This is a genomic window from Burkholderia sp. M6-3, assembly GCF_050858985.1.
GTDB lineage: Bacteria > Pseudomonadota > Gammaproteobacteria > Burkholderiales > Burkholderiaceae > Paraburkholderia > Paraburkholderia caledonica.
On sequence record NZ_CP110091.1, the window covers coordinates 1,777,537 to 1,892,488 of the forward strand.

100 protein-coding genes and 4 pseudogenes (2 of these 104 running past the window's edge) are annotated in these 114,952 nt (G+C 61.0%); 39 read left to right on the forward strand and 65 right to left on the reverse strand.

Annotation, left to right across the window (positions count from 1 at the left end):
- From OH764_RS25345 to OH764_RS25355, 3 genes and pseudogenes are all read left to right on the forward strand, one after another.
- Positions 1-2,752 carry the 3' portion of an efflux RND transporter permease subunit gene (locus OH764_RS25345; RefSeq protein WP_498848939.1) on the forward strand. The gene continues 386 nt to the left of window position 1, outside the view, so only the last 2,752 of its 3,138 coding nucleotides appear in the window; its start codon lies off the left edge, out of view; the stop codon is at positions 2,750-2,752.
- A 30-nt stretch (positions 2,753-2,782) separates the two neighbouring features.
- Positions 2,783-2,914 (forward strand): annotated as a pseudogene (locus OH764_RS25350) (oxidoreductase); the annotation flags it as partial.
- A 99-nt stretch (positions 2,915-3,013) separates the two neighbouring features.
- The gene (locus tag OH764_RS25355) at positions 3,014-3,520 is read left to right on the forward strand and encodes a MarR family winged helix-turn-helix transcriptional regulator (RefSeq protein WP_498848940.1); all 507 of its coding nucleotides are present in this window, start codon (positions 3,014-3,016) and stop codon (positions 3,518-3,520) included.
- 70 nt (positions 3,521-3,590) lie between these two features.
- Here OH764_RS25355 and OH764_RS25360 read toward each other — a convergent pair whose 3' ends face one another.
- From OH764_RS25360 to OH764_RS25370, 3 genes are all read right to left on the reverse strand, one after another.
- Positions 3,591-4,715, reverse strand: a complete 1,125-nt coding sequence (locus tag OH764_RS25360) for an aminotransferase (RefSeq protein WP_498848941.1) — start codon at positions 4,713-4,715, stop codon at positions 3,591-3,593.
- 105 nt (positions 4,716-4,820) lie between these two features.
- On the reverse strand, positions 4,821-6,065 hold the full coding sequence (locus OH764_RS25365) for an NAD(P)/FAD-dependent oxidoreductase (protein WP_498848942.1): 1,245 nt from the start codon (positions 6,063-6,065) through the stop codon (positions 4,821-4,823).
- 93 nt (positions 6,066-6,158) lie between these two features.
- Positions 6,159-6,947 carry a type 2 periplasmic-binding domain-containing protein gene (locus tag OH764_RS25370; protein WP_498848943.1) on the reverse strand — a complete coding sequence of 263 codons (789 nt, stop codon included), beginning with the start codon at positions 6,945-6,947 and terminating at the stop codon, positions 6,159-6,161.
- Positions 6,948-7,184: 237 nt separating this feature from the next.
- Between OH764_RS25370 and OH764_RS25375 the strand changes: the two genes are divergently transcribed.
- Together OH764_RS25375 and OH764_RS25380 are read left to right on the forward strand one after the other, a co-directional pair.
- On the forward strand, positions 7,185-8,156 hold the full coding sequence (locus OH764_RS25375) for an ornithine cyclodeaminase family protein (RefSeq protein WP_498848944.1): 972 nt from the start codon (positions 7,185-7,187) through the stop codon (positions 8,154-8,156).
- Between the two features lie 121 nt (positions 8,157-8,277).
- Positions 8,278-8,922: a helix-turn-helix transcriptional regulator gene (locus OH764_RS25380; protein ID WP_020070866.1), complete on the forward strand. Its 645-nt coding sequence runs from the start codon at positions 8,278-8,280 to the stop codon at positions 8,920-8,922.
- A gap of 40 nt (positions 8,923-8,962) precedes the next feature.
- Here the strand turns inward: OH764_RS25380 and dhaK are convergent, their stop codons facing one another.
- From dhaK to OH764_RS25435, 11 genes are all read right to left on the reverse strand, one after another.
- Entirely contained in the window at positions 8,963-9,952 is a 990-nt protein-coding gene (gene dhaK / locus OH764_RS25385; RefSeq protein WP_498848945.1) for a dihydroxyacetone kinase subunit DhaK, read from the reverse strand.
- A gap of 2 nt (positions 9,953-9,954) precedes the next feature.
- Positions 9,955-10,596 carry a dihydroxyacetone kinase family protein gene (gene dhaL, locus OH764_RS25390; RefSeq protein ID WP_498848946.1) on the reverse strand — a complete coding sequence of 214 codons (642 nt, stop codon included), beginning with the start codon at positions 10,594-10,596 and terminating at the stop codon, positions 9,955-9,957.
- Entirely contained in the window at positions 10,593-11,630 is a 1,038-nt protein-coding gene (locus OH764_RS25395) for an ABC transporter ATP-binding protein (RefSeq protein ID WP_498848947.1), read from the reverse strand. Before OH764_RS25395 ends, dhaL begins: the two co-directional genes overlap by 4 nt.
- Positions 11,623-12,726 (reverse strand): ABC transporter ATP-binding protein, encoded by a 1,104-nt coding sequence (locus OH764_RS25400; RefSeq protein WP_498848948.1) that lies wholly within the window; start codon positions 12,724-12,726, stop codon positions 11,623-11,625. The genes OH764_RS25395 and OH764_RS25400 overlap by 8 nt, the downstream gene beginning before the upstream one ends.
- A gap of 4 nt (positions 12,727-12,730) precedes the next feature.
- On the reverse strand, positions 12,731-12,925 hold the full coding sequence (locus OH764_RS25405) for a hypothetical protein (RefSeq protein ID WP_498848949.1): 195 nt from the start codon (positions 12,923-12,925) through the stop codon (positions 12,731-12,733).
- Positions 12,922-13,875 carry a carbohydrate ABC transporter permease gene (locus tag OH764_RS25410; protein ID WP_027778467.1) on the reverse strand — a complete coding sequence of 318 codons (954 nt, stop codon included), beginning with the start codon at positions 13,873-13,875 and terminating at the stop codon, positions 12,922-12,924. The genes OH764_RS25405 and OH764_RS25410 overlap by 4 nt, the downstream gene beginning before the upstream one ends.
- A complete protein-coding gene (locus OH764_RS25415) occupies positions 13,872-14,828 on the reverse strand; it encodes a carbohydrate ABC transporter permease (protein WP_027778466.1) in 957 nt (318 codons plus the stop codon). The genes OH764_RS25410 and OH764_RS25415 overlap by 4 nt, the downstream gene beginning before the upstream one ends.
- Positions 14,829-14,894: 66 nt before the next feature.
- On the reverse strand, positions 14,895-16,226 hold the full coding sequence (locus OH764_RS25420; RefSeq protein WP_498848950.1) for an ABC transporter substrate-binding protein: 1,332 nt from the start codon (positions 16,224-16,226) through the stop codon (positions 14,895-14,897).
- A 113-nt stretch (positions 16,227-16,339) separates the two neighbouring features.
- On the reverse strand, positions 16,340-17,359 hold the full coding sequence (locus OH764_RS25425) for a LacI family DNA-binding transcriptional regulator (protein WP_498848951.1): 1,020 nt from the start codon (positions 17,357-17,359) through the stop codon (positions 16,340-16,342).
- A 395-nt stretch (positions 17,360-17,754) separates the two neighbouring features.
- Positions 17,755-18,588, reverse strand: coding sequence for a class I SAM-dependent methyltransferase (locus OH764_RS25430; protein WP_498848952.1), 834 nt, complete (start codon positions 18,586-18,588; stop codon positions 17,755-17,757).
- 138 nt (positions 18,589-18,726) lie between these two features.
- Positions 18,727-19,161 carry a GFA family protein gene (locus tag OH764_RS25435; protein ID WP_498848953.1) on the reverse strand — a complete coding sequence of 145 codons (435 nt, stop codon included), beginning with the start codon at positions 19,159-19,161 and terminating at the stop codon, positions 18,727-18,729.
- 146 nt (positions 19,162-19,307) lie between these two features.
- Between OH764_RS25435 and OH764_RS25440 the strand changes: the two genes are divergently transcribed.
- A complete protein-coding gene (locus OH764_RS25440; RefSeq protein ID WP_498848954.1) occupies positions 19,308-20,390 on the forward strand; it encodes an AraC family transcriptional regulator in 1,083 nt (360 codons plus the stop codon).
- 107 nt (positions 20,391-20,497) lie between these two features.
- Here OH764_RS25440 and OH764_RS25445 read toward each other — a convergent pair whose 3' ends face one another.
- Both OH764_RS25445 and OH764_RS25450 read right to left on the reverse strand, forming a co-directional pair.
- On the reverse strand, positions 20,498-21,073 hold the full coding sequence (locus OH764_RS25445; protein ID WP_498848955.1) for a DUF308 domain-containing protein: 576 nt from the start codon (positions 21,071-21,073) through the stop codon (positions 20,498-20,500).
- Between the two features lie 77 nt (positions 21,074-21,150).
- Entirely contained in the window at positions 21,151-21,765 is a 615-nt protein-coding gene (locus OH764_RS25450) for a hypothetical protein (protein ID WP_498848956.1), read from the reverse strand.
- A 155-nt stretch (positions 21,766-21,920) separates the two neighbouring features.
- On the opposite strand from OH764_RS25450, the gene OH764_RS25455 reads away from it, so the two are divergent.
- Positions 21,921-23,411 (forward strand): HD domain-containing phosphohydrolase, encoded by a 1,491-nt coding sequence (locus OH764_RS25455; protein ID WP_498851290.1) that lies wholly within the window; start codon positions 21,921-21,923, stop codon positions 23,409-23,411.
- Positions 23,412-23,439: 28 nt separating this feature from the next.
- Here the strand turns inward: OH764_RS25455 and OH764_RS25460 are convergent, their stop codons facing one another.
- The 7 genes and pseudogenes from OH764_RS25460 to OH764_RS25490 all read right to left on the reverse strand — a co-directional run bounded on the left by OH764_RS25460 (position 23,440) and on the right by OH764_RS25490 (position 28,300).
- The gene (locus tag OH764_RS25460) at positions 23,440-23,781 is read right to left on the reverse strand and encodes a cupin domain-containing protein (protein ID WP_498848957.1); all 342 of its coding nucleotides are present in this window, start codon (positions 23,779-23,781) and stop codon (positions 23,440-23,442) included.
- Positions 23,782-23,933: 152 nt separating this feature from the next.
- Positions 23,934-24,782 carry an isocitrate lyase/PEP mutase family protein gene (locus tag OH764_RS25465; RefSeq protein ID WP_498848958.1) on the reverse strand — a complete coding sequence of 283 codons (849 nt, stop codon included), beginning with the start codon at positions 24,780-24,782 and terminating at the stop codon, positions 23,934-23,936.
- Positions 24,783-24,911: 129 nt separating this feature from the next.
- Complete coding sequence (locus tag OH764_RS25470) at positions 24,912-25,337, reverse strand: OsmC family protein (RefSeq protein WP_020070885.1); 426 nt, start codon at positions 25,335-25,337, stop codon at positions 24,912-24,914.
- A gap of 212 nt (positions 25,338-25,549) precedes the next feature.
- Complete coding sequence (locus OH764_RS25475; protein WP_498848959.1) at positions 25,550-26,104, reverse strand: carboxymuconolactone decarboxylase family protein; 555 nt, start codon at positions 26,102-26,104, stop codon at positions 25,550-25,552.
- 61 nt (positions 26,105-26,165) lie between these two features.
- Positions 26,166-26,475: pseudogene (locus OH764_RS25480) on the reverse strand (aspartate aminotransferase family protein); the annotation flags it as partial.
- Positions 26,476-26,546: 71 nt separating this feature from the next.
- A complete protein-coding gene (locus tag OH764_RS25485) occupies positions 26,547-27,401 on the reverse strand; it encodes a MurR/RpiR family transcriptional regulator (protein WP_498848960.1) in 855 nt (284 codons plus the stop codon).
- Between the two features lie 773 nt (positions 27,402-28,174).
- A complete protein-coding gene (locus OH764_RS25490; protein WP_498848961.1) occupies positions 28,175-28,300 on the reverse strand; it encodes a hypothetical protein in 126 nt (41 codons plus the stop codon).
- Between the two features lie 83 nt (positions 28,301-28,383).
- Between OH764_RS25490 and OH764_RS25495 the strand changes: the two genes are divergently transcribed.
- Positions 28,384-29,592, forward strand: a complete 1,209-nt coding sequence (locus OH764_RS25495; RefSeq protein ID WP_498848962.1) for a permease — start codon at positions 28,384-28,386, stop codon at positions 29,590-29,592.
- A gap of 247 nt (positions 29,593-29,839) precedes the next feature.
- Positions 29,840-30,187 (forward strand): H-NS histone family protein, encoded by a 348-nt coding sequence (locus OH764_RS25500; RefSeq protein WP_498848963.1) that lies wholly within the window; start codon positions 29,840-29,842, stop codon positions 30,185-30,187.
- 628 nt (positions 30,188-30,815) lie between these two features.
- Here the strand turns inward: OH764_RS25500 and OH764_RS25505 are convergent.
- The gene (locus OH764_RS25505; RefSeq protein WP_498848964.1) at positions 30,816-31,211 is read right to left on the reverse strand and encodes a DNA-binding transcriptional response regulator; all 396 of its coding nucleotides are present in this window, start codon (positions 31,209-31,211) and stop codon (positions 30,816-30,818) included.
- A 310-nt stretch (positions 31,212-31,521) separates the two neighbouring features.
- On the opposite strand from OH764_RS25505, the gene OH764_RS25510 reads away from it, so the two are divergent.
- A complete protein-coding gene (locus OH764_RS25510) occupies positions 31,522-32,031 on the forward strand; it encodes a hypothetical protein (protein ID WP_498848965.1) in 510 nt (169 codons plus the stop codon).
- Between the two features lie 728 nt (positions 32,032-32,759).
- Here the strand turns inward: OH764_RS25510 and OH764_RS25515 are convergent.
- Positions 32,760-33,182: pseudogene (locus tag OH764_RS25515) on the reverse strand (TetR/AcrR family transcriptional regulator); the annotation flags it as partial.
- A gap of 973 nt (positions 33,183-34,155) precedes the next feature.
- Between OH764_RS25515 and OH764_RS25520 the strand changes: the two are divergent.
- Positions 34,156-34,308: a hypothetical protein gene (locus OH764_RS25520; protein WP_498848966.1), complete on the forward strand. Its 153-nt coding sequence runs from the start codon at positions 34,156-34,158 to the stop codon at positions 34,306-34,308.
- A 111-nt stretch (positions 34,309-34,419) separates the two neighbouring features.
- Here OH764_RS25520 and OH764_RS25525 read toward each other — a convergent pair whose 3' ends face one another.
- Positions 34,420-34,758: a hypothetical protein gene (locus OH764_RS25525; RefSeq protein WP_498848967.1), complete on the reverse strand. Its 339-nt coding sequence runs from the start codon at positions 34,756-34,758 to the stop codon at positions 34,420-34,422.
- 264 nt (positions 34,759-35,022) lie between these two features.
- On the opposite strand from OH764_RS25525, the gene OH764_RS25530 reads away from it, so the two are divergent.
- Entirely contained in the window at positions 35,023-35,331 is a 309-nt protein-coding gene (locus OH764_RS25530) for a hypothetical protein (protein ID WP_498848968.1), read from the forward strand.
- A gap of 53 nt (positions 35,332-35,384) precedes the next feature.
- Complete coding sequence (locus tag OH764_RS25535; RefSeq protein WP_027775785.1) at positions 35,385-35,636, forward strand: hypothetical protein; 252 nt, start codon at positions 35,385-35,387, stop codon at positions 35,634-35,636.
- Between the two features lie 66 nt (positions 35,637-35,702).
- On the opposite strand, the gene OH764_RS25540 is transcribed toward OH764_RS25535, so the two are convergent.
- From OH764_RS25540 to OH764_RS25550, 3 genes are all read right to left on the reverse strand, one after another.
- Positions 35,703-36,881 carry a fumarylacetoacetate hydrolase family protein gene (locus OH764_RS25540; protein ID WP_498848969.1) on the reverse strand — a complete coding sequence of 393 codons (1,179 nt, stop codon included), beginning with the start codon at positions 36,879-36,881 and terminating at the stop codon, positions 35,703-35,705.
- Positions 36,882-36,960: 79 nt separating this feature from the next.
- Entirely contained in the window at positions 36,961-38,745 is a 1,785-nt protein-coding gene (locus OH764_RS25545) for an IlvD/Edd family dehydratase (RefSeq protein ID WP_425179696.1), read from the reverse strand.
- A 196-nt stretch (positions 38,746-38,941) separates the two neighbouring features.
- The gene (locus OH764_RS25550) at positions 38,942-39,997 is read right to left on the reverse strand and encodes a LacI family DNA-binding transcriptional regulator (protein ID WP_498848970.1); all 1,056 of its coding nucleotides are present in this window, start codon (positions 39,995-39,997) and stop codon (positions 38,942-38,944) included.
- 255 nt (positions 39,998-40,252) lie between these two features.
- Here OH764_RS25550 and OH764_RS25555 point away from each other — a divergent pair, with 255 nt between their 5' ends.
- Positions 40,253-41,605, forward strand: a complete 1,353-nt coding sequence (locus OH764_RS25555) for an MFS transporter (RefSeq protein ID WP_498848971.1) — start codon at positions 40,253-40,255, stop codon at positions 41,603-41,605.
- Between the two features lie 130 nt (positions 41,606-41,735).
- Here the strand turns inward: OH764_RS25555 and OH764_RS25560 are convergent, their stop codons facing one another.
- Positions 41,736-42,059 (reverse strand): hypothetical protein, encoded by a 324-nt coding sequence (locus tag OH764_RS25560; protein WP_498848972.1) that lies wholly within the window; start codon positions 42,057-42,059, stop codon positions 41,736-41,738.
- 386 nt (positions 42,060-42,445) lie between these two features.
- Entirely contained in the window at positions 42,446-43,231 is a 786-nt protein-coding gene (locus OH764_RS25565) for an EAL domain-containing protein (protein WP_498848973.1), read from the reverse strand.
- A gap of 413 nt (positions 43,232-43,644) precedes the next feature.
- On the opposite strand from OH764_RS25565, the gene OH764_RS25570 reads away from it, so the two are divergent.
- From OH764_RS25570 to OH764_RS25580, 3 genes are all read left to right on the forward strand, one after another.
- Positions 43,645-46,056 (forward strand): sensor domain-containing protein, encoded by a 2,412-nt coding sequence (locus OH764_RS25570; protein WP_498848974.1) that lies wholly within the window; start codon positions 43,645-43,647, stop codon positions 46,054-46,056.
- Positions 46,057-46,253: 197 nt separating this feature from the next.
- Positions 46,254-47,822: a diguanylate cyclase domain-containing protein gene (locus OH764_RS25575; RefSeq protein WP_498848975.1), complete on the forward strand. Its 1,569-nt coding sequence runs from the start codon at positions 46,254-46,256 to the stop codon at positions 47,820-47,822.
- A 310-nt stretch (positions 47,823-48,132) separates the two neighbouring features.
- Positions 48,133-48,417: a hypothetical protein gene (locus OH764_RS25580; RefSeq protein ID WP_498848976.1), complete on the forward strand. Its 285-nt coding sequence runs from the start codon at positions 48,133-48,135 to the stop codon at positions 48,415-48,417.
- Between the two features lie 87 nt (positions 48,418-48,504).
- On the opposite strand, the gene OH764_RS25585 is transcribed toward OH764_RS25580, so the two are convergent.
- Positions 48,505-50,787 carry an amylo-alpha-1,6-glucosidase gene (locus OH764_RS25585; protein WP_498848977.1) on the reverse strand — a complete coding sequence of 761 codons (2,283 nt, stop codon included), beginning with the start codon at positions 50,785-50,787 and terminating at the stop codon, positions 48,505-48,507.
- A 410-nt stretch (positions 50,788-51,197) separates the two neighbouring features.
- Between OH764_RS25585 and OH764_RS25590 the strand changes: the two genes are divergently transcribed.
- On the forward strand, positions 51,198-51,599 hold the full coding sequence (locus OH764_RS25590; RefSeq protein ID WP_020070910.1) for a hypothetical protein: 402 nt from the start codon (positions 51,198-51,200) through the stop codon (positions 51,597-51,599).
- Between the two features lie 25 nt (positions 51,600-51,624).
- On the opposite strand, the gene OH764_RS25595 is transcribed toward OH764_RS25590, so the two are convergent.
- The 3 genes from OH764_RS25595 to OH764_RS25605 form a co-directional block, all read right to left on the reverse strand.
- A complete protein-coding gene (locus tag OH764_RS25595) occupies positions 51,625-52,413 on the reverse strand; it encodes an alpha/beta fold hydrolase (RefSeq protein ID WP_498851291.1) in 789 nt (262 codons plus the stop codon).
- A gap of 265 nt (positions 52,414-52,678) precedes the next feature.
- On the reverse strand, positions 52,679-53,731 hold the full coding sequence (locus OH764_RS25600; protein WP_498848978.1) for a rod shape-determining protein: 1,053 nt from the start codon (positions 53,729-53,731) through the stop codon (positions 52,679-52,681).
- Between the two features lie 224 nt (positions 53,732-53,955).
- A complete protein-coding gene (locus OH764_RS25605; RefSeq protein ID WP_498848979.1) occupies positions 53,956-54,615 on the reverse strand; it encodes an alpha/beta hydrolase in 660 nt (219 codons plus the stop codon).
- A gap of 388 nt (positions 54,616-55,003) precedes the next feature.
- Here OH764_RS25605 and OH764_RS25610 point away from each other — a divergent pair, with 388 nt between their 5' ends.
- Entirely contained in the window at positions 55,004-56,590 is a 1,587-nt protein-coding gene (locus OH764_RS25610; RefSeq protein WP_204521600.1) for a DHA2 family efflux MFS transporter permease subunit, read from the forward strand.
- A 105-nt stretch (positions 56,591-56,695) separates the two neighbouring features.
- Entirely contained in the window at positions 56,696-57,610 is a 915-nt protein-coding gene (locus OH764_RS25615; protein ID WP_110403525.1) for a glutaminase, read from the forward strand.
- A 117-nt stretch (positions 57,611-57,727) separates the two neighbouring features.
- Here OH764_RS25615 and OH764_RS25620 read toward each other — a convergent pair whose 3' ends face one another.
- Positions 57,728-58,597 carry a Rossmann-fold NAD(P)-binding domain-containing protein gene (locus OH764_RS25620; protein WP_498848980.1) on the reverse strand — a complete coding sequence of 290 codons (870 nt, stop codon included), beginning with the start codon at positions 58,595-58,597 and terminating at the stop codon, positions 57,728-57,730.
- A 285-nt stretch (positions 58,598-58,882) separates the two neighbouring features.
- Here OH764_RS25620 and glmS point away from each other — a divergent pair, with 285 nt between their 5' ends.
- From glmS to OH764_RS25655, 7 genes are all read left to right on the forward strand, one after another.
- Positions 58,883-60,730 carry a glutamine--fructose-6-phosphate aminotransferase gene (gene glmS, locus OH764_RS25625; protein ID WP_498848981.1) on the forward strand — a complete coding sequence of 616 codons (1,848 nt, stop codon included), beginning with the start codon at positions 58,883-58,885 and terminating at the stop codon, positions 60,728-60,730.
- 132 nt (positions 60,731-60,862) lie between these two features.
- Positions 60,863-62,389 (forward strand): N,N-dimethylformamidase beta subunit family domain-containing protein, encoded by a 1,527-nt coding sequence (locus OH764_RS25630; protein ID WP_498848982.1) that lies wholly within the window; start codon positions 60,863-60,865, stop codon positions 62,387-62,389.
- 477 nt (positions 62,390-62,866) lie between these two features.
- Positions 62,867-63,601, forward strand: a complete 735-nt coding sequence (locus OH764_RS25635) for a helix-turn-helix domain-containing protein (RefSeq protein WP_498848983.1) — start codon at positions 62,867-62,869, stop codon at positions 63,599-63,601.
- A 12-nt stretch (positions 63,602-63,613) separates the two neighbouring features.
- On the forward strand, positions 63,614-63,826 hold the full coding sequence (locus OH764_RS25640; protein WP_498848984.1) for a hypothetical protein: 213 nt from the start codon (positions 63,614-63,616) through the stop codon (positions 63,824-63,826).
- Between the two features lie 158 nt (positions 63,827-63,984).
- A complete protein-coding gene (locus OH764_RS25645) occupies positions 63,985-64,938 on the forward strand; it encodes a GlxA family transcriptional regulator (RefSeq protein WP_498851292.1) in 954 nt (317 codons plus the stop codon).
- Between the two features lie 46 nt (positions 64,939-64,984).
- Positions 64,985-66,289 (forward strand): flippase, encoded by a 1,305-nt coding sequence (locus OH764_RS25650; protein WP_498848985.1) that lies wholly within the window; start codon positions 64,985-64,987, stop codon positions 66,287-66,289.
- 35 nt (positions 66,290-66,324) lie between these two features.
- Positions 66,325-67,284: a glycosyltransferase family 2 protein gene (locus OH764_RS25655; RefSeq protein WP_498848986.1), complete on the forward strand. Its 960-nt coding sequence runs from the start codon at positions 66,325-66,327 to the stop codon at positions 67,282-67,284.
- A gap of 100 nt (positions 67,285-67,384) precedes the next feature.
- Here OH764_RS25655 and OH764_RS25660 read toward each other — a convergent pair whose 3' ends face one another.
- A complete protein-coding gene (locus tag OH764_RS25660; RefSeq protein WP_498848987.1) occupies positions 67,385-68,236 on the reverse strand; it encodes a LysR family transcription regulator in 852 nt (283 codons plus the stop codon).
- 194 nt (positions 68,237-68,430) lie between these two features.
- On the opposite strand from OH764_RS25660, the gene OH764_RS25665 reads away from it, so the two are divergent.
- Positions 68,431-69,267: a DMT family transporter gene (locus OH764_RS25665; RefSeq protein WP_498851293.1), complete on the forward strand. Its 837-nt coding sequence runs from the start codon at positions 68,431-68,433 to the stop codon at positions 69,265-69,267.
- Between the two features lie 81 nt (positions 69,268-69,348).
- On the opposite strand, the gene OH764_RS25670 is transcribed toward OH764_RS25665, so the two are convergent.
- On the reverse strand, positions 69,349-70,050 hold the full coding sequence (locus tag OH764_RS25670; RefSeq protein ID WP_220032423.1) for a FadR/GntR family transcriptional regulator: 702 nt from the start codon (positions 70,048-70,050) through the stop codon (positions 69,349-69,351).
- A gap of 384 nt (positions 70,051-70,434) precedes the next feature.
- Here OH764_RS25670 and OH764_RS25675 point away from each other — a divergent pair, with 384 nt between their 5' ends.
- The 6 genes from OH764_RS25675 to OH764_RS25700 are packed head-to-tail and all read left to right on the forward strand — an operon-like array spanning position 70,435 to position 76,879.
- Positions 70,435-71,472 carry an ABC transporter substrate-binding protein gene (locus OH764_RS25675; protein WP_498848988.1) on the forward strand — a complete coding sequence of 346 codons (1,038 nt, stop codon included), beginning with the start codon at positions 70,435-70,437 and terminating at the stop codon, positions 71,470-71,472.
- Positions 71,473-71,512: 40 nt separating this feature from the next.
- Entirely contained in the window at positions 71,513-72,997 is a 1,485-nt protein-coding gene (locus OH764_RS25680) for a sugar ABC transporter ATP-binding protein (RefSeq protein ID WP_498848989.1), read from the forward strand.
- On the forward strand, positions 72,994-73,929 hold the full coding sequence (locus OH764_RS25685) for an ABC transporter permease (protein WP_204521611.1): 936 nt from the start codon (positions 72,994-72,996) through the stop codon (positions 73,927-73,929). Before OH764_RS25680 ends, OH764_RS25685 begins: the two co-directional genes overlap by 4 nt.
- Positions 73,926-74,897, forward strand: a complete 972-nt coding sequence (locus tag OH764_RS25690; RefSeq protein WP_498848990.1) for an ABC transporter permease — start codon at positions 73,926-73,928, stop codon at positions 74,895-74,897. Before OH764_RS25685 ends, OH764_RS25690 begins: the two co-directional genes overlap by 4 nt.
- Positions 74,898-74,925: 28 nt before the next feature.
- Positions 74,926-75,834 carry an SMP-30/gluconolactonase/LRE family protein gene (locus OH764_RS25695; RefSeq protein WP_498848991.1) on the forward strand — a complete coding sequence of 303 codons (909 nt, stop codon included), beginning with the start codon at positions 74,926-74,928 and terminating at the stop codon, positions 75,832-75,834.
- Between the two features lie 58 nt (positions 75,835-75,892).
- A complete protein-coding gene (locus OH764_RS25700) occupies positions 75,893-76,879 on the forward strand; it encodes an ABC transporter substrate-binding protein (RefSeq protein WP_498851294.1) in 987 nt (328 codons plus the stop codon).
- A 75-nt stretch (positions 76,880-76,954) separates the two neighbouring features.
- Here OH764_RS25700 and OH764_RS25705 read toward each other — a convergent pair whose 3' ends face one another.
- Positions 76,955-77,668, reverse strand: coding sequence for a Rossmann-fold NAD(P)-binding domain-containing protein (locus tag OH764_RS25705; protein WP_498848992.1), 714 nt, complete (start codon positions 77,666-77,668; stop codon positions 76,955-76,957).
- 131 nt (positions 77,669-77,799) lie between these two features.
- Between OH764_RS25705 and OH764_RS25710 the strand changes: the two genes are divergently transcribed.
- Positions 77,800-78,741 carry a LysR family transcriptional regulator gene (locus OH764_RS25710; protein WP_498848993.1) on the forward strand — a complete coding sequence of 314 codons (942 nt, stop codon included), beginning with the start codon at positions 77,800-77,802 and terminating at the stop codon, positions 78,739-78,741.
- A gap of 156 nt (positions 78,742-78,897) precedes the next feature.
- On the opposite strand, the gene OH764_RS25715 is transcribed toward OH764_RS25710, so the two are convergent.
- The 10 genes from OH764_RS25715 to OH764_RS25760 form a co-directional block, all read right to left on the reverse strand.
- Positions 78,898-79,830: an amidohydrolase family protein gene (locus OH764_RS25715; RefSeq protein WP_498848994.1), complete on the reverse strand. Its 933-nt coding sequence runs from the start codon at positions 79,828-79,830 to the stop codon at positions 78,898-78,900.
- 2 nt (positions 79,831-79,832) lie between these two features.
- Entirely contained in the window at positions 79,833-81,155 is a 1,323-nt protein-coding gene (locus tag OH764_RS25720; RefSeq protein ID WP_498848995.1) for an MFS transporter, read from the reverse strand.
- Positions 81,156-81,167: 12 nt separating this feature from the next.
- Entirely contained in the window at positions 81,168-82,406 is a 1,239-nt protein-coding gene (locus OH764_RS25725; RefSeq protein ID WP_498848996.1) for an MFS transporter, read from the reverse strand.
- On the reverse strand, positions 82,403-83,683 hold the full coding sequence (locus OH764_RS25730) for an MFS transporter (protein WP_498848997.1): 1,281 nt from the start codon (positions 83,681-83,683) through the stop codon (positions 82,403-82,405). The genes OH764_RS25725 and OH764_RS25730 overlap by 4 nt, the downstream gene beginning before the upstream one ends.
- On the reverse strand, positions 83,680-84,726 hold the full coding sequence (locus tag OH764_RS25735) for an amidohydrolase family protein (RefSeq protein WP_498848998.1): 1,047 nt from the start codon (positions 84,724-84,726) through the stop codon (positions 83,680-83,682). The genes OH764_RS25730 and OH764_RS25735 overlap by 4 nt, the downstream gene beginning before the upstream one ends.
- 12 nt (positions 84,727-84,738) lie before the next feature.
- Complete coding sequence (locus OH764_RS25740; RefSeq protein WP_498848999.1) at positions 84,739-85,890, reverse strand: porin; 1,152 nt, start codon at positions 85,888-85,890, stop codon at positions 84,739-84,741.
- A gap of 45 nt (positions 85,891-85,935) precedes the next feature.
- Positions 85,936-87,315 carry an MFS transporter gene (locus OH764_RS25745; protein WP_498849000.1) on the reverse strand — a complete coding sequence of 460 codons (1,380 nt, stop codon included), beginning with the start codon at positions 87,313-87,315 and terminating at the stop codon, positions 85,936-85,938.
- A gap of 73 nt (positions 87,316-87,388) precedes the next feature.
- The gene (locus OH764_RS25750; protein ID WP_498849001.1) at positions 87,389-88,318 is read right to left on the reverse strand and encodes an SMP-30/gluconolactonase/LRE family protein; all 930 of its coding nucleotides are present in this window, start codon (positions 88,316-88,318) and stop codon (positions 87,389-87,391) included.
- Between the two features lie 22 nt (positions 88,319-88,340).
- Positions 88,341-89,288, reverse strand: coding sequence for a Rossmann-fold NAD(P)-binding domain-containing protein (locus tag OH764_RS25755; protein WP_498849002.1), 948 nt, complete (start codon positions 89,286-89,288; stop codon positions 88,341-88,343).
- Positions 89,288-89,986: an RraA family protein gene (locus OH764_RS25760; protein WP_498849003.1), complete on the reverse strand. Its 699-nt coding sequence runs from the start codon at positions 89,984-89,986 to the stop codon at positions 89,288-89,290. Before OH764_RS25760 ends, OH764_RS25755 begins: the two co-directional genes overlap by 1 nt.
- Positions 89,987-90,150: 164 nt before the next feature.
- On the opposite strand from OH764_RS25760, the gene OH764_RS25765 reads away from it, so the two are divergent.
- Entirely contained in the window at positions 90,151-90,861 is a 711-nt protein-coding gene (locus OH764_RS25765; protein WP_498849004.1) for an IclR family transcriptional regulator, read from the forward strand.
- A gap of 165 nt (positions 90,862-91,026) precedes the next feature.
- Here the strand turns inward: OH764_RS25765 and OH764_RS25770 are convergent, their stop codons facing one another.
- The 4 genes from OH764_RS25770 to OH764_RS25785 all read right to left on the reverse strand — a co-directional run bounded on the left by OH764_RS25770 (position 91,027) and on the right by OH764_RS25785 (position 94,903).
- Complete coding sequence (locus OH764_RS25770) at positions 91,027-92,331, reverse strand: MFS transporter (protein ID WP_498849005.1); 1,305 nt, start codon at positions 92,329-92,331, stop codon at positions 91,027-91,029.
- Between the two features lie 83 nt (positions 92,332-92,414).
- A complete protein-coding gene (locus OH764_RS25775; protein ID WP_498849006.1) occupies positions 92,415-93,284 on the reverse strand; it encodes a class II aldolase/adducin family protein in 870 nt (289 codons plus the stop codon).
- 115 nt (positions 93,285-93,399) lie between these two features.
- Positions 93,400-94,308 (reverse strand): LysR family transcriptional regulator, encoded by a 909-nt coding sequence (locus tag OH764_RS25780; protein ID WP_498849007.1) that lies wholly within the window; start codon positions 94,306-94,308, stop codon positions 93,400-93,402.
- Positions 94,309-94,486: 178 nt separating this feature from the next.
- Positions 94,487-94,903, reverse strand: a complete 417-nt coding sequence (locus tag OH764_RS25785) for a cupredoxin domain-containing protein (RefSeq protein ID WP_498849008.1) — start codon at positions 94,901-94,903, stop codon at positions 94,487-94,489.
- A gap of 411 nt (positions 94,904-95,314) precedes the next feature.
- Here OH764_RS25785 and OH764_RS25790 point away from each other — a divergent pair, with 411 nt between their 5' ends.
- On the forward strand, positions 95,315-96,376 hold the full coding sequence (locus OH764_RS25790; RefSeq protein WP_498849009.1) for a YncE family protein: 1,062 nt from the start codon (positions 95,315-95,317) through the stop codon (positions 96,374-96,376).
- A 174-nt stretch (positions 96,377-96,550) separates the two neighbouring features.
- Here the strand turns inward: OH764_RS25790 and OH764_RS25795 are convergent, their stop codons facing one another.
- The 3 genes from OH764_RS25795 to OH764_RS25805 all read right to left on the reverse strand — a co-directional run bounded on the left by OH764_RS25795 (position 96,551) and on the right by OH764_RS25805 (position 99,962).
- Positions 96,551-97,678 (reverse strand): porin, encoded by a 1,128-nt coding sequence (locus OH764_RS25795; RefSeq protein WP_498849010.1) that lies wholly within the window; start codon positions 97,676-97,678, stop codon positions 96,551-96,553.
- Positions 97,679-97,905: 227 nt separating this feature from the next.
- Positions 97,906-98,580, reverse strand: coding sequence for a response regulator (locus tag OH764_RS25800; RefSeq protein ID WP_498849011.1), 675 nt, complete (start codon positions 98,578-98,580; stop codon positions 97,906-97,908).
- 11 nt (positions 98,581-98,591) lie between these two features.
- Entirely contained in the window at positions 98,592-99,962 is a 1,371-nt protein-coding gene (locus tag OH764_RS25805; protein WP_498849012.1) for a sensor histidine kinase, read from the reverse strand.
- 958 nt (positions 99,963-100,920) lie between these two features.
- Between OH764_RS25805 and OH764_RS25810 the strand changes: the two genes are divergently transcribed.
- Together OH764_RS25810 and OH764_RS25815 are read left to right on the forward strand one after the other, a co-directional pair.
- Entirely contained in the window at positions 100,921-101,523 is a 603-nt protein-coding gene (locus OH764_RS25810) for a phosphatase PAP2 family protein (protein WP_498849013.1), read from the forward strand.
- A 1,059-nt stretch (positions 101,524-102,582) separates the two neighbouring features.
- Positions 102,583-104,154: pseudogene (locus OH764_RS25815) on the forward strand (methyl-accepting chemotaxis protein); the annotation flags it as partial.
- A gap of 278 nt (positions 104,155-104,432) precedes the next feature.
- Here the strand turns inward: OH764_RS25815 and OH764_RS25820 are convergent.
- The 9 genes from OH764_RS25820 to OH764_RS25860 form a co-directional block, all read right to left on the reverse strand.
- Positions 104,433-105,155 (reverse strand): YoaK family protein, encoded by a 723-nt coding sequence (locus tag OH764_RS25820; RefSeq protein ID WP_498849014.1) that lies wholly within the window; start codon positions 105,153-105,155, stop codon positions 104,433-104,435.
- 488 nt (positions 105,156-105,643) lie between these two features.
- A complete protein-coding gene (locus OH764_RS25825; RefSeq protein WP_498849015.1) occupies positions 105,644-106,465 on the reverse strand; it encodes an HpcH/HpaI aldolase/citrate lyase family protein in 822 nt (273 codons plus the stop codon).
- A 53-nt stretch (positions 106,466-106,518) separates the two neighbouring features.
- Entirely contained in the window at positions 106,519-107,490 is a 972-nt protein-coding gene (locus OH764_RS25830; RefSeq protein ID WP_498849016.1) for a ketopantoate reductase family protein, read from the reverse strand.
- A complete protein-coding gene (locus OH764_RS25835) occupies positions 107,487-108,869 on the reverse strand; it encodes an MFS transporter (protein ID WP_498849017.1) in 1,383 nt (460 codons plus the stop codon). The genes OH764_RS25830 and OH764_RS25835 overlap by 4 nt, the downstream gene beginning before the upstream one ends.
- Positions 108,870-108,929: 60 nt before the next feature.
- Positions 108,930-109,781, reverse strand: a complete 852-nt coding sequence (locus OH764_RS25840) for an HTD2 family dehydratase (RefSeq protein WP_498849018.1) — start codon at positions 109,779-109,781, stop codon at positions 108,930-108,932.
- The gene (locus tag OH764_RS25845; protein ID WP_498849019.1) at positions 109,778-110,947 is read right to left on the reverse strand and encodes a CaiB/BaiF CoA transferase family protein; all 1,170 of its coding nucleotides are present in this window, start codon (positions 110,945-110,947) and stop codon (positions 109,778-109,780) included. Before OH764_RS25845 ends, OH764_RS25840 begins: the two co-directional genes overlap by 4 nt.
- A gap of 30 nt (positions 110,948-110,977) precedes the next feature.
- The gene (locus OH764_RS25850) at positions 110,978-112,417 is read right to left on the reverse strand and encodes an MmgE/PrpD family protein (RefSeq protein ID WP_498849020.1); all 1,440 of its coding nucleotides are present in this window, start codon (positions 112,415-112,417) and stop codon (positions 110,978-110,980) included.
- Between the two features lie 35 nt (positions 112,418-112,452).
- A complete protein-coding gene (locus tag OH764_RS25855) occupies positions 112,453-113,649 on the reverse strand; it encodes a porin (RefSeq protein ID WP_498849021.1) in 1,197 nt (398 codons plus the stop codon).
- A 96-nt stretch (positions 113,650-113,745) separates the two neighbouring features.
- Positions 113,746-114,952 carry the 3' portion of an MFS transporter gene (locus OH764_RS25860; RefSeq protein ID WP_498849022.1) on the reverse strand. 119 nt of this gene lie beyond the right edge of the window, so 1,207 of the gene's 1,326 nt are visible here — the last part of the coding sequence; the start codon falls outside the window, past its right edge — the gene reads right to left on this strand; the stop codon is at positions 113,746-113,748.

Sequence of the window (114,952 nt, forward strand, 5' to 3'; positions counted from 1 at the left end):
TGGCGTGATCGGCCCGATGGTCAACGACGAATACGCGGATGTCACGTTTGCGCTCTTCGCACTGAAAGCGCGGGGCGAACCGCAACGGCTGCTCGTGCGCGATGGCGAGACGCTGCGCCAGCGGTTGCTCCACGTGCCGGGGGTAAAGAAGGTCAACATCATCGGCGAGCAGGCCGAGCGCATCTACGTCCAGTTCTCGCATGACCGGTTGGCAACGCTCGGGGTCAGCCCGCAAGACGTGTTCGCCGCGCTCAATGGCCAGAACGCGCTGACGCCGGCCGGCTCGGTGGAGACCAAAGGTCCGGAGGTGTTCATTCGCCTCGACGGCGCCTTCGACAACCTGCAGAAGATCCGCGACACGCCGGTCGTCGTGCAGGGCCGCACGCTGAAGCTGTCGGACATTGCCACCGTCGAGCGCGGTTATGAAGATCCGGCAACATTCCTGATCCGCAACAACGGCGAACCCGCGCTGCTGCTCGGCATCGTCATGCGCGACGGCTGGAACGGGCTTGATCTCGGCAAGGCACTGGACAGCGAGGTCGGCGCAATCAACGGCGGGCTGCCGCTGGGCATGAGTCTGACGAAGGTCACCGATCAGGCCGTCAACATTCATTCGGCGGTCGACGAGTTCATGCTCAAGTTTTTCGTCGCCCTGCTGGTGGTCATGTTCGTGAGCTTCGTGAGCATGGGCTGGCGCGCGGGCCTGGTGGTTGCCGCCGCCGTGCCGTTGACGCTGGCCGTCGTGTTCGTGGTGATGGCTGCGACCGGCAAGAACTTCGACCGCATCACTTTGGGATCACTGATCCTGGCGTTGGGCCTGCTGGTGGACGACGCGATCATCGCTATTGAAATGATGGTGGTGAAAATGGAGGAAGGCTACAGCCGTGTGGCCGCCTCCGCCTATGCCTGGAGCCATACTGCCGCACCCATGCTGTCGGGCACGCTGGTGACGGCGGTCGGCTTCATGCCCAACGGCTTCGCGAGGTCCACCGCTGGCGAATACACCAGCAACATGTTCTGGATCGTCGGCATTGCACTGATTGCATCCTGGGTCGTGGCCGTGGTCTTCACGCCCTATCTCGGCGTGAAGATGCTGCCCGACTTCAATAAGGTCGAAGGCGGGCACGACGCAATCTATGACACGCCGCGCTACAACCGCTTCCGTCAGCTGCTCACGCGCGTCATCGCCCGCAAATGGCTGGTCGCCGGTTCGGTCGTTGCCCTCTTCGCCCTCGCCATCCTCGGCATGGGCGTGGTCAAGAAGCAGTTCTTCCCGATCTCCGACCGTCCCGAAGTGCTGGTCGAAGTGCAGATGCCCTATGGCACATCGATTTCCCAGACCAGCGCCGCCACGCAAAAGGTGGAGGCATGGTTGTCCGCACAGAAGGAAGCCAGGATTGTCACGGCTTACGTCGGGCAAGGTGCGCCGCGCTTTTTCCTGGCCATGGGACCGGAACTGCCTGATCCATCGTTCGCGAAAATCGTGATCCGCACTGACAGTCAGGAGGAACGCGATGCATTGAAGGCGCGACTGCGTCGAGCCATCGCCGACGGTCTTGTTCCCGAAGCACGCGTGCGCGTCACGCAACTCGTGTTCGGGCCGTATTCGCCGTTCCCGGTCGCCTATCGCGTCACCGGTCCGGACCCGGACAAGCTGCGTGGAATCGCGGCTGAAGTTGAGCGGGTGATGCAGGCGAGTCCGATGATGCGCACGGTCAATACCGACTGGGGCACGCGCTCACCAGCGTTGCATTTCGTCTTGCAACAGGACCGCTTGCAGGCGGTGGGACTGACGTCCAGCGCCGTCGCACAACAGTTGCAGTTCCTGCTCACCGGCACGCCTGTCACTGCCGTGCGTGAAGATATCCGTACCGTGCAGGTGATCGCGCGTTCAGCCGGCGATGTGCGTCTCGACCCTGCCCGGCTCGGCGACTTCACGCTGGCCGGCGCGAACGGGCAGCGTATTCCGCTGTCGCAGGTGGGTAAGGTCGATGTACGAATGGAGGAGCCGATCTCGCGTTGGCGAGACCGCGTGCCGACAATCACGGTACGCGGCGACATTGCCGACAACCTCCAGCCACCGGACGTCTCAACGGCGATCACCACGCAGCTTCAGCCGATCATCGCGAAGCTGCCCAGCGGCTACCGCATCGAGCAGGCGGGCTCTATTGAGGAATCGGCCAAGGCAACGACCGCCATGTTGCCGCTGTTTCCGATCATGCTGGCGATCACGCTGGTCATCATCATCTTTCAGGTGCGTTCGATCTCCGCGATGGTGATGGTGTTCATGACCAGCCCACTCGGCCTGATCGGCGTGGTGCCAACATTGATCCTGTTCGGACAGCCGTTCGGCATCAACGCACTGGTCGGACTCATTGCGCTCTCGGGCATCCTGATGCGCAACACACTGATCCTGATCGGGCAGATTCACCAGAACGAAAATGCCGGACTCGATCCGTTCAATGCGGTCGTCGAAGCCACTGTGCAGCGTGCGCGCCCGGTGATCCTCACGGCGATGGCGGCGATCCTGGCCTTTATCCCGCTGACCCATTCGGTGTTCTGGGGAACGCTCGCTTACACGCTGATCGGCGGCACGTTCGCCGGGACGATTCTCACACTCGTGTTCCTGCCGGCCGTGTTCGCGATCTGGTTCAAGATCCGCCCCGGCAGGCCTGCTGGTTCGCACAAGAGCCGGGATCACCTGCCATCGCATTACGAACCGATAACGCAGGATGCAGTCGACGCGCGTTAAACACCATCAGTTCACCAAACGGAGCTGTTCATGTCGAATTCCACGGTTGTCGTTGTGACCGGCGTGTCATCGGGCATCAGACGCGCCACAGCCGAACAGTTTGCGAGGCGAGGTTGCCGCGTGTTTGGCACTGTGCGCCGCTTCATGCCCTCCGGCCCCGTCGATGCAAGCTTGAGAAAAACATTCGGGCTCGCGTAAAGTCTTTTTTATCGCAAGGTGGCCGGAGTCGCAGATATGGAAAGTCAGAATTGCGAGTCTTCGATGCCCGCAATCGAAGAGATCTTCGCGCTCGCGCTGAACCACTTTTTCGCCCAGCGCGCAATGCGCGCATTCGGGGCTCATTTCGACGAAGCACTGCGGCATACGGACGTCAACGCATCCCAGTTCTGCATGCTCGCTTTGCTACATCTACGTGAACCACTCGTTTTGGGCGACATGGCAGCGCAACTGGAAATGGACCGATCGAATCTCTCGGCCAACCTGGCACCACTGTTCCGCCGCGGGCTTATCTCCGCGATCGCCCACGAAGGAGATCGACGGAAGCGCCAGCTCGTGGTGACGAACGAAGGCCGAAAAGCCGTGGCTCTCGCACTGAGCCCCTGGATGCGTGCCCATCAGGAGACCTTTGCGTTTGTGAGACTGATTGATCTCGATTCAATGCGCGATCTTTTCCACGTGATCCGGCATATGAAAAGGCTCGACGACGTGAACGACGCCAGCGGCACTTCTGCTTGCCCGGAACCTCGACTGCTGCTGCGCATTGACTAGCCCAGTCATTCAGGCTCGCATGCCATGGGCCCTACGGTCACCGAGGCGCCATTTAGCGCACCTCGCCAACTCAATGACTCTGACGACCGAGAAATTCCGACAGCCTACTGAGCCCCGCTTCAAGCGCGCTGCGGTTGTTAGCGTAGCCAAGCCGCACGTAGCCTTCCATGTCGAGCGCACTACCCGGTGTCAGCATTACGCCCGTCTGCTCGATCAACGCAGTGCAAAACTCGCGTGACGACATGGGCAGGTCATACTTCAGAAGTGCAGTCGTTCCGGACTTCGGTTTTAGATAACTGATGGCGGGTTCTTTTGCGATCCACGCGTCCACGATAGCAAGGTTCGTCCGCACGATGTCCTGGTTGCGGGCAAGAATGGCCGCGCGATTCTCCAACGCGATCGAGGCAAAATGATCGTCGATCATCCCGACACTGATGGTGTTGTAGTCCCGATGTATCGCTACCGAGCGGATAAGATCTTTCGGCCCGGCGATCCAGCCGAGACGCAGTCCGGCGAGCGAATACGTCTTCGACATACTGCCCGTGCTGATGCCGCGCTCGTAGAGGTCGGCCATCGACGCTGTATAGCCGCTGCCCTGCTGATCCGTGCCGCGATAAACCTCATCGCACAAAACATACGCGCCGCACGAGCGCCCGATGTTTCCCACCTCTGTTAGAAATTTCTCGTCCATCAACGAACCGGTCGGATTGTTAGGATTGTTGATTGCGATCAGCCGTGTCCTGTCATTCACCAGACTGCGCAGTTCCGCGAGATCAGGAAGAAAGCCGTTCTCTTCGCGCAGCTTCAGGATGCGCACATCGGCACCGTAGCTTTCTGGAATCGAGTAGTGCTGCTGATAAGTGGGCAGCACTGAAATCACGGTGTCTCCCTGCTCGACCAGCGTCTCGTACACCAACGCATTGCCGCCGATCGCGCCATGCGTCACGATCACATTCTCGGGTGACTGATGGTCGTACATTGTCGAAATTGCTTCGCGCAAGCGCGCCGACCCTTCAATCGCGCCATAGGTGAGCTTCAGCGAGCGCAACTCGTCCAGGATGCTGTCCTGCTTGTGTGCAAGCGTGAGCAACTGGTCGACCGTCAGCGACTCGACGCACGTCTCCGCAAGGTTATAGGTGCATTTCGTTTCATACTCGTCCATCCAACGCTCAACCCCGAAATCCTTGATCTTCATCTCGTACTCCCAGGACATACATCGAATAGCCGTTTTCACCGAAAGGGGTAAAACGATCCGGTCATCTCGCCACGCCGCCCATCGCGGAGAAGCGTTTTCTTAGCGCTAACGACCGAACCGTTCGACACGGAACGGATGCGGATCTGCAAACGTCGGTGCCCCGGTCATCATTTCCGCTAGCAATCGCCCGGTCGCGGGGCCGAGCGTCAGCCCGTGGTGGTTGTGCCCGAAGGCAAACCAGAGCCCGGTGTGACGCGGTGCGCGTCCGATCACAGGGCGCATGTCGGGAGTGCAAGGCCGCAGGCCGAGCCATGGACTGTCATCGAGCCGTTCGCCGAGACCGAAGCTCGGCCGCGCAAAACGTTCCGCCCTTCCAAGCTGGATGCCCGTCGGTTCCGCGTCGCGCCGCGCGATCTCCACTCCGGTGGTCAGCCGCAAACGCCCTTCCATTGGCGCCACTACATAGCCCTGCTCGGCATCGACGAACGGCATTGAGAGCATGGGTCGGGTCGGGCGGTAATGCATGTGATAGCCACGCTTCACGCGGAGAGGGATGCGATAGCCAAGCGGCGCGAACACGCAGTCCGACCACGGACCGAGCGCCACCACGGCTTCCTTTGCGCTGATTCGCCCCGACGTTGTCTGGACCGTCCATGCGCCCGCTTGTCCGCTTAGCGTGGCAGCATCGCCAGCAAGCACCACTCCGCCGCTCGCTTCGAAAAGGCGCGCGTAGCCCTTTGTCAGCGCGCCAGGATTGACGACGCTCATCGGGTCCTGCCAATGCAGCGCGCCACAAAATCCGCCCGCCGCGCCTGGTTCCCGCGCGGCGAGCGTCGCACCATCGAGTACCGAAACGCGCAAACCGTAGCTACCGGCCGTGGCCTCGGCCGCCGCCGCTTCGCGCGCCAATTTTGCTGGCGTGCGATAGGCGTCTATCCAGCCCGTAGCGCGCACAAGATGTTGAAGCTCTGCACGTTTGATCAAACGCTCATGTTCCGTGACGCTTCGCTCAATCAACGGCAACATGTCCCGCGCGGCAGCCATCAATCGCTCGGCTGACGATTCCCACCAGAAACGAGCAAGCCACGTTGCGAAATGTGGGACCGCACGGTAGTCCCAGTACAGGTCGGTCGAACGATTTTTTGCGAAGCGCATTAACGTTCTGAGGTCCCGCGGGAAACCGTACGGAACCACGGCGGCCCGCTCAATCAGCCCCGCGTTGCCGAAGCTGGTCTCTTCGCCAGGAGCGCGCCGGTCCACAAGTGCCACGCGGCGGCCGCGGTCCTGAAGATGTAGAGCGCACGAGACGCCTACGATCCCCCCGCCCAGCACGATGACGTCGAAATCCATAGAGTTGCTTTAGTGTCCCTGACGGCGCACGGCGAAAGATTCGTGCGCCTGGCAGCGGGCTGCGCGATGACCTTCCGCAGGCTCGTCAATGCGTTACTTGGCGATGATGTCTTGCTTGAAGTACTTCTGCGAAAGACTGCTCAATGTGCCGTCTTTCTTCAACGCATCAAGCGCGGCATCGACTTTCGCGACCAACACCTTGTCGCCCTTGCGAAGGCCCCAACCGGTGCCTTCGCCCAAAGTAGCAGGATCGCTCAACGGCTTGCCGACGATCGCATACTCGTGGCCCGCGGGCTTTGCGAGGAATCCATCCTGCACCGTTTGAGCTTCCTGGACCGCGGCGTCGAGTCGTCCGGCAACGAGATCGGCGTAGACCTGATCCTGGTCCGCATACGGAACGACGGTCACGCCGGCAGGCGCCCAGTGCCGCTTCAGGAAGTCTTCCTGTGAGGAGGCCTGCAGCACGCCAACACGTTTGCCCTGCAGACTCTTCACGTCCGGCAGCAGGCCGGAGGCACGTCGGGCCACCATCACGATGGGCACTACGTAGATTGGTTTCGTGAATTCAATCGACTGCTTGCGCTTCTCAGTGATGTTCATCGCGGAATTGATCACATCGAATTTTCGTGCTTGCAATGCCGGGATCAGTCCGTCGAACGCGTTCTCCACCCACACACACTTCATGCCCAGCTTTGCACACACTGCATTGCCCACATCGACGTCGAAGCCTTGCAGTTGACCAGTGGGGGACTTGCTTTCAAACGGCGGGTAGGCCGCCTCTATGCCAAAGCGCAGGGTTTCCTGACCCTGCGTGGTAACGGTGCTCAGAGAAGCTGCGGTGGCAGCGACAAGGAGAAGTGAGAACTGGAGCTTCCGGAACATGAGAGGTCCCCTGTGTGGTCGGGCGGCGACGGTTGACTGCATGGACAACGGCGGATAGGCCTAGTTTGAGACATCGGATGAAGCGGCAGGATCGTCGCCTCACACGTTCTCTGGAATGACAGTCTATTCTGGACAAATAGAAAATCAAGTGTTTTCTAAAATAAAAGTCCAGTCTGGACGTTTTGACTTAGAATGCCTTTCATCGCCGACCCCGGCAACATTGCGGAGCGCAAGTCAATGAGCATGTCAGATAGAGGGTTACCCCTGATCGTCGATCAACACGCAGTGCTGGAAGCACTGCCTTATCTCGACGTGCGCAACGTGCTTGCACGCATGTTTCGCGCGCTCGGAAGTGACATGGCCGTGCAACCGGAGCAGACGCTGACTCCGTTTCCGCAAGGCGCCGGTGACTTCATTACCTACCTCGGCGTGATGGCGGATGCGAAGGTGTTCGGCGCAAAGCTCTCGCCGTACATCGTCACGCAGTCGAAGCCGGTCATCACCGCATGGACGGCCCTGATGTCCATGGAAACGGGACAACCGCTGATGTGGTGTGACTCGGGCCTGCTGACGGTGGAGCGCACAGCCGGCGCAACGGCACTAGCTGTCGAGCAGCTTGCCAACGGCACGGCGAGCCGACTTGCGATCATCGGTTCGGGCGCGGTAGGACAGGCTCATTTGCGCCATCTCGCACCGGTTAGGCCATGGGAGTCGATACGGATCTTTTCGCCGGAGCTTGCTGGCGACACAGCGAAGTGTGCGCAGCTGGCTGCGCTCGATCCCAGGGTCTCCATTTGTGACGGAATTCAGGACTGTGTCGCTGCCGCTGACGTGATTGCGCTGTGTACCTCGTCGGGCACACCGGTTCTGCACGAAAGCATGCTGGACAAGCCAGCGCTTATCACGTCTATCAGTACCAACGTGGCGAACGCTCACGAGGTCCCACCCGCCTGGCTTGCCAACATGGACGTCTACTGCGACTACCGCAACACCACACCCTCGAGCGCGGGGGAGATGAAACTGGCCGCTGAACACCATGGCTGGCGTTCCGAATCTGTGGTGGGTGATCTCGCTGAACTGACGTGTGGCAAGGCCGCCAAGCCATCGTATCGAAAGCATGCGTTCTTCCGCTCGATTGGTTTGGGCCTTGAAGACGTCGCCATTGCCTATGAACTCTTCACGTACCTGAATAAGCGAGCTCGCGTGTAAGCGGCTCCCGAATGAAGTCGAGGAAGGCACCTGCTCTCTGGAATGATGGGCGCGCCCATCGTGGCAAAATGCGGACTCCGTGCCCGTGCGAATCTTGAGAAAATTGCGAGCAGTCACCCAAATGCGAAAACCTAAGACAACGGCCAGCCGTCGGCTACTTCTCGATCGATACAGCCGCGTTGCTGATGGCATTGCCCTACTGTTCTTTCCATATGTCGAGATCGTCATTCATGACCTCGCTAGCCAGACGGTCGCCTACATCGCCAATAACCTTTCAAAGCGCGAACTGGGCGACGACTCTGCACTGGAAGAAATCGATCACTCAGCGGACTCCGGCACGGTCGGTCCCTACGAGAAAACCAATTGGGACGGACGGCGGATGCGGTGCGTGAGCACCGTCCTGTTCGACGACGCCGGAACTGCTGTTGGCATGATGTGCGTGAACTACAACATCTCGGTGTTCGAAGACGTCAAGAGTGTCATAGATCGCGTGATTTCCGGCGCCGGCGTGGTTAAACAGCCCGAAGAACTATTCAAGGACGACTGGCAGGAACGCATCAACACCTTCCTTCACGCGTGGCTTCAGGAGCGTCAGTTGGCACTCAATTCCCTAACTCGAGATCATCGCCGCGAGATCGTTGAAGCGCTGTGGGCGGAAGGCGCATTCAAAGGTAAAAGCGCGGCCAACTACGTCGCGAATGTACTGGGGATGGGACGCGCTACCGTCTACCAACATATCAGGGACTTACGCGGCGCGGCGGCTTGAAGCGACAACGAAGCGCGTCGGCTCGCGCCGCCGCCCGCTGTTACACGCCCCACCTCAGCGCCGGCGTATGCACCGCGCTGTCCCAGTGCTTCGTCATCTGTTCGTCGAGCATGCAAAGCGTGATTGAAGCGCCAGCCATCTCGAGCGACGTAGTCAGCGCCCCAACCTGCACACGGGCAACTTTCAGATCCCGCTTTTCGAGCCACGCGCGCGTTGAGTTGAACAGCAGGTAAAGCTCGCCAAGCGGCGTGCCGCCAAGGCCGTTCACCATCACCAGCAAGCCCGCCCCCGCAGCCGGCTTGAGGTCGTCGACTATCGCGGTGAGCAACTCCGCTGCGATCGTATCCGCGGACGCAAATTTCGCACGCCGCCTGCCCGGCTCGCCATGTATGCCGACACCGACCTCGATTTCGTCGTCGCCGATCTTGAAGGTCAGCGTGCCGGCTGCCGGTACCGTGCAACTGGAGAACGCAACGCCCATCGAAGCCGTACGTTTGTTGATGCGATCGCCAAACGCCTTGCATTCATCGAGGCTCGCGCCGCTTTCCGCGAGGCTGCCCACCAGCTTCTCGACGATGACCGCGCCCGCGACCCCACGGCGCCCGGTCGTATAGCTGGAGTTTTCCACCGCGACGTCGTCGTTGATCAGCACCATCGCGTTGGGCACCTCGGACATCTCCGAGGCCATTTCGAAGTTCATCAGATCGCCCGAATAGTTCTTTACGATGAACAGCACGCCCGCGCCGGTATCGACGGCCTCGGCGGCAGCCATCATCTGGTCGGGGGTCGGCGACGTGAAAATCTGGCCTGGGCACGCGGCGTCGAGCATGCCGTGGCCGACAAATCCTGAATGCAGCGGTTCGTGCCCAGAACCGCCGCCCGAGATAAGCGCGACCTTCCCCGGCCTCAGGTCCTTGCGCCGCACGAACACCGGTTCGCGATTGAGTACGACCAGATCGCCATGCGCCGCGGCGAATCCCGCCAAGCTCTCGGCGAGAAAATCGTCCACATGATTGATGAATTTTTTCATCGTCATGCTCCTTGTCCGTTGTGTTGCGCGAGCCGCGCGCATACCGAGGCAATCATGATCTGGCTGGAGCGCGCGCCCGGATCGATATGCCCGCGCGAGCGCTCCCCGAGAAACGATGCGCGTCCCTTGGTTGCCAGCATGTCGCGCGTTGCCAGCATGTTTTCCTCGGCGACTCGCGGCAAGGTGTCGAGCACCGTTCGCGCCGCTGCGTTGTCTGTCGCCAACTGCTCGAAGCGCTGCGCGACCGGTATCAAGACGTCCATCATCGTCTTGCTGCCGACGCCGGTCTTGCCTCGTTGCCCAACGGCCTCGACCCCCGCCGCAAAGATGCGAGCGAAGCCAGCCACATCCATTGCATTGTTCGCAGACGCTTTCGCCATCCCGCTAAGTAATGAGAAGAACAATGGACCCGACGACCCGCCCACCGTGGACAGCACCTTGGCCGCCGCTATCTCGAGCGCGGGGCCGAGCGCTTGCGCCGCGATCTCCGCGCGCACCGCAAGGAGCGCCTCCATGCCGCGCAGCAGATTGAAGATGTGATCTCCATCGCCGATCTGCTGGTCGAGCGACGCAATCTCGTCGGTATGCTCCTTCAACGCCGCATACGCGGCGTCGATGCACGCCATGACCGTTTCGCCGTTCATGTCGGGATCCTCCTGCCGTCGGCATGGAAATATAAAAGGCTGCGTGGAGGCAATGACACGCCGACCCGTTGCCCCGGTGAGAAACTGCGCTCGGTGACGGTCGTCGCGACCACGGCGGTTCCGGCGCGATCCAGAATCAGCAGATGACGCAGCGGCGAATATTCGAGCACCGTGAGATCGAGTGCATCCTGTGCGCCGCTCGCGTGACCCTCACCCGGATCGTGCAGCACGATGTCCTCGGGACGAATCCCGACGGTCGCCGTGCCGGCCGGCATGTGAGCCGAGTCGAACAGTGCGGGCGGCAGCAGGTTGATCGGCGGAGAGCCGAGCCGTTGCGCGGCGCTTAGCGAGACCGGATTGCCGTACACCTCGCGCGGCGTGCCGAGTTGCACGAGACGCCCATGATCGAGAATACCGATGCGATCCGCGAGCGTGGTCGCTTCGACCTGATCGTGCGTGACATAGACGATGGTCGCACCGATCGTGCGATGCAGGCGCTTCAGTTCGATGCGCAACTCCTCACGCAGCTTCGCATCGAGCGATGACAACGGCTCGTCCATGAGAAACGCCTTTGGCTGCCGCACGAGCGCGCGCCCAATCGCCACGCGCTGCATCTCGCCACCGGACAAATGTGTGGCCATGTTGTCGAGTTTCGCTTCCATGTGCAGCATTTCGGCGACCGCGTGAACCCGCGCACGCACATCCGCTTCGCTGCTGCGCCGTCTCGGCGAGCGCAGCGGAAACGCCAGGTTGCCGAACACCGTCAGGTGCGGATACAGCGAGTATTGCTGGAAGATAAAAGCGACATCGCGATCGGACGGGTGCACGCCCGTCGCAATCGCCCCGTCGATCAGCACGTCGCCCGCGTCGGGCCGCTCGAGTCCGGCGATCAGACGCAGCGTCGTGGTCTTGCCCGCGCCGCTCGGTCCGAGCAGCACCACGAACTCGCCGTCGGCCACGTCGATCGAGATATCGTCCACCGCCGCAATGTCGCCGAAGCGTTTGGACACGTTGCGCAACTGGATTTCAGCCATGAGCTTCTCCGTGTGCAGGAATCGTGCGAGCGGCGCCCGGCAGCAACCGGCCGCTATGCGCGTCGTACAGCAGCGTGCGGTCCTTGCGAAACGACAAACCGACCGGCGATCCGGCCGGCAAACCATCGTCTTTGCCGACTCGCACCCGCACGACGCCCAATGCGGTTTCGACCACCAGCACCTGATGCGAACCGAGGTATTCATCGGCAATGACCTTGCCGCGCAGCGGGCCGTTCTGATCGATCGTCACATGCTCGGGACGAATGCCCAGCAGCACGCGTTCAGCGCCAGCCTCCGAGCGCGGCACCGGCACTGCTGCTCCGTGCAGCAGGACTTGTTCGCCGCCCGCCTCCACGCCGCCATCCGCCGCGAGGAAATTCATGGGCGGACTGCCGATAAAATTACCGACGAACACAGTCGCCGGAAAGTGATAAATCTCGTGAGGCGGTCCGGCTTGCAGTAACTCGCCTTTGTTCATCACGACAATGTCGTCGGCCATCGCCATCGCTTCGCTTTGATCGTGCGTGACATAAACGGTCGTCGCGCCCAGTGCGTTATGCAGCTTTCGCAACTCGAGACACATCAGCTCGCGGAAATCCGCATCGAGCGTGCCGAGTGGCTCGTCCATCAGAAACGCTTTCGGCTGCCGAACGATCGCCCTGCCCAGCGCCACGCGCTGCCGGTCGCCGCCGGACAGGCCGCCCGTCTTGCGATCGAGAATGTTCTCGATACGCAGCATGTGCGCGGCGGCATCCACACGCGCCGCGATCTCCTTGCGGGACACATGCTCGTTCCTGAGCGGAAAAGCGATGTTGTTGCGCACGGTCATATGCGGATAAAGCGCGAACATCTGGAACACAAATGCGATGTCGCGTTGACGTGCACGCAATTGCGTCACGTCGTCACCGTCTATCAGGATCTGGCCAGAGGTGGGCAACTCCAGGCCCGCTATCATGCGCAGCGTCGTCGTTTTGCCGCAGCCCGACGGACCCAGCAACACGACGAAGCGCCCCGCGCCAATAGTCAAACTGGTGTCGCGCACAGCGACAAAGTCGTCGAAGCGCTTGTGAAGGTTGGCAAGAACGATCGTCGACATGGCGTCAGTCCGGGAAATGACTGGTCACGACAAATGCCAGGGCACCCACCAGGATCACGGGAAACGACCACGTGAACAGTGTCAGCGAAAACGGCTGAACCAGCATTGCCATGCCGAGACCGATCAGTGCGGTCGACACTGCCTCGCTGTAGCCGCGGCGCAAATAATGTTTTTGTGGCAAAACGGACTCTCGTTTCATTTGCGCACCGCTCCGAAGGTGATGCCGCGCAGCAGATGCTTGCGCAACACGACAGTGAAGATGAGAATAGGCACCACGAAAAGCGTCGTCGCAGCCGCGACGGCCGGCCAGTCCTGACCGCCCTCGCCAATAATGAACGGAATGAACGGCGGCATGGTTTGGGCATCGCCGCTCGTGAGCAGCGACGCGAACGCGTACTCGTTCCACGCGAAAATCAGGCAAAAAATCGCGGTCGCGGCAATGCCCGTAATGGCCTGCGGCAGCACGACCTTAACGAACGCCTGAAGCCGCGTGTAGCCGTCCACGAGCGCGGCCTCTTCGTACTCGCGGGGAATCTCGTCCATGAAGCCCTTCAGAAGCCAGACCGCCAGCGATACATTGACCGCTGTATAGAGCACGATCATGCCGACGTAGCTGTCGCTCAGACCGAGCGCCCGATACATCAGGTAAATCGGAATGGCGACCGCGATCGGCGGCATCATGCGCGTCGACAGAATGAAAAACAGCAGGTCGTCGGCAAGCGGCACCTTGAAACGGGAGAATGCATAGGCCGCCAATGTGCCGAGAAATACCGCGAGAAAGGTCGAGCCAAAACCGATCACCAGCGAATTGACGAAGCGCGGCAGTACTTTGGACGGGCCGGCAATCACCATGTTTCGCTTGCGTACGTCGCGCTCATACCATGTCTGCGCGGGCGGAAGACTCGCAATGAATTCCGGCGTTTGCCGCGAACGGATCGTGAACAGATTCACATAGCCTTCCATCGAAGGTTGAAACAACACGACAGGTGGATAGGCAATGGCATCTTCCTGCGTCTTGAAGCTGGTCAGGCAAATCCACAGAATCGGCAAGATTGCGATCAATGCGTAAGTGATGACGATCGCAGCGGCAAAGCGTTTGCCGCGTGGCGAAGAAGCCACCACCGAATGTTGAGCGGTAGTCGGTCTCATCGCTGTTTCACCCGGTTGAGCGCCTTGACGTAAATATTCGCCGCACCGAATACCGTCACGAACAGAATGATTGCCAGTGCGGATGAGTAGCCTGTCTGCCATTTCTCGAAAGCAGCGCGCTTCAGTGTGATCGATACGGTTTCGGTCACCGAACCGGGTCCGCCCGAAGTCAGCAGGTTCACCATGTCGAACATCTTGAAGTTCTCGATGCCGCGAAACAGCACGGCGAGCATCAGGAACGGCAGCGTCATCGGCAACGTGATCGACCAGAACTGCCGCCACGGCGTTGCGCGATCCACCTCGGCGGCTTCATAGATATAGTCGGGAATCGAGCGCAGGCCCGCGAGACAGATAAGCATCACGTACGGTGTCCACATCCACGTATCGACCATCACGATGGTCCACGGCGCGAGCGACACGTCGCCGATCATTTGAAACGAGCCCGGCGCAATGCCGGTGAAGAAGCCGACAATATCGTTGAACAGCCCCGTTTGCGGTTGCAGCAGAAACGTCCAGAAGTTTCCGACCACTGCCGGCGACAGCATCATCGGCAGCAGGATCAGCGTGGTCCAGAAGCTGTGGCCGCGGAACTGCCGGTTGATGAGCAATGCGAGGCCGAAACCCAATAGCACTTCGAGGCCAACCGACCAGAACACGAAGCGCGCCGTTACCTGCATTGCGTACCAGATGTCTTCGTCCGTGAGAATGTCGACGTAGTTGTCGATTCCGACAAATCGCGCCGGCACGCTCGGCATGTTCGATTTGAAGTTCGTGAACGACAGACGCAATGCCCAGATCAACGGAAAGATGTTGATCGCGAGCAGCAGCAGAATTGTTGGAAGAATGAACAGCCACGCAATGGTTCTGTCCGACAATCCAGTCAGACGCGTATGCGCGCGCGCCGCCGCCGGCGACTTCATCCCCGCCGACGAAAAAGGCTTGTTTGCCAGCATCGCTAGCTCCTTTAAAGGCATCGGCGGCATCCGTGAAGGCGCCGCCGGTCCCGTCCTCGATACGCGCTAGTTCTTGCCTTCCGCCTTGAAGACCTTGTTCCAGTCTTTGACGAGCAAGTCCAGCGCTTCCTTGGCCGTGCCCTTGTCGGCCACCACGTAGTCATGCACCCGCTTTTGCATGTCAAGCAGGAGTTCCGCGTAAGTGGGCTCAGCCCAGAAGTCTTTGACGATCGACATCGACTTCAGGAACGCCGGCGCAAAGGGTGCGCTCTTAGGAAAGTCGGGCGCATCGACCACTGATTTCGCCGCCGAATAGCCCCCAACCTGCCACCACTTCTTCTGAACGTCTGGCTGCGCGAACCACTTGATGTACTCGAGCGCATCGTCTTTATGATCCGAATAAGCGACGACCGAAATGCCCTGTCCTCCAAGCTGCGTGTACTGCTTCGTTTCGCGCGGGTTGACGAAGAAACCGATCTTGTCGCCGCCCACATTCGGGTCTTTGTAGAGTCCGGGGAAGAATGCAAACCAGTTCATTTGCATGGCCACCTGGCCGGACTTGAAGGCGTCCAGCCCTTCCTGCATGTACGCGTTGGTCATGCCCGGCGCCGTGCAGCACTTGTAAAGCGCCTTGTAGTACTCCAGTCCCTTGACCGCGCCGGGTGAGTTGACGAAGCCGTCGAGGCGATACGGCTTCTTGGGGTCCTGATACTCGAAGCCGAAGTTGTAAAGCGCGTTGGTCACGCCCATTGTGATGCCTTCAGAACCGCGCTCCGTGAAGATATAGACTCCGTAGACCGTCTTGCCGTCTATCTTGCGGCCCTGAAAGAACTCCGCGGTTTGCTTGAGTTCGTCCAGTGTGGTGGGCGGTTCGAGTTCGCGTTTATATTTTTGCTTGAATTCGGCACGCAGTTCAGGGCGAGCGAACCAGTCCTTTCGGTACGTCCAGCCCACTGCGTCTGCCATGGCCGGCAACGCCCAGTAGTTAGGCGTGTTCTTCGGCCACTCCGCGTAACCCACCACAGTTGCAGGCACGAAGTCGTCCATCGAAATCTTGTTCTTCGCAAAGAAATCGTTGAGCTTCACATAGTGACCGTTGACTGCCGCGCCGCCAATCCATTGGCTGTCGCCGATGATCAGGTCACATAGTTTGCCATGCGAATTAAGTTCGTTGATGAAGCGATCCGCGTAACTCGTCCACGGCACGAACTCGAACTTCATTTTAATGCCGGTTTTCGTGGTGAAATCTTTCGACAATTCGACGAGTGCATTGGCCGGATCCCATGCTGCCCAGCATAGCGTCAACTGCTTGTCCTGTGCCTGCGCGCCCGGTGCCATGCCGAGTCCCAACGCAATGATGCCCGCCGCTATTACCCTTGCTGACGTAAGACGTAACATTTGTCTTCTCCTTGTCTTTCCCGGGTCTCCAACCTGCTGTGGAACAGCGCCCATGCGCCGGGTGCTGTATTTGAGCTCAGCGGATTCGGACTGCAATCCGCGTGTCGCGAGCTTCAGGCATGCGCATTCTCACGAAGATAGATTCTGGTTTCCGGCGTTGGAATGGCGAGCGCGCCACGCACGTCGTTAAGACAATTGATCGCAACGAGACCCGACCAGTGGACGATGCCGCGCACGTCCTGATCGAGGATCACGTCGATAGCACGTTCTGATAACTGCGTGCGAGTCGCCGCGGTGCATTGATGGCCGATCAGCACGAGGCGAGCCTTGTCGCCAGACTCCTGCAATGCTTTTGCAATGCCCGAAATGCCGCCACCCGTTGCATAAACGCCGACCAGATCCGGGTGACGCGCAATGAGACCTTGCGCGGCGAGGCCCGCGCCGTCGTCGTCTTCGGTGAAGTCCGGTTCGGCGATCCAGCGCAGATTGCGGAAGTCTTCTTCGAGCACTTGTGAAAACCCGGTGCGCCGTTCGAGTTGATCGTGCAGGCGCGATGAACCCGACAGGACCGCCACCGTGCCGAGGCGCGCACCGAGAAAGCGGCCCATTAACGCACCCGCCATGCGTCCTGCGATCCGGTTATCCACGCCGACATATGCTGCGCGGCGACTGGCGGGCAAATCAGAGAACACCGTGACAACGGGCACGCCTGCATCGCTCGTGTCTTCGATAAGACGTTCGACCGCTGGGTAGTCGAGCGGAACGAGTACCAACGCGTCGTAGTCGATGACCTGCTGCGTGAAAGCAATGGTGTCGCGATGAGATGAAAAGTCGCACCGGTAGAACGACGGAATGATCCGATGCTCGCGAAAGAAGCTTGCGGACAGTGCGATGTCACGCTCGACGTGATCGAGAAAGCGCGAATTGACTTGAGGGAGAACGAAGGCGACGCGATAGGAATTGATCTTGGCGGGACGACCACGACTCGCGCGGTCGTCCCGCAGCGCCGAGAGTGCCAGATGCACGCGCTCTGCCGTTTCGGGACGCACGGCCTGGTCGTCGCGCAATACACGATCGACCGTGGCAACGCTCACGCCCGCGCGACGCGCAATCATCATACGTGTAGCCGGCATGTGTCCCCTCCGCTGCCGAGCCCGAACTGCTTTGTTTAATCAAGGTAGTTTTTCCCGCGCAAAATGCAAGTTTTTTTGCAGCAGTAAACGCATCATTTTTGACAGTACCAATGCGTTGCGTGTGCGCATGGGTGTCATGCGTAACGTGCGTAGTATGACGAAATGAATTGCTTTACCGCGCACGAAGGCGCGGTAAAGCAGCAGATTGCAATGAAGCGGCAGTCAAGCCGAAAGACCCAACACTCTCAGCACGAATCGAAGACCGAAAAAGCACGCAGACGAGCACAGTGGCAACGCAATCATCACCGAACCGTGCCGGAGACCGATCAGGCAAGCGATCGACCAGAGGCGCGAGGCGGATCCGAGCAGGACGGCGACCCTGCGCTCGACGCCGTTCATGATCGTTCCACCACCACTTCGAGGTACTCGCTAGGCAGCACGAGCGTCGCGTCACCGGACCGATTTCGGCTCTTTATCAAGGTCATCAGATCGCCCAGAAGCGCCGCTTGCCGCTCGCCGTCGAGTGCGCCAAATGCCTTGTTCACCGGTCCATAAAACGTGCGGAACACTTCCACGAAATGCTCCGGGGAGCGGTAACGGAACGTGAAATGGCGGCTGTTCGCGACGATGTTCCGGGTCTTGCCTTCGAACAGTGTTTCCAGCCGCGCCTTCGTGCCCCACAGCGCAGGCGATGCCACGCCCACGGGTGGCGGAATGTGCACGCCGATTGTCTTGAACACTTGTCCGATGAAGCTATCCGGTGTCCAGTTCGCGAGGCCGATGCGGCCGCCCGGCTTGCACACACGAGCCAGTTCAGCCGCTGCCTTCGCCTGGTCCGGAGCGAACATCACACCGAACGTCGACATCACGATGTCGAACGAGGCGTCCGGGAACGGCAGCGCTTCCGCGTCCGCTACCTGAAACTTGACGGCAAGACCTTCTGCTTGTGCGCGGGCACGACCGGCGTCCAGCAGTGAGGCGACATAGTCAGTGGAAGTGACATCGCACCAGCGGCGCGCGGCCGCCAACGTGGCATTGCCATTGCCTGCTGCAACGTCGAGGACGCTCGAACCGGCGCGCAGGTCTAGCGCTTCGCACAGAGTTTCTCCGACGATCTGCAGCGTCGTGCCGACGACAGCATAATTTCCGGTCGACCACGCGGCCTGTTGACGAACCTTGATGGCAGCGAAGTCTGCGACGGGCGAAAAAGAAGAATCGACTGCGGACATAAACGACTCCTGAGAACCAAGGGCAGCGGTGAGTCAATGCTCGGAGTAGCTGCCATTCAGATGACGCCGCGAACTTGCACTGCGAAAAGGCCCGCGCGACGATCGGGCGAATCGAAACTGAACCGGGAGATGCAATGACTATTCGGCGACGCTGATACCCGAGCCACCCATTTCACCCGGCAGATCTCTCTGCTTGGGCAGGCCGTCTTTCATTCGAAGGCGCGACTCCGTGTAGTGAACGTGCACACCCGCGTCATATGGGAAGTCGGCGATGACCGCGGCGTACACGTCGATCAGTTCGAGTCCGGGATGTTCGGTAAAGAGATGTCCACCACATGACTTGCACCACTTGCGATAGCTATGCGGCGTCTTGTTGTAAGTGCCGATATCATCAGCGCCGCGAGTAACGTTCAGCGCCTCTGGCTTCCACAGCGTGAATGCATTGACGGGCGCCGCCGACCAGCTACGGCACGACTCACAATGGCAATAACCCATGCCCGCGGGCTCGCCGGTTACCGTGAATTGCACTGCACCGCAAAAGCATTGACCGCGATAAGTCTCTGGATAACTCATGTCGTTCTCCTGATGGTGTAAGTCGACGCTCTACCGTTCGTTGTTGCGGATTCGCGTGAGTGCTAGTATCGGGACGCAAGCCATATCGGTGAATGACCGGTCGTCCAGATGTTTTGCGCAGGACGCCGAAACTGATGGACAACTCCATGGATGCTCTTTCCGACGTACTTCGCCTCGTGCATCTAAGTGGAGCGGTGTATCTAAGCGCAGACTTCACTGCACCCTGGTGTGTTTTCGGCGAGGCGACCCGGGAGTTGTGCGTGTCGTTTCTGCCGCGCGCGGAGCGCATCGTCTCCTATCACCTCATTACCGAAGGAAGCTGTCGCGCACGACTCGTCGACGACCCCTCCTCCGCTATCTGCGTCGATGCCGGAGAACTTCTCGTGGTACCGCAGGGTGAAGCGCATCTAATGGGCAGTTCGCTCGAACTCGAACCGGCGCCCTCCCACCAGATGCTCTCGCAGTATCTGGAAACTACGCCGGGCGACGTAATCAGGTTGAGTTTCGGTGGGGGCGGAGCGAAAACGCGGCTCATTTGCGGCTTCCTCGCCTGCGACGACACGCTGACCAATCCGGTGCTGTCGGCATTGCCCCGTATGTTCAAGATCGACATGCGCAACGACGCGAGATCCGCGTGGCTGGAGTCATCGTTGAAACTCGCGGCTGTAGAGGCAGCAGAATGGCGCGTAGGCAGCGCGATCGTGCTCGGACGTTTGTCCGAACTGCTTTTCGTGGAGGCGGTACGGCGTTGTGTCGATGCGCTGCCTGCGGACCGCAAGGGATGGCTGGCCGGCGTCAGCGATCGTTTCGTGGGACGATCGCTCGCGTTGATGCACGCGCAACCGGCGTATGGTTGGACGGTCGATGAACTCGCCCGCAAAGCGGGCCTCTCACGTTCGGCGCTTGCACAGCGCTTTACTCAATTGCTTGGCCAGCCACCGATGCAATATCTGGCGCGCTGGCGTCTGCAAATCGCGGCACAGGCGTTACGTGACGGAGCGCAGTCGCTTACGGCTATCGCGGAGCGGGTCGGCTATGAGTCGGAGGCGGCGTTCAATCGCGCATTCAAGCGGGAATTCGGCCTACCGCCCGCCAGTTGGCGACGCAGCCACTTGACGACGGACGGCCACGATTCGATGTCCGACTCGGCCGACGCAAGTTTTCTCTCAGGCGAATGTTCGCCCGACGTCGGCGGCAAGGCCGGCGTCAGCCGAATCTCACCTCTATAAAGCGGCTCTGGGCGCGGCGGAAAAAGATCATACGGCCAAATTCGAACGGCTCATGAAGCACATGCAGAGCGAGTGGCGTCGTGAGAATGGCCAGTTCTCTCCGCCGTTCAAGCGACCTTGCGGCGCAACCGGCGTGCATAGAGCCACACCGCGGAAACCAGATAATAGATTGCGCCCACCGCGGCGTATCCCGCTATGCGTGTGATAGCCGGAGGCATCGCCACACCGGCTTGCACGATGAAGTAAGCACCTGCCAGCGCCGATTGTGCGCCGCTCAGAACCATCGCCCATTGCGCCGAAGAGCGCTTCCAGCGGCGCAGCGCAGTTCCGAGTTGCAAGAGCCCTGACAGTATCGCCCACGCTCCGAAGACGCCAAGCACCCAACTCATACTGGTTCTCAACGCCAGAATTACTGCAATCGCCGTGATGACACTGATGACAATGTTGATTGCCTGCGTGCGGCTTTCCGCCATTCCGCCGCTGCGCGACATGTCAAAGTAATTGGCCAGCGCGTCCCATGCGGGATAGACGAAAAGCAGAGCTGCGGTCGCCTCCGGCGAGCGTTGCCCGACCGAAAAAGCAAGCGCGACCCAAACCGCTGAAAACGCGGTCCGCATAAAGTAGTAACGCGTTAGCCAGTGTTCTTCTCGAACGCTATTGGCATTCATGGGATGTTCATTCATTGCAATTCCTTTTCTGATCTCCGCTACCGTGGCGCCTCGTCAGCGGCTTTCATAGATAACGCTCGTGACGGTCCAACTCACATCGGGGGTGTCACCCCGTCCTTCTCCACGACGATCTGCAGCCCTTTGTAGGCGGCACCTGCGCCGTGGCTCGCCACGACGAACACCCGCTTGCCCGAGGTCAGTTCGTCGCGTGTAGCGGGAATGAGCGTGACGACCGGTGCGTTCGCGGGCACCGTAACGGTGTTGTTGCCGCCCTTGTACGAAAGCTTGAGGTCGCGACCGCTGGTGCCCTGCACGACCGTATCGACGTTCGCGTTCGTCATCGAGCTATTCGCGCCCAGGTCCCATGCATAGTGACCTTCCGCAGTTCCGCGCGCGGCCTCGGGAAATACGAGGACTTCCTTCGCCACGAGCTTGCCGTCAGCGCCCGGCATTGCGGCGGCTCCTACGTAAGTACCGGGTTTGATATCCGAAAGCTGTACGGCTTTCACCGCATTCAGGCCGGTTGAATCGTCTACTGCAATGCTGACCGTTTCGCCGCTGCGCCGGTGTACCTGCAGCGTGCCGGCTGAATACGACTGGATGGTGCCCCTGATCCGTTCGGGCTTGTCCGCCGAGGGTTGAGCGAACGAGGCGTTAGCGAGCGTGAGGGCAATCGCCGAAGCGACGAGTTGAAGTCGGAAGGACATGAACACTCCGTGTGTAGTCGAGTCTGATCGGTGGTAACAATCGCATGACAGCATCGCATTTCGCGCTCATCGGCGGCATCGGTCAGATGACCGACCCTTCCTCAAAACGCGGGATCGCATATAGTTACCAGTCGTTCCCAAAAGTGATTGTTCACATGACCCCAACGATCGACGACGATATTAGTCACACGCCGCTGCGCGTATTCGATTCGGTAAAGGCGCTCGCCTTCATCGGCGATCTGAGCATGGGCCAGCCAACCGACCATTCGCTGCGCACAGGATGGCTCGCGGCGCGCATTGCCGAAGCCGCGGGCATCGACGCGACGGCATGCAACACCGTCCGCGAGGCGTCGATGCTGCGCTGGTCAGGCTGCACGGCGAACGCCGCGGGCTTCGCCGACGTTTTCGGCGACGACATCACAAGCCGCGTCGCGATGCTCGAAGGTCGCGTCGACTGGATCGAGCCGCTCGAGGCGCTAGGCGGCGTCGCCGCCGTGCTCACGCCGCTCGCGCAAATTCACTGTGAGGTCTCGGGTGAAATCGCGCGCATGCTGGGCCTCGCACCCGCAACCGAAACTGCGTTGCGGCACATCTTCGAAACATGGGACGGCAACGGGCTCCCCGCGCGTCTGGAGGGAGCGGCGGTGCCGGTTTCGGTGTACGTAATCGCGCTCGCCGGCGATCTGGAGGTCTTCGCCCGCACGTATGGTATGGAACGGGCACTCGGGCTGCTTGCACAACGCGCCGACACCCGCTATCCGGCGCGGCTCGTCGATACGGCCGCGCGCCATGCGCCCTCCTGGCTGACGGAACTGGATCAGCTGTCCCCTGCCGATCTCGACGCCGCGTTGACGACGTCGCGAATGCAACAGGCGACGTCGCCCGAATTGATCGCCGACGTGATCGACCTGAAGCTGCCGTGGATGACCGGCTTCTCGCGCGCAGTGGCCGCGACGGCAGCGGCTGGCTGTGCGCGGCTCACGCCGGACGAAGCGGCACACCGGCGCGTCTATCGCGCGGGTTTGATTCACGGTATTGGCCGCGCGGCGGTTCCAAACAATGTCTGGAACATGGCGAGAGGCCTGCCGCCGAGCGCCTGGGAAAAGATACGCCTCGTCCCTTACTGGACCTGGCGCGCGGGCCAGCAGGCCGGGGCGCTCGGCGAAGCGGCCGAACTTGCATCGCATGCGTACGAACGCCTAGACGGTTCCGGCTACTTTCGTGCGGCGCGCGATGCGGCGTTATCGCTCGAGGCGCGGATACTGGCGGCGTCGGTGGTGTGGGTCGCGTTGCGCTCGGCGCGTCCGTGGCGTGCGGCATTCCCTGCCGACGCAGCGGCGAAGCAGTTGCGTGACGAAGCGGCAAGCGGCCGGCTGGATGGCCGCGCGGTGGAGGCAGTGCTGGGTGACGGCGCGGCCGTCGCCAGACGTGCCACCAGCGGCACGCCTCAAGGCGCACGACTCTCTGCCCGCGAGATCGACGTGCTCCGCGCCATTTCGCGAGGCGCGAGCAACAAGGAAGTCGCGCAGGAATTGGCACTCAGCCCGAGCACGGTGCGCACGCATGTGGAGAGCGTGTTTCGCAAGCTCGAATGTTCAACGCGCGCGGTAGCCACGCTCAGGGCATCGGCAATGGGCTTGCTGTGATCGCTCAACTCGTGCAGCGGCTCGACGCTCAACCTGGAGCCGCGGCTAGCACGATGTCGGGGGCGCCTCCCGCCTGAACCATGATGTAGACGACATCTTCTTCCGTCTCGTTCTTCACGTGATGAACGACACCCGGATCGACATTGAAGAAATCACGCACTTTTGTACTCTTGACCAGGCCGTCGATTTTCGTCTCCACAGTCAGCACTCCGCTGACTACGAGAAAGCGGTCACTGACGTTGCTGTGGTGATGCCATTGCGTCTCGCCGCCCGCGCGGACAGTCGTTTTAGCGACGGTGCAGCCGTTCTCCCGTAGCAAGGTTTCATATGCGACGTTGCTATTGGCAAGAGGAATGTCCTTATCGTCCATCCTGATGATTCCGTGAAGAGTTAGAAGAGAATGCGAGCGCGGCGGCAACGGCAAAAGGATCTCATGTCTGCAATCGCGGCGGTACCGGTCAAACGACCGATAACTTCCGCATTGCCGTTGCGCTGACTGTCGATCAGGGACAGCAGCCCTTTCTAGCCCGGCGTCGGCCACTTTTCTTCGGCCTTGGCGAAAAGCTGGTTGAGTTCGTTGCCACTCGCCGCGTCTTTTGTGTAACCGAAGGTGCCGTGATCGCGTATCTCATGCGCGGCGCGCAGGAACGCGCCAAGGGCCGCGCGCGCCAGCGAACCGCCGACACTCACGCGCCGCACGCCCATCGCGCGCAATTCGTCGACGCTGAGCAGTACGCCCTGCAGGCCCATCAACACGTTGACGGGACGTTCCAGCGCGCCGACCACGGCGGCGATTTCCTCGCGCGTCTTGAGGCCGGGCGCGTACAACACGTCGGCGCCGGCGTCCTGGTAGGTCTGCAACCGGCGAATCGTGTCGTCGAGATCCGGACGGCCAGCGAGGTAATTCTCCGCGCGCGCGGTCAGCGTGAAAGGAAACGGCTGTGCGCGGGCCGCTTCGACGGCGGCGCGCACGCGCTCGACAGCGGCCTCGAATGGGTAGATCGGTTCGTCGGCGCGACCGGTCGCGTCTTCGATCGAGCCGCCTACCACGCCTGCCCGAGCCGCCTGGCGGATGGTTTCCGCGCAGTCTTCCGGCGCATCGCCGAAACCGTTCTCCAGATCGGCGCTGACCGGCAAATCGGTCGCGGCCACGACTTCAGCGAGGTGAACCATCATCTGCGCGCGGCCCACGGCGTTATCCGGCAAGCCGCGCGAAAACGCGTAGCCGGCGCTGCTGGTCGCGAGCGCCTTGAAGCCGGCCAGCGCGAGAAGCCGCGCCGAGCCGATGTCCCACGGGTTTGGAATAACGAACGCGTCCTGCGCTGCATGCAGCGCCCTGAATTGCGCTGCTTTTTCGGCTTGGGTTGTCATCGCGATGCCATTGGAGAGGCGCCGCGCCGGCGCAAGATGCCGGCACTGCGGCGTGGGTTGCGCGGAAGTTTCGATGCGCGGCGAACAATGCAGGGCAGCATTGCGCGCCGCCGGTTGCCGATGCCTGGCTCAGGTTTCGAGCTTCGCGTCCATTGTGATGGTGGCGTTCAGTACCTTCGACACGGGACAACCCGCCTTGGCGTCCGCGGTGGCTTTGTCGAACGCAGCCTTGTCGCCGCCAGGAATTTTCACCGCTACGTCCAGATGCACGGCGGTGATCGTGAAGCCGCCGCCGTCTTTGTCGAGCGTGACCGTTGCAGTGGTGCCGATGCGTTCCGGCGAGATGCCCGCCTTGCCCAATTCCGCCGAGAGCGCCATCGAAAAGCAGCCCGCGTGCGCAGCCGCGATCAGTTCTTCGGGATTCGTGCCGATGCCGTCCGCGAAACGCGTGGAAAACGAATATTGAGTCTCCTTGAGGACGCCGCTGTCGGTAGAAATGGAGCCCTTGCCGTCCTGCAGACCGCCTTGCCAGACTGCTGATGCCTTGCGCTTCATCGTTCTCTCCTGTTGTGCCCTGCTTCACGCGCCGCACGACTGATCGCAATGCCCGCCGCAACGGTCCCGCCCGGATGTTCCGCGGCTTTGGCATCGGTCGCGAGTGCGGCGCTGCGTGACAGGCGCGGACGTGGACCGACCTTCATGATAGGCGCTTCCGTGTGCCAATGCCGTGACGGTGACATACGCCGCCGCGCCGCGGCCGTTGCAGGCTACTCGGTGAACGGCAGGCTGTGCTGGCCGATGGCGCGCATACCGAACACGTTGAGCGTCATCGCGACGAGCGCGTAGTAGCCGAGCAGCCCGACGAGGTTGATCACCACCGTGTGCCCGAAACGCTCGACCGCCTTTGCATAGGTCGCGTCCGACACGCGCCTGGTGTCGTACAACTCGCTCGCGAAGTCGTGAATCAGCGCGTCGTCCGGGTTCGCGAAATCGGGCCGCCGGCCGGTGCGGATCGCCTCGGCGTCCGCTTCGTCAACGCCTGCTTCGAGCGCGATCGGATAGTGGATGTACCACTCCGCCTGCGCCTGCCAGCGAGCCGCCGTCACGAGAATGGCGAACTCCGAAAGGCGCAGCGGCAGGCCGGTGCGATAGCGGCAGAACGCGCCGAGACGCTGCGCGTGCTGCGCGAGTTCAGGGCTGTGAATCCAGCCGAGAAACGGTCCGTTCAGATTGCCGCGCGGACCGGACAAAATCTCGTCGAGAACGGCCTTCTGTTCGGGCGTGGCAGCGCCGACATCGAAAAAGGGCAAACGCTCGGTCATCGTCGGTCTCGCAAGTTGACGGGAATGGCTGAGATGGTCAACGGCAGGCAGCCGCATGCGCTTACGGCGCGGCCCGAGCAGCGGCTAACGTAGTGGCCGACGCGGCGACCAAAGCAGCACCGATCGCATCGGCCAGCCGGCTGACGATCTCGTCGATATCGCTCGCGGTGCAGATAAACGGCGGCGCGAGCAACACATGATCGCCGATCTTGCCGTCTACCGTGCCGCCCATCGGATAGACCATCAAGCCGCGCGATCGCCTCGCGCCGGATTGCGGCATGCACTTTCAGGCCCGCGTCGAAAGGCGTCTTGCTGCCCCGCTCCCGAACCAGTTCGACGCCGACGAAGAGTCCGCGGCCACGCACATCGCCCTGCGGCGCAACACCATTTGTTGTACAACGGTGCGTAACCGCACCACTGGCGATTTCACAAAGGGTTCACATCAAGGCACGTACACGCCTTTCGCATGCAGCGACTGCTCGGCGATGCTCAACTGTTCGACGGCGTCCGCGCCTTCCAGTGCCAGAAGATGCGCCACGAGTGATTCTGCGATCGCCGTGGCTGCGACTAGCGATGGAAAGAAAGATGGGCTCTCGTGCGCGAAGATCAGCACTTTGTCCGCGTTCAGCGCAATCGGCGAAACGGCGCTGTCGGTAATGGCAATGAGCTTGCTGCCTTTTTCGAGCGCGGCTCCCGCGACGCGCGCGGCTTCGACCGAGTACGGTGCGAAGCTGATGACAATGGTGGCGCTATCGCGCTCCACCGTGCGAAGTTGCATTTCGAGCGTGCCGGCCTCGCCGTTGAGCAGCGACACCGACGAGCGGAAAAACCGGTAGCCGTACACGAGCCCGAACGCGACCGGATAGCATGAACGGAAACCGGCCACATGAACGTGCGGCGCGCGCCGCAGCAAGCGCGCTGCCTCTACTATCACGCGGCCGTTGTGTGCCGCGGTGACTTCGAGGTTGTGTTGCTGTGCGACGAGAAGATCGTTGGCCAGCGCGTCCTTCGATTTGACAAGCGAGCGAGCGCGGCTCGTGAGCGGTTCGGGCCGGGTGCGCACGCGTGCGACGAACAGATTGCGCAGTTCGTTCCAGCCGGGAAAGCCGAGTTGCTGTGACAGGCGCACGAGCGACGCCGGTTGTACTTGCGCACGCTCGGCGACCTTGCGCATCGACGAGACCGCGACCTCGTCCGGATGGTCAAGCAGGAAGGCCGCGCCCATCTGGAATTGCGGACTCAGTTCGGAAAAGCGCGCCCGGATCAGGGCCGCGAGCTGGTCGAAACTGTCTGGCATGCGATGGCCCGGAACGGAGTTGAGAAAGTGGTATGCGTGACAACAAATGTTACCACCAGGGTGGGCCCGTTTTTTTTGTGGTGCTTGATTGGTGGCTCGCAATCAATACCTGTGCTGTCGCAATTCAACTTGTCCCAGCAAAACTTCGCAAATCAAAGTGGCCTAGAGCTCGCCAGACCAGACCAAGCTTCGAAATTCAAGCTGGCCTGAGAGCCGTAACACGTTGATTCAAGCACGCCTGGCGAGCGGACAGAGACGCACCAAACATGTACCAAACTACGCCGCGCGGCTGTTGCAATATTTACAAGCGAGAGCACCATCACCGAAACGGAAAGTCGGCCAACGCCAACCGCCGTGCAATCAATAGGTTAGCGGAAGCGCTTGAAAAAAACTGGCTTGGGAGAAAGCAGTTGCAAACGATCTCTGGCCTGCTCGAAAAACCTATACCTGCTGTGGGGGGACATGCGATAGAAGAGAGAGAAATTCGTCCCTACTCTTCCGGCCCGTCCTGGAAGCCGTTCGCCGCGTCCGGGGCTATGCCAAGCATGCGAAGCGTGTCTTCTATGACGTCGACCTCCGCTGCATGCGCTCCATAGAGCCAACCGGAAGGTCCTCTGGCATCATCTTCCCTTGCGCCTTCCGAATGGTGTCGACGGTCACGCAGAATGCGAAGGCCGCCAGATAATCGTTGTCATCCACGTCTTCTCTCGGTCAATAGATACAACAGGCTAAATATCGACCGAATTTCATCTTTCTTGATGGCACTGGAACGTCTACTCGAAAAGATTCGGCAATCCCCGCTCTCGGGCAATATCCGCCTTCCTGACAGACGGCATCCGGGCGTCCTCCAGTGCGCCGTACTTCAATGCGACCATGTCGGTGTTGGTTTTCGAAGACATCTGCGGAGCCGACGGCATGAACATCACGGCATTTTTTTCTATAACCGGGCGCCGTTGGTATAGATGTCTACCAGGAGATTGCGATGCAGATTGTCACTGCCTTGGGTCACGCGCTGTGGATGGCCTTCACGATGTTGTGGCAGATTTTCTGGGGATTGAGTCTCGGCTTCCTGCTCTCTGCCGTGATCGAAGTTGTTGTCTCGAAGTCTGAGATGTCGAAGCTTCTGCCTGACGCGTCGCCTCGCTCGCTTACGGTCGCCAGCCTCCTCGGTGCCGCGTCCTCATCATGTTCTTATGCGGCCGTCGCGATGGCCCGCTCCATTGTGCGTAAAGGAGGCGACTTCACCTCCGCGATGGCGTTCCAGTTTGCAGCCACGAATCTAGTGCTCGAACTTGGCGTGCTGATGTGGGTGTTGATTTCCTGGCAGTTCGCCGCTGCTGAATTCATCGGCGGCCCGATCATGATTATCGTGCTAGTGCTGCTCTTCCGTTTCTTTCTCAGGCAGTCGCTTAAGAAGGAAGCTATCGAGCAGGCAGATAAGGGCATCGCGGGCAGTATGGAGGGGCATGCGGCCATGTCGATGGGCGAACAGCACGGCACCTGGAAGGAACGGCTTTCATCGAGAGACGGGTGGATAGCAATCAGCCATGGTTACGTGATGAACTGGGCGATGCTGTGGCGCGACATCGGGATAGGGTTGCTGATCGCTGGCGCACTCGGCGCCTGGGTGCCGGACAGCTTCTGGCAGAAATTCTTCTTTGTCAGTCATCCGACGGTGGCAATGATTTGGGGCGCATTTGTCGGTCCCTTTATTGCGGTTGCGTCGTTCACCTGCTCCGTTGGAAATGTGCCGCTCGCTGCAGTGCTGTGGAATGGCGGTATCAGCTTCGGCGGTGTCGCCTCCTTCATCTTTGGCGACCTCATCATCCTTCCTATTCTCAACATCTACCGGAAATACTACGGCGGCCGGATGACGGTGTTCCTCGCTGTGACCTTCTATCTTGCGATGGTCTCAGCGGCCCTCATGGTCGAAGCACTGTTCCAGTCACTCGGATGGGTCCCGACGGAACGGCATACAGCAGTCGTGAACGCAGCGATTACCTTCAACTACACCACCGTGCTGGACATCGTTTTCGGCGTCGTATTCATCGCTCTCGGCATTGTCTTTTTCAGAACCGGCGGTCCCCGCATGATGAGCATGATGGAGCAAGGCGAGCACGAACACGGCGCTCATGTGCATCACGCCGCTCATGACAACGCGCATCACCATCATCACGACCCGTCCAACTGATTTCACTGCAAGTGAGCCTCAGTATGAAAAGCTTACTTTTCTCAACGCAATGTCTGTCTGTGCTCGCTTGGCTCTCTATTACAAACGAAGTCACTTCAAGCGGTCGCTATGTTGTCGTGCTGGTGACACCGCTGTCCTCTGTCCGTATCGCTCGACCGTATCACGTGCCGGCATCTAAACCGCCTATACTTGCGAACCATCCGCCGAAATCAATCGACGGGAATATCGGCAAGAGGGTCCGGAACATATGGCATATCAGGGTATTGAAATCGCTCAACTGCGCGCACAACAAGAAGCATTGAACGAGCAACTGGCCGAAGCCAGGGAACGAGAGACCCTCCTCGTGTTGAACGAAATCGTGCAAAAGATGGGTGAGTATGGCATCACCGTCTCCGAGCTGACGGGGCGCAAGGTAGGCGTTCAAGCAAATGAGCTGGAAGCTAAGTACCGCGACCCCGTAAGCGGCTCGACGTGGAGTGGCCGTGGGCGAGCACCCGCATGGATTGCAGGCAAGGACCGCAATCAGTTCCTAACGGACAAGAGAGCCGCTTCTCACGCCAGGGCGCAGGGCGTGCTGTTTTCTGATGGGCATTGAACAAGTCAAGTCACGTTGCTCTACCCTCTCGTCTGAGTTGCAGCCTCGCGATATGCCAACGTCTTACGTCGCTGACGTGGGGACGGTGGCTGAGCACGCAATGGAACTCGAGGCGCGGACAATATCGAGTTGCGCTTCAGATATTGCGCGATTGGGTGCAGCCAGTACGCGCCGCGTTGTCGCTTCGCAACCTGTAGTGCACTGACTGGCCGCCCACGCCGCGAGGCCGTCAAGCGGACGGTGTCTCAGCAGGCAACGCCGTCGGACTCTGTCATTTCTTGCCGAGCCCCCATCGGCGGTCAAGCCGGGATTTCGCGTAAGACACGGCGTATTCGCACGCGGCTTTTTCCGTAGGAAAGCGTTTCAGCGGCCCATAGGCGCGCTGTTTGCCGACGCTAGTGGTTACGATGGCAATCGCGGCATAACCGCTCCCTGATAGGGACGCCACGGGCACTATGGTTGCGCCCGCGTACTCGACCGGCTTTGCGTGCATGGCTAGGTACCTCCCAGGTCTGCAAGGCTAGCAATGGGTGACGGCGAATGATGTGCGCATCCTCACAGACTCCTCCGGCACTCACCAGCGAATTCGCCTTAACGACAACAAAGCGCACACGATCACGCGCACACTTCAGCTTGATCCCATGTTGATGTCGCTGTCCGAACCCAAATTCTGTCTCTCTATTGTCAGTTGCGAAACCAGCGATAGCAACTGCTGAAAATCCACCGGCTTTTGAACATAGGCCTCGAGAAGGGACGCGTGGTGGTCAGTCGGCTGCGGGCCGTCGGAAAGCCGAATGACTGGAAAGCCTTCGCCCGGCTGCGCGTGTCGTTGCAACTTGCAAAGGGCGATTGGGTCTAGCGTCTTCGAGTCAGTGACAACGATGTCTGGAAGTCTTCCCGACACCATTTCCAACGCCTCCAGGCAATCGAGCGCCGTCATGATGTGATGACCCTCAGCCTCCAGGGAAAGCCGCAGAATCTCAATCAGATCAGGCTCTTTGCCTACCAGCAATATTCTGCTCATGGACTTCCCCGCATAACTACTTTGCCGTGCGCATGGGCCGTGCCCGGCGCGCGCCGTATGCGAGAGCTTGTCTGAAGCTTCAGTGACTGCGTCTCGCCCCCGCGGCGCGCGCCACCGATATGCGTAAGCCAGCTAGCGAGGCCCCAGGCTTCTTGGCTCGTCGGGAGGACAGCGGGACTCAGTCCTTCAACTAGAGCAAGGCGTCGCAATTGGCCGACGATGACGCGCAAGGATAAGATGCTGCGGGACGAAGCGTTGCGCCGAAAAGGCTGACTTATTCTGAAGCGGGTGCGGCGAATGGAGATATTTGATGGACGACCGATTTGACAGACGAGAACTGCTACTGCACCTCGGAGACATGCTCGAAGCTCTGAGCTGCCTAAGCCGGGCCGGTATGACCGACACGCCAGTGGTGCAGCTTGCGGCGGAACTGCATTTGTTCCGGGATTTCGGGTTCCTGCGAACGCTTGCGCCGGAGATGACGGTGGCCGATTTCAGCGCACGCGTCGCCGGTGCGTTCTTCCTCTGGCCAAAGGAACTGCTCGATACCGAGCTTAACCGCAAAGCTCTTGCGTCGACCGTTCAGCACGAGCTCTTTGACGGGAACCCCGACGGCTGGAACGCTTATGTCGGCCACCTCCAGAAAAAGGTGGCATGGTTTGGGGAGGGGCTCGCCGGCAAAGCGGATGACGCGGCGGACGCACGATTGCATGACGCGGCGGGGACGATACCTCCGGTCGCGGCCGCGCCGTCCGACGAGCAGAATGCGGCTCAGGCCCGAAGGGGTTGGCCCTGGCCCGACCCGAAGACAACGCGTTGACCCGCTGCCGTTGTGGCATTCCAGGCTACTGGCCGCCTTGCTTTGGGGTGTTCCGCGGCATATTGACGTCGCTGTTCGCGCCACTACGCGTACCCATGTTGAGACCATTAGTCTTGCTGTGAGTGGAACGACCTGTCGACGGACCACTGCGCGCCTCATTGGCGCCAGTGCCCTTGACATCAGGAGAGCTGTCCGTGCTCCCGTTCGGGGCCTTTGTCAAACCGGCGCCGGCTCCGGGCGTTGCCGTACCGCCAGCAGGCCGGCCGGTTTGTGCGTACGCTGCGACCGACAGCGTAACCGCGAGGACTGAAGCGCAAAAAGTCTTAACAATGTAGTTCATGATGCCCCCGGGAAGAAAACGTCTCGTGCAAGCGTCTGCCGTGCACACGACGCCAGGCGCATAGTTCGTGCCTTATTCCGCTGATTGTTGCGGTCACGCAAGCGTCCGCCGTCTTCGGAGCCTCTACGCTAAAGGTCTGTTCAAGTGGCAGGCCGATGTAACTGAGCACGAGCCGGTCGCAATGTCAGGGACGAGGGGTCTCAATTGGAACAGGCGTGGGATTGTCGACGGTGATTGCGCAATGCGGCGCTACTTTTGCCGTTAGCTCGTACTGTCAGAAGTACCGGTTTCTGAGCAATGGCAAATATTCTGGACCATCATCGCAGACTGCGATGTGCCAGATAAAGTCGCTTGCTAACGCATGCGGAAAACAGTCAGGTATGCGGTGTCAGCTACCTGGTTTTGACTTGAGCGACAGAATGTCCACCGGTCGCTTCGCACTTTGCTGCCAGTCAGGAGCAGAAGCGACATTCGACACCTCTACCAGCGCGCGCGCCAAATCAAGCGCTCCGAGGTCTGCCCGGACGTCTCCACTTTCGACCGCGCGTGACACGAGCGTCTGGGTTGCCGCCTTGATTTGTTTACCGGAATACTCAAACAACTCGGTCGTCGCCCCATCGTCGATCGAGTTAAGCGCCGGCGCAATTGGCGACTCCTGAGTAAGCCGTCGCTCCTCTTCCGCCAGGCTTTCGACCTCGGCGCGCTAGACACTCTCGAGCAATGTCTCGCGGGTTGGGAAGTGGCGATAGAGCGTTCCGGGGCCTACGCCAGCCTGCCGCGCAACCTCCGCGAGGCTAATGTCACCTCCTTCTGATCGCAGTCGGTTTCGGGAAATAGCTCTCCGCTCGGTGACGTCGACGGACTCAACCAGGACGCACTAGAAAAATTAGCAGCCGCCCGCGCTCAAGATGCATCCGTCAATGCTGTCCGGCGTTCAGCAGCATCCAGATCCGTCTCGTCGGCGGACCAGCGAGGATTCGCGCAAACACACCCCGACAACGAAGGCATGTGTAGTGTTCCTCGGCTCGCGCATCTTTAACGGCGCCCGCACCGTTGAGCGTCAGGTCTTGATGCGGGGGCTCGGTCGCCGGCATCCCGTAGAGGTCGGCGCACCGTGCACAGGGTTGAATCCAAAGGTCCATTTGTCAGTTGTCGATGATTTGCGAGGAGTCGCGCGGGCCGCCCATGCTCGTTGCAAAGGCTGTTTTCGCCTTGAGAAGGCGAAACTGCACACCCGCAAGCTTACTCGGGGGCCGAGGCTCCCGGCTTGATGACGGTTCTCTTGCGACGGTTTCTCAGCGACGCTTAGGCGAGCCGCCACTTCGCTTACGGCGGATGACAAACGCGCCAAACGCTGCCGCGATGAGGACGAGCACCGTTAGTGCGGTTGTCAACCCTGTCGCACTCCGGGGTTCGCGGGCGCCACTGGCAACCGCAGTGGCCGCCGGCGACGAGGCCTGACTGGCGACAGGTTGCGGAAGCGCTACGCCGGCCGCACTGCCTTGACGCACGAGCGATGCCTCGGACGTCGGCGACGCCTGCGACGCAGGCAAAGGTTCTGCGTCGGACGTGAGAGCGCCTGCATTCGATGCTGGTCCGACAGGAGCGAAATCGGTTGACGAAGCGATCGCCGGAGCAACCGCGGCGTTCGCCGAAATGGAACGGGCCATCGCTTTCCATTGCGCGAACACTGTGTCGATGCATTGGACGTCGGTGCAAGCATTGCGCATTTGGCGCCATTGCGCGAGTTGCCCGGATGATAGCTTTCCGCTGCCGAGCAGCGCTTGCTGCTGAGCGGCGATATCGTCGTATTCGTTATTCAGAATGGCGTGGTCGCATATGACGCGCTCTGCCGGCTGCCGGGTTGCAGCGCATTGGATGTCACTCGCCCACGCACGCGTGGAACCGAGGGCTGCCATGAGCAGCAGCAGGCCTGAATACTTTCTCAAACGCACCGATCCTCCTTTAACCGATCAGGCGCATCACGCCATTGAGATGATCACCAAGCGTTCCGGGTCGATGCGCAGGAGCAACGCCTGGGAGCAACATCATTCGGTTGAAAAGACAACAGCCGCCACGCCGCCGACCTCGGTGAAGCTGCGCGCGAAGCGATACGTTTGACCGTCGATCTGCATGAGATTCACCCCTGAAGAGGTCGACTCGAGCATCTCATTGGCAAGCGCCGTGGATATCGCGCCAATCTGCTTGAGTTCCTCGCGCGGGCCCTCGGGATTACCTAGATAAACGGTGCAAAGCTCGTTCGTGTGCCGCATCATGACGACGCTGCTAGCGCCGTCAAGAGACCGTTCCAGGTATCCAGCGAGTGTCTGGAGCGCTTCCGGCAGCTGCGCCGACTGCTCGCCCAACACATTGTCGTCATTCGTCACTTTTGCCTCCCTTGCCGATTGGCCACGTGACCGTCTTGCGCCTTCTCTTTCGTTGCCATCATGGCACATCGGCAGGCGAAAGTTGTGGTGCCGTGACGTTACATTGCAACAAGCTTTCTGCGGCGCGGGCTAGCGGTCCCGCCGAGCGCGTAATGTCGTGTTACCAATCTCGCAGAGCCGTTGCACCTGTGTCCGGACTCGTCTCCTACACTTCGAGCCATGTTCACCGACACGGCACGCAACGCGTGCGAGGGAGTAGCGAAAATGAATAAGAAGATTTTCGGCGTAGTACTCGGTCTCACTGCATTGGCAGCGTCGACGGCCGCTTCGGCTCATGTCAACGTCGGCGTCGGAATTGGCATCCCGGTGGGAGTCTACGCGCCGGCTGAACCGGTCTACGCACCGCCGCCTCCGGTCGTGTATGCTCCCGCCCCTGTCGCCGTCGCATACGGCGACTATGACTGGCGGGCGCGTGAATGGCGTGAGCGTCGCGAATGGCGTGAACGTGAGTGGCGTCGCCACGAATGGCGCGAGCACGAATGGCGCGAGCGTCATGATTGGCGCGGGTATTGAAACGGCGCGCAAAGGCGCCAGATCCGCAACATCCAACCTTAGAGTATCTTCGAATGAAAGCTAGCTCGATAAGAATCGCCCTCATTGCAACCACGCTGGTCTTCGGGGCGGCAGGCACGGCGAACGCCGCGGGCTGTCTCAAGGGTGCGGTAGTGGGCGGCGTCGCCGGGCATTACGCGGGGCACCATGCTGTCGTCGGCGCGGTCGGCGGCTGCATGGTGGGCAGACACCTCGCCAAACAGCGCGCCCAGGAGCAGGCCGCGCAACAGCAGGCCGCACATCGTCAGGTCGCACAGGCGCAATAAGACGTCCCGGCTTCGTGCGCCCGCGCGAAGCCGCTTGAGACCCGCTTAAGGCCGCTTAAATGTGGCTTAAAGCACGCCTCGGGAAGCCAGATTGCGATAAAGCGCGCGCACACCGAAAGTCCATGGCGCGACCTCCGTGCTCAGTCGCACGGTATTGATCAGCGCGCCGAGTTCGGGAGCCGAAATGGTCACCTTGTCGCCAAGATGATGCGTGAAGCCGCCGCCCTTCGTGTCGCGGTCCTTGATCGGCGAGAACATCGTGCCGAGGAACAGCATGAAACCGTCCGGATACTGGTGATGACGTCCCCATGTCTGCGCAACGAGATCCGCCGGGTCCCGGCTGATTTCGCTCATGTGGCTGACGCCTTCCAGGACGAAGCCGTCGTCCGCACCTTCCACGCGCAGGGAAACACTGGTCTTGCGAACGGAGTCGAGGTCAAACGAGTCGTCGAACAGACGCACAAAAGGACCAATTGCGCATGATGCGTTGTTGTCCTTGCACTTGCCGAGCAGCAAAGCCGAGCGCCCTTCTATGTCGCGCAGATTGACGTCGTTGCCTAATGTTGCCCCCACAACCTCGCCACGGCTATTCACCGCGAGGACGATTTCCGGCTCCGGGTTGTTCCACTTCGACGCCGCGAGCAGGCCGACGTCCGCCGCGAGACCCACTGCAGACATCGGCTGCGACTTTGAGAAAACTTCGGCGTCGGGCCCGATGCCGACTTCCATGTACTGAGACCAAGCGCCGCGTCGTTCCAGTTCCGCCTTGAGTTTCATCGCTGCTTCCGAACCCGGCTTGATTTTCGACAGGTCGGTGCCGATGGTGGCGGCGATGGTTCCTCGAACCTCTTCGGCTTTAGCGGGGTCTCCGCCTGCCTGCTCTTCGATCACCCGCTCGATCAGGCTAACTGCAAACGTGACGCCACACGCCTTGATCGCCTGGACGTCATTGGGCGCAAGCAGTCGGGGCGCGTCACCTTGCACTGTCCCCAGGTTTGCTTCGACCAGTTTCTCAACCGAGCCAAGCGCCTCACCCGCAACCGTCCGGGCAAACTGAACGACGTCTTCATGATCGAACAGGTCGGCAGTGGTCGGCACGCTCGCGGTTATATCAAGTACTTCGCCGTTGCGGACCACTATGACAGACGGCCCTTCGTATGCGGCCGTTTTGCGCCAGACACGACCGACAAGCAGCGCGCGCTGCAAGTCGTCAGGCAGAAAGCTGGTGGGGTTTTGTGACGTCATGATGAGGATTGTCTCCGGTTCACACAGGCAGATCGAGTCGGCCGGACTGGCATCACGATGAGATGCCAGCGCTGCCGGTTTAGTGGGAATGTCGCGGGTTGCCGCGTTCTGCTATGACTTTGAGGTAAAGCGTTGCCGGCTCGAGGCATCCGCCTGTAGACAACTGACCGACAGTCTGTCGATATAGCTCTTGCCACGGGGTCTGCGCCGGCGGAATGTCGAAGCTCACTGTCTCACGACGGCGTGCAAGCTCGTCTTCATCGACCAGAACATTCACAGTCCGCGTATTCAGGTCGACGCGGATGCGATCGCCCGTTTGCAGAAGAGCGAGCCCGCCGCCAATGGCCGCTTCCGGTGACATGTTCAGAATCGACGGGCTTGCCGACGTTCCGCTTTGACGGCCGTCGCCCATTGTCGGGAGCGACGTTATACCTTGACGCACGAGCTCGGCAGGAGGCGCCATGTTCACGACCTCGGCACTGCCTGGGTAACCCACGGTGCCCGCACCGCGAATCACCAGAATGCAGTGCTGGTCGATGTTGAGCGACGGATCATTGATGCGGGAGTGATAGTCCTCAGGTCCGTCGAACACGATTGCCCTTGTTTCGAAGCTGTTTTCTGCACCGGGTTCGCTCAGATAGGTATTTCTGAATGCATCGCCGACTACGGACATCTTCATGATGGCGCTGTCGAAGAAATTGCCGGAGAGCACGATGAATCCAGCGCCGTGCTTCAACGGCTCGTCGGTCGTCTTGATGACGTCGCGGTCGGGTTGAGCCGCATTGTCAGCGATAGCGCCAATCACCTGGCCCGATACGGTCAGGCAGTCACGATGCACGAGCCCAGCGCGGTCGAGCTCGCGAAGCACCGCCGGAACACCGCCCGCGCGATGGAAGCTCTCGCCCAGATACTCGCCGGCCGGCATGCAATTCACGATGAGCGGCACCTTTTCGCCAACACGTTGCCAGTCATTCAGACTCAACTCAACGCCCATATGACGGGCAATCGCGATGAGGTGCGGCGGACAATTGCTCGATGCGCCTAGCGCCGAAGCCACGACAATCGCATTCTCAAACGCCGCCTTCGTCATGATCTTCGACGGCCGCACGTCGTCTCGCACCAGGTCGACGATACGTTTGCCCGTCGCATACGCCATCTGTCCTCGCTCCCTGTAGGCTGCGGGGATGCTCGCACAACCCGGAAGCGACATACCCAACGCTTCGGCGAGACTGTTCATCGACAACGCGGTTCCCATCGTATTGCAGTGCCCAATGGACGGAGACGATGCGGTGGTCAGTTCCATGAACCCCTCGTAGTCGATCTCGCCCGCCGCGAGCAGATTGCGCGCGTGCCAGATGACCGTTCCCGAGCCCACCCGTTTGCCTTGATGCCAGCCGTCCAGCATCGGACCGCCTGACAAAACGATGGCCGGCATGTCGACCGTTGCGGCGGCCATCAGGCAGGCTGGCGTTGTCTTGTCACAGCCGGTTGTGAGCACGACGCCATCCAGAGGAAATCCATGCAAGATCTCGACGAGACCAAGATAAGCCAGATTGCGGTCGAGTGCGGCGGTGGGACGGCGGCTTTGTTCCGCGAGCGGGTGAACCGGAAACTCCATCGGAATTCCGCCTGCGTCACGAATGCCTGCTTTAGTGCGCGCCGCGAGTTCAATATGGTGACGGTTGCAGGGCGCCAGATCGCTGCCTGTCTGCGCAATACCAATGATGGGCCGCCCGGACTGCAGCTCCTCCCGCGTGAGGCCATAGTTCATGAAGCGCTCTACGTAAAGCGCGGTCATGTCCGCGTTGGCAGGGTCGTCGAACCATTCCTGGCTGCGCAAGCGCCTGGCATTGAGCTGAGTCATGCGTTGTACTCCGTCGTGTCCATGTCGTGGCGATGTCGTGCAATTCGATCGCGATTATCGCCGTTGCTGCGACAGCGTTAGCGCCGGGCGCTCGCTGCGGTTTCCGTGCAGACAGATCGGTTAGATTAGTTAGATCTGTTATCGGTAACATCCATTGATGTTATCACGCTGCGCAGACGCTGTGCACCAGGAAAGACTACGCGCTTTCGCGCGAAATCACCGTGTAATCGATAGTGAATTTACGGCGCTCGGGTACCGCGCGCGGGGTAGCCGACGCGACCGACGACAGCAATAGCTGCCCCGCGCGGGAGCCGATACCGTAGGCGTCGACCGACACCGTCGTAATCGTCGGGTTACAGCAAACGGACACTTCGAAATTGCCGAAGCCCGCCACTGCGATATCTTCAGGAACGCGAAGTCCGCGACGGTGGCATTGCATGATGGCGCCAAATGCGGACATGTCGCTCACGCACATGACAGCATCCGTATCGGGCCATCGTTCGAGAAGAGCATCGAGCGCGGGAGCGCCGTGACTCATGGTGATAGGCGATTCGCCGAAGCGAATTACCCGGGGCTCGCCGAGCCCTTGTGCTTTCATCTCCTGCTGGTAACCCTTCAGGCGCTCCAGACCGCGTCGATCCAGGTCACTCGCGCCGGCCAGAAAACCGATTTTCCGGTAACCGCGGTCCTTGAGATATCGCACCATCTCACGCGCTGCCCGGGCGTTTGAAAAGCCGACCGCCATGTCGATCGGACTGGTTGGTAGGTCCCACATTTCCACCACGGGAATGCGCGAGCGCTCAAGTACCTGGCGGGTTCCTTCAGTATGCTGCGACCCGGTCAACGCGATGCAGCGAGGCTGATATCTGAGCATCGAACGAACCAGGCGCTCTTCACGAGCGAGGTCGTAGTCGGTGTCTCCCAGAAGAATCTGCAGGCCATGAGGCTCTAGCGCGGAGGATAGACCACGCACGGTATCAGAGAAGTTCGAGCTAGCGAGAGACGGGACAAGCACGGCGACGAATTCCGACTTCCCGGACGACAGCGCGCCTGCGGCGGCGTCGGCCACGTATCCGAGGTCGTCGATTGCCTGCTGTACGCGTTCCCGAGTTGCCGGCGCCACGCTGTGCCCCGCCAGTACGCGAGACACCGTCATCTTCGAAACGCCCGCGATACGCGCGACGTCCGACATGCGAGGTGGACCAGGATGCGGGTCGCTGACGGTACGGTCGTTGATGCGGGGATTGCCCATCGGTCTCGGGGTGGTTTGCGTTCATGAGCGAGTCAGCCGGAACGCGGCATAACCGACTCGCAACGACTCCGCATGATACGGCACCCGGTATTGCGCGCCTAGGTAGATTCCCCTGGCTTGCCGTTCGATGGCGCGTCATGCTACCTTCGTTACCGATAACATTTTCCCGCAGGGGAAAGCTTTGCCCGCCGATGTTATCGGTAACAGCGAGCCGGGCATTCCTCGCAGAGGACATACCAAAAGGAGACAGTCCCAATGCCAACCCTTACTCAGGCAGCGGTGGCACCCGCCGTAGCCAGCGAGGCCGAAGAACAGTTGTACCGAAAGGTACTGAAGCGCATCCTGCCGCTGCTGCTTCTATGCTACGTGGTCGCGTACCTCGACCGTGTCAATGTGGGATTTGCAAAACTGCAGATGCTCGACGCGCTGGGCTTCAGCGACAGCATTTACGCCGTGGGCGCCAGCATCTTCTTCTGGGGGTATTTCCTTTTTGAAATGCCCAGCAATCTTCTTCTTCACAAATACGGCGCGCGGTTCTGGATTGCACGCATCATGGTGACGTGGGGCATCGTCTCCTCGTCACTGGCGTTCATCTCGCCTCTTGCGCATTTCTTCCATGTTCAGACCTCGACGATGTTCTACATTCTCCGGTTTCTGCTGGGAGTGTGCGAGGCCGGGTTCTTCCCTGGAATCATCCTGTATATGAACTACTGGTTCCCCGCGAGGCGCCAAAGCGTGGCCATGTCGGGCTTCCTGATTGCCATTCCGGTCAGCCTGACACTCGGCGGCGTCATCTCCGGCTGGTTGATGGAAAACACGCACGGCCTGCTCGGCATGGGAGGCTGGCAATGGATGCTTCTGCTTGAGGGCATTCCTTCTATTCTGGTCGCCTTCGTCGTGCTTTTCCGCATGGGCAATGGAATTCAATCGGCGAACTGGCTGACGGCTTCCGAGAAAGCTCTGCTGCAAAGGAATCTTGAGCAGGAGAGCTCTAAAAAGACCCACAGCGTTGCAGCTGCGTTGAAGAGCCCACGCGTCTGGTTGTTGACCTTTATTCTTCTCACGTTCAACACTGGCTTCTACGGCTTGGCCTTCTGGCTGCCTTCAATCATCAAAGCTTCTGGGGTGAAGAGCACTTTGAACATCGGCCTGTTGACCGCTATTCCGTACCTCAGCGCGGTTGCAGCGATGATCTGGAACGCCTGGCACTCCCGTAAGACCGGGGAGCGCAGACTGCACGCCGCTATTCCTGCCTGTATTGGCGGTGTCGGCCTGATCCTGAGTGCTGCGTTCGCGGACAACGTTGCTTTGTCGATTGTTTTCCTGACGATCGCCACGTGTGCGATTCTTGGTCTGATGCCGATTTACTGGACGTTCCCTGGACAGATTCTTTCTGGCACCGCGGCGGCTGCTGGCATTGCACTTATCAATTCCGTGGGAAATCTGTCCGGCTTCACCGGTTCGATGATTACGAGTGTCGCTAAAGATCTGACCGGCAATATCAACAATGGTACCTATGCTCTTGGCGCGTGCCTGCTTGTCAGTTGCGTCCTCATTCTGTCCATTCCGCGAAGTATGCTGAACAGGGACCCGGTCGAGCGCGCGTGAGGAAATCGTAGCGAGTGCGGTTGAGAACAAACTGACGCAATTCACCGCCAGCGGCCCACCATTCGGTGGGCCGCTGTTCTTCTGCAATGCGTCAGATTTGCGAACCTGCGCGGGCGACGCTACAGGTTGCTCACTGGGCGCTGGAGGCAGCCGTATCGGACGCGCCCTTGCCCTGCGCGCCCTTCTGCGGCTTGCGGGTAGGCGCCATTGTCGAATGGGAACCCTTCGACGAGGACATCGCTCCTCCACCCGTATTGGGTGCACTCATTCCCGCGCCGCCCTGGCCCGCGCCGTTCGCGCCACCTACGCCAGCACCGCCTGTCCCGACACTGGTGCCGCCGGTTCCGCCGCCGCTGCCGCCACCGTCACCGCCACCCCCGCCCTGCGCAAACGCGGCCCCAACAGAAGCTGCCACCAAAACTGAACAGAGCATTGCTTTCTTCATTGCTTCCATGATTACCTCCCTGAGTATTCGAACGACCGAACCAGTCTCCATGTCGGCGCTCCTTTTCGTGCACGTGAGATAGCGCGGTCGGTGCAGGCCCGACACCGCGCGTCGTCGACCCATTGGCCGCAGTCGTACTCTGATCGACCTGGCATGCATTACGTCGCATGGGCGGTAAGCGATACGCAACCGCTATGCCTGCCGTTGAATACGTGGGGTGGCACAGAGCGATTGCTGGCTCGTGTATTGAGAAGAGGAAGGCGCATGTGATCCCATCGCTTGCGAGAGCGGCGAGAGCGTGCATCGAAAGCGAGCGGAAGCTCGCCTCGGGTACGGCGCTTGCATCGCCTTGCTGATGGTGTGGCTTGGCAAAGCCCGGTCTGAGTTGCCCACGGTCAGGCTAGATACGCGGTCGCATCAACGGTCGGAATGGACCTGAAACCCGGTTTAGCGAAGAAATAGCCTTGCATGAGATTGACGCCATGCGCAATGAAGAAGTCGCGCTCGCCCTTGGTTTCAATGCCCTCTGCAACCACGCGAATACCTAAATCCTGACATATCGATAGGACGCCTCGCACAACGCGCTGACGCACACGGTCAGTGTCGATGCCGCGTAAAAGTCCCATGTCGAGCTTGATAATGTCAGGCTGGAAATCGACCAGCAGGGAGAGCCCGGAATAGCCGGCTCCGAAATCATCGATTGCCGTCAGGAAGCCAAACTGCTTGTACGTCCGGAAGATGTCGACGAGATGGGTGCGATCAGTCAAATGCTCGCCTTCCACCGTTTCGAAGATGATTCTCTCGATGGGAAAGCCATGCGTTCGCGCTGCATCGAGGGTGCTCCTTATGCAAACCTCGGGCTTATAGACCGCGTTGGGCATGAAATTGATGGACAGAAACGCGTCGAGACCGAGCGCGGCTGCACTGGCAATGGCGACCTGCCGGCAGTGCTGGTCAAACTGATATTTGTTTGCGTCGTCAACTTGCGAGAGCACCGAATAGGCAGATTCGCCATTTGGGCCGCGCACGAGCGCCTCGCACGCGAACACCGTGCTTGCGCTGATATCGACGATGGGCTGAAACGCGAACTCGATCTCAACGGGCGGGCGCGTCGTGTCCCGGCACCCAGAACATTTTTGCGGCTGCTCAGCCGCGTGATCGTGAATCTTGAAAGAAGCCATTTCGTATTTACCATCATTGTCTGCTTCGGCGTCGAGCCGATAACGCCAGAAGTCACAGTAGCTCGCCGCTCGGCGTTGAGCCTCGCTCGCTTATCCGCACAGCTTTGGACTTATCGTCCATTCCTGACAACTGCACGCATTAATGCATCTTATCGGCGGCCGGCGACAGATCTGTAGAGCCGCCCTTCAACAAAGCAGAGGCGCGTCCGACCGTTCTCGGCAAAGCGCCGGAATACCCGCCTCGTATACGCACTACAACCGGCAGCACGAAGCTCGCCCAACGCGCCCCGACGAGGCACTGCGCGTTCTTCAGCGCCCCGCCATTAAAGATTCGCGCAAACGGACCGTAATACTAGGGACGTAGTGGCACGCGGCATTCGAACGGCCACGCGAACAGGCAGTCGGAGAACAGCGTGAGAATCAAAGCGGCATGGCGCCCTAAACCTTCCAGTCGAGATCGGTCTCAGGGCAATGTTCACGCAAGCGTCACTAGTTCGTCGGCCCGAAACCAGCAGTTTCTCTCCTATTTTCTTGGCCAGTACGGACAACGCAGCTCTCTACCGCTTGCCAGTCTCTTCATTGCTGCGGCCGCCGGCATCGGCTTGGGAATTCTGGTGCACAGCGCCGCCAGCGAAGTGGCGACCACCTTGCGTCTTGCACTGGCACTGGCCGCAGGCGTCGTCGGGCTCGTGGCTATCGGTCGAAAGCTCGCTTCTGACCACGCCCGGCAGCGCGCCGCAATTGCGCTGGCGAGTGGGCTTCTTAACACGAATCGCGACTGCCTGAAGGTGCTCGATACCGATGCAAAGATGCTGCGGGTGTCCGAGCATGGGGCCGCGTTGATGGAAGCGGAGTCGCCGGAACAACTCAGCGGCGCAGACTGGCTCAATTTCTGGAGCGGCGACGAGCGCACCGCAGCCGAGCACGCCTGGCGTGCCGCTCTCGCCGGAACGAGCACATCTTTCACCGGAAGTTGCCCGACGACCAAGGGACGCACCAAGTGGTGGAATTCAACGCTCACACCGGTTACTGGGGAGAACGGCGCAGTAGTCGCGCTTCTCTGTGCTTCAGAAGATGTTACCCAGCAGTGCGAGTTGCTAAAAGCACTCCGCGAGCGCAATGAACTCATGCACGAGATGGAGTCGCATGTTCGGCTTGTGTTCTACTCGTACAGCGCGCATTTCGAACACTTTTATCATGTCAGTGCGGGCGTTGAACGCGTGTTCGGCATCAAAGCTCAAGATCTCAGCACGAGGCCCTCGGCGTGGCTCGACCTGGTATTGCCCGAGGACCTGGAGGCGTTGCTGACGGAGATGCATCGTATCGCGTCGGAAGGGGTCGAAGGTCGCTCGGAATACCGCATCCGGCGCCCCGATGGTTGCCTGCGCTGGATTAGAAGCACGGCCTATCCGGTCCGCGACGAGTCCGGAAACGTGGTGCGCATTATCGGCGTTAGCGAGGACATCACGTCGGAACAGGAACGTCTCGCGGCGCTCGACCGTCTAGCCTACACCGATGGACTCACCGGTCTCGCTAACCGTACCGCCCTCGTTCGGCGGATGAAAACACTGTGCAGACAGAACGTTCCGTTCGGCCTCATGTTTATCGACCTTGACCGGTTCAAGGTGCTTAACGATACGTTGGGCCATACGGCCGCCGACCGTCTCTTGCAAGACATCGCGAATACCATTGCGCAGGCGCTGCCTTCCGACGCATGCATTGCGCGTCTCGGAGGAGACGAGTTCGCGGTCATCATCAGCGGCGAGACTGACAAGGTTGCATTGGCAGCGTTGGCACAGTCTCTTCTGAACGTCTTTTCGACCGACGTTCGGAAGGACAACGCTACGCCCTTCGTCACCGCATCGATCGGCATCTCGCTCTTTCCCGAGCACGGCCGGGATCACGAGGCGCTGCTCACAAGCGCGGACATCGCAATGTATGCGGCGAAAAAGGGTGGCCGCAACGGCTTCCGCTTTGCCGACAAGGCGTCGAGCGATGTACTTGGCGATTTCGAACTCGAGCGCAGCCTGCCTATGGCGCTTGCGTCAGAGCAGTTCGTCCTTCATTTCCAGGGCATTCACGAGCCGGCTTCGTTGACGGTGAAAGGCGTTGAAGCACTCGTTCGGTGGAATCATCCAACGCGAGGAATGGTCGGACCGGGAAGCTTCATCCCCATACTGGAAGAAAGCGGATTCATTGTCGAAGTCGGGGCATGGGTCATGGATGCGGCCCTCGCGCAACTGGCAATCTGGCGCGCTGCCGGACGCAGGGGGCTTTGCATGTCGGTGAATGTGTCGGCGCGTCAACTCAGGGACGACACGATAGTCGCCGTGGTCGACCACGCGCTGCGCAAGCATGCATTGCCGCCGCGTTGCCTCGAGATCGAGTTGACCGAAAGCGCATTGATGGAAAACCCGTCGCTCGCCCAGGAAACGCTCATGGCACTCAAGCGCCTTGGCGTGCGCATTGCCATCGACGATTTTGGAACCGGTTATTCCAGCCTACGCTATCTTGCCGACTTCTCACCCGATACGGTGAAGATCGACCGCTCGTTTACCGCGGGGCTGGGTCGCGACGCAGCCACCGCGTCGATCATTCGGGGCATCATCCAGATGTCGCACGAGTTGGGTATGCAAGTGACGGCGGAAGGTGTCGAAACCGAGCAGCAGCTACGCACGCTGCGCGACGCAAGTTGCGACCACGTCCAGGGGTATTTCCTGACGAAGCCGATGGATGCGGAACACCTTGTGGATGCTTGTCGTTCGCTAATAATGCGTCACGGCCCCAGCTCCATGTCTTTGTTCGCGACGCAAGGCAGCGACTAACCGGAGCAAGTCGTTGCTTGGCCGATAGCGCGAGCAATTCGGCAACCCAACGCTGACGGAAACGAGTCGGACCGGTTTCCGTTTGCAACCGCGAAGAACCGCGAGCACGCCTTCGGGCAATTCCCGATAAAGAACCGCCTTCCTTCGCCGTTAAGACAGGGAATGTAGCTCCGCCCCGCACAGACCCAAGCGGCACCATGGCAGTAAATCTTTCCGTTTCGAAGTCGATTCTCGCGACTCCGCCCGAACTTGGCGCGGCCGTATCGCCGTCTATTCGTGCCCGGCTGCTGGCGACGCTTTTCGACAACAGGCGGCCTCTGCTCATGTCAGTGGTCGCCAGCGCGTTCGTCGCAGCGGTGGCCTACGCGCGCCTGCATCAGCCTTGGGCGATTCTCTGGCTGCTCGCGGACGCGTGGGTTTTGCTAGGACGCCTGAGCATCATTCACGCGTACACGTCGCATAACCGGAACAGCCCGCTCAACCCGCGTCCGTGGGCAGCGACGTACGCCCCGTTGTGCCTCACTACGAGCCTCATGCTCGGACTGGGGACGATGGGGTGCGTCGGCACCGCCGACACCACTCTGGCATCGCTCGCCCTCATGGTCGCATCGGGCATTCTGGGCGGGATCGCTTCGAGGAACGCTTCAGTACCGCGCCTCGCGATCGCCCAGATATGCCTCGTAACGATACCCATCGGGTTGGGCGCAGTGTTCTCGCCTATTGCCGGCTCGTGGATCCTCGTGCCCCCTCTGCTTCTCTACGTGGGCGCCATGATATCTATCGTGCAGCGCCACTACAGGGGACTCGTCGCCCTGATGATCGCGGAGCAGAATCACGCCGAACTCGCAGTGCGCTTCGACGCCGCGCTCACTCACATGCCGCATGGGCTTTGCACTATCGACCGGTCGGGAAAGGTGGCCATTGCAAATAGCCGCACCGCCCAGTTGTTCGGCGCGACGCTCGACACGCTGAAACTGAACGTGCCGTTACCCGATTTCATCGGCCATCTCGGCTTTGCGCATTTCGGCGAACGGCTGGGTCAGCAGTTCACGGAAAAATGCTCCGCGTGGCTTCACGAAAAACGACGCCCGCTCGCACTCGCACTGCCCAACGGCCGCCAGCTCGAATTGACGCGAAATCCTGTGCCGGACGGCAGCGCCGTCGTGATTATCGAAGATGTGACCGAGCGCAAGCAGAGCGAAGCGAAGGTGCTGTACATGGCTCGCCACGACTCGCTTACCGGGCTTGCGAACCGGCGCGAGCTGCGCGAGCGTCTTGAGAAGATTCTGTCGAGCGCGCGCCGCGGCAGCGATACGCGGACCGCCGTGCTCTACCTGGATCTGGACGGCTTCAAGCAGGTCAACGACAGGCACGGCCATACCGCCGGAGACGAAGTTCTGGAAGCAGTTGCGACGCGGCTTACCGAAACGCTGCGGCATGGTGAATTTGCCGCGCGCCTTGGCGGAGACGAGTTTGCCGTGATCGTCGAGAATGCCGCGTTGGACGCGGTCGTTGCAATCGCCGAGCGCGTGATCCGCGAAATAGCGAAGCCGTATCCGCTAACGGCGGCCGGCACGATCCATATCGGCACGAGCATCGGCATTGCGCTCGCGGAAACACAAGAACCCGTCGACGACCTGATCAGGCGCGCCGACGAGGCCATGTACAGCGCAAAAAAGGCCGGCAAAGGCACCTACCGCATTTCGCACGGGCAAACCGAGCCGGAACCGGACGCGGATCGGGATGCGAGCGTCGGTACAGCCTGAGCGCGCACGAAGCGTTGCTAGCGACTCGCACGATGGTCTCCGCCATTCACACGTAGGCTAATGCCGCCCGTGTCGAAGACCTCGGCGTAAGCAGCGCCTCTGCGTTCGCCACCCCGCAATCCGCATGCCGCTGCACGAAGCGCAACCTGCGCAGGCCTGCCTGCCGTGCCCTCCGGCCTGCAATTAAAACGGAGTATTTCCCCCTGATTGACCCACCCTCTGCGCTGGGCTATGAATCCGATATGCATATCCGGCGATGCACATGCGTGCCGCCGCGCGCTATCGCCGAATCTAGACGGAGGAAGCCGTCATGCTCACGAGACTCGTCGCAATCGCATTGGCGCTCGCGTTCACAGGGACAGGACATGCACAGGGCGGCACCGTGGGCTCAGGGACCAGCCGCCCGCGCGCGGACGCGAGCAAGACGGGCAGCGCGAAACCGCAAGCGCCCGCTTCCGCGCCGGCGACCGGCAGTGCGTCGCTGCCGGTCGGCCCGGGCATTATCGTGGCCCCAGACGAAGGCGCCCGCCCGCCGCGTCCTGACGCATCGCCCGGCACGCCTGCCAATCCAAGCGGCCTGAAGAAGCCTGATTGAGCCGAGGCCGTTAGCGGCCGCAGTCAGATCGCAAAATCTGCTGCCTGCCGGCGGGGGGCCTTAGCCCCGCGATCCACGCAGGCGACTTCACAGAAGCGCCACGACCCGGACGTCGCCCTGCTCAGCGGAAGCGACCACCTTCTCGCCGATGCGGCGGAAGGTGATCGACACCGACGCGTCGCCAACCCGCAGATCGCCAACTTCGAGCCAGTCGATGCCCTCAGGCAGCATGGGCTGCTCGATCAGCACTTCACGGCGCTCGGCGTCGATCGTGATGCCGAGGCACGCCTCCAGCATCATGAACGGCGAACCCGCTGCCCATGCCTGCGGCAGGCAGGCGACTGGATAGGCGGTGGGCGGCTCGCCGCGTCGGCGTGGGAAGCCGCAGAACAGCTCAGGCAGACGCATGTCGAAATTGACGGCCGCCTGGAACAGCGCCTGCAACAGCCGCACCGCCGCTGCCTTGCCGCCGTAATGCGACAGCCCGCGCGCGCAGATTGCGTTGTCATGCGGCCAGACCGAGCCGTTGTGATACGCCATCGGATTGAAACGCGACTGGCTCGCGGCCAGCGTGCGCACGCCCCAGCCGGTGTGAAACAGCGTGGAGTCGAGTGCGCGCACCACCGCTTCGCCGCGCTCACGCGAAGGCAAACCGAAAGCCAGCAGGTGGCCCGCATTCGACGCCATCACACGGCACAGTTCACCGTGACCGTCGAGCGCGATCCCATAGAAGCCGGACTCTTCCATCCAGAACTTTTCTTCGACGCACTCTCGCAGTCTCTTCGAACGCGCCTTGTATTGCGCGGCTGCGTCGTGCAGGCCGCGCAGCTTTGCAAAGTGAGCCATGGTGTCGAACGCGGCGCTCGCATAAGCCTGCACTTCGACAAGCGCGATCGGACCATCGGGGAAGCGGCCGTCGGCATGAAACACGGAATCGTGACTGTCCTTCCAGCCCTGGTTCGCGAGGCCGCCGTCCGACTCGCGCTGATAGTCGAGCAGCCCATAACGATTCTTGTCGCATACACCCGCAACCCAGCCGGCCGCGCGCTCCAGCGCCGGCCACAGTTCGTCGATCAGCGCGATGTCGCCCGTGCGAGCCGCATAAGCGCCGGCCAGTACGATAAAGAGCGGTGTGGTGTCGACGCCGCCGTAATACAGTGCGAACGGCACTTCGCCGGTGGCCGCCATTTCGCCCTTGCGCATCTCATGCATGATCTTGCCGGGCGCGGCGTCGCGAAACGGCGAGTTCTCGCTTGCCTGATGCTCGGCAAGAAAACGCAGCACGCCGGCCGCGAGTTGCGGCTGCAACCAGAGCGTCTGCAACGACGTAATCACGGCATCGCGCCCGAACGGCGTGGAGAACCATGGAATGCCCGCATACGGATACGGCCCGGTCGCGAGGTCGGTGGTCAGCAAGCCGAGGTCGGCAAGCGAGCGGTCGATCCACGCGTTGAAAAGCGGATTGCTCGAACGCACGCGCGCGGTCACACGCCGCCGTTCGCGCATGACGAGGTGCGCATCGACCAGCGCGGCGCGCACCGCGGTGCGGCCGACGCGCGGCCGCTCGGTGTCGATCTGCGACATATGCGCTTCGCTCACTGGATGGGTCGGCGACGACACGCCGGCGCTCGGCGCATCCGGCGATTGTGCGACCACCTGAACCGCGATCGACAGATAGATCGACACGCACGCCTGAGCCGGCAACTTGACGGTGTAATCGGCGCGGTCGGCGAACAGCTTGTCCGGCTGCGGCGCGAAAGCGATCTGCACATTACGCGCCACGTCGTCGAGACCGACGTAACCCAGCAGTACTTCGTCGTTCTCGACGCGCGGCGCCTCGATGCGCCCCTGCTTCGTGCGCTTCAGGCCGCGCACCTCGAACATGTCGCGAAAGTCGCTGCCGAACGAAATGGACAGCGGCACGATCGCGTCGCTCGCGCCGTAGTTGGTGAGTTCGATCGCTTCGTTGAGCACCGTGCCGGACAGCACGCGTACGCGCTCCACGTGGATCACGCCCTCAGGCGTGCTGTCGCCGCCGAGCGGCGGCAACGGGCGGTTGGTCAGATGCGCGGTAAACGACGTGTTGTCGCTGCTGACGCTGCCCGACAGCAGCGAGGGCGCACGGCCCCCGAACGTGAGGCGCAGTTGCGAGAGCACGCGGGTGTCGTTGACGAACAGGCCGTCGTCGTGGCCGGTGATATCGCCGAGAGGATCGTTGACGATGAAGGTGTCGCCCGACTTCAGCACGTGCTGCGTGGCGCTGGCAACGTTGAGGTTTTCCGTCGGGATGAAAACGCCGTCCTGCTCGGGTTCGCGGTGATCGATTCCGCCCGAGTGGGACAGGCCGCCGAGGGCTTCAGGCTGCTGCATCAGGGTCGCTCCTATGGTTCGCTGCTGCGTTTCGCTTCACTTCCGGTTGCGGCGGGTGGTGCCCGGTCGCTTCCGATTGTAGAAGGTCTGGTCTCTTCAGACGAACTTCTCGCGGAGGAGTTTCGGTTTTTTTTCGGTGGCACAGGACGTGCAGAGAGCCCCGCGTTCGGGCGTGGTGCGGCCATATTGCACCCGCAATCTCGCGCCGCCTGGGGTCGATGAGTCGCTGCCTTGAGACGTGCCTTGAGACGCTAACAGCAACAATGTTTTGCTTTGGCAGGACTGAGTATGCAGCGACGCATCTGCGATACTGAATTCGTGTTCTGCTTGCCCGGCGGACACATCGCTGTCATGGCCCGCCGCGCTTAGGCGGGCCTTTTTAATCAGCCAGAAGAACAGGAAGAACCCGAATGAACGCCTCTCTTGAAACGCTTTTTCCGGACCACGTCCATAGCGAAGACAGCGCCGTCAGTGCGCTGAACCATCAGGACATCGTCGTCGCCCTGTCGGCGGCTTTGAAGACGCAGGACGTCGCAGTGCTGCACATGCTGTATCCACGCACCGACGCGCGCACGCATCGCAGCCTCGACGCGCTCGTCGACGTATTGCATGGGCACGGGCTGCACGAAGTCGCGGATCTGATCGCGCACGAAGCGCACTACCTGCTGTTCAAGGATCCGGCCAAAGCGTGGAAAGCGTTTCACGAGATCCGCAACGACTCGCTCGCGATCGGCGTGCATCTCTATTATCACGGCCTGGTTGGCGAAGCGGCGGAACGCGCGCTCGACAAGGACGCGCATCGCAAGGCGTAAGCAATCCGTTTGAAAGATCCGCCGGTCATCTGACGTTCGTCGCGCGAATGAATTCGTCGATGTAACGATTGAAGGCCGACGGATGGGCGAGATTCATGCCGTGCGACGCGCCGCGCACCGTTTCGCGCCGTGCGTTGGGCAACCAGGATTGCAGCGCGGCCGCAGTGCGCCGAAACATCTCCGGACTTTTTTCGCCGTCTATCAGCAGCACGGGGCAACGCACGTCGGCGGCCTCTTGCGGCACGTAAGCCGGCAACGGATCGCGCAGTTGCAGCGGCAGCGTGGCCGCGTTGTCGGTTGCCATCCGGCGAAAAGCCGGCGTACTCATCGCCCAGAAACCGGGGCGGCTTACCGAATCCACGAACAGTTGCAGGCCCGCCTCCACGTCGCCGGCCTCGATCAACTGCACCGCCCGCGCTCGCAACGCATTGACCGTTTCGGGCACGCTTGCGGGTGGCCGCCCGGCGATCTGCAACGGGCCGCCGGGGTCGGCCAGGGTCAAGGTGCGTATCTGCTGCGGGTAACGACGCGCGGAATGAAACGCGACGCAGCCGCCGCGCGAATGACCGACCACGTGGGCCGCACCCATGCCAAAACGCTCGATAAATTGCGCAACCTGATCTGCATGCGCGCTCCAGCTGAACGGGGCGTCAGGCCTGGTCTCGGTCATCGGCCAATAGTGCGTGAGACTCACCGCGACGCAACGGTAATGCTTCGAAAGGCCGGCGAGTTGCGGCTGCCAGTAACGGTAATCGCAAAGCGAGCCGTGCACGAACAGCAGCAGTTCGCCATCGCCAGCCTCGACATAGGGCATGCGCAAACCGCTTTCCAGTTCGATGAAGGAAGCGGAAGTACCGAAGGACTCAGAAGCGGATCGATTCACAGAGGGTTCGCGGCAGCGCCGCAACGCCGGTCGGATGAATTGAGTGGGAGGATCGAGCGCTTGCAGGAATCTGCAAGCGCCACGCGACATGTATTGTCACATAGCCGCGTCTCACGCTGCCGGTCGGCAGGTTCGCGGATGGAGTTCTGCCGAAAACGCGCTGCAGGCCGCAGGAACGCGGCCGGCTACGGTCGACTCACTCGTAAGCGAACTCTTCCAGCAAGCCGGCGGCGGCTGCCGCGCCCGCGCCGCGCACGGCGCACGTCAGCGGCTCGTCGGCCACGCGCACTTCGAGGCCGATCTCGTTCGAGAGGCGCCGCTCCAGATTGCCGAGCAGCGCGCCGCCGCCCGTGAGCACGATGCCGTTGTGCGCGATGTCGGTGGCGAGTTCGGCGGGCGCCATTTCCAGCCCGCGTTTCACAGCGCCAATCACCTGGCGCAGCGGTCCTTCTATCGCGTCGGCAATATCGTGATTGCTCAGTTGCACCGTGCGCGGCAAACCGTCGTCCACGCTGCGCCCGGTCGCGTTCATGTGCTCGGCCGGCACGTCGCGCACAGCCGAACCGATACTCTTCTTCACGTGCTCGGCGGTTTGCTCGCCGAGCAGCACGCCATACAGATTACGCACGTAACTGATGATCGCCATGTCGAAGGTGTCGCCGCCCACGCGGATCGAACCGCTATACGCGGTGCCGCCGAGCGTGATCACGCCGACTTCAGTGGTGCCGCCGCCGATATCGACAACCATCGAGCCGGTCGCGTCGGACACCGGCAAACCCGCGCCGACAGCCGACGCTAGCGATTCGTCAATCAGACTGACCTTCCACGCGCCCGCCGCGACCGCCGCTTCCTTGATTGCGCGACGTTCGACCTGAGTCGCGCTCGCCGGAACGCACAGCGTGAATGCCGCGCGGCGGCTGAAGAATTGCCGCGGTCGTGCCATATCGACGAACTGCCGGATCATGTGCTCAGCGGCTGAAAAGTTGGCGATCACGCCATGACGCATTGGGCGCACGGCTTCCAGATTGCGCGGCTCCCGGCCGAGAAGCTGGCGCGCCTCGGAGCCCACCGCAGTGACGCGTTTTGGGCCGGTCGAGTGATCTTTCTCGAAGCAGACAACCGACGGCTGATTCAGCACGATGCCGCCGTCGTCGGTGTAAATGAGGGTGTTGGCCGTGCCGAGGTCCACCGTCACGGCCTGGCGGAACAGTCGGTCGAAAAGCGGGTGATGCGGCGTCGGTTTGGCCATAAGAAGGCTCTGTTGTGTCGCTCTGTAGCGTCGCGTGGTGGCTTCGCTCAGTTGCGTCGCTTGTTTGCGTCGTTAGCGCCCATGCACGGCAGCATGAAAAGTGCGCCCCCGGTCACCCCTGCCGCGGGCACTGCGCAGTCCCGCGACGGGCGTGATTTTCGTGCTATGAGCAGTTAACGGCAAATAGATCGAGATCTTTAGGGCCGCTTTTCAAGCGATCTGTATCAATCGCGCGACAAAGCGCCCAGCGTGCGCTCGAGTGCCTGCTCGCCGAGCGCGACGCCGTCCGCGCTGATCGTGTGACCGACGCCTGGCAACGCATAGGCGTCGACGGTGTAGCCGGCCGCGCTGAACGCGTCGGCGGCGTATTCGAGCTCCTGAACGGGAATCACCTCGTCTTCCTCGCCGTGAATCAGGGTGAGCGGTGTGCCGTTATGCGCGCCGACGGGCGACGCGAGCCGCCCCGAATACGCGACGACGCATGCAGCGCCCTCCGCGCTCGTCGCCACATGATGCAGCGCCATGATCGAACCTTGCGAAAATCCGACGAGCGCAAGCCGTCCGAAAGCAAGTTTCCAATGAGCCAGCTCGGCTTCGAGCATGCGGCGCAGCGCGGCGTAGGCTGTCGCAGCACGGGCTTCGCGATTGCCTTCGCTAATGTCACGCAAGCTGAACCACTGACGCCCGCCGAAACCGCCGTCGAAGGGATCGGTGCCGTCGAGCGACGTGAAGGCCACATCGGGCAAACGCTCGCTCCAGATGTCCGCGAGCGGCATCAGATCGCGCGCATTGCTGCCCACGCCATGCATCAGCACCACCAGTCCCTTGGCAGGCGCAGTCAGCGGCGCGCGCCGCCAGCCGTGTTCGAATTGCTCCCAGGCCATATTGCTTTCCTTTGCTGTATTTGAATTGCGGTTGAAGGCGGCCGCCCGCTACATCGCAAACTGCAGCAATATGCAGTCTGGGTCGGCCCTAGCCGCGAGCATACGCTGTCGGCTTTGCTCGTGCCGCCTCTGCCTGCGCGCGTCGGCGACGTCGAAAGATGAATACAGGTATCCTTTTGCGAGCATCCAGCGGACCTGCCTCACCGTATGACGCTGCCTGTCGCAGCATGTCGCCGCAGGTCGCGTGAGCGCCGCATTGGAGGCGCATGAATGGCACCCTGAGTGGCAACTTAGCGGCACAGTAGCGGCAGATAGCGGCGCATGCCCATGCAGCAGTGCAGGGATATCGGCGCGCGAGGTCCGCGGCACATCGATCCGGGAGAATCTCTTGAGCCAACCACCGTCCGCGGCGCCTTCCGCGCCCGCGTCCGCCCCACCCGCCCCTCCACCGCCGCTGCAAGGCGGGCAACTGGTGCTCGCGACCGTTGCCGTCGCGCTCGCCACATTCATGAACGTGCTCGACACGTCGATAGCGAACGTCGCCATTCCCACCATCTCGGGTAACCTGGGCGTTTCAGTCGACGAGGGCACCTGGGTCATTACCGTGTTCGCTGCGGCCAATGCGGTTTCGATTCCGCTCACCGGCTGGCTCACGCAGCGCATCGGCCAGGTGAAGCTGTTCGTCGGCGCGATCCTGATGTTCGTGCTTGCCTCGTGGCTGTGCGGCATTGCGCCGACGCTGCCGATACTGCTGCTCGCGCGGGTATTCCAGGGCGCTGTGGCTGGCCCGTTGATTCCGCTGTCGCAAGCCATTCTGCTCGGCTCGTATCCCAAGGAGAAAGCGTCGACCGCGCTCGCGCTATGGGCGATGACCGCCACCGTCGGTCCGATCGCGGGCCCGGCGCTCGGCGGCTGGATCACGGACAGCTACAGCTGGTCATGGATCTTCTACATCAACATTCCGGTGGGCTTGTTCGCTGCCGGCGTCACGTGGATGATCTATCGGACTCGCGAGTCGCCCACCCGTAAGCCGCCAATCGATGTGGTCGGGCTCGGCCTGCTGATTACGTGGGTAGCTTCGTTGCAGATCATGCTCGACAAGGGCAAGGATCTCGACTGGTTCGCGTCGCCGGTTATCGTAATTCTCGGCATTACCGCGCTGATCAGCTTCGCATTCTTCCTTGTGTGGGAATTGACAGAAGAGAACCCGATCGTCGATTTGCGGCTTTTTCAGCAGCGCAACTTTCTGGGCGGGACGATTGCGATCTCCGTCGCATATGGCGTTTTCTTCGGCAATCTCGTGCTGTTGCCGCAGTGGATGCAGGAGTACCTGAATTACCGCTCGGTTGACGCAGGTCTCGTCACCGCGCCGCTCGGGATTTTCGCCGTGATTCTCGCGCCGGTAATGGGCCGCGTGCTGCCGCGCTCCGACGCGCGCATCATCGCGACGATGGCTTTCGTCGGCTTCGCGATCGTCTTCTATATGCGCTCGAAGTACGTGATCGAAATCGACACCTGGCACCTCGTGATACCGACGCTATTGCAAGGCATTCCAATGGCGCTCTTCTTCGTGCCGCTGACGTCGATCATTCTCTCCGGACAGCCGCCCGCAAAGATTCCCGCAGCGGCGGGCCTGTCGAACTTCGCTCGCGTGTTTTGCGGCGCGGTGGGCACTTCGGTTGCGGGCAATGCCTGGAACAACCGCACAGTGCTGCATCATGAAAGGCTCACCGAACGCGCATCTGTCAACAACCCGCTGTTCAACCAGCAGATCGATTCGACGCAGTCGTTGCTGCATATGAACACGCAATCGGCGCACGCGCTATTCGATTTCACCGTGAATACGCAGGCGGCGATGATGGGCCTGAACGATATCTTCTTTATATCGGCAGTCATCTTCATCCTGATCATCCCGCTGATCTGGATCACCCGGCCCGCAAAGGGCGGCAGTCAGGACGCAGCAGGCGCGCATTGACGGCAGCGCGGGCGTCGCAGCGGCTTTCAAAGCTTCGCGCGACGCCCGCCTCAACACATTGCGGATGCTTGACAGTAGAATCGCGGCTCCACAGGGTTGAGCCTCATGAACTACGCATCCATCCTCGAACAGATCCATCGCGACTTGCGGCCTTTCCTCGGCACCGGCAAAGTCGCCGATTACATTCCGCAACTGGCGACAGTCCCCGCCGACAGCTTCGGCATGGCGATCGTCACGACATCCGGCGAAGTATTTACGATCGGCGAAGCAGACACGCGTTTTTCCATTCAAAGCATTTCAAAGCTATTCGCCTGCACGATGGCGTTCCGGCTGCTTGGCGACGAGTTGTGGCAGCGTGTCGGTCGAGAACCGTCGGGCAACGCGTTCAATTCACTGGTTCAACTGGAAGCGGAGCACGGCAAGCCGCGCAATCCGTTCATCAATGCAGGCGCATTAATCGTTACCGACGTGCTGTGCCGGCGCTTCGTGCAGGCCGAAACCGCGCTCGTCGAATTCATGCGGCGCTTAACAGGCGAAGCAAGCATCGACTACGATCTGCGCGTCGCCCAATCGGAGTTGCAGCACGCCCACCGCAATCGTGCGATGGCGCATTTCATGGCCAGTTTCGGCAACATGGAAATGGCGCCGGAGGTCGTGGTCGATGCATATTGCCGCCAATGCGCGATATCCATGAGCTGCGTTGAACTCGCGAAGGCAGCACTGTTCCTGACCAATCATGGCGTGGCGCCGTCCACTGGCGAGCGCATTCTGGACACCAGCTCCGCGAAACGTCTTTCCGCGCTGATGCTAACGTGCGGTACTTACGACGCAGCCGGCGATTTCGTCTACCGCGTCGGCCTGCCCGCCAAGAGCGGCGTGGGCGGCGGAATCGTCGCAGTATTGCCCGGAGAAATGGCAGTGTGCGTGTGGTCGCCGGGGCTCGATGCAAACGGCAATTCACTGGCCGGAGTTCTTGCACTCGAATGGTTGACGACCTATACGGGCCAGTCAATTTTCTGATTGCCAATGAGCATTGCCGTACAGACATTCAGGGTGAATTAACACATCGCGAATAGCGCGACGTTGAAACACTGCGTCGTACTATTCGCTGTTTGCGTTGGCAACCTTTCGAACCGATCAGCCGGCGCGCTTGACGAGTTCGGTCAGCACTGTCTCATAGGCAGTGTTACCCACTATATGTTCGTTTACGCCCGGCTCGAAATCGATCCAGCCCGAGTTGAAGCCGTCGAGCATTTCAATGCGCGGCGCGGGCCAAGTGGTGCCTTGCGCCTGAAACCGCGCTTCCCATTGATCGCGGGGCACCGCTTGCGCCTTTACTTCACGCTTGAGTACCCTGCCAAGCAGCGCCGCGATGTCGTGCTGCGTGTAGCGCTGCGGCCCCTCGATCTCGATCACGCGCCGCCCTTGCCAGGACTCTGCAAGCGTATCTGCGACGACACGGCCAATATCGGCCGTCGCGACCATTGGATACGCGCGCTCGAGCGGATGAAGGAAACTCGACATGACGCCCGTTTCGCGAGCTGGCGCGATGTCCCACAGCGAGTTTTCCATGAACCAGGCGGGCCGCATGATGGCGGTGGGAAACGGCAGGTCCGCCAGCGCCTCTTCGAGAATATGAACCTGCGTGATTAGCCCAAGGCCGGACACACGCTGGCCGCCAACCGACGACAATACCGCAACGCGCTCAGGCCGCGCCTGAGTCAGCGCTGCTTTGAGTACAGCGGCTCCGGCGTGTGCGCCTGGATAACCTGGCTCCGGCGCGAAGTTCGGCGCCATCATCACGAATACGCCTGTAGTGCCGCGGAATGCTGCGGCGAGCGCCTCGGCGTCCTCAAACGATGCGATCGCCACCTGGGCGCCACGCTCTTCCCACTGCGCGGCCTTCTTCTCGTCGCGCAAGACTGCGCGCACTTCATGTCCGGCAGCTAATAAAGCGCGTGCCGCCGCGCCACCGACCTGCCCTGTCACACCGGTAATCGCATACATGTTCGATCGCTCCTTAAATGGTAAATGCGGTAGTGCGAGGCATTCTCACCGTTTAATAAGCATTTCGCGATAGCATCGATATCATTTGTTCAATGACGAAATAGCATGCTTATGTTTCATGTTTGTTGCGCGTGAAAGCTGTGTGCTTATTTACCGGACAACGGTTCAACGTTTCGCGCCGCGCTCAACGCGGTTTGCACTGCGGTGTCTATGCTTGGTTGCAATGCAACAGACTTGATAGTTCAGTCCGTTGGTGTTTGAACCGCTGCGAACAAGGGGCTTTTCATGTGCGGAATCGTAGGAGCAGTGGATCGGCGCGATGTCACTTCGATGTTGACCGAGGGATTGCGACGCCTCGAATATCGCGGCTACGACTCGTGCGGTATTGCCGTTCTTCAGCAAGGCGCGCTACGGCGGGTGCGAAGTGTTGCGCGCGTTGCGAATCTTGCCGCAGAAGTTGCGCAAGCAAACTTGTCCGGAATGATCGGTATCGCACATACAAGATGGGCCACTCATGGTGCGCCCGTCGCGAGGAATGCACATCCGATCTTCTCCAGCGGCGAAATCGCCATTGTCCATAACGGCATCATCGAAAATCACGAGTCGCTGCGCGAAGAACTCAAAGTACTCGGCTACGTTTTCGAATCGGACACGGATACGGAAGTCGTCGCTCACCTGATTCATCATGCCTGGCAAAAAGAGCGACAGGAGCGAAAGGAGTCTTCCGGCGACCTGCTTTCGGCCGTGCGCCATGCGCTTGCACGGCTGCATGGTGCATACGCCATTGCGGTATTCGCGAGAAATGACCCGCACCGCGTTATCGGCGCGCGCGCGGGCTCACCGCTCGTCGTCGGTCTCGGCGACCAGGGCAACTACCTCGCGTCTGACGCAATGGCGCTCGCCGGTACGGTCGAGAAGTTCATTTATCTGGAAGAAGGCGACATGGCCGAATTGACGCTGGACGGCGTGCGAGTCGTCGATCAGCGCGGCAATACCGTCCAGCGCGACGTCAAGATCCAGCATTCGAACACCCACGCGGTGGAGCTCGGCCCTTATCGGCATTACATGCATAAGGAGATCTTCGAGCAGCCCAGCGTGATTGCGGACGCAATTGAGGCGGTCCATTCGATCTCGGCTGACTTATTCGGACCCGGCGCAAGGCACGCTTTCCGCGAAATCGACTCGCTGCTGATCGTCGCGTGCGGAACGAGTTATTACGCGGGCATGACCGCAAAGTACTGGTTCGAATCGCTTGCCAAAGTACCGACGCAGGTAGAAGTCGCCAGCGAATACCGGTATCGCAGCAGTGTCGCCAATCCTCATACGCTAGTCGTGGTCGTGTCGCAGTCGGGCGAAACCGCGGACACCCTCGCGGCTCTGAAACATGCTCAATCGCAGGGACATCGGCACACGCTGGCTATATGCAACGTCGCAAGCAGCACGATGATGCGCCAGGCGCAATTCCAGCATCTGACGAGTGCCGGACCCGAAATCGGCGTGGCATCGACGAAAGCTTTTACGACACAACTGGTCGCTTTGTTTCTGCTGGCGCTTACGCTCAGTAAGCAGCGCGGGCGCCTTCCGGCGGCGCAGGAGGCGGAGTATCTGGATCAGTTGCATCAGTTGCCGGCACGCCTGAACAGCGTCCTCGCGCTGGAAGCGCAAATCATTGCCTGGGCAGAAGCGTTCGCGCGGACCGAGCATGCGCTCTTTCTCGGACGCGGCTTGCACTATCCAATCGCCCTGGAAGGCGCTTTAAAGCTGAAGGAGATCTCATACGTACATGCCGAGGCCTATCCGGCCGGCGAGTTGAAACACGGACCGCTCGCGCTGGTGACAAGCCAGATGCCTGTTGTGGCGATCGCCCCCAACGACGCACTGCTGGACAAGCTGAAATCGAACATACAGGAAGTGCGGGCCCGCAGCGGCCAATTGTATGTATTCGCAGACCAGGATTCGCAGATTTCGAGCGAAGATGGCCTCCGGGTAATCCGCATGCCGAACCACTACGGCTGTTTGTCCCCGATTTTGCACGTGGTGCCGATGCAGTTGCTTGCTTACCACACGGCCTGCGCGCGGGGCACCGATGTCGACAAACCGCGCAATCTGGCGAAGTCGGTCACTGTCGAATGAGGCGTAGCGCACAGATGCGTTGACAGTTTGTGTGTACAAGCAAACGGATGCATGACGACGAACGTGCGCCGCACATGTAATTGGAATTCATTGAGCCTGCCAACGCCGGCTTGATAGCGCGAGGAAGCAAGCATGCAGATTTATCCGATCAATCCGAGCTTTACGGTAGGAGCGTGCTTCGAACTCGCCGTGCAGCCGAACACGCGCTTTAGCGTGGCCCTTTATCAGCAACAGGACGACGACTCGCTGACGAGTCTGTGCGGGGTTGTTGTCGAAGGCAAAAACGGTGTAACGGCCACGTTGAAGGACGGCAAGTACTTGTTCGAATCCACGGGCAATAACGTGCGGATGCGCTTCGACGAGGACTGGAACTGGCCGACGATCACAATCCGGCCGAACATGACGGACCTCGAGACCGGCGCCTATGTAGCAATCGCCTATGAGGTCGATGCCGACGGCATGCCCATTCACGAGCTTGGGCAGTCGTGCGCCGCGCATCGGCCGATATTCGCGGCACGCCCCGACAGCGACAGCATGGCGCTCGTAATCGCCCGTCCGCGCAATCCGACAGCGGCTCTTGCGTACATCGTGCCTACGGCTACCTATCACGCCTACAACTCGACGGGCGGCGGCAGCTTCTACGACGATCGCGTCCATCGCTATCGGGCAGCGAATAAGGTCAGCCTGCGTCGCCCCGGCGGCGGGCTAGGTGCACGGCTCGGCGAACCGGTCGATCCGTACGACACGCGCTCGACCCGTCAACAGTTCGCACATTGGGATGCCAAGTTCATCCGATGGCTGCGCAAGGAAGGCATTCCTTGCGACTTCTACACGGATCTCGATCTTCACAGCGCGACTGCCCTCGACCTGACACGCTACCGCTGCATGCTAAGCGTCGGTCACCACGAGTACTGGAGCGAAGAAATGCGCGCGCACGTCGCGTATTTCGTCACGCAAGGCGGAAACCTTGCGGTTTTCAGCGGCAATACGTGTTATCGGCCCGTGAGGTTCGTCGGCTCGGAGCCCGGTCAGCTCACCGAGATGCGCAAGCTCGCGGACAACTGGGACGTGCTCAAGGAGCGGATCGACCTTGATCCGCGAGTAAGCGGCAATGAAAGCAATCTGATAGGACTGACTTATAAGCACGGCGGCGGCCACTGGGGCACATGGTCGCGCTGGCGTCGCCGATGGGTCAAATGCGAGCGTCGAGCGGTCGGCTTTACCGTCAAGCGGCCAGAACACTGGATATTCGCCGGTACTCAGTTGCAAAAGGATGACACGTTTGGCGCGGAAGATCGTCTCGTCGGATATGAAGCCGACGGCATCCCGCCCGAATGGAGTGACGATGCGTTCGACACGCTGGCCATTACAGATCCGCTTGCTGGCTGGGAGATGGGCGGAGCAGGCGCGATCGGTATCTTTCGTCCGTTGCTTCGTGATGGTCGCCGCAGCGTGGGAGAAGTGTTTAACGTAGGCACGACCGACTGGGCTCGCGCGCTTATGGATGGCGCGGCGAAGAGCAATGGTGTAGTCCAGCAGATTACCCGCAACGTGATCCGCAGATACGCAGGACTCGAAGCGGCAGATGAATTGCCGCGGCATGCTTCGGAGACGGCCAGCGCGGCAAAGGAGGCTGCATTGCACACCGACGCCGGTTGAGCGGTACGCCGTGTACGGAACGAAAGCAATGACCGATGCGCACTCGATGTTGTCGAACGGTGAAACGATCGGGCAATGCCTGGTTTACCGATGAGGCGGCATAAATTACTTCGGCTTCCTATCCATATCCCTTTAAGGTTTATGGATGACGCTTTCTTGCTGCCGCGTTTTCAGCGGATCTAAAGGCTTTTGAGGGCAGTGAAGTTGAACTTTCAACGCCTCGGCGGTGCGCTCTCCCGCACTGAGCGGCACGTTTCAACGCACGTCTGCGTTGTCAGCCAAGGTTGGCTGTTTGAGGCTGAATTTAGGTGAGCACGCAACTAGCCTTACAGCGTATCCTTTCATTCAACTCCCCGCGAAGAAAGATTGCGTAAGCATCGTCCTCGACGCTTCTTCGCCCACGTCCATATAAAGCACTGTCATATCTGACCGGCATTCAACCAATAAATCGTTAGACCTTGAACAACAGGAGACAGCATGAATAAAGTCGGCCCCGCTAGTTGCCTCCTACCAACGGATAATGCGGCACAAGTGCTTCGTCTAATTAATACGAATGCACATATTGATATCGTTTCCAGCCGTGATTTTGAAGCCGGCCTCGACGAAATCGAACGCGTTGCTGCTGGAAGTACTGCGGCTATTCGCCGCCGCGCACACGGTGGTACCGATCAGTTGCAGATGCTTATTGCGCCCGATACGGATGCAACGCTTGCGTCTATCGTCAGGTCCACTCTGGATTGTCAAGACTTAATTGCGCCTGTATGGATCCTGGACCACACAGATCATGGCGCAGTCATTGCCCGACCTGCAGAAATACGCATCACCTTTTTTCCATACTCAGGTCCCTTAATTTCTGCAAAGTCGGGAGCACCGAAAAAGGAAGACGAGAAAATCCACGCTTCCGCGCAATGGCTCACCGAAAACTCCGAGCACGACATTTCGATCGCCGAGGTCGCTCAAGCCGCTGCTATGAGCGAGCGGACTTTTCTGCGCAGATTCCGGCAGCAGATCGGCACGACACCCTCCGAGTATTTGCTGAGAGCACGTCTCGAGCGCTCGTGCCGCTTGCTGGCCGAGGGTGATCTGCCCGTCGACAAGATTGCGCGCCGCAGTGGCATGGGCAATGGATCGCAACTCGCGAAGCTATTTCGCAAACGTTTCAAGGTCTCGCCAACAGAATTCCGCCGTCGCGCCCGCACAGGCACCGCCTGAGCGAGAGTAACCATGCAAGCAGGCGGGCCGCAGGGCAATTGGCGTGATCTGCCGTTGGCATCGCGTGCCGAAAGGTTCGCGTTCACGTCGATATTGATTGGGTTTGCAACTGTTTATGTTTTAGCGGTGATTGTCGTTTTCGCGGTCGTGGCGATCGCAATGATTCCGCTGCGGATGGTAGCGGCGATTGCAACAACTGTCAGGGCGGCAATGCGGCATGAATGACGGCATTTCGAAGGGCCGCGTATTGGCGATGGGCGACAAGCAAATGGCGGCTATGCCGCCGATTGGGCGGAAGTTTGTCCAATCCGCTGTTACTACAATCCAGCTATCGTCTGACCGGCTATGTGCATTTGATAAATATATTGGGAGCCCTAATCGTGATGGACCTTGTTGAATTCTCAAGTCTGCGTGTCAATGAGAAAATCGACTACTCACAACCGTCGAAGCACATTGGCCTTCTCGTGTCCCAGAACTTCTTCACGGCGACCGCTGGCGCCATTGGGGACGCTTTCCGTCTGGCTAACGCGGCGGAACTCGCGCGAGGCGAGCAGGCGCCCTACCGTCTAACCGTATTGTCGGACCAGGGGGGCCTCGTCACCAGTTCCTGCGGTATTTCCATTGGCACGGAACAACTTAATCACTACAGCATCAGCGACTTTCACGCGTTCTTCGTGGCGTGCCGCGACACGGCGGTGACAACCGAGCCGACTGATCGCCTTCATTCGTGGATCACCCGTCAGGGAGCCATTGCATCGCTTCGCATTACGCAGGGCTCGAAGCTCGCGGTGGTTTATAAAAACGCGTCGCGGCTGGCAGTACCCGTCGTTCTGTTCGACGACGAGGTTGCCGGGCCGCGCGCGAGCGGCGCGACACCAGCTGAATTGGCCGTCGCACAGATCGAGCGCGACCTCGGCCCGCAGATTGCCCGCAAGGTCGCTGTCGACCTGCAGACCAATGCGGTCAAGCCCATGAGGCCCCGCGAAGGCGATGCGAAGTCGCTCACCACGGCGAGCAAGGTTCGAGAGTCGGCGCGCTGGATAAAAGAAAACTACAGCAAGCCGATTTCTGTTGCGCAGGCAGCGGAATCCGCGGCAATGAGCAAGCGTAATTTCCGGCGTCGCTTCAAGCAGGAGTTCGGCATGACGCCGCTGGAGTACCTGCTGCGCACGCGGTTTGAAGTTGTCCGCGCAATGCTGAGTTCCACCAACGTTCCTGTCGGGAAGATTGCACGACGGTGCGGAATGGGCGACGGCAACCGGCTAGGCCGTCTTTTCAAGGAAAGGTACGGCATGTCGCCCACCGAATTTCGCGCACAGCGTCACCTGATCTTGTAGAGCGGTTCACGTAAGAGGAAAGCCACATCGCACCAGACCAATTTTTATGACTACTCCGATTCGTAAGACGCTGCTTTATCTCATTCTCATCCAGGGCGGCAACTATATCGTACCGTTGTTGATGTTGCCGTACCTGGGTCATGTACTCGGTGCGAGAGAGTTCGGGGTACTGGCCTATTGTCAGGCGGTTGCGCAATACATGGTCTTGTTGACCGACTACGGCTTCAACTTCACGGCAACGAGGCTCGTCTCCGTGAACCGCGGCGACCCTCGCGGATTGGCCGAGGTCTACACGAGTACTTCGGCTGCGCGGCTCGTGCTGGTCGTGGGGGCACTTGTGCTGATCGTTGCGGGCGTGTTGTTTGTGCCGGACCTGCGCGAGCATGCCGACGTGCTGGCCGCGTTGTTTCTGGGGATCGTCGCCAACGCCGTCACGCCGATATGGCTGTTCCAAGGTCTGGAGCGCATGCGCGCGTTGGTCTTGCCGACGTTTCTTTCGCGGCTCGTCGGACTGGCCTTTGTGTATCTCGCCGTAAGAGGTCCGGGCGACGCGGCGCTTGCCGCACTGGGTGTCAGTCTCGGCAATGTGCTGCTCGCGATCTGTGCGCTGTGGATTCTCCATCGCAATCGACTGGTGAAACTCGTCGGTACATCCACGAGAAAGATCTTCGAGGCGCTGAAAGACGGGTTCCCTCTTTTTCTCTCTTTCGTATTGATCAGCTTTTATGTGAACTTCAATTCCATCCTGCTGAATTACTTTCACGGACCGGAAGTGGTCGGCCAGTTCGCAATGGCGGACAAAATCCGCGTGGCGGCGCAAGCCATGTTCATGGTGATCAGTCAGGCTTTCTATCCACGCATCAGCCAATACCATGCGACCGACCCGCAAGCCGCGCAGCGTCTGATGCGTATGGCAATGCTTGCCGTGTTCTCGACTTCGATCAGCCTCTTTATCGGTATCGAATTGCTCGCGGCGTGGGGCATCGAAACGTGGATTGGGCCGCAGTTTCACGCGTCGATTCCTCTGCTGAGACTCGAGGCCGTGTTGCCGCCGATCATCAGCGTGGCAGTCGTATTCGGCGACCTGGGACTGCTCGCTCAAGGACGGGCACGCTCACTGACCAATGTGTTTGTCGGCGCAACAGTTCTGCATCTTCTCTATGTCGTTCCACTCACTCGCTACGGCGGCGCCAAGGGGACGATCGTGGCCGTGATCGTGACCGAAGTGGTCGGCGCAGTGGCCTTCGTGTGGCTGTATTTTCGCGGCGTCGCTCCCACTTCGCGCGGTGCGGGTCTGTTGACCGGTGCGCCGTCAGCGGGCCAGGAGCCACGCGGCGCAGATGCGGGTTGAGTGCGGTTCTGGTTCATCAACAATCAAGGTGCCCTATGTCAGCTTTTTCCATCATCGTGCCGGCTTATAACGTGCAGAACTATCTCGACGATGCACTCGCAAGCATCGCCGGCCAGTCCTTCACGGATTTCGAAGCGATCATCGTGGATGACGGCTCCACGGATGGCACCGCCGCGATTGCGCAGCGCTATTGCGATACCGACCCGCGTTTCACTTATGTCTATCAGCCCAACCGCGGGCAATCCGCGGCGCGCAATCTGGGCACCTCGCTCGCGACCGGCTCCTATGTGTACTACATGGACAGCGACGACATCATCGACACCGATACGTTGAGCGTGTGCCATCGGGAGTTCAGCAATCCCCAGATCGACGCCGTCATGTTCGAGGCTGCTGTGTTTCCGAACGACGCGCCCATGTACAAGCAGGAAGTGAATGGTTATCGGCGGCCGCTGGGAACCGCGACGTTCTGGTCGGATGAGTTCGTCGTCGAGTCGTTGCGGCAAGGACGTTACTTCGTATCGCCATGCTGCTTCATCACGCGACGTTCGGCGATCGGAAGCCTCCGCTTCCTGGAAGGCATCGTGTACGAAGACAATCACTTCTTCGCGGCATTGCTGCTGCAACAACGGATCAAGCTGGCCGTGCTGAATCAGGCGCTATTCAAAAGACGCCTGCGAATGGATTCGACAATGTTCACGACGAAAACGCTGCACCATTACAACAGCATGTACCGGTTGCTTCACGAAATGTCGGAACTGTCGTTCATTGCGCTCGATCCGCCGGCGCGCGCGAGAATCAAGCAGGAGATCATCGGCAAGACGCTAGGCGATCTGCATTTCGCAAGCGCGATGGTCGGCCCCGATTTCAAACTGCGAAGCATGAATGTGGCGGCGACATGGTACGTCGCCACTCATATCTCGCCGCGCCTCTTCTCCGCGAAGCGTCTTTTGCTCGCGCTCGTGCCGGAGCTATATCGGCTGAAGCCGGAACTTTAATCGATCGTGGATTGCTGTGCGCCGCAATTGCCTTAACGGCGCACAGCCATATGCCCCGAGACAAACATGTTGTGATGCCTGTTGATGGCGAATGACTTCGTTAAAGTCTGAATCGTTGCCGCAGCGTGGTTGCGAGGAGTTCCATTGCCTCCGTCGTGCGGCCCCGATCGCCGCGCATCAAGACCACATCGTGGTCTTCAATCTGCGGCAGGCCGTCGAGCACCCGCATATCGGCGCTGACCCGTGCGCGGTCGAGAAGCGTCACGGCAAGACCGGATTCGACACAAGCCTTGATCACCTGTGTCGACCCGCTATCGAGGATCACCCGCCACTTCCGTCCTGCTGACTGCAGTGAGCTTGTCATCGCCGCACGATAAGGACACGGCTCCGCATAAAGCGCCAATGGAAGCGGACGGCTGTCATCGACCGCATAGCTCGGGCTGCCGACCCAAACCGGCGTTGTCACGGTTAGTACATCCGCAGGCCTGCTCTCCTTTGCTGGCTGAACGACTATCGCCAGATCGAGCTTGCCGCGACTGATCTGATCGCGAAGCTTGAAGCTCGGTGCAGTCTTTACTTCGAGCACCACGTTGGGCCAACTGGTCGCGAAACCCGGCAAGATATCGCGGATCACATGCGCAGCGTATTCATCCGGTATGCCGAATATGACCCGGCCGGCTAACCTCTTTCCCTTGATGTCTTCGACAACGCGATCGTGCGCCGCAAGCACCTCGCCCGTACTGGACAGAAGCCGCTTGCCGAGCGCCGTCAACGTGACCGACTGATTGTCCCGTTCGAGGAGCCTCCCGCCCGCGATAGCCTCGAGGCGCTGGATCTGGATGCTCACGGCCGCGGGGCTCCTGTTCACCAGTTCTGCCGCCGCGCGGAAGCGCCCTAGCCGGGCGACAGCGTGAAAGGTCCGCAGCAGATCGATGTCGAGAACGGTGCTCATGGTTTAATTCCGTTAAATGACTCAGTGAGTATATTTCAATTTTCGAATCGATCCCGGCGTACTAATGTGCATGGATGGAGAGCCTATCGACACACAATGCAAGCTTGCCCCCCGATTCGCGCGACGCGAAGCGCGTGCCCCTGCCCATGCTCGAGGCGGGGATGGTCCTGACGTGGAGTTCCGGCTTTGTTGGAATGCGGTTCTCCGCGGATTACGCTCCAGTACTTCTGGTGCTGCTATGGCGGTTCATAACGCTTTCGGTCTGTCTTTTTCCCTTCGTCGCTCGCGAGATCCGGAGTGCGCCTTTGCCCGTATTGATCCGGCAGTCGATCATCGGGGTGTTCGCGACGGCTGGTTATCTCGCCGGGGTCGCGAGAGGAATCGAACTCGGTGTTCCGACCGGTCTCGCCGCCCTCATTGCGGACTTGCTTCCAGTGGGCGTAGTAATCATTTCGACCTGCGTCTTCCGTGAGCACAGCCCGAAGAGTGTGTGGGCTGGACTGGCGCTTGGCCTTGCAGGAATGCTGATTGTCTGTCGCGACGCAATCGCGCTCGGAACAGCGCCTGCATGGGCATACGGACTGCCGGTTGCAGGTATGGTTTCACTCGCAGCGGCTACGGTGTGGCAGCAACGAGCAACGGCTCGCGCGGGAAGTTTGAGTCCGCTGGGCATGCTTTGGCTACAAAGCGTTGTCTCCTGTCCGGTCTTTCTATCGCTACAGGCATCGCACGGCGACGTCATGCCGATCGCAACCGTGGGGTTTGCCGCCAGCATCGCCTGGACTGCAATTCTGGCGACGCTTGGCGGATGGGGGCTTTACTGGACGTGTCTACGGCGCTCCTCGTCAGCTCGTGTCACGAGCGTACTCTTTCTGAGTCCTCCGATCACTCTGATCTGGGCATGGGCGATGTTTCGCGAGCCACTGTCATGGCCCATGGCCATCGGAACGGGGATTTCCGGCCTTGGAGTCCTGCTGGTGGTGCGACGCGACCGTGCCGGAGGCAGACGGTTCGACGACAGACTTCGGTGAGCCGAACGATTGCAGCCGCGCCGACAACGCTTCGGGGTTGTATCGACTGCGACGAGTTCAGCGCGAACCCAACGCCGTTCGCTAGGCCGCGAAGAGGCGGCGATGCACATTGCGCAGATGCGCCCGCATCGCGGTCTTCGCGGCGCGTGCATCGCGATTGAGAATCGCCTCGCCTATCCTGCGGTGATCCGCATTCATCGCCAGCGTAATCTGCTTGTCGGCGTAAAAGGCTTCGAGGTGCGTGAACACGGGGCTATAGCGCTTGTTCCATAGCATCGTCATCACCTCGGTGAGTAGCGGGTTGCCGGTCATCTCGCTGATGAGCAGATGGAAGCGCCTGTCTTCTTCGAGAAACGCGGCGTCATTCACCGACTGCGCCTCCAGATTGCCGATAATGCGCGTGAGCAGGCGCCGATGCTTGCCAGTGCCGTTCTTTGCAGCAAGCGCCGCGATCTCGCCTTCTATCATCGCGCGTGCGGAAAGCAGATCGGCAACGCTGAACGCTGCGTCTTGGACGGGTGCCTGCTCACGTGACGCGTCGAGCTGTCGCACGAAAACGCCGGTACCCGTGCGTATCTCCACTCGCCCCGCGATTTCAAGCGCAATCAATGCCTCGCGCACGGAAGAACGCCCCACGCCGAGCTGCCGGGCCAAATCGCGTTCGGCAGGCAGCGCCTGTCCCGGCTCGTAAGTTCCGTCTTCGATGAGCCCGATGATCAGGCTTGAGATTCGCTGATACAGACGCTCGGGTTTGAGAGTGGGCAGGTCCATTGGCAGGTTCATTCGCGCTCCTTTACCCGTTTCGTTGATCGAATTGCATCACTCAAAGACAGTCGCTATACTGCCTCGGCGGTCCGGTGGCCTGACCACCCGTATGGCCTGACCGCAATGAAATTGAAGGCAGTCCCTGGAAGCAACCGTTTGAAAGCATAGCATCGGCGATTTCGCGGATGCGCTCAAAAAAGGCGTGCTCATGACGATGTCATTTCAGTGCTTCAGCACAGGCGCTTGCCGCCTTGTCCGCATGCGGTCCGCTCGCGTCACGCGCGTTCCCGCCTCTTCCCGCTTTTCGTCCACCTTTCAGTCAGCGCCACCCTGATGGCGCTTTCGCGCGCATTGAATCGACGAAGCCGACCCGAGCAGTCAACACAACAACAAGGAGACATCATGTTCCGCTCAGCAAAGCAGGCGACGATCATGCTCGCCGCAGCGTCATGCATGTTCGCGGGCGCAGTGCACGCGCAAGTGGCAACCGGCGATACGTCGCAAAAGAAGATCGCGCTGTCGAATAGCTTCGCAGGCAACTCCTGGCGGCAGTCGATGCTAAAGAGCTGGAACGCGGTCTCGCAACAGGCCGTCGCGGACAAGAAGATCGGCGCGGCTCCAGCATTTACCACTGCCGAAAACCAGGTGACGGAGCAGGCGCAGCAGGTGCAGAACCTGATCCTGCAAGGCTATAACGCGATCGTGATCGACGCCGTGTCGCCAACCGCGCTCAACGGCACCATCAAGAAGGCGTGCGCAGCGGGTGTGGTCGTCGTGTCCTTCGACGGTATCGCCGACGAGCCGTGTGCGTATCGAGTGAACTTCGATTTCAAGGGCTGGGCTGAGCAGGGAGTGGACTATCTCGCGCAACGGCTGAACGGCAAGGGGAACATTCTCGAAGTGCGGGGCGTGGCGGGCATTTCCGTCGACAACCTCATGCATGAAGGTGTGCTCGATGCAATGAAAAAGCATCCCGGCATGAAGCTCGTGGGTTCGGTGAACGGCGACTGGACGCAATCGGTCGCGCAAAAAGCCGTTGCGGGCATCTTGCCGACGCTGCCGCAAGTCGATGGCGTCGCGACAGAAGGCGAGATGTCGTTCGGCATTGCGCAGGCTTTCAAGGCCGCCAATCGCACCACGCCGCCGATGATCATTGGCAGCACGTATCCCGAACTCAACTGGTGGAACGAGCAGACGAAGAACGGCTATCAGTCGCGGTCGCTGTCCAATCCCCCGGGCGCCGTCACGTTCGCGTTCTGGGTAGCGCAGCAGGTTCTCGCAGGAAAGAAAATCCCGAAGGACGTGACCATCAACGTGCCGCTGCTCGAAATTTCGCAGCAGGAGTTGCCGGCGAAGCTGGCGGCGACGCCACCGGGCGGCATCAGCGACGTCACTTATACGCTGCCTCAGACGGTCGCGCTTCTGGACAAGAAGAAATAAATCTTTTGAATCGAAGTATCGCCACGCATGGAGCATGTGAATGGGCGGAACAGGAGACGCGATTGCCCGACGTGAGGCGCTGATTCGCTTCGAAGGCATTGGTAAGAGTTTCGGGCGCGTGCGCGCGCTCAACGACATAGACTTCACCTTCATGCAGGGCGAATGCGTCGGCATTGCCGGACATAACGGCGCGGGAAAATCCACGCTCACGGCCGTGCTGGCGGGCGTCCATGCGCCGACGCAAGGGCGCATCGAAGTCGAAGGCAAAGACGCGCCGCATTACGACGCCAACGCCGCACGCGATGCCGGCGTTCGCTGCGTGTTTCAGGAGTTGTCGCTATGCGCAAACCTGACGGTTGCCGAGAACATGTGCATCGTGCATCCGCAACTGCGTGGGCGCGGATGGCGCCGCACGGCCACGAAGCTGATGCGCGAGAAGCTCGACGAGATCTTCCCGGACAACGGGTTGAAGGGCAATGAACTCGTCTCCGACCTCACGCTGACGCAACAGCAGATGGTCGAGATCGCGCGCGGCTTTACTGTCACCGACACGCCCGTGCGTCTCGTGATTCTCGACGAGCCGACGTCATCGCTCGATGCGCATACCGCCGAACAGTTGCTCGCGTTCGTGCGCAAGGCGGCGGCAAGCGGCGTCACCTGCCTGCTCATCACGCATATGCTCGGTGAGATCGAGCGCGTGGCCGACCGCGTGGTGGTCATGCGTGACGGCAGCATCGTCAGCGTGCTTTCGCGTGAACAGTCGAGCCGCGAGTCCATCATCCAGGCGATGGGGCAGCATCTCGAAGCCGACAAGGCCTCTGTCGTAACTCGCGTCCAGGCCGATCGCGAACGCGAGCGGCACTTCATATGGAACATCGGCGCAAAGCGCCATACGTCGATTGAAGCGTCGCGCGGTGAAGTGATCGGCTTTGCGGGACTGGCGGGCCAGGGGCAAACCGAGGCGCTTATCGCGATCTATGACGCGGCGACGAAGCGCGGAGCGAGCCGCGCGAAAGTGGCGTTCGTCGCCGGCGACCGCGGGCGCGACGGCGTCTTCCCGATCTGGTCCATCGCCCAGAATCTCGACTTGCGATGGCTCTCAGGCGGTGCGCCGCGCAAGCGAGGTCTCGTCGATTTCGCGGCGGCGCGGGCCATCGTTGAAGAGTGGCGCGCGAAGATCGGCATACGCGGCGCGGCGATGAGCGCGGGGATTCTGTCGCTCTCGGGCGGCAATCAGCAAAAGGTACTGTTCGCGCGCGCGCTTGCATCGGACGCGGAACTGATTCTGATGGACGACCCCACGCGCGGCGTCGATGTCGGCACCAAGCGCGACATCTATCAGCTGGTTCACGACGAAGCCGCAAAGGGCCGCACGTTCATCTGGTACACCACGGAAAACGAGGAATTGTCGCACTGCGACCGCACTTACGTGTTCCGCTCGGCCGCCGTCACGCGCATGCTTCATGCCGACGAATGCACAGAAGAAGCATTGCTCGCGGCCAGCTTCGAGGAGCAGGCCGCATGACACTCGCCATCACGCAAGCGCGTTTGCGCGCGATGCTTCCCGCCATATCGCTCGTCGCGGTGCTGATACCGATCCTCGTCATGCAGCCCGCAGTAATGAGCTACTTCGGCTCGAGCCTGCTGCTCAATCTTGCGGTGCCGATCGTCCTCGCGACGCTCGCGCAACTCGCAATCATCACCGTCAACGATCTCGATCTGTCGATCGGGCCGTTCGTGAGCCTCGTCGCATGCATCGGCGCGACGCTGCTCGTGAAGACACCGTGGCTCGGCGCCCTCGCGCTCGTCGGCTGCGTGCTCACATATGCGGCCGTCGGCGCGTTGGTCGAGTTGCGCCAGATTCCGTCGATCGTCGTGACGCTCGGGCTGTCGTTCGTGTGGAGCGGCCTCGCCATCGTGCTGCTCCCTTCGCCGGGCGGCACGAGCCCGACGTGGCTCGGCGCGGCGATGAACTATCAGACGCCGTTCATTGCGGCGCCCATCGTGTGGTCGGTGCTGATTGCGATCGTCGGCCATCTGCTCCTGATGCGCTCGTCGGCGGGCGTCCGCGTGCGCGGTGCAGGCGGCAATCCGCGCGCGATGCGCCGCTTCGGCTGGTCGCTCGTGCGCAGCAAGGCGACGCTCTATGGCGTCGCGGGCGTGTTCGGCGTGCTGTCGGGTTTATCGCTGCTCGGCCTCACCACATCCGCCGATGCAAACCTCGCGTTGCGCTACACCCTGCTCTCGATTGCCGCCGTGATACTCGGCGGCGGCGAATTCATGGGCGGTCGCGTGTCGGTGATCGGCGCGGTGCTCGGCGCAATCACGCTGACGCTCGCGGCATCGTTCCTTGCGTTCCTGAATATTTCGTCCGACTGGCAGGTCGGCATGCAGGGCGCGATTCTGATCGTGGTCCTGTCACTACGCGTGCTGCTGCAACGCGGAGAGCGCCGATGAATACCCTCGCTGAAAACAATACGAGTGCATGGTCGCGCATCAAGGCCATTCAGGCACCGTGGGTCTGGTCCTTTATCGGTGCGGTGCTGGTATGGCTCGCCATCGTCGCGATCTTCGGCTTCGGTATCGCGAGCAATGTCGCGCAAACGGCGCTCACGTATGGCGTCTTCATGGTGTTGGTGGGCCTGGGGCAAATGCTCGTCATCACATCGGGCGTGGGCAACATCGACCTGTCGGTGCCGTCGACAATCGCGCTTGCCGGCGTGGTCGGCATGCATACGATGGGCGGCGCGAACGGTCAGATCGTGGCGGGTATCGCGGCGGCCCTCGGCGTGGGCGTCGCGATCGGGCTCGTGAATTACGCGCTCATTCGCATGCTGCGCATTCCGCCGATCATCGCGACGCTGTCGTCGAGTTTCATCATTCAGTCGATCGCGATCACGCAAGGCAGACAGCTTCCGCCGCCACCGCCCGCGCTCGGCGCATTCGCGACCGGCCGCTTGCTGAGCGTGCCGTACATCGCGCTGCTCGCGCTCGCGTTGTCGATCGCGCTCGCCGTGCTGCTGCATCGCGCGGTCTATGGACGCAGGCTGTCCGCCATCGGACAGAATGCGCGCGCCGCCTGGCTTGCGGGCGTGGACGTCCACCGCACGCGCTGCCTCGCGTATGTGATGTCGTCGATGATCGCATCGCTCACTGCGTTGCTCATATCGGCGACGTCCGGCGGCGCTTCGCTCGATATGGGCGTCGAATACATGCTGATTTCGATTGCGGTCGTCGTGATCGGCGGCACCCTCGTGGCCGGTGGGAAAGCGACGATCGCAGGCGTCTGGGGCGCATCGATGTTCCTCTTTCTCACCAACGCCGTGCTCAACGCGGTCGGCGCGGACGCGGGCGTGCGCTCCATCGTATATGGCGCGCTCATCATCGCCGTGACGGTGGCGGCGGGCGGCAAGGTCGTGCGCTGAGTCCAAACAGCAAAAAGGAAAAGGAGACATGAAAAACAACGAATACGAAGTGCATGATCCACGCTTCAGGCTGCTGCTTCAGCCGAACGCGTCGATGGACAAGCTAACCGGTGAATGCCTGTGGGCCGAAGGCCCCGTGTATTTTCCGGCGACCGATCTGCTCATCTGGAGCGACATTCCGAACAACCGCATGCTGCGCTGGGCGCCGGGAATGGGCGTCGGCGTGTACCGCGCGCCGTCGAACTACAGCAACGGCAATACACGCGATCGCGAAGGCAGGCTCGTCAGTTGCGAGCACGGCGAGCGGCGTGTCACGCGCACCGAGCATGACGGCAGCATTACCGTCATCGCCTCGCATTTCGAAGGCAAGCGGCTGAACTCGCCAAACGACGTGATCGTCGATTCGGAAGGTGCGATCTGGTTCACCGATCCCGACTACGGAATCATTAGCGACTACGAAGGATATCGCGCGGACAGCGAGATCGGGCGATGCAACGTGTATCGCGTGTCGCCCGGCGATACGCAGGTGCGCCTCGTTTCCGACGACTTCGTGAAGCCGAACGGCCTCGCGTTTTCGCCGGATGAATCGAAGCTTTATATCGCCGACTCGGCCGCCTCGCACGACGACAATGCGCCACGTCACATACGCGTATTCGATGTCGCGAGCAACGGCGCATTGCGCAATGGCCGCGTGTTCGTCGAAATGCAAAGCGGCGTGCCCGACGGCATGCGCGTCGACGAGCAAGGCAACGTATGGACGAGCGCCGAAGACGGCGTGCATTGCTATGCGCCGGACGGTGCGCTGCTCGGCAAGATCCTGATTCCCGAAGTCGTTGCGAACCTGACCTTCGGCGGGCCGCGGCGCAATCGGCTTTTCATAACCGCGACTTCATCCGTATATGCGCTGCATGTAGGCGTGCGCGGCGCGGCGCGCTGATCAATAACAAAGGAGACGGTACGTGCAGACTTTCATCAAGGTAGTGACGGCGGCATGCATGGCATTGGCGACTGCATCCGCATCGGCGCAAATCGCAACCGGCGATACATCGTCAGCGAAGATAGCACTGTCGAACAACTACGCCGGCAATAGCTGGCGTCAGCAGATGCTCAAGAGCTGGGCCAACGTCGCGGACGCCGCAGTCAAGCAGAAGGTCGTCGCGGCTGCGCCCAGCTTCACGACCGCGGAAAGCCAGGCGACCGAGCAGGTCCAGCAGATACAAAACCTCATCCTGCAAGGCTTCAAGGCGATTGCCGTCGACGCCGTATCGCCGACCGCGCTCAACGGCGTCATCAAGCAGGCGTGCGGCGCAGGCGTGACCGTCGTATCGTTCGACGGCATCGCCACCGAGCCGTGCGCGTATCGCATCGCGGTGGACTTTCAGGGCATGGGCCGGATGCAGGTCGACTATCTGGCGAAGCGCCTGAACGGCAAGGGTAATCTGCTGGAGATTCGCGGGCTTGCAGGCGTCTCTGTCGATGACGAGATTCATCAGGGCATCGTCGACGAACTGAAAAAGTATCCGGGCATGAAGATCGTCGGCTCGGTGCATGGCGACTGGACGCAGACCGTTGCGCAAAAACAGGTCGCGGGCATCCTGCCGACGCTGCCGAAGATCGATGGCGTCGTCACGCAAGGCGGCGACGGCTATGGTGCCGCGCAGGCAATCAAGGCGGCTGGGCGGCCTACGCCGATCATCATCCTCGGCAATCGTCAGGAAGAGCTAGCGTGGTGGGCGGAGCAGCGCAAGAGCGGCTATGAAACGATGTCGGTGACGATTCCGCCAGGCGCGTCGTCGTTCGCGTTCTGGGTCACACAGCAAGTTCTCGCGGGCAAGAAGGTGCCGCACGACATTCGCATGCCGGTGCTGGAAGTGAAGCCCGACGAACTCGATGCGGTCCTCGCGAAAACGCCGAGCGGCGCACTTGCGAACAAGGAGTACACGCGCGACGAAGTGGTCGCAGTAGTGGACGGCAAAAAATAGCGCGCTCCAACAGTCACGTCCGGCTCTTTGTGCGGGGCCGCGCGGTCCTCGTAACGAGCGGCCGCCCCGATCGGCTCACCACCGAACGGTGCGGCCGCGATAATCGAGAAATTCCAGGCCGGGGCGGCCACGTTTGGCCAGCAGTACATCCACGACCCCGGGAACGCTCTCTTCGATCGACAACCGCCCCTCCGGCCCGCCGAGGTCTGTGCGCACCCAGCCCGGCGCCATCAGCACCATCGCACGCGGCGGCTCCGCGCGACGTGCTGCAAAGCTGCGCATGAACTGGTTCAGCGCCGATTTACTGCCGCGGTAGACCTCGCGCTGGCCCGACTCATTCTCGGCAATGCTGCCCTGCCCCGACGACATCACGCCGATCAAACCTGCCGCATCAACGAGGTCGCACAAGGTTTCGACAACGCGCATGGGACTGAGCGCATTCGTGACCATCAGGTTCACGAAATCCTCGGTCGACACCTCGCCGATTGTTTGAGTCGGATCTGGATTGGTCGTGCCGGCGTTCACGAACAGCGCGTCGAACGTGCGGCCTGCGAGGCGCTCGCGCAGCGCCCGGATCTGGTCTGGCCGGGTGATGTCCAGCGTTTCGATCTCGACCTGTCCCGGATGAGCATCGGCTAGTTCATGCAGCAACGTACGCCCGCCACGGACAGTGCCCATGACGTGCCAGCCTCGTTTAAGAAACTCCGCGGCCATTGCGTAACCGAGGCCACGAGAGGCGCCGATCAGCAGGATGGACGGAGCATGAGCAGGTTGGGCGGCTTCGGGCATAGGGCTTTCCTTCTTCGTCGGTTGGTCTCAGGAATTGTGATCGCGGCGTCAGCTTTGCACCAGACGCCTCGCCTGCAATCGACGTTTGCACCGCACGCCCTGCCTGGCTTGATTTGCACTATCCTCGACAGATGCCACGTGTCGACCTGAACCTTCTCCCCGCCCTGGACGCGCTGCTGAGCGAACGCAGCGTCACAGGAGCCGCCCGGCGACTGAACCTCAGCGTGTCGGCAATGAGCCGCACGCTGACGCGGCTGCGCACCCTCACTGGAGACCGGCTGCTGGTGCAGGCCGGGCGAGCGCTGATCCTTACTCCGTATGCGGAAGAGCTTCGCGAGCGCGTCTCTTCACTGACCCGGGAAGCGGCGGCGGCACTCGGTCCCGCCGACCGCGAGTTCGACTTCACTACCTTGAATCGAAGCTTCGTCGTGCGCGCGGGCGAGGGTTTCATCGACCTGCTCGGCGCTGCCTTGATGGACAGGATTCACCGGGCAGCGCCCGGTGTGCAGCTTCGATTCACGCCCAAGCCGGACTGGGCTGCGCAGCCGCTGCGGGAAGGCGCGATCGATCTGGAAATCGGCACGGTGAGGACCACGGCTCCCGAGATGATTACGCGGCTGCTCTTCAGGGATCGCTACGTGGGCGTCTGTCGGCGTGGGCATCCGCTCCTCGACGGAACCGGAATCAGCCTTGAGCGCTGGAGTGCATACGGCCATGTGCACACCTCACGCACCATTGCGGTCGATGCGGCTTTGGCACGACTGGATGTACAGCGAACAGTGCTGATGGAGGTGCCGACCTATACCAGTGCCATGCAAATCGCTCGCCAGTCGGACTTGCTCGCCGTTGTCCCGCATTCGTGTCTGGCCAACCCGTTCAGGCCCGATCATGCCTTAGCAAACGGCCTCGACAGCTTCGAGCTTCCAGTGCGCACGCCCGCATTCAGCGTCTCGGCGATCTGGCATCCGCGCCTCGATCAGGACCCGGCCCATCGCTGGTTTCGCGCAGAAGTGATGCAAGTGTGTGCGGCGGCCTATCCGTCTGACTCGATGCCGCCGTTGCTCAGCAAGTGATGTTACGTTGTGGTTCCGGTCCCGGTTGGAAGATCGAGCGACCTCGGTGGTCGTCGGTCGCGTCGCGGGGTCCGCCCGGCGCCAGCCTCACGTCGAACTGACTCGCGCTCTGCCTCGCACTGCTTTGCGTCGCATCCGTGCCGAGGTCGAGGTGCGCTATGCGAATCCGTACAACTTCGTAGGGTTAGTGACGAAGATCAGATGCTGCCAATCCGGCCGCCCTATCCAGTTCACGATCGTGTCCAGCAAGCTCGCGTCATCCGGCTTATGCGTCTTCTCTGTCGGATGAGGCCAGTCGGTACCCCACAGCATCCGCTCCGGCGCCATCTCGATCAGCGCTTTCGCGACAGGCTCAACGTCTTCGTACGCTGGCGCGCCCGCCTTGCTGTCGACGTACGGCCCCGACAACGTGATCCACGTATTGCCTTTCTCGACCAGGCGCCGCGCGGTGCGCAAAGCGTCCGACGACAGGCCGCCGGGTTCCGGAACATGCGCGATATGGTCGATGACGAGCGGACAAGGCAGTGCCGACAGATGCTGCTCAAGCTCCGGCAGTCGCGCGCCCTGCACCACCAGTTCGATATGCCAGCCGAGATTGGCTATGCGCGTTGCAAGCGGCGCAAGCATGTCGAGCGTCGTTGCGCCCGGATAGCTCAGGTTGAAGCGAATCGCGCGAATGCCGCCCCGATCCAGGTTCTGCAGTTCCGCATCGGTCACGGAACTGTCGATGACGGCAACGCCGCGCGCGTTGCCGCCAAACTGCCGGATGGCCTCCAGCGTACAGCGGTTATCCGTTCCATACGTCGACGGCGTGACGACCACATTGCGCTTCACACCCAAGCGCGCCTGCAGAAGCCGGTACTGCGCGACCGTGGCATTCGGCGGATGCAGCGTCGTGCCCGGCGCGACCGGGAAGCGATCGTCGTAAATATGCATGTGACAGTCGATGGCGCCTTCGGGCAACCTGAACGCCGGCCGGTCCGTGCCGCCCGACCAGGTTTCTTCAGCAGCGGCCAGCTTCGGCAGCGCTGCCGACATCAGTGCAGCGCCGGCGAACTGGAGGAATTCGCGTCTCGTTGCAGTCCCCATGCTCAAATGGTCTCCGTCTTGCTAACCAGGCGGTTTGCCGAACCATTGCGAGTCAACAGCAACAAGGTCGCGACGCTGACGAGCGTGAGGATGGCGAGTGGCATCAACGCCAGCGCATAGCTTCCGGTCGCCTCCTTCACCCATCCATATACGTTCACCATCAGTCCGCCGCCAAGCAGATTTGCAATCGCGTTCACCGTCGCGAGGCCTGCTGCCACGGCACTATTGGACAGCATGTCCGTGGCGAGCGCCCAGAACGGGCCCTTGAACGAATAGGCGCCGACGAGCACCGCGCACAGCATGCAGACCGTCGGTACAAGCGAGCCGCTCAGCGACGTCGCGAACAGACCCACACCAATCAGCAGCATCGGTACTACAGTGTGCCAGCGACGTTCGCCGACCCGGTCCGAGCGGCGTCCCCAGTACACCATCAGGATTGAAGCGACCGCGTACGGCACGGAGTTCAGCAAGCCTGTCTGCATGACAGACAAACCAAACGACTTGAGCAGTTGCGGCTGCCACACGGACAGCGTGCTCCCCGCCGCCGACGCGCATGTGTCGACGAGTGCGAGACACAACACATAGCGATTGCGGAACAGTTGCGTGAGCGGAAGCGACGGCACCTTCTTCGGAGCCTTTTGCTCGCTGACGAGCGCATTGACGAGCCATGTGCGCTCGTCGTCGTCGAGCCATTTCGCGTTCTCCGGCTTGTTGGTCAGCATGAACAGACACGCGACGCCTAGCAGCACGGTCGGGACGCCTTCGAGAATGAACAGCCAGTGCCAGCCGCGCAGCCCCCAGAAGCCGTCCATCTGCAGGAGCAGCGCCGAAATCGGTGAGCCGATGAAGCTCGCCGCGGGAATTGCGACCATGAACGTCGCGACGATACGAGCGCGATACGACGCCGGAATCCAGTACGAGAGATACAGCAGCACGCCGGGGAAGAAGCCCGCTTCGGCGGCGCCGAGCAGGAAGCGCAGAACATAGAACGACGTCGCGTTATGCACGAGCGCGGTCGCCGCCGACACGATGCCCCACGTAATCATGATCCGCGCAATCCAGATACGCGCGCCGTACTTTTGCAGCGCAAGATTGCTCGGCACTTCGCAAAAGAAGTAGGAAATGAAGAACAGGCTGCTGCCGAAGCCGAACACCTTCGCCGACATGCCAAGGTCATGATTCATCTGCAGCGACGCCATGCCCACGTTGCCCCGGTCGATAAAGGCAAGCAGATAGCACACCATCAGAAATGGGACGAGTCGCCAGACGACCTTTCGTATCGTCCTGCGCTCGATCGCGGACTTGTCCATGAATCCAGTTTGCATTGTCGTCTCCGTTTATTGTGCGCCTGCGCGCTGATTCGTGAATCGTTGCCATGCAATGACGGCGATGACACCGCTGGCGAGCACCACCGCCATGGCTGCAAATGTGTGTCGTACGCCCAGCGCTTCGGACGCGGTGCCGACGAGCAGATAGCCGAATGGCATCGTGCCGTTGTAGGCCATCCCGTACATGCCGACGAGCCCGCCGCGCACGTGTTCCGGGCACTGCCGCTGGATGGTCGCGTTCGTCGACGTGGCCGCGAAGGTGAGGCTGAAACCGAGTGCGTAAAACGCCGGCACCGTGGCTGCCGCCTCCGATGTCGCGGCGAGCAACGCGAGCGCGCCGACGGCCGTCCACGGCGCCCACGCGATGAATCTTCGCGACGCCAACGTGCCGATCGCCGAAGAAAGCAGAATTGCCGCGCTCAGCGAACCCGCGCCGGCGCACGCGAAGAACACACCCGTAAAGCGCGCCGCGTCGTGGAACCCCTGGTCCGCAAGCAGCGGCACGAGTGTCTGGTAACTGCCCGCGAACAAACCGATGCACGCGAGTATCGGCAGATAGCGGGCGGAAAACGCATCGGACATCACGTAGCCGACTGCGTCGCGCAGGCTGCTGTCCGCGCGCGCGGGACGAGCCGCCGAGGCCGTTCTGATCGAACGCACGCATGTCGCCATGAAGCAGAGCGCCACCGCATAAATCACAAACGATGTTCTCGGTCCGAGCGTGGGATAGACGAAACCCGCAATCGTCGGACCGACCATCCGGCCGACGTTGTAGACCATCGTGTTCATCGCCACGGCGTTCGACGTATGCGTCGGATCTTCGAGACTCGTCAGCAGCAAAACCTGGCGCGCGGGCGTCTCAACGGCGCTCGATACGCCGATGGCGAGCGCATGCGCGAGTATCAGCTTCACGCCGAGCACGCCGAGCAGCGACAGCGTGAAGAGACTGGCCGTCAGCACCAGCGACGCGGTGAGAACGCACAGCGTCGCGCGTTTCGCATTGGCCGAACTGATCCGCGAGCCGGCGATCGGTGCGACGATCAGTTGCGGTCCGTACAGCAAAAAATTGAGCAGCGCGAGAATCGCCGCCGACCCCGACAGGTGATACACGAGCAGGTTCAGCGTGACGTTCTGCGTCCAGCTTCCTAGCACGGACGCGACCTGTCCGCTCAGATAGCGTCGCAGCGACGCCTCGGCAAGCGCAGGAAACAGTCTGCTGACGAAACCGGTTTGCGCGGCCATCGTCATGACAACGCCTTGCCGCGCGTTTCGGGTGCGAAGAACACGACGACGGCGGCGGCGACGAATGCGACGATGGTCGTTGCGAGTCCGAGCACGAATCCGCCGGAAGTCGATGCGAGCGCGCCGATGATCAACGGCGCGATGAAGCCGCCCAGACGGCCGCCGTTATACGCGAGGCCCATCAGAAATCCGCGCGACGCCGTATTGCCGATGATCTCCGCGAGAAACGGACCAGCACCCGCGAAAATGCCGTTCACACTGAAGCCCGTCAGGAAGATCGCGACCATCAGCAGCAGTGCGTTCGACGACACGATGTACACGCCCACGGCCCCCGCCCCGACCAGCAGATAGGCAAGGAACATCGGACGTCGACCGAGCCGGTCGACGAAAGCTGAGAACAGCAGGAAACCGCTGATCGCGCCGAACTGCAGCGCAAGCACGAACTTCAGGCTATGCACGAAGTCGAGATGCTTCACCGTGACGAGGAACGTCGGTGTCCACGTGAAGACACCCCAGTACAGGTACTGCAGAAAGAAGATGAAGCCGAACGCCGTCAGCAGTCCGCGCACATTGAGCGTGTCGCTGCTCGTCGCGCGCATGTTTTGAACCGATGACTTCGCCTGCTTGCGTTCCAGCCAGATCGGTGATTCAGGCGTTTTTCGCGCGACCCAGAAGAGGATAAAGAACGGCAACGCACCGATCAGAAAAAGCAGACGCCAGCTATTTCCACCGAGTCCGTCGTTCACGCCGCTGACGATGCCCGAAATCGTGATGGCGAGGATCGCGCCGATGGGCAATCCCATCTGCATCAGCGCGCCGCCCTTGCCGCGCCGGCTCGCGTGCCATGTCTCGGCAATCAGTGCGGCGCCCGCCGTCCACGTGCCGCCCATGCCCAACGCGCCGAAGAAGCGCAACGTCGCGAACCAGTGCTCGTTCGGCGCGAATGCAAGCAGACCCGAGAACAGCGAATAAATGCCGACGCAGAGCAACGCGGTACGCACACGCCCCAGCCGGTCCGACACATAACCGAACAGAATCCCGCCGACGATCTGCCCTGCCGCCGTGATGCTCGTGAACAGGCCGAGCTGCGCCTTGCTCAGACCGAACTGAAGAGCGAGCGTCGGCAGCAGAAGCGAAAGCAGAAACGAGTCGTAGCTTTCGAACGTCCAGCCGAGTCCCGCAAGTGTTAGCGAGCGCCACTCGATGCCCGTGATGTTCCTCAATCCCCTGGCTTCGGCACCGTCCTTGAATTCGGTTGTCGCAACCGTTGCACTCGTTTTCATGTGTTGTCTCCGGCAATCGCGAGGCGATAGGTTGCCGCCGCAGTCCGGCTGAACAGGGCGGCTTTTTCATTGGCGGACATCGCGGACGCGAGTCGTTTAAAGGCGTTCCACAGCACGCCGTAACTGAACATCCCTTTATCGACGGGAAAGTTGCTTTCGAACATGCAGCGATTCGCGCCGAACAGTTCGACGCACGTGTCGAAATACGGCCGCCACGCGGAGGCCAGTTCCTCGGACGAAGGCGGCACTTCGCGCGCGGCGAAATCGAAGCCGAATACGTTCATGCCCGCGCCGCCGAGCTTGATGCGCGTGTTGGGCAAACTCGCGAGGCGCGCGAGTTTTTGCTGCCAGTCGGCGCGAACCGCCGCGCGTTGACCGGCGTGCGGACCGACACCCAGCGGACCGCCAAAATGATCGATAACGACCGTCACGCGATCCGCGGCACGCGCGAGTTCATACAGATCGTCGAGTTGCGTGTGATAGACCCATGCATCGAGCGACAGCCCAAAGCGGCCGAGCGCCCTCACACCCTGCCGGTAAGCCGGATTTGCCATCAGGTCGCGCGGCGGCGTCACGGGGCTCGAACTCACTTCGGGACTCGCATGCCACGCGAGCGGATTGCGGATGCCGCGCAGGCGTCCGCCGGATACCTGCAACATCGCTTCGAGGACCGGATCGAGTTCAGCGCCCAACGTTAAATCCGCACCGCCGACGATCGCCTCGCAGCAGCGCGTCCGTCCATACGCGCCGCTCGCGGACATCGCGGCGATTCCGTTGGCGAACTCCACTTCGCCAATGGGCTTCATCGCCTCGGGACCGTCCTCGCGCAACATCGAGCGGCATTGCACGTAGACCGTCGACACGACCCGATGCCCGCTCGCCACGTCGTTGCGGAACTCAGCCGCGAGATACCGCCCGGTCTGACGGTCCCACAGATGATGGTGCGCATCGACAATCGGCAGTTCAGGCTCGAGAACAGGCTCCTTTCGCAAGGCAAGCCACTCCTCTCGAACCGGAAGATGGGGCGCATGGACTATCTGCATAACGCTTTCTCGTCAGAACTTCTGGCGCATGCCAACCGTGATGCCGGTCTGGTTATATCCGAGCGCGACCGTACCGTAGCCATTGACGCCGAGCGTGGATTTGTCCTTGTTGTGAGCGAAGCCCGCTGTTGCGTAAAGATCAGTGCGCCTCGACAGGAAATAGTCCGCGCAAAGCACAGCGAGCCACGGGTCGGCACCCGTCGAATGCACGTCCTGGTAGTAACCGGTGGCCGTGATGATGAACGCGGGTGTCACGGTGTACTGCGCACCCGCCCAGTAGAGATTTGCAGCGCTGGCTTCCGAGCCGTTTGCAACGACAATCGGGTTCACAGGCAGGAAAGCATTCGACGCGCGCAGATAGCGGTAGCCCGCGAAGCCCTTCACGGCTCCGATGACATACGAAGCGGCTGCCGTCGCGCGACGCTCGGTGCCCGTGTTGGTCGCGACCGTGTTGCTGTTGCGCTGCTCGTACGACACGCTCGCCGCGAACGGACCTTGCGCATAGGTCACCGCCCCGCCGAAAAAGCGCCCCGTGATTTCCGCGCCCGGCACTTCGGCGCCATAGCCCGTGTCGTAGCGCGTGCTGTACATCGCCTGCGCCGTTAGCGGGCCGAACACGCCCGTGTACTTCGCCGAATTGTCGATGCGTCCGGCCATCGCGTAGTCGAGCGACAGCACGGAGTAGCGCGAAGATGCGCCCATCGGATCGAACGCAACGGCCTGTTCGTAGAGCAGCGAGTTCTGCCGGCCGAACGTCAGTTGCTGCCCTTTGTACGAAAGACCGACCCATGCCTGCCGGCCGAACAGCCGGGCGGTCGTCGCAGCGTTCGCGCCCAGTCCTCTGGTCGATTGAGCGGTCGTGCCGTCATTGATGTTAAAACCGCTTTCCAACTGGAAAATGGCCTTCATGCCGCCGCCGAGGTCTTCGACGCCCTTCAGTCCCCAGCGCGAGCCGGACAGGTTGCCCGACACTTCGCGCGTCTGTGCGCCGCCAGCACTCGTATTGTTGATGTGTTCGACGCCAACGTCGGCAATCCCGTACAGCGTGACGCTGCTTTGCGCGTGCGCAGCGCCGCAGGTAAGACTGACGCCTGCGGCGGCGACTGCGCCGAGCATGAAACGGACGTTCGTGTTGACGTTGTGGCTGGCTTTTTTGAACAGCATGGAGTCTCCAGACAGAGTTTTATGGATTGGTATTGAATGCGTGGATCAAACTTTCTGGGCCGACGGCGCTTCGCCTGCGTCGGCGCCCGGATCACCGAGCCAGGCGATGGTCAGCGCACCGAGCAGCAACACACCCGAGACGGCGAGCAGCGGCACGGCAAACCCGCCCGAGAGCTGCTTGAGCGCGCCGATCATCGACGGACCGACGAAGCCGCCAAGGTTGCCCACGGAGACGATGAGCGCGAGGCCGCCGGCCGCGGCCCGCCCCGTGAGAAAGCTGGACGGAATTGCCCAGTAGGTCGCCTGGAAAGCGAGGATGCCGCTCACCGTGAAACAGAGTGCGATGAGCTTCAGCACAGGCGCGTCGAGGAAGGTGCTCGCGCACAGCGCGGCGGCCGCCACGACCAGCGCGCCGGCCACATACGGAATGCGGTTTTGCGAGCGATTCGCGACGCGCGCCCACCAGAGCATCGCGACTGCGCCGATTGCATACGGAATCGCCGTGAGCCAGCCCACGACCGTGTGCGCGACGCCGAACTGCTTGATGATTTGCGGCATCCACAGGCCGACGCCGAGCGACCCGACGATGCCGCAGAAGTTGATGAACGCGAGCACGAACACGCGCCAGTTGGTCATCGCGTCGCGCAGCGTGCTGCCGTGACGTGCGCCGATGTCGCCCTGTTCGAGCGCGAGGCGCTTCGCAAGCGACGACTTCTCTTCGTCGGTGAGCCACTTCGCTTTTTCGGGGCGGTCGGCCAGCACGAACAGACAGGCGATGCCCAGCAACACGGCCGGTCCGCCTTCGATCAGCAGCAACCACTGCCAGCTACGCAATCCATGCAGGCCGCCGAGTTCGAGCAGCGCGCCCGAAACTGGAGAGCCGATCATGTTCGCGACGGGGATGCCGACCAGAAACGCGGCCGTCACTTTGGCGCGCCACTTACCCGGAAACCAGTGCGTGAAATACAGGTAGATGCCGGGCGTGAAGCCCGCTTCGGCGATACCGAGCAGGAAGCGCGCGGCCGCAAAACTCTTCGGTCCGACGACGAACGCCGTCGCCATCGAAAAGAGACCCCACGTGATCATGATGCGCGCGATCCATACGCGCGCACCGACCTTCTGCATGATCAGGTTGCTCGGAATCTCGAACAGGAAATAGCCGACGAAGAACAGTCCTGCGCCGAAGCCGAACTGCTCGGAGGTCAGACCGAGATCCTTGTTCATTGTCAGCGCGGCGAACCCGACATTGGTCCGGTCGAGATAGCTGATGACGTAGCAGATGAAGATGAACGGCAGGATTCGCCGGAACGCCTTGGCGAGCGTGCGCTCGCTGGCCGCGTAGTCCTCGCTCGCGATGCCGGCAATGGGCGGCGCTTCTGTCTGGCGCGTGGCACCGTCGGCGCGCAGGGTGTGCGACATGGTCATGCTTGCTCCTCCATCGCGCTTCTGTCGGCGCAGATGTATTGATGTATGGCGGGCGCTCGCGCCCGCTGCGCGATCAGACGGTTCGCCCGGCCCGCTTCGGAAGCGGGCCGGCAATCGTCATTTCAGCTTTGAGAACCGTTCCCGAAACAGACTCGGTCGTGAACAGCGTCTTCATGTCCGCGCCGCCGAAGCAGAGATTCGTGAGCGAAGCGCCTTCCGGACTGGTCAGGATTTCGACGGGCTCCGCGCGATGGTTCAGCACCCACGCGCGACCAAGCCCCGGATTCGCGACGAAGAGTCGCCCTTGCGTGTCGATGGTCAGTCCGTCCGGACCGCTCGGGCCATACGACGTGAAGAACTGCCCTACCTTGCTGACGGAGCCATCTGCCTGAAGCGGCACACGCCACACGCAATTGCCGCGCGTCATGCCGACAAAGAGAATCTTCTCGTCGGGCGACAGCACGAGTCCGTTGGGGCTCGGGCAATTGCCGAGCAGCAAGTCGAGCTTGCCGTCCGCCGACAGCCGGTACACGCGGCCCGTCGGATCGTGCAGTCCCGTTTGCCCCTGATCGGTGAAGTACAGGTTCCCGTTCGAATCGAACGTGAGATCGTTCACGCCCCTGAAGCGCTCGGAATTGCGCCGCTCGAGAAACGGGCGCACTTCGCCGCGCGCGATGTCGAGCAGCATCAGGCCGTTGCGATAGTCGGTGATGAGCAGATGCGCATCGTCGAAGCGCTTCATTCCGTTCGGCTCGCCGTCGTATTGCACGACGAGTTCCCACTCGCCCGACGGCGAAATCCGGAAAACCCGGCCGTGCGGAATGTCCGTGACGAACAGATAGCCCGCCGGGTCCCACACGGGGCCTTCGAGAAACGAGTCCGTGGCGACGCCGCCGCGATTGGCACGCGCCCAATCGGTCTGGACGTCGCCTTTGCGGAATTTGTCCGGCATACGCGTGAAGACTTCCGCGGTGCGTATTTCGGGCGAGATGAGATAGAACATGATGGGTCTTCTCTTGCGGACTTCAGGCTGCGTTGCGGGCGTGTTCTTCGACGACGGCGAGAACATTGGCCGCGGCGCCCTTACCCATGTTCACGTACGCGGCATCGCTCACGCCGCCGATATGCGGCGACAGGATAGCGTTCCGGATCTGCTGGAACGGATGCGGGTGCGTCATCGGTTCAACGTCGAAGCTGTCGAGACCGGCAAAGCGCAACTGGCCGCTGGCGAGCGCCTCGGCGAGCGCCGCTTCGTCGATCAGTCCGCCGCGCGCGGTATTGACGAGGATCGCGCCGCGCTTGAACCGCGCGAGCGTGTCGCGGTTGAGCATCTGGCGGTTTTCCGCTGTCAGCGGGCAATGCAGCGAGACGACGTCGGAAGCCGCGTACAACTCGTCGAGCGACACCAGCTTCACGCCTGCGGGCGCTTCTTTCGCGTACGGATCGAACGCAAGCACGTTCATGCCGAACGCCGCGCCGATCGCTGCGACGCGTCGGCCGATCGCGCCCAGTCCGACGAGGCCGAGGGTCCGCCCGTCCAGTTCGACGGACTTGTGCGTGGATTTGTCCCAGTGGCCTTGGCGCATGCGCGCATCCAGCTGCGGCACGGACTTCGCGCACGCGAGAATCAGCGCCCATGCATGCTCCGCGACGGCGGCCGCGTTGGCGCCAACGGCAGCGCGCACCGCGATACCGCGCGCGGCCGCTGCTGCCTGATCGATCACGTCGATGCCGCTGCCATGCTTCGAAATCACTTGCAGATTTTCGGCGGCATCCATGATGCGGGCGTTCACCTTGCCGTATCGGACGATGATCGCGACTGGCTTGTGCTCAGCGCACAGCGCGACGATGTCGTCTTCGGTGGGCTGCTTGCCCGCGAACACGACGTCGAACTGGGTCAGCATGTCGAGCGCTTGCGGCGCGAGGTCGGCAGCCGTCACGAGGACAACGGGTTTATGCGAAGCCGTCTGCATCACAGCGCCTCGCCTTCGGCCAGCATGCCCACTGCACGCAGTTCCTTTTCGATCCAGCCCGGACGCACGTCGCCCTTATGAATCGCCGCGATGCGCGCCGTTTCCATGTCGAGCTTTTTCTGCGCGAGTTCGATGATGCGTGCGACGTCGTTACGCGGAATCACGACTACGCCGTCCGCGTCGCCAACGATCAGGTCGCCCGGATTGATGGCCGTGTCGCCGGCCGAGATCGGCGCATTCACGAGGCCCGCGACGCTTTTGGTCGGGCCGCAGGGATTCAGGCCGGCCGCGAAGACCGGGTAGTCGCCACTGGCGAGTTCGTGCGCGTCGCGCACGGCGCCGTCGATGACGATGCCCGCGATACCGCTCGCCTTTGCCTGCGTCGCCATGATCTCGCCGATCAGCGCGCACGAGAGATCGCCCTTGCCGTCGACGACGATCACGTCGCCCGGTTTCGCGATGGACAGCGCGGCGTGGATGGCGAGGTTGTCGCCGGGACGCACTTCGACCGTGACGGCTGGGCCCGCGACTTTCATCGTCGGCGACAGCGGCTTGACCCGGCCATGCAGCGTGCCGCGACGGCCAGCGACGTCGGCGAGGATGGCGGCCTGATAGCGCGCCGCGGCCTCGACCAGTTTCGGCGACACGCGCTCGATATTGCGATTAATGGGAGAAGTGCCTGCGGACATAGTGCTCATGGATTAACCTCAGTTCGTGAGTTTTACCTTGTACAACGGTGGTTTACGGAGTGAAATCACTATAGCCAGAGCAGGCACGCCGATCCACTGGCGTTTACCCTTTTACGGTATAAACCGTCGTTTTACTGTGTACAATCAGCGGAAATGAATGACGGGAGGCGGGAATGGGAAACGAAGGTGTCGTCGCGGTCGAGAAAGCGCTTTCGCTGTTGGACTGCTTCAAGCCGGGAGCCGAGTCACAGTCGCTCGCGATGCTCGCGCAAGCGTCCGGCATGCACAAGACGACGGTCTATCGACTGATGAACTCGCTGGAGCGAATGGGCTATGTCGTGCGCGCTCAATCCGGCAACTATTCGCTCGGACATCGCGTGCTGTATCTGGGCAAGCTGTACGAGCAGTCCTTCCATCTTTCAACGGTAGTGGAACCGGCGCTGCATGCGCTCGCCACGGTGACGAAAGAAAGTGCATCGTACTACGTTCACCACAATGGGCAGCGGCTGTGCCTGTTTCGGGTCGAGCCGTCCGAAGGTCTGCGTGAAACGCGGCTCGCCGGAACGACGCTGCCGCTCGACGACACGGCCATCAGCCAGGTGATCCGTTTCTGGGGACTCGGCGAACCGATCTACGACAAGCCGCCAGCATTGCCCCTCTTCACCGCGGGTGCGCGCGATGTGCACACAGCAGCGTTCGCTGTACCGATCTTTGGCGCCGGCGACAAGTTCATGGCGGCGCTGACGCTTTCCGGTCCCGCGTCGCGGCTTAGCGCGGCGCACACGTCGGGCGAGCTGGATCGGCCGCAACTGGATGCGGCCGCTGATCTGTCCCGGAAGCTGGGCGCCAGTGTTGGGTTCTGCGAGAACATCTACGGCATTTGATCGCCGCTTTGGCAAAGGTCGGGCTCAGGTGGACGAGCCGTTCGTCGCCTGACTGCGGACGCATTCGTGCAACGCCATGCTCGCGCCAACGCGGCTCCTCCGTTGCTGCGGTCAGCAAGCGCCCGGAAATGGGCGCTCTGCAGGTCGATCGGTTGTCGCACGAACTCAGCGGTTGACCACGCCCTTAGGCATCGTCAGCACAACGACTGCCGCCACGAGCAATGAGACTGCCACGCAATACAGGCCCATGTCGGTGCTGTGCGTCATGTCCTTGATCCAGCCAACCAGATAGGGACTGACGAAGCCCGCGAGGTTGCCGACCGAATTGATCAGTGCAATGCCCGCTGCCGCTGCCACGCCCCCGAGGAATGCGGGCGGGATCGACCAGAACTGGCACAGTGCTCCCAGAATGCCAATCGTGGCGAACGTGAGGGACACGACAGCCGACGTGACGTTGTGGGGTACCAGCGTGCTCGCCACGAGGCCGGCCGCGCCGATCACCGCCGGCAGCGCCACATGCCAGCGCCGCTCCTTGCTCCGGTCCGAACTGCGTCCCAGCAGCACCATTGCGATGGCGGCGGCGCCGTAGGGGATCATCGTCAGCAGGCCGACATTGAAAGCGTCGCTTACGCCGGATGCCTTGATGAGCGTGGGAAGCCAGAAGCTGATTCCATAGAGTCCCATGATGATGCCGAAGTAGCACAGGCACAGCACCCAGACGCGTCTGTTGGTGAATGCACCGCTCGCACTATGCACCTCGATGTGCCCCGTCTCCTTCGCCAGCCCCGTCTCGAGCAGCGACTTTTCTTCAGCGGTCAGCCATTTCGCCGCGCTGATCCTGTCGTCGAGATACAGCAGCACGGCAATGCCACCGACAATGGAAGGCAACGCTTCGAGCAGGAACAGCCAGCGCCAGCCCGCCATGCCGTGCACGCCGCTGAAGCTGTTCAGAATCCAGCCCGACAGCGGACCGCCAATGACGCCGGCAATCGGGATTCCGGTCATGAACATCGCGGTTATCTTCCCGCGGCGCGAAGACGGATACCAATAGGTCAGGTAGAGGATGATGCCCGGGAAGAAGCCGGCTTCGGCGACGCCGAGCAGGAAGCGCAACGCGTAGAACGCGGTGGGCGTCTTCACGAAAATCATCGCGCCGGAAAGCACACCCCAGCTGAGCATGATGCGGGCGATCCATTTTCGCGCGCCAAAACGATGCAGCGCGATGTTGCTCGGCACTTCGAAGATGAAATAGCCAATAAAGAAAATCCCCGCGCCCAAGCCGTAGATCGTTTCGCTGAACTTCAGGTCGGTCAGCATCTGCAGCTTGGCAAAGCCTACGTTGACCCGATCGAGGTAAGCGAAGACGTAGCAGAGAAAGAGGAAAGGAATCAGCCGCCATGTCACCTTCGCATAGGTCCGGTCTTCGCTGTGAGCCGACGAGACCACATCGCCGTAAGTGGACTTCAACATCGTTGTCTCCTTGAACCGCGGCCGGCGCGCTTCTGGTCGTGCCGGTGCGGTCTGTTGTGTATGTGACGGCCTATGCTGGCCGTTCAGTCGAACATATCCGGGCTGGTCTGCGTGAGCTGGTCATAAATCGGCTGGAAATGCAGCCAGCCGATGTATTCGCTGCCGACGTGTTCACGGCTGTAGCGCGAACTGTGCTCAGGCACCATGACGGGCTTGATGCCGGTCGCCTCCACCAGTAACTGCTGCTGACAGCATCGCTCCAGCGCGATGAACCAGAACGCGGCGGCTTCGATGCTGTGGCGGCTCACTGTCAGCAGCCCGTGATTCTGGTGAATGGCTGCCTTGACGTTCTTGAAATAGTCGGCAACCGACAGCCCGGCCTCTTCCTCCACCGCGACCGCGCCCGCCTCGTCCTTTATCACGACATGGTCTTCATAGAAGGCCGCCGCGTCCTGCGTGATAGGGTCGAGCGGCCGTCCGAGCGCCGCGAACGCAGTGCCGTAGACCGTGTGCGCATGGCACATCGCAACAATGTCGGGATTGGCTTCATGCACCGCTGCGTGCAGCACGAAGCCGGCGCGGTTGAGTGCGTACTTGCCTTCCACAACCTTGCCGGTATGGTCAGCGAGGATCAGGTTGGAAAGTTTCACCTGGGAGAAATGCACGGCCATCGGATTGGTCCAGTACAACTCCGGAAACTCAGGGTCACGCACCGTAAGGTGACCGGCGAAACCATAGTCGAGCTTGTGCAGCGCAAAAGCGCGGCAGGCTGCCACGAGGCGTTCCTTGCGGTGCTGGCGTTCCTGCGCGAACGACGAAAAGTCGGGCAGTTCGGGAAACTTCAGCCCTGCCTGCTTCGGGCGATAAATGGAATTGTTCGAGGGATGCGAAATCGTGCGGCGCAGTTCGGCCTGCTGCGCGCTGATATCGATTTTTCCAGTGCCGGTGCTCATGCTGTCTCCTGTCGTAGCGGTGATCGTATGGCGCTAACGATAAGGAAAGACCGGCCGCCGATCTAGGCGTGGCGGACAATAGGATTTATTACGACGCCATATAAATCTCCGGCGCCTATGGCTTCTGCCAGGGCGGCTCGCGGAAGACGTCGACGAAATAATCGATAAAAGCGCGAATGCGCGGCACCAGTTGGCGCTCGGGCAGATAGACGACATGGATCGCGGTGTCGTCCTTCGCCTGGTACTCCGGGAGGAGCGGCACCAGATCCCCTCGACGGATAGCGGGCAATGCCAGGTGTTCGGCGAGGCGCATGATGCCCACGCCGGCCACGCAGAGCTGAAAAAGCGTGGTGCCGTCGGTGCTGCGGAAACTGCCCTGTACCGCGACTCGTTCGAGCCTGCCGTTGATCATGAACGGCCACAGGTTTAGATGCTCGCGCGGCGACTCCCATGTCAGGCAAGCGTGCCTCGCCAGGCCGACCGGAGTCACAGGTGTGCCGTGCGCGGCGAGATAGTCCGGAGACGCCACGACGATGCGCTGGAGATCGCAAAGCTTTCGGCTGCGCAACGAGGAATCCTGCAACCGGCCCATGCGGACCGCGACGTCGAAGTTATCCTCGATCAGGTTGACGTTCGAGTCCGACAGGGAAAAATGCACGCATACCTTCGGATAGGACGACAGAAAACCGGGCAGCGCAGCCACCAGTTGATCCATGCCGAACGCGTGAGGCGCGCTGACGCGCAGATTGCCGGTCGGCTCGCTGGACCGGACCTGCGCTTCCGCTTCCTCCAGGCTTTCGAGAATGTCGTTGCAGGACAGCAGAAAACGCTCGCCCTCATGGGTCAGCCGTTGCGTACGCGTTGAACGATGCAGCAACTGCACGCCGAGCCTTCGCTCCAGAGCGTTGACGCTTTGGCTGACGAAGGGTTGGCTCACTCCCAACATATTTGCCGCAGCGGTGAAGCCCCCGGCCTCCACGACCGCCTTGAAGACGCGCATCTCCAGCAACCTTTCATCTTTCATCTGTCGGATCCGTGTGCGGCAGTGGGCTCTGCAGTTTACCCGGATTGGCAGCGGTCCCTTCTGTGCCTGCTTGCCGCCGCTGTTGCGAGGCCGCCGTTGCAGTCATAGCGGATGTCTGGCCGCTTATGGCCCAACCTCTGGCTCACGCCTCCGGCTGAGTATGGCGCGAAGCCGACCCTCAGCGCGCGACAACGAACGATGTGTGCATGCCCATCCCATAGTGCCCCGGCCGGTTGCAAATCAGCACATAGCGTCCTGGCGCAAGCTTCAATGACAAGCGCTTGGTCGATCCCTGCGTAAGGTCCTCCACCTCGCCCATCTTCCTGAACCGGTTTTCCGTGACCAGGCCTTTATGGACCGGCAGATGCGCGTCGTCCAGGTCTGTCCTCAGTACGACGAACTCATGTTCGGTATTGCCGTTCGCTGCGTTGTTCACCTCGAATGTGACGCGCCCGGCCTTCGCAGTGCCGGGATCGAGTTGAATCATGTTGTCCGAGAGTTTGACGTGGATCGTTTGGTCCGCATGACTGCTCAGCGGCACGACGCCGAGCGCAACCGCCGCCAGAACAAAAACGATATGGCTTCTGTCGTTCATGATGTTTCTCCGCGAAAGGGCCGCGTTGCCGCGAGACGCGTCGGCCCACGGTGCCGGGTTCGCCGGCCCCGAAGGCAAGGCCATCAACTGTTTTCTCGATGATCGTCGCGCGTCAGGCACGTTCGCCCATATGCATCGTTAGGAACCCTCGCCGCCGTGACCGCGGGAGACCACTTTCGCGGCGCACATCGCTTCGCCTTCACGCCACGGCGCAAGCAGGCTTGCACGCGTTGCGCGCGTGAATTGATCGCGGATGAGGACCGTGCTCGCCAGTGCAGGCGAGCCTCGGTAGTAGAACGTGAGCGGGCTTCGAAATATTCCGTCCGATGTCGCGTGCGGTGTGCTGAAAATTGCCTATGATCTCCCGGTACTCGCCGCATGTCGTCATGCCAGGCTCGGCGGAGATTCGTAATGAAAGATCGTATCCTCTCGAACCGTCGCTGCATTGCGAAGTTGCTCGGCGTTCTTTTGATGATCGAACTTGCGGCAATGGCCATCCATGACAGCGCGGCCACTGCTGGCACGTCACTCACGGTCGACTTACCGTTGACGCACGTCGCCGACATCCCGTTGCCCGGTCGCGCCACCCGGCTCGACTACGAAAGCTACGATCCTGATAGACATTTGCTGTTCATCGCGCACCTGGGCGACAGCGAAGTCATCGTTTTCGACACGCAAAACTCACGTGTTGTCGCCCGAATTGGCAACGTCGCCACCGTTCATGGCGTCCTGGTAGTACGTGAACAGTCGCGCGTGTACGCGTCCGCGACCGGCACGAACGAAGTAGTTGCCATCGACGAGACCACCCTGAAAATCGCAGCACGTATGCCGGGGGGCGTCTATCCGGACGGAATGGCATATGCACCGGACACCCGGAAACTCTATGTATCGGACGAGACAGGCGGGACTGAAACTGTAATCGATACCCAGTCCAATCGCCGTACCAACTCGATCAGGTTGGGCGGCGAAGCCGGCAACACCCAGTACGACCCAGTATCCCGTCATATCTTCGTCAATGTCCAGTCACGAGGACAACTCGTCGAGATCGATCCATCGACCGACGCAATCGTCGCGCGGATCGATCTGCCGGGCGCGCGAGGCAACCACGGCCTCTACATCGTTGCGCAGCCACACCTCGCGTTCGTCGCCTGTGAAGGCAACGGCAGGCTGCTGACGCTGAACCTGCTCACCAGGCAGGTCGTCCAGTCATTCGACGTTGGCGCTGATCCCGATGTTCTCGCATTCGATCCCGGTGCGGGCACGCTTTATATCGCCGGCGAGGCGGGCATTGTGTCGATGTTTGCCGTAGGGTCCTCACGCGTGTCGAAAATCGGCGAAGGCCGTATCGGACCCAATGCGCATGTGGTTGCTGTCGATCCATCAACGCATCGTGCCTATTTCCCGCTGAAGAACGTCGACGGACGTCCGGTGCTGCGCGTCATGGCACCCCGGTCGATTCTGCCGTCTCCGTGAAACGATACCCCCCTGATGAGTTACAGATTTGAACGTAAGAAGTCCACGACCTCCTGTTCCCGAACATGGCAGTCGTCCTCGACCGTGCAGCAGACGAAAGCGGCGAGCGGATTTGTCCGCCGCCGCAACGTGGAGTATTTCCCGTCGATCAATCAGCAGGCACGGTTTCCACGATCAGAAGCGAGTGCGCACGCCCGTGGTGAGTTCGAGCTGGTTGGTTGCGCCGAACGTCGAGCCAACGGTGTAGCCGCCATGCAGCTTCATGTAATCGCCGGCCAAATACACCTCAGTGCGCTTGGACAGGTGATAGAACACCGAACCATACAGCGTTTCCTTGAAGCCGTTATGGAGGCCGGACGTCGGATCGAAAGCGCCAATGTTCGCATTCGGGATATCGCCATCGCCGTTGTACGCGGCGTTCTTCACGCGCATCTGCTGATAGCCGAGCTGGTAGTCGAGCGGACCCTTCGGCGACAGCCTGAGCGACACGGTCCACGCGTTATCCTGACGTTGACCGAGCGAACCCTGATTGCCAAGGTAGCGGAAATAGCCCGCATTGGCGCGCAGAATGCCGAAGTTATAGTTGCCACCCACCGACCACGTTTGGTTTGTGAAGCCAACGCGATTTACGTGACTATAGAAGCCCGACACGTCGAAGACACCACCGTTGTAGCCGAGTGCCGCCTGGTAATTGGCGTTGGAGCCGAAACTAGTTGAGTTGCCGAATGCGTAGCCTGCGCTGGCGAAGATGCCGTTGGTGAACAGCTTCTTCCACGCTACGCCATTGTTATAGCGCGTGCCGGTCGCGCTGGCCGCGTAAAAAATCATCTGCTTGAAGTTGTTTGAATTGGTCCAACCACCCTCTTCGGTGGTCAACCGCGCATTGCCGTACGGATCGCCGTAGATGGCCGATGCGTCACGGGCAATGGTGTTCTGAAAACCCGCCGTTATCTTGCCCAAGGTATCGTTCTCGAGACCTACCCATGCGTCGCGATCGAAAATCTGGCCCGGATCTTCCATCTCGCCGTTGGCGACAACGTATTCGCTCTCCAGCCGGAAGATGATCTTCGAGCCGCCGCCTATATCTTCTGCTCCTTTCAAGCCCCAACGGCTACCACTGAACCACGGCTCGCCGCCAATACCCATGCCGATCACGTGATCGCCGTTTGTGTTGGCATGGGACTGATACGTCGGCACGCTCAGGTCCATGAGGCCATAAAGCTGCACGCTCGACTGCGCATGCGCACCGTTCGCCCCGCAAACACCGGCCACGACTGCCAGCGTAAGGTATCTCTTCTTCAAGTTCGTCTCCTCGAGTTGCTGCGTTGAAAACCTGCTTGTTCTGGTCCCGCATTGGCGGCGTTGGTGATCGCGCTTCATCGCGTCTGGTCTTGCTTGATCTTGCATGGGTGTCCGTCACACCATGGTCGAATCGTAGATACCTGAATCCTTCGCGCGCCTTTCCTGTGTCATAGGTACAACTAAGTGTATTCACCGATTCTTCCGTTTTGACGCTGTTCAAATTGGAGCTACTCGATAACTTTCGGCCGCAGAATATAGCCGAGGCCACGCAACGTCGTGATCTGCGCGCTGCAGTTGGCGAGATGCTTGCGCAAGCGATGAATATAGATGTCGATCGCGTCCGCACTCGGTTCGTCGTCCAGACAAAACACGCTTTCCATCAGGACGGATTTTGATACCGTCTTACCCTTTCGCAACATCAGTGTTTCAAGGATCGTATGTTCACGGCGCCGCAGCGCGAGCCGAGCATCGTTGTGGAAGAACTCACGAGTGTCGCATATGTAGTTCAGATCGCCACACGTGAGGCATGACGTCATGTCGCCCGATTGCCGGCGAATGAGCGCCTTGATGCGCGCGACCAGTTCGCGCGCATCGAAGGGCTTGACCACGTAATCGTCGGCACCGGTACTGAAACAGTCCACCTTGTCGTCGGTCGATCCATGCGCCGTCAGCATGATGACCGGCACTCTGTCGCCGCGGCGCCGCAGTCGTGCGAGCACCTCCTTGCCGTCCATGCGCGGTAGCCGAAGGTCCAGCACCACAACGTCGTAGCGTTGCGTTGTCAGCACCATGTCTGCGCACTCGCCGTCAGGCACGCTGTCCACCGCGAAGTTTTCGAGGCGCAGCAGATGTGCGATCCAATGTGCAAGCTCAGTGTTGTCTTCGACCAGTAAAAGCTTCATCGGAACTTCCCTTAATCACGCCACTTCGGCAGACGAACGATCACCCTGAGACCCGTGTTCCCGTCAACCGCTTCCAATTCGACACTTCCACCATGCGAGTGCGCGACCTCGCGCACGATCGACAGTCCAAGGCCCGTTCCTTCCGCATCGGTCGTCAGGCGATAAAAGCGCTCGAAAACATGGACGCGCGACTCCGGTGCAATGCCAGGTCCGTTGTCGACGACCTGCAGCAGCACGTCGTTCGCCTGTTCCTCGCAGGTTGCAGTTACTCGGCCGCCCGGCTGCGTGTACCGGATCGCGTTATCGACGAGATTGGTCACCAGGGCGATGAGCAGCATCGTGCTGCCGGCAACGAACGCTGTTCCGTTCAACTCCGCGCCGATATCGATTCCCCGCCGCTGCGCTGCGTCCACAAGCTCCTCTAAAACGCACGAAACGACAGCGGCGAGATCGACCTTGGTAGCCGTGCGTTCACGAGACGAGGACTCGGCCTGTGCCAGCAACAGCAGCTGATTGGTCATTTCAGTCATCTTCACGGTGCTGCGACGTATGCCCGAGAGAGCATCGTTCAGCATGGGTCCGCAGTTCTCGCATGGACGCGCGCATTGAACCTGCGCCCCGAGCAACGCGAGTGGCGTGCGTAACTGATGCGCGGCGTCGGCGATGAACTTGCGCTGCGTCGTGGCGTGCACCTTGAGCCGCGCAATGCATTGATTGATCGCGTCGGCGACCGGGCAGAGCTCCGATGGCAGGCGCTCGATGTTCACAGGCTCGAGCTGCAGGGCGTCGCGGTCCGCGACGTCATCCTTCAGCCTCACGAGCGGGCGCAACTCGAAAGTCAGGCCGAGCAGCACAAGCGCAATCACCAGCGCGAGCATGCATCCCTCGCGCAGCAACTGGGGACGCCAGAGGTTGGCGAGCATCGCCCGGTACGAGGCCTGAGTTTTGCCCACGACTATCGTGACCGGCTCGATCGCACCCGAGTCGTATAGCTCACGCTTATAAGCCACGGCACGAACACGGTGGCCGTCCAGCACGGTGTCGTAGAACACAGGCCCCTGCGTTTCCGCAGCAGGCAGCGCGAGATCGGGGTTACCGCCCAACAATCTGTCCTGTCCCTTCACGACCCGGTAGAACACCTGGTCCTGATAGGGCGACTCGAATATCTCCAGCGCCGCCGGCGGAATCCTCGCGATCAGCGCGCCCTCCTCCCAATCGACGTCTTCGCCGATGATCCGCGCGGACGCAAATAAAGCGTTGTCCTGTAGAAGTCCGGCGGTCTCGCAAGCCGCGTCATACGACATCACGCCGGTCACTAACATAAACGCCGCGACCGGAACCAGCAGCCACGCAAGCAGCCGTGCGCGCAGGCTTCGCATCATGGTCGGCTACCCTCCGCAAAGGCTGCGTGTGAAGCAACTTCAATTAAGGTTCTTGATTCCCGGATGCAGTTCGTCAAAGATCCTCGGCACCACGCGGCGCTTCTTCTGATAAGAACGCATTCGTGCGCGGCGGGAGCATTCTTGCAAGCACGGATCTTGTCGGCACGACTACTAACTCCATCGCGCACACGCCGCCGGGCAATTTTTGTCCCGCTGTTATGCCAAGCAAAATGCAAGCAAAATCGAAGGAAACAGGGTGCTAAACGTTGGTTAATCGACAGTATTACCTCTTCTTTTAACAAGGCCGCTTGGACTAACGGCGCGATTATGAGACGACAAATCCTTCTCTCCGCTTTCACGGCAATTGATTTTCTTAGGGGAAATCCATGATCGTGATGCCGCAACTTGGAGACGCTTGTCGTGACGCGTCGAACCTCGATAGCGGTTTCGTGCGATTCGCGGGCCGCTTTCGCGCTTCAGTAAAGAGCTAAAGGCGTCAGGGCGAGAAGCTCCTGGTGTCGCACCTTTCGGAAGTAAGCTGTATTTGTCGGCCTGCGAATTGTTTGAGCACGAGGACGTCTATTTCGCTTTTTTATTTCTTGCGGCATTAAGAGGCACGGAGACAGGTTATAACGTCGACTCGCGAGTCAGCGGGCGGCGCCGCTGTGCTGGTAATGGGATCACACGTCGATGTCGCTAGCGGTGACCACCATCACGTCGCGGCGCGCGCTCAATCATATTGCACAGGTTGCTGACCTTGCGATTGCTTCCGCGCACGCGCGCATCTTTGCGGCGTGGCGGCACTGAACTGAAGACGGGGTATGAGGCATCGCGTGTACGCAGCGGCAACCTGGTCACGATGCCTGACATCAGCCCGGGACACTGTGCTGGTCGCGCCCTAAGCTTCCCATAAGATTTGGCGGCTAAGCTCGACTAATTTTCACTGCGATCTAGACCGATGAATGCACTGGAAGCGCTGAACCGCGCACTCTTTCTGTCGATCAACGCGACACCGTCGACGCCCGTCTGGCTCATCGACATTGCCCGCTTTATCGCTGATGACGTGATCTATCTCGTGCCGCTCTTACTCGCCGCGTTGTGGCTCTCGGGCGGCGAACGTCGACGCGCCGCCGCAGTGCGAGTGTGTTGCGCGGTCCTGCTGGCGCTCGGCATCAATCAGCTGATTGGTCTTGGGTGGATGCATCCGCGGCCGTTCATGATCGGCCTGGGCCATACATTTATCGAGCACGCGCCGGATTCATCGTTTCCGAGCGACCACGTCACCGTGTTGGCAACCAGCGCCCTGACCTTGCTGCTCGCACGCGAGCGCCGCTATGGGCTGGCGATGTTGCTGGCGGGTCTAGCCGTGGCATGGGCGCGCGTATTTGTCGGAGTGCATTTTCCGTTGGACATGGCAGGCGCCGTCGCCGTCGCGTGCATAGCCCATGCGTTGATTGCTCCGCTATGGAGAATGTTTGGCGCGGCACTGACTCGCGGTCTCATTACGGTGTATAGGAAGCTGCTGGCATGGCCCATCGGGCGTGGCTGGCTTTCGTCGTGACGGCGAGGCGGCGAATTGGTCGATTGGCGAAGTCAGCATGACAGCACGGAAGTTGGTGTGAAAAGTCCGCAAGCTCATTCCAGCTTCCTGGCAAGAGCGTTCACCTCCAACGGCTAGGCGAAGTCCCTGTAGATCCCCCGCAGCACCCTGGACCTTCCAGACCCGGCATGATGAGCGAGTACCGCCCTCATTGCCGCCCCCGCTCTCCGACCGGCACCCGGTAACAGCCTTCACGCACGATCGCGGAGCGCCGCGAAGCACGCGCCGGGGGACTGCCCGGTGCCTTCCGGAAGTTCAATGCATTTAGCTCGATCCGGGCCGACGCTGTGCGGATCGAAACGACGAGCAGTTCGGCTGCGGCTCGCGTACTGATGATGGGCTTTTCCACCGACCTCCTTCCCTTAGCTTGCGTCGACGCGCGAATTCGGGATCCGGTTGGGGTGCGCAAAAATATGGCAAAACCGGAAATCTAAATTACAAAACCTCCGGCATCAGTTATCTCTTTGCCAAGCGACGTGAAGGACAAGTCGGTCAAACGAGGGGAAGTGGTCGTTTTTTCTCGCTAAATTGCCCAATCAGACATAATTTCCGATCGAAACCGATGCGCCACGAGCCCTCAGGGCATCCGCGTCTAAATATGGAAATATTGAAACTTTCCCCTAAAGTTCGTTTCAGTCCAACCGTTAACGTGCCTGACAGCGGCGTTTGGCCAAGCCTCGACCAACGCCGTTTCCAACGAAGGAGACTCAGTCATGAACTGCACCGTGTTCCGGATCGCGCCGCTACAGCGTCCATCGGAAACCGCATTCGCACAGACTACCTGGTCGACATGCTGTCTCCGGTGCACGTGATTTGTGGCCGGGAACAAGGCGAATTCGCGCAAGAGTCGCCGCTTGCACAGTTGGGCACGTACGCCCTGACGGGGCGCCGCGTTGAGACAAGATTGCCGAAGGCTATACATCGGCTGGCATCCAGGCAGAGCGGCTCAAGCAGCCTTTTCTGCGACGGGCAGTTTCAGTCGATGACCACACCATTTCTATCAAGCAACGGGGAAGCAGCATGGAACTTAAGCAGATGACAGTTCGAGCCAGACTTACACTGACCTTCGGGCTGCTGGCCGGCCTTTTCCTCGTCGTGTCGGTGCTTGCGGTCAATGCAATGAGCGATGCTAACAAGCGCTTCGACCAATATGTCAGCGGTTCCAGCGCCCGCGCGCAGCTCGTGGAGCAGGTGCGAAACGCCGTCGACCGGCGTGCTATCGCGGTTCGAAATCTCGTCCTCGTCACCAAACCGGAAGACGTGGAAATCGAAAAAGCGGCTGTCACCCGCGCGCACCAGGATGTGCTCGCGCGGCTTGGCGAACTGGACGCTGCGGTAAAAAACAATCCCGGGGTATCGGAGAAGTCGCGCGCTCTGGTTGCCGACATTGACCGCGTGGAAGCACAGTATGGCCCCGTCGCGCTCGCGATCGTGGACGCGGCCCTGCATAACCAGCGCGACCGCGCCGTGACGATGATCGATGACCAGTGTCGGCCATTGCTGACACAACTCATCAACGCGACGAATGCCTACGCGGACCAGGCGCGTGGAGGGGCGCTTCAACAGAAGCAGGAGTCAGCCGAACACTATGCAAGCCAGCGCGCAGTGCTCATAGGCATCAGCCTTGGTGCGGTTGCGCTCGCAGTGATCGCTGCACTGCTGATTACCCGCATGCTGACGCGTGCGCTTGGGGCAGAACCTCGCGATCTCAGCGGGGTCACGCGCCGCGTTGCAGCCGGCGACCTGAGCAGCGTACCCGGCGCAGCAGATGCTCCGCAGGGCAGCGTGCTGGCCTCTATGGGCGACATGCAAACGAGCCTGGTGCGCCTCATCGCGCAGGTCCGCACGGCAGCGGACAGCATCGCAACCGGTTCGAGCGAGATTGCTTCAGGCAACCAGGACCTGTCGTCGCGTACAGAGCAGCAGGCATCCTCGCTACAGGAAACCGCTACCAGCATGGAGGAGCTGACGTCCACCGTGCGACAGAATGCGGAAAACGCGCAGCAGGCGAGCGCGCTCGCAAGCAATGCGTCGGAAATCGCGCACAAAGGCAGCGGGGTCGTCGGTCAGGTAGTCGAAACCATGAGCGATATCAGCAATAGCTCGTCGAAGATCGCCGAGATCACCGGCATCATTGAGGGAATTGCTTTCCAGACCAACATTCTGGCGCTCAACGCCGCAGTGGAAGCCGCGCGCGCGGGCGAACAGGGCCGCGGCTTTGCAGTGGTAGCGAGCGAAGTGCGCAGCCTCGCACAACGCTCGTCGAGCGCCGCTAAAGAAATCAAGGACCTGATTGCTGCTTCCGTGCAGAAGATCCAGGACGGCTCGCGCCTTGCCGACGACGCGGGCAGCACGATGGAGGAAGTTACCAAGGCCGTTGCGCGCGTGACGGACATCATGGGCGAGATCGCGGCGGCCTCTGCCGAGCAAAGCCGTGGGATCGATCAGGTTAACGTAGCAATCACGCAGATGGACGAGGTGACCCAGCAGAACGCGGCCCTTGTTGAAGAAGCCGCTGCGGCGTCGAAGTCGCTCGAGGATCAGGGTCACCAGTTGACCGAATCCGTGGCCTTTTTCCGCCTCGTCGCATCGTAGGAAGACGCCAACACCGGCCAATGCAGACCCGCATGACGCCGAGTGGCGCAATGCAGGACAAGGAGCGCTCAGATGACTTCGGCGTGCCGCGCGGCCGGCTTGACGCCGCGCATCGCGCAGGAAGCGATGCCGGTGGAAACGGTGCTGGGCTTCGTCGAAAGCCGATTCGGGTAATAGGCGCTCTCCGACTTGAGTCGTCGATCAATTAGCGCCGATCTGCGTCCGCTTCGCGTGCGAATGCAGACACCTGTCAAGCTATGCAGCCTGGCTTTCGCCTAACCTCGATAAGCACGCACATCGTCGACGATGGGGACAACGGCGAGAGTAACAAGGACGATCGCAAGGGGAACGGTCGACGCAAATCCCAAGTGTCTAAAGCCCACTGCGCCAGTAAGTCCGCCTACCAGGAACGACAGTAACAGCGATCCGAGAAGCCTTAGTTTCTGTCGATCTCCGCGGACCAGGTTGCCAGGCATTGCCCCGACGTTCCAATAGAACAGCTTACCAAGCTCGATGCCAATATCTGTCACGAGACCAGTGACGTGTGTTGTCCGAATTTCCGCCTTTGAAACCTTTGTGATCATAGCGTTCTGCAGTCCCATCACGTAGCAGAGAAGGCAGACGGTAGCCGGCACGAAGAGCACGTGGTGCGCTTCGAGATTCGAGCCGAGAACACCGAAGATCAGAAGCAGCGACGCCTCTAGCATCAACGGCATCGCGTATTGGCTCTGCAAGCGCCTGCGTCGCCCCCAGTTGATCAGGATCGCTGACGTGGCTGCGCCGACGAGGAACGACAGCAAGGAACTCAACCCCGCCACAGCGACATTATCGGCAAGCGACGACACAATGCCAGACATGTGTGACGTGTACTGACCCACAGCAAGGAATCCGCCAGCGTTGGCTGCTCCAGCGACGAACGCGAGCGATCGCCCGAGGCGACGATTCGCGACGTCGCTGCGCTCAGGCGCCGTGAAACCGCGAAGGTAATTGATGGGCATGCGGATCAGTTCGGTATCGGGGGGCGGTTCACAAAGGTTTGCACACGAGTGCGCTTGTCGATCCTAACATGAGACGACGCTGCTTCAGCCGTGACTACCTCCCTGCGTTGACTCTGTCGGATTCCCTATCGCCGCATGGTCGTTCACGGCTGACAGGGGAGGAACGGCGGCTCATGTATCGATAGCGGACTGCGGCCCTAAACTGCCGACCGTCACTTCCTGGCCGATCACGGTCCAGAACTCACTGTGTAGCGCGGTTATGCCAGATCGAATCGCTGACGCCTGAACCGCGCCAGTATTTCCGCCAATCGAAGCGCTGGCCACACTTGAGCCTTATCTGGCAAGCACGGTGGAGCAGTTCTGGTTTCAGGAGAATGCGGGGCCGATTTTTCTCATGGAAGCCGCGACGATGGAATCCACAGCGTGTTCGAGTTGTAGGGCGAAGCAGCCAATTTTATAGCGCATCTCGCGGTGCGCCGGGCGTTGCGTCAGCTCGTCGAAGCAAGTTTCATGATTCGCTCGGCCCGCAGGACGACAGGCCGGTCCACCATGCTTCCGTCGACCATCAATGCCGCGCCGTTCGCGTCGCGCGCCGCACCGAGTACACGTCGCGCCCACGCTATGTCTTTTTCCGACGGCGCATAACACTGGTGTACCTTGGCCACCTGCTTCGGATGAATACACAGCTTGCCGAAAAATCCAAATCGTTTTCCGTTGCGAGTGTCGCGCTCGAGCTGCGACTCGTCGTGTACCGCAGCCGTTACGCCATCGATGGGTGCGTCAATGCCCGCCACACGCGAGAATTTCGTCAACTCCGCACGAAAGCCGTTGAGTTCCTCGTTGGCCACCTCCATCTGCATGTCCAGCATGAAGTCGAGCGTGCCGAACATGAGCTGACGCACATGTGGCGCCGTCGCGATTTCAAGCGCGTTGCACATGCCCTTCGCGCTTTCGATAAGCGGGAAAACGGCCGTTTGTTGCCTTGCCGCACATAGGAGGGCCGCCACGTCCGCGGAACATTCCGCTTTCGGCAGCACGAGCCCGGCGATTCCCGGCAGGCTGCTCAACTGTGCGTCCTGCTCAAACCAGGAAGTGCCGCGGGCGTTGACACGCACATACACCACACGGTCCTCTCTCGCCCAGTCAGCGATTGCTTGACGGGCCGATGCCTTGTCTGGTGCCGCAACTGCGTCCTCCAAATCGATGATCACTGCGTCAGCACCACTTCTCATCGCATTATCGAAACGCTCCGGCCTGCTTCCGGGTACAAAAAGAAAGGAGCGGTGCTTCCCAGCGCCATGTCCGGTCATGTCATTCCTTATGGTCCGTGTGCACAGTCGTCGGTTCGCCTGTCTGCACACATTCAGCGTCTGGCGGCCCGCAACCGCAAAAGCGCCAGCACACTGTCGATGGTAGGTGTGCCGACTCCCGCTATGTCGCGCATCGCCTCGATCGAATCGGTTAGCGCCTGATATTCGAGCGGACGTCCTCGCTCGAGGTCCTGCAGCATTGACATCTTATGATCGGGCGCAGAGCGGGCCGCCGCAAGACGCTCTTCTACCGGGATCGGTGGCGGCCCGCCCAGTGCGCACGCGACGGCATCGGCTTCCTGCATCATGCGGCGCACGACGTCCACGACCCCTTGGCTCGCAGCCAGTTCGCCCCATGTCGCGAGCGTCAACGCCGCTACCGGATTCCAGCACAGACTGCTGATCATCTTGATCCAGAGCCAGCTGCGGATATTGCCGACTACGGGCGATTCAAAGCCGGCCGCGCACATCGCCTCGGAGAGTCGCAGCGCGCGCGGCGATATGGAGCCGTCGGGTTCGCCCAAGGGCAGCTTCGCATAACTGCCGTCCTGATGGACGACGCCCGGAGCGACGACTTGTGCCGCAACGCGAAAAACGCAACCAAGCACCCGTCGCGGCGGGATCGAGTTCCATAGCGTGCCACCGGGATCAAGACGTTCAATACGGCGATCGGCATGAGCACCCGGTTGCCCGTAGAAGTACCAGTACGGAATGCCGGTGGTCGGAGGAATGACCGCTGTGTGAGTGCCGATAAGCGGCTCGATACAATCCACCACGTCAAGTAGTTGATGCTGCTTCAACGCCAGGAAAACGTAGTCCTGCACATCGAGCGACGCCGGCTTGTCCGTTGCCCGAACAGGTGCGGTGAATTCGCCCGCAGTACCGACAATGCGTATGCCGCGCCGGCTGATTGCATCCAGTTGCACTCCACGCGCAATGACGCTGACGTCGACTCCAGGAACACTCGCGAGACGCCCGGCGATCAGACTGCCAATCGCTCCGGCTCCATAGACACATACCTTCATCGCGCGGCTTCTCCCGGGATACGCTTAAGCGATTCGCGCTGAGCCTCCTCGTGGTTCTCGGCACGCCCTTCCGCGATGGCGAGCAGGTCCACATCGCGCGTCTCAGGGCCGGCCCATGCGCTGATCAGGAACAGCAATCCGCCGACGCATTCGAGCACCAGCGGTGTGTACTCGTACGGCATGAACTTCTGCAGGCCGAGCAGCCAGAAGCTATAGAGGCTCGGCACGATCACGCTCAGGTAGTAAGCAAGTGAATAGCCGGTGGAGCGCATCCGCGTCGGAAAGCACTCGTTAAGATACGTGATGACGACGCCGAGCGAGCCGCTTGCGACGATCATCAACGCGGATATCGCAACTCCCATGCCGATCGCGTTGTGCGCGCTTTTGCCATAGCCGACGATCATGTGATATAGGAACGGCGACAGCGTGATCGCGACCCCGAAAATCATCAACATTCGCCGCCGCCCTATTCTCTGGCTCAAGACACCGAACACGACAACCGCGATCATTACTGCCAGGTTGGCTACGATCGCCCATTTAGTAAAGATCGAAGCTGGCACGTGCAGATAACCCATCATCAGCGAAGGCAGCAGCGAGAGCGCCATCTGGTTGCTGAACCAGTAGCCGGTCATCATCAGAAAGAGGATGCCTGCCTTGCGCAAATGCGCGCGATTGCTCAAAAGCTCGCCGAGCGGCTGCTTTTTGGCGCGCGTGCCATGCAGGCCCTTGAATTCGAGTTCCGGCACCTTCGCGTAATAAAACAGATAGACGACTCCGAGCAGCACCCCGGTGAGAAAGGGCAGACGCCATCCCCACGCGGTGTACTCGTCTCTCGAGATGAAATGGAGCAGAACGAATTGAATGGCGTTAATGGCGATTACCGAAAAAACCGCCGACGCAGCCATCAACCCGCCGACGAGCCCGCGCATGTGAATGGGCGAACGTTCGAGCGCGAGCGGCAGCGCAGAAGCATAGCCTCCGCCCAGAAAAATGCCGTCGAGGAAGCGCAGGAGAATGAAAAGCACGACCGACACATAGCCCCACTGCGCATAACCAGGCATGATCGACAGCACGAAGGTCACGAATGTAAACCCCGCCGAAACCAGCATGGCGACCTTTTTTCGTCCGTACTTGTCGCTTAGATGCCCGAAAATCAGACCACCCAGCGGGCGGCCTAGCAGCGTGGCGGTGAAAATCACCGTGCTGACTGTGACCTGCATCGACTCGGGCAACGATTTCGGTATGAAGTAGCCGATGATTGCCGGCAGGATGAATGCCGGAAGATAGATATCGAACGTGTCGATGAACATCATGAACGCGCCACCGAACATGGAACGTTTAGCCGCCGGCGAGAGTGTCGCGGCTGTCGGCTGAATCATGGCAATGTCTCCTCGATTGGATTTCCCGGCGCGGTGCCGCAAAGGCGCGCGCCACATAAGTCAGATGAACGTCGCATCGGCCTGCATGGATACGCTGCCGTCCGGCAGTGCGCTCCAGAGCGTTGCATCACTGCCGGACGCGTGCGCGTTGATCGTGAGCGCGGCGCCGAGCAGGCTCGGCTGCATGCCGCGGTAGCGGAACGTTCTCAGCGGTTTGCTTGCGATCTCCTCCGCGTACATCGCCAAAAGCGTTGCGTGTAGTGGACCGTGAATCACGAGATTGTCGTAGCCTTCCACCTCGCGGCAGTAGTCGGCGTCGTAGTGAATACGATGGCCATTGAACGTCAGCGCCGAATAGCGAAACAAGGTGGTCGACGTAGGCTCGAAAGGCCTGCTGTGCTGTGCGGTGGGCATGGTCGGTCCGGTCGGCGGAGGCGGCCGTGGACCCTGCGGCGTCGGTTCTTTGTACACAATATCGTGATGCTCGCTGATTGCGGTTCGGCCTTCGTGCAGCAATTCATGCCGTACGGTGACGAACACCAGTTCGCCGCTGCGGCCCTGCTTGTGTTCGACAGACACAATCCGTGAGCGCTTCTCGACGCTCGCCCCCAACGGCAACGGCGACACAAACTCGATACTGCCGCCGGCCCACATGCGATTCGGCAGCGGCACGGGCGGCAGGAAGCCACCGCGCGACGGATGACCATCGCGACCCAGCTCTGACGGCGGAGAGCCGTTTAGAAAATAGATCCAGTGCCACAGGGGCGGCAGCGGCGCGCCCTCGCTCAGTACAGAGGGATCGAAGCCCAGCGTGGCAGCCATCAGGTGTGCGTGACGAACCGAAAGAGTATCGACGTCGGAAGTTTCTTTGCCCACCCATTGCTTAAGATGCGCGACATCCACACGACTCATGACGGTTCTCCTATAGCCAGCTCCCTGAACTCTCTGCGCAACGCGGCGCCCTGCTGATCCAGCCGCGGTGCGGGCATGAACCGCTGTTCGTCCCACGGCGCGCGCACGGCCGGCGCGATGAGTTCGAGTTCGCGGTCGCCGACCTGCATCGGCCACGTGCGAAGAGCCGGGTGTTCCGCCATCTCGGCAACCGAGCGCACCTGTCCGAATGCCGTGTTGGCTTCGGAGAGCCGATGCAGCGCTTCGCGCGTGCCGAGCAGCTTGAATGACTCGGTGATCAGCTTGTCGAGCGCCACGCCGTGTCGAACACGCGCGTTGTTGGTAGCAAAGCGCTCGTCGATTGCAATGTCGGGCTTGCGCAGGAAGACCGCGCAGAACTGTTGCCACTCGCGATCGTTCTGAATGCTGATCACGATGTCGCGACCATCGCGCGTCGTGTATGCGCCATAGGGCGCAATCGAAGGATGCCGCACGCCTTGCCGGGTCGGCGCACCTTTCCCGTACAACTCATGAAGATACGGAATCGTCATCCAGTCGGCAGCGCCATCGAAGAGCGACACTGCGACGCCCGTGCCGGCACCCGTTCGCTCACGCAACGCCAATGCCGAAAGGACCGCGATCGTCGCATTCATTCCCGCGCCAATATCGCAGATCGACACGCCAATTCGTCCATATCCCTCGGGCGTCCCGGTGATCGACACCAATCCGCTCTCACACTGCACGAGCATGTCGTAGGCCTTGAGCCCGCTTGCGCCACCTTCACCGTAGCCAGTGATGTCGCATGTGATGAGCCGCGGGTTGTTTCTGCGCAGCGTTGCACTGTCGAAGCCGGCGCGTGCAAGGGCACCCGGCGCCAGGTTCTGGACGAAGACGTCCGCTTGCGAAACGATGCGGGTGAGCAATGCCGCATCTTCCGGTTGTTTGAAATCGAGCACCAGCGACTCCTTGCCGCGATTGGTCCAGACGAAGTACGAAGACTCGCCGTTCGCCGCGTCATCGTAGCCGCGCGCAAAATCGCCCTCCGATCGCTCGATCTTGATGACTCGCGCTCCCATCTCAGCCAGGCGGCCCGTACACAAAGGCGCCGCCAACGCCTGCTCTATGGAGACCACCAGAAGTCCTTCCAGTGGCTTCGAACTTATTTGCTTTTCCGCGGAAGCGGACATGTGATCTCTCCTTGCCTTGAATTTTGTCAGTCAGGTAGCGTCGCTGCCGTGCGACGGGACGATGTGCTGCATCAAGTCGGAAATCGCGCGCACGTTCGTCAGATCCATCAGTGCGTCGACAGCGGCATCGATCTGCGCCGGCGTCAGCACGCGTTGCGCGTTGTGCCTGAATTTGCCGACCAGCGCGGCATCGTCCATCTCGAACCCAGGGCGCGGTGTGCCATAGGCGAACGTGGTCTCGTCGGTGTAAGTACGGCCGCTAGCGGTCACCTCGATGCGACCGAGGCTCATCAAGCGGTCTTGCAGCGGCCGGCGCACGTAGTCGGGGTGAACGCTGCACGTCACCTTGTCCATGAACGCGAGAATCTTTGCGTCGCGCATCGTGTCTTCGTCTTGCCACTCGGGGCCGATCGTAACGCCGTGCGCGGCGACCGCGAAGTTGTACGCGGCGCTGAACTGGGCGTCGATTGCACTGCGGATCACTCGGTTTTGCAGATGCGGCTTTTCGCAGTACTGCGGCCCGAATACGTTGATGCTCTGGATGTCCTCAGGCTTGAACCGATACTGCTCCACCATGCGATAAAACATGTCGAGGCTCGCGTGCAGCACACGACAGCATGGATAAGGCTTGTATTGCTGCTCGGCGAAAAGCCACTCTTCCTGGATGCCCGCCAGTACCCTGTCCGGCATCCACGTGTCGCTGCCGGTGAAACGCCACAGACCGCTCGCGCCGTCGAACAGCGTCTCGTCGCCGAGATACCCCATCTCGGCGAGATAGCACGCGACAATGGCACCCGTGCCCTGCCATCCGGGCGTGCCGTACTTAACCATTGAGGTAGGCACGCTGTAGGACAGCTTGGCATGCGTCGGCACCTGCGTGTGATGCCCGGCGAGACCGAGCGCGTGCACCATCCGCTCGGTGTCGAGTCCCAGTAGCCGGCCCACACCGGCTGCCGCGCCGACGTTGAACCGTGAACCGCCGTACGGTGTCGTCCATTCGTAGCGGTGCGCTCCCGGCCCTTCAGCGAAGACCTGGATCATCGGGGACATACCTCGAGTGATGCGCATCGCCACTTCGTGCGACAACACAGTGGCAAGAATCAGATCTTTGCCCGTCGCGTTGCGCTCCTCGGCAATCGCCAGCGCAGGAGGAACGACGTAGGGCGAGACATGGCCGCCCGGAATGACCAGAGCGTCGTAATCCATTGCGTTGATTAACTCGCCGTTCGCAAGCACCGCGTTGCTACAGGACACTTTGCCCGACACGCCGATGACAGACGCCTCGGGCGGACCGCCGAGTCGCTGCGATAAGGCAATGCAAAGCCTGCCCTTCTCCGACGATATCGACGCGAGCGCACAGCCAATCGAATCGAGCAGTACGCGCTTCGCTTCGTGCACTATCGGTTCCGGCAGATCGCCGAATGCGGCCTCGGCGGCGAAGCGCGAGAGCCCTCTCAACACATCAGTCATAAGTGTTCCTTCAAAATTGTTCGCCGTGCAGCCGTTTAGAATGCAACCACGAGCCCCGCTGAGACGCCTAGCGGATGACGCTGCGTAGTCTTCGTGCCATAGCCGATCACCTGGTTTCCGGAAAGCGTGGTTCTGTCGATTTCGCTATACAGGTAGGTGCTCTTCGACAGGGAATACGTCGCCGCGAACATCAGCAGATCTTTTTTGCCGCTGGTCCCTGAGGCTGCGCCGGCGGCCTTGGCAACCGGCGTGTCGACTAGTGTGCGAAACCAGCCGCCGGCCAGATTGACGAACGGAGATACGTTCCAGTTTGCGCCGAACCATCCGACCCGTACACGCGTATCCCCTTGCGCCGGAGTGAGCGGTAGTCCTGCGACGACGTTGTTGAGCGCACCTTTGAGGCGTTCGTCGTTGTAGCCGCCGGATACCCTTACCGGTCCGAACGAATAGGCGGCACCCGCAGACCAGGAGCGGTCCGAGTAGGTAGGCGTATTCGCATTGACCGCAGGCTCTCCGGCCACGGCGGGCGGCCCGGCGACTGCAGGCGCGCCGGTAAAGACGCCGCCCGTTGTCGCGATCTTGCGGGTGGTATATGAGCCTGCAACGACGAGTGGGCCGGATTTGTATGCGAGAGACCCCGCCGTCGCCGCATTGGACGTTGCGGCGCCGGCAACGTTGCCAAAGGCATGTTCGGCGCGCACGGTTATCGGGCCGAACACACCTGTGTACTGGACATCGTTATGGAAACGCACGCCTGCGGTTGCCTGAGAAACGCTGCTGCCTGGCACGACAGCACTCACCGGATCGATGGTCGGATAGCGATAATTGAACGGATCGTAGTCGTAGCTCGTACGCCAGCCGACGCTGTAGTTCTGGCCGAAATCGATTGTGCCCCAGCGATCCTGCGTAAGACCGACGATCGCGAGCCGCTGGAAGAGCGCCCTGGTGCCGGTAATCGGTGAGCCGGTGGTCGATTCGAGCGCACCGGTACCGGAATTCCAGCCGGTTTCAAGGTTGAAGTGCGCGCTCATTCCGCCGCCGAGTTCCTCGATGCCCTTGAAGCCGAGCCGGTTTGGCGTGGACGTGCCGTTGGACCCCATGCTCAGCGAACTCTGGCCGGCCGCGTTCGCCTCGCGAACGTAGCGCAGCCCCGCATCGAACATTCCATATATCGTCACGCCCGACTCCGCATGACCGGCGGCCGCAAACATTCCAAGGGCAGCGGTCGCCATCAGTTTCTTCCTCATCATGTCTCCAAGGTGTTTTTGTTTTGAATTCGCCACGGTCCAACTGACTGACAGCGCTACAGCGGCCGCGCAATGTCCCTCTCAGCCGGTACGGAGCAGCTCGGCTTTATCCGTGGTTTCTCGCTGCAGGCCTCTCGACACGCCGAGCAGACAGATCACGCCCACCGCACAGAACACGCTGCTCGCACTAGCAAGTGCGTTACCGAGCGCCTGCGGGACACCAGCGAAGAAGCGATCGGCACACAGAGCAATGAGGGTTGGCGCCACGGCGGATCCCATCACCCCGACCCAGGAAAAGTGCAGTCCGCTGATCTTGCCCACTTGTGCCGCCGGAGAGAGATGGACGACGAGCGCCGTGCCGATTGTGAAAAGGCCGGAGACGCCGAATATGAGCATCGCGGCAAACCACCACGCAGCGGCGAGCGAAGACGCGTGAGGAGTCAGGTACGCGGGAATCGACGCTGCCGCGCAAAGCGTTGCACCCAGTAGGGGAATCGCTGCGACCCCGAAGCGTTTGCGCACGAGATCGACGAGCAGTCCCGCGCCAAACTGACTGGACGTGCTCATTACCAGAATGATGAGACCGAACGTGAAGCCCACCTGTCCGCCCGACGCATGCCATGTGCGCCCCAACAGCGCAGGCAGCCAGGTCGTGTAGCTCGTCCACAGCATGATGGTCGCCGCGTTCGCCACGAACAGCGGCAGGAACACGGGCCAGCGTTTATGCAACGTGGCGAACCCCGACTCTGTCGAGTCGCGCCTACCGTAGGAGCGCAGATCGCGCACCGGCTCGCGGAACGTCCACACCAGTAGAGCGACGGGCAGCGACAGGCCTCCGCATGCGATGAGCACCAGCTGCCAGCTTTGCACGATGCCGAGAACCGGCAGTGCGATTGAGCCGGTGTCTCCGATTAAATACAGGATGGTGCCGCCCGCGATCAGTGCACTGCCTGCGCCAAGGCTCGCGCCCATTGCCCAGATGGCGATGGCGCGGCCGCGATAGCGCGGCGCAAACGTATCGCGGATCAATGACATGCTTGCCGGACCGCAGGCCGATTCGCCAAATCCCACGCCGCAACGCCCGACAAACGGTGAAGCGAAAGTCGACGCCGTTCCGCAGAACAGCGTTGCAAGTCCCCAGAATCCGATGCCTGCCGAGAGAATGGCACGTCGCGACACCCGGTCGACAAGCACACCGATCACCAACCCACCGAGGGTGTATGTCGCGATGAACGCAGCGCCGATCAGTAGACTGATTTGCGTGTCGCTAATGCCGAGGTGCCGCTTC

What these genes read in the sequence shown, in the direction of transcription:
- OH764_RS25355 (WP_498848940.1), top strand. Translation starts at nt 3,014, where the DNA reads ATGCCCGCAATCGAAGAGATCTTCGCGCTCGCGCTGAACCACTTTTTC.
- OH764_RS25360 (WP_498848941.1), bottom strand. Translation starts at nt 4,715, where the DNA reads ATGAAGATCAAGGATTTCGGGGTTGAGCGTTGGATGGACGAGTATGAA.
- OH764_RS25365 (WP_498848942.1), bottom strand. Translation starts at nt 6,065, where the DNA reads ATGGATTTCGACGTCATCGTGCTGGGCGGGGGGATCGTAGGCGTCTCG.
- OH764_RS25370 (WP_498848943.1), bottom strand. Translation starts at nt 6,947, where the DNA reads ATGTTCCGGAAGCTCCAGTTCTCACTTCTCCTTGTCGCTGCCACCGCA.
- OH764_RS25375 (WP_498848944.1), top strand. Translation starts at nt 7,185, where the DNA reads ATGAGCATGTCAGATAGAGGGTTACCCCTGATCGTCGATCAACACGCA.
- OH764_RS25380 (WP_020070866.1), top strand. Translation starts at nt 8,278, where the DNA reads ATGCGAAAACCTAAGACAACGGCCAGCCGTCGGCTACTTCTCGATCGA.
- dhaK (WP_498848945.1), bottom strand. Translation starts at nt 9,952, where the DNA reads ATGAAAAAATTCATCAATCATGTGGACGATTTTCTCGCCGAGAGCTTG.
- dhaL (WP_498848946.1), bottom strand. Translation starts at nt 10,596, where the DNA reads ATGAACGGCGAAACGGTCATGGCGTGCATCGACGCCGCGTATGCGGCG.
- OH764_RS25395 (WP_498848947.1), bottom strand. Translation starts at nt 11,630, where the DNA reads ATGGCTGAAATCCAGTTGCGCAACGTGTCCAAACGCTTCGGCGACATT.
- OH764_RS25400 (WP_498848948.1), bottom strand. Translation starts at nt 12,726, where the DNA reads ATGTCGACGATCGTTCTTGCCAACCTTCACAAGCGCTTCGACGACTTT.
- OH764_RS25405 (WP_498848949.1), bottom strand. Translation starts at nt 12,925, where the DNA reads ATGAAACGAGAGTCCGTTTTGCCACAAAAACATTATTTGCGCCGCGGC.
- OH764_RS25410 (WP_027778467.1), bottom strand. Translation starts at nt 13,875, where the DNA reads ATGAGACCGACTACCGCTCAACATTCGGTGGTGGCTTCTTCGCCACGC.
- OH764_RS25415 (WP_027778466.1), bottom strand. Translation starts at nt 14,828, where the DNA reads ATGCTGGCAAACAAGCCTTTTTCGTCGGCGGGGATGAAGTCGCCGGCG.
- OH764_RS25420 (WP_498848950.1), bottom strand. Translation starts at nt 16,226, where the DNA reads ATGTTACGTCTTACGTCAGCAAGGGTAATAGCGGCGGGCATCATTGCG.
- OH764_RS25425 (WP_498848951.1), bottom strand. Translation starts at nt 17,359, where the DNA reads ATGCCGGCTACACGTATGATGATTGCGCGTCGCGCGGGCGTGAGCGTT.
- OH764_RS25430 (WP_498848952.1), bottom strand. Translation starts at nt 18,588, where the DNA reads ATGTCCGCAGTCGATTCTTCTTTTTCGCCCGTCGCAGACTTCGCTGCC.
- OH764_RS25435 (WP_498848953.1), bottom strand. Translation starts at nt 19,161, where the DNA reads ATGAGTTATCCAGAGACTTATCGCGGTCAATGCTTTTGCGGTGCAGTG.
- OH764_RS25440 (WP_498848954.1), top strand. Translation starts at nt 19,308, where the DNA reads ATGGATGCTCTTTCCGACGTACTTCGCCTCGTGCATCTAAGTGGAGCG.
- OH764_RS25445 (WP_498848955.1), bottom strand. Translation starts at nt 21,073, where the DNA reads ATGAATGAACATCCCATGAATGCCAATAGCGTTCGAGAAGAACACTGG.
- OH764_RS25450 (WP_498848956.1), bottom strand. Translation starts at nt 21,765, where the DNA reads ATGTCCTTCCGACTTCAACTCGTCGCTTCGGCGATTGCCCTCACGCTC.
- OH764_RS25455 (WP_498851290.1), top strand. Translation starts at nt 21,921, where the DNA reads ATGACCCCAACGATCGACGACGATATTAGTCACACGCCGCTGCGCGTA.
- OH764_RS25460 (WP_498848957.1), bottom strand. Translation starts at nt 23,781, where the DNA reads ATGGACGATAAGGACATTCCTCTTGCCAATAGCAACGTCGCATATGAA.
- OH764_RS25465 (WP_498848958.1), bottom strand. Translation starts at nt 24,782, where the DNA reads ATGACAACCCAAGCCGAAAAAGCAGCGCAATTCAGGGCGCTGCATGCA.
- OH764_RS25470 (WP_020070885.1), bottom strand. Translation starts at nt 25,337, where the DNA reads ATGAAGCGCAAGGCATCAGCAGTCTGGCAAGGCGGTCTGCAGGACGGC.
- OH764_RS25475 (WP_498848959.1), bottom strand. Translation starts at nt 26,104, where the DNA reads ATGACCGAGCGTTTGCCCTTTTTCGATGTCGGCGCTGCCACGCCCGAA.
- OH764_RS25485 (WP_498848960.1), bottom strand. Translation starts at nt 27,401, where the DNA reads ATGCCAGACAGTTTCGACCAGCTCGCGGCCCTGATCCGGGCGCGCTTT.
- OH764_RS25490 (WP_498848961.1), bottom strand. Translation starts at nt 28,300, where the DNA reads ATGTCTTCGAAAACCAACACCGACATGGTCGCATTGAAGTACGGCGCA.
- OH764_RS25495 (WP_498848962.1), top strand. Translation starts at nt 28,384, where the DNA reads ATGCAGATTGTCACTGCCTTGGGTCACGCGCTGTGGATGGCCTTCACG.
- OH764_RS25500 (WP_498848963.1), top strand. Translation starts at nt 29,840, where the DNA reads ATGGCATATCAGGGTATTGAAATCGCTCAACTGCGCGCACAACAAGAA.
- OH764_RS25505 (WP_498848964.1), bottom strand. Translation starts at nt 31,211, where the DNA reads ATGAGCAGAATATTGCTGGTAGGCAAAGAGCCTGATCTGATTGAGATT.
- OH764_RS25510 (WP_498848965.1), top strand. Translation starts at nt 31,522, where the DNA reads ATGGACGACCGATTTGACAGACGAGAACTGCTACTGCACCTCGGAGAC.
- OH764_RS25530 (WP_498848968.1), top strand. Translation starts at nt 35,023, where the DNA reads ATGAATAAGAAGATTTTCGGCGTAGTACTCGGTCTCACTGCATTGGCA.
- OH764_RS25535 (WP_027775785.1), top strand. Translation starts at nt 35,385, where the DNA reads ATGAAAGCTAGCTCGATAAGAATCGCCCTCATTGCAACCACGCTGGTC.
- OH764_RS25540 (WP_498848969.1), bottom strand. Translation starts at nt 36,881, where the DNA reads ATGACGTCACAAAACCCCACCAGCTTTCTGCCTGACGACTTGCAGCGC.
- OH764_RS25545 (WP_425179696.1), bottom strand. Translation starts at nt 38,745, where the DNA reads ATGACTCAGCTCAATGCCAGGCGCTTGCGCAGCCAGGAATGGTTCGAC.
- OH764_RS25550 (WP_498848970.1), bottom strand. Translation starts at nt 39,997, where the DNA reads ATGGGCAATCCCCGCATCAACGACCGTACCGTCAGCGACCCGCATCCT.
- OH764_RS25555 (WP_498848971.1), top strand. Translation starts at nt 40,253, where the DNA reads ATGCCAACCCTTACTCAGGCAGCGGTGGCACCCGCCGTAGCCAGCGAG.
- OH764_RS25560 (WP_498848972.1), bottom strand. Translation starts at nt 42,059, where the DNA reads ATGGAAGCAATGAAGAAAGCAATGCTCTGTTCAGTTTTGGTGGCAGCT.
- OH764_RS25565 (WP_498848973.1), bottom strand. Translation starts at nt 43,231, where the DNA reads ATGGCTTCTTTCAAGATTCACGATCACGCGGCTGAGCAGCCGCAAAAA.
- OH764_RS25575 (WP_498848975.1), top strand. Translation starts at nt 46,254, where the DNA reads ATGGCAGTAAATCTTTCCGTTTCGAAGTCGATTCTCGCGACTCCGCCC.
- OH764_RS25580 (WP_498848976.1), top strand. Translation starts at nt 48,133, where the DNA reads ATGCTCACGAGACTCGTCGCAATCGCATTGGCGCTCGCGTTCACAGGG.
- OH764_RS25585 (WP_498848977.1), bottom strand. Translation starts at nt 50,787, where the DNA reads ATGCAGCAGCCTGAAGCCCTCGGCGGCCTGTCCCACTCGGGCGGAATC.
- OH764_RS25590 (WP_020070910.1), top strand. Translation starts at nt 51,198, where the DNA reads ATGAACGCCTCTCTTGAAACGCTTTTTCCGGACCACGTCCATAGCGAA.
- OH764_RS25595 (WP_498851291.1), bottom strand. Translation starts at nt 52,413, where the DNA reads ATGCCCTATGTCGAGGCTGGCGATGGCGAACTGCTGCTGTTCGTGCAC.
- OH764_RS25600 (WP_498848978.1), bottom strand. Translation starts at nt 53,731, where the DNA reads ATGGCCAAACCGACGCCGCATCACCCGCTTTTCGACCGACTGTTCCGC.
- OH764_RS25605 (WP_498848979.1), bottom strand. Translation starts at nt 54,615, where the DNA reads ATGGCCTGGGAGCAATTCGAACACGGCTGGCGGCGCGCGCCGCTGACT.
- OH764_RS25615 (WP_110403525.1), top strand. Translation starts at nt 56,696, where the DNA reads ATGAACTACGCATCCATCCTCGAACAGATCCATCGCGACTTGCGGCCT.
- OH764_RS25620 (WP_498848980.1), bottom strand. Translation starts at nt 58,597, where the DNA reads ATGTATGCGATTACCGGTGTGACAGGGCAGGTCGGTGGCGCGGCGGCA.
- glmS (WP_498848981.1), top strand. Translation starts at nt 58,883, where the DNA reads ATGTGCGGAATCGTAGGAGCAGTGGATCGGCGCGATGTCACTTCGATG.
- OH764_RS25630 (WP_498848982.1), top strand. Translation starts at nt 60,863, where the DNA reads ATGCAGATTTATCCGATCAATCCGAGCTTTACGGTAGGAGCGTGCTTC.
- OH764_RS25635 (WP_498848983.1), top strand. Translation starts at nt 62,867, where the DNA reads ATGAATAAAGTCGGCCCCGCTAGTTGCCTCCTACCAACGGATAATGCG.
- OH764_RS25640 (WP_498848984.1), top strand. Translation starts at nt 63,614, where the DNA reads ATGCAAGCAGGCGGGCCGCAGGGCAATTGGCGTGATCTGCCGTTGGCA.
- OH764_RS25645 (WP_498851292.1), top strand. Translation starts at nt 63,985, where the DNA reads ATGGACCTTGTTGAATTCTCAAGTCTGCGTGTCAATGAGAAAATCGAC.
- OH764_RS25650 (WP_498848985.1), top strand. Translation starts at nt 64,985, where the DNA reads ATGACTACTCCGATTCGTAAGACGCTGCTTTATCTCATTCTCATCCAG.
- OH764_RS25655 (WP_498848986.1), top strand. Translation starts at nt 66,325, where the DNA reads ATGTCAGCTTTTTCCATCATCGTGCCGGCTTATAACGTGCAGAACTAT.
- OH764_RS25660 (WP_498848987.1), bottom strand. Translation starts at nt 68,236, where the DNA reads ATGAGCACCGTTCTCGACATCGATCTGCTGCGGACCTTTCACGCTGTC.
- OH764_RS25665 (WP_498851293.1), top strand. Translation starts at nt 68,431, where the DNA reads ATGCGGTTCTCCGCGGATTACGCTCCAGTACTTCTGGTGCTGCTATGG.
- OH764_RS25670 (WP_220032423.1), bottom strand. Translation starts at nt 70,050, where the DNA reads ATGAACCTGCCAATGGACCTGCCCACTCTCAAACCCGAGCGTCTGTAT.
- OH764_RS25675 (WP_498848988.1), top strand. Translation starts at nt 70,435, where the DNA reads ATGTTCCGCTCAGCAAAGCAGGCGACGATCATGCTCGCCGCAGCGTCA.
- OH764_RS25680 (WP_498848989.1), top strand. Translation starts at nt 71,513, where the DNA reads ATGGGCGGAACAGGAGACGCGATTGCCCGACGTGAGGCGCTGATTCGC.
- OH764_RS25685 (WP_204521611.1), top strand. Translation starts at nt 72,994, where the DNA reads ATGACACTCGCCATCACGCAAGCGCGTTTGCGCGCGATGCTTCCCGCC.
- OH764_RS25690 (WP_498848990.1), top strand. Translation starts at nt 73,926, where the DNA reads ATGAATACCCTCGCTGAAAACAATACGAGTGCATGGTCGCGCATCAAG.
- OH764_RS25695 (WP_498848991.1), top strand. Translation starts at nt 74,926, where the DNA reads ATGAAAAACAACGAATACGAAGTGCATGATCCACGCTTCAGGCTGCTG.
- OH764_RS25700 (WP_498851294.1), top strand. Translation starts at nt 75,893, where the DNA reads ATGGCATTGGCGACTGCATCCGCATCGGCGCAAATCGCAACCGGCGAT.
- OH764_RS25705 (WP_498848992.1), bottom strand. Translation starts at nt 77,668, where the DNA reads ATGCCCGAAGCCGCCCAACCTGCTCATGCTCCGTCCATCCTGCTGATC.
- OH764_RS25710 (WP_498848993.1), top strand. Translation starts at nt 77,800, where the DNA reads ATGCCACGTGTCGACCTGAACCTTCTCCCCGCCCTGGACGCGCTGCTG.
- OH764_RS25715 (WP_498848994.1), bottom strand. Translation starts at nt 79,830, where the DNA reads ATGGGGACTGCAACGAGACGCGAATTCCTCCAGTTCGCCGGCGCTGCA.
- OH764_RS25720 (WP_498848995.1), bottom strand. Translation starts at nt 81,155, where the DNA reads ATGCAAACTGGATTCATGGACAAGTCCGCGATCGAGCGCAGGACGATA.
- OH764_RS25725 (WP_498848996.1), bottom strand. Translation starts at nt 82,406, where the DNA reads ATGACGATGGCCGCGCAAACCGGTTTCGTCAGCAGACTGTTTCCTGCG.
- OH764_RS25730 (WP_498848997.1), bottom strand. Translation starts at nt 83,683, where the DNA reads ATGAAAACGAGTGCAACGGTTGCGACAACCGAATTCAAGGACGGTGCC.
- OH764_RS25735 (WP_498848998.1), bottom strand. Translation starts at nt 84,726, where the DNA reads ATGCAGATAGTCCATGCGCCCCATCTTCCGGTTCGAGAGGAGTGGCTT.
- OH764_RS25740 (WP_498848999.1), bottom strand. Translation starts at nt 85,890, where the DNA reads ATGCTGTTCAAAAAAGCCAGCCACAACGTCAACACGAACGTCCGTTTC.
- OH764_RS25745 (WP_498849000.1), bottom strand. Translation starts at nt 87,315, where the DNA reads ATGACCATGTCGCACACCCTGCGCGCCGACGGTGCCACGCGCCAGACA.
- OH764_RS25750 (WP_498849001.1), bottom strand. Translation starts at nt 88,318, where the DNA reads ATGTTCTATCTCATCTCGCCCGAAATACGCACCGCGGAAGTCTTCACG.
- OH764_RS25755 (WP_498849002.1), bottom strand. Translation starts at nt 89,288, where the DNA reads ATGCAGACGGCTTCGCATAAACCCGTTGTCCTCGTGACGGCTGCCGAC.
- OH764_RS25760 (WP_498849003.1), bottom strand. Translation starts at nt 89,986, where the DNA reads ATGAGCACTATGTCCGCAGGCACTTCTCCCATTAATCGCAATATCGAG.
- OH764_RS25765 (WP_498849004.1), top strand. Translation starts at nt 90,151, where the DNA reads ATGGGAAACGAAGGTGTCGTCGCGGTCGAGAAAGCGCTTTCGCTGTTG.
- OH764_RS25770 (WP_498849005.1), bottom strand. Translation starts at nt 92,331, where the DNA reads ATGTTGAAGTCCACTTACGGCGATGTGGTCTCGTCGGCTCACAGCGAA.
- OH764_RS25775 (WP_498849006.1), bottom strand. Translation starts at nt 93,284, where the DNA reads ATGAGCACCGGCACTGGAAAAATCGATATCAGCGCGCAGCAGGCCGAA.
- OH764_RS25780 (WP_498849007.1), bottom strand. Translation starts at nt 94,308, where the DNA reads ATGAAAGATGAAAGGTTGCTGGAGATGCGCGTCTTCAAGGCGGTCGTG.
- OH764_RS25785 (WP_498849008.1), bottom strand. Translation starts at nt 94,903, where the DNA reads ATGAACGACAGAAGCCATATCGTTTTTGTTCTGGCGGCGGTTGCGCTC.
- OH764_RS25790 (WP_498849009.1), top strand. Translation starts at nt 95,315, where the DNA reads ATGAAAGATCGTATCCTCTCGAACCGTCGCTGCATTGCGAAGTTGCTC.
- OH764_RS25800 (WP_498849011.1), bottom strand. Translation starts at nt 98,580, where the DNA reads ATGAAGCTTTTACTGGTCGAAGACAACACTGAGCTTGCACATTGGATC.
- OH764_RS25805 (WP_498849012.1), bottom strand. Translation starts at nt 99,962, where the DNA reads ATGATGCGAAGCCTGCGCGCACGGCTGCTTGCGTGGCTGCTGGTTCCG.
- OH764_RS25810 (WP_498849013.1), top strand. Translation starts at nt 100,921, where the DNA reads ATGAATGCACTGGAAGCGCTGAACCGCGCACTCTTTCTGTCGATCAAC.
- OH764_RS25820 (WP_498849014.1), bottom strand. Translation starts at nt 105,155, where the DNA reads ATGCCCATCAATTACCTTCGCGGTTTCACGGCGCCTGAGCGCAGCGAC.
- OH764_RS25825 (WP_498849015.1), bottom strand. Translation starts at nt 106,465, where the DNA reads ATGACCGGACATGGCGCTGGGAAGCACCGCTCCTTTCTTTTTGTACCC.
- OH764_RS25830 (WP_498849016.1), bottom strand. Translation starts at nt 107,490, where the DNA reads ATGAAGGTATGTGTCTATGGAGCCGGAGCGATTGGCAGTCTGATCGCC.
- OH764_RS25835 (WP_498849017.1), bottom strand. Translation starts at nt 108,869, where the DNA reads ATGATTCAGCCGACAGCCGCGACACTCTCGCCGGCGGCTAAACGTTCC.
- OH764_RS25840 (WP_498849018.1), bottom strand. Translation starts at nt 109,781, where the DNA reads ATGAGTCGTGTGGATGTCGCGCATCTTAAGCAATGGGTGGGCAAAGAA.
- OH764_RS25845 (WP_498849019.1), bottom strand. Translation starts at nt 110,947, where the DNA reads ATGTCCGCTTCCGCGGAAAAGCAAATAAGTTCGAAGCCACTGGAAGGA.
- OH764_RS25850 (WP_498849020.1), bottom strand. Translation starts at nt 112,417, where the DNA reads ATGACTGATGTGTTGAGAGGGCTCTCGCGCTTCGCCGCCGAGGCCGCA.
- OH764_RS25855 (WP_498849021.1), bottom strand. Translation starts at nt 113,649, where the DNA reads ATGGCGACCGCTGCCCTTGGAATGTTTGCGGCCGCCGGTCATGCGGAG.